The organism is Streptomyces sp. NPDC093252, assembly GCF_040683675.1.
Lineage (GTDB): Bacteria > Actinomycetota > Actinomycetes > Streptomycetales > Streptomycetaceae > Streptomyces.
Map to the genome: position 1 here is coordinate 284,827 of NZ_JBFBEM010000008.1, position 115,343 is coordinate 400,169.

At 72.7% G+C, this 115,343-nt stretch carries 96 protein-coding genes, 3 pseudogenes and 1 riboswitch (2 of these 100 only partly in view); of the genes and pseudogenes, 76 read left to right on the forward strand and 23 right to left on the reverse strand.

The features are described from left to right. The 13 genes and pseudogenes from AB0O01_RS19080 to AB0O01_RS19140 form a co-directional block, all read left to right on the forward strand. A pseudogene (locus AB0O01_RS19080) lies at positions 1–898 on the forward strand (glycosyltransferase family 4 protein) (its annotated part extends 224 nt beyond the left edge of the window); the annotation flags it as partial. A gap of 465 nt (positions 899–1,363) precedes the next feature. Further along, positions 1,364–1,909 carry a hypothetical protein gene (locus tag AB0O01_RS19085; protein ID WP_365314763.1) on the forward strand — a complete coding sequence of 182 codons (546 nt, stop codon included), beginning with the start codon at positions 1,364–1,366 and terminating at the stop codon, positions 1,907–1,909. Between the two features lie 928 nt (positions 1,910–2,837). Then, positions 2,838–3,764, forward strand: a complete 927-nt coding sequence (gene pdxS / locus AB0O01_RS19090) for a pyridoxal 5'-phosphate synthase lyase subunit PdxS (RefSeq protein ID WP_365314764.1) — start codon at positions 2,838–2,840, stop codon at positions 3,762–3,764. A 7-nt stretch (positions 3,765–3,771) separates the two neighbouring features. Then, the gene (gene pdxT, locus AB0O01_RS19095; RefSeq protein ID WP_365314765.1) at positions 3,772–4,434 is read left to right on the forward strand and encodes a pyridoxal 5'-phosphate synthase glutaminase subunit PdxT; all 663 of its coding nucleotides are present in this window, start codon (positions 3,772–3,774) and stop codon (positions 4,432–4,434) included. Positions 4,435–4,481: 47 nt separating this feature from the next. Further along, positions 4,482–5,234: a YebC/PmpR family DNA-binding transcriptional regulator gene (locus AB0O01_RS19100; protein WP_365314767.1), complete on the forward strand. Its 753-nt coding sequence runs from the start codon at positions 4,482–4,484 to the stop codon at positions 5,232–5,234. A 232-nt stretch (positions 5,235–5,466) separates the two neighbouring features. Continuing rightward, positions 5,467–6,027: a crossover junction endodeoxyribonuclease RuvC gene (gene ruvC / locus AB0O01_RS19105; RefSeq protein WP_365314769.1), complete on the forward strand. Its 561-nt coding sequence runs from the start codon at positions 5,467–5,469 to the stop codon at positions 6,025–6,027. After that, positions 6,024–6,629: a Holliday junction branch migration protein RuvA gene (gene ruvA, locus AB0O01_RS19110; protein WP_365314770.1), complete on the forward strand. Its 606-nt coding sequence runs from the start codon at positions 6,024–6,026 to the stop codon at positions 6,627–6,629. Before ruvC ends, ruvA begins: the two co-directional genes overlap by 4 nt. A gap of 251 nt (positions 6,630–6,880) precedes the next feature. Next, positions 6,881–7,975: a Holliday junction branch migration DNA helicase RuvB gene (ruvB, locus tag AB0O01_RS19115; RefSeq protein WP_365314772.1), complete on the forward strand. Its 1,095-nt coding sequence runs from the start codon at positions 6,881–6,883 to the stop codon at positions 7,973–7,975. Positions 7,976–8,138: 163 nt separating this feature from the next. Continuing rightward, positions 8,139–8,630: a preprotein translocase subunit YajC gene (yajC, locus tag AB0O01_RS19120; RefSeq protein ID WP_365314774.1), complete on the forward strand. Its 492-nt coding sequence runs from the start codon at positions 8,139–8,141 to the stop codon at positions 8,628–8,630. Between the two features lie 132 nt (positions 8,631–8,762). Next, positions 8,763–10,547, forward strand: a complete 1,785-nt coding sequence (gene secD, locus AB0O01_RS19125; RefSeq protein WP_365314776.1) for a protein translocase subunit SecD — start codon at positions 8,763–8,765, stop codon at positions 10,545–10,547. A gap of 1 nt (position 10,548) precedes the next feature. Next, entirely contained in the window at positions 10,549–11,667 is a 1,119-nt protein-coding gene (secF, locus tag AB0O01_RS19130; RefSeq protein ID WP_365314777.1) for a protein translocase subunit SecF, read from the forward strand. After that, entirely contained in the window at positions 11,664–12,203 is a 540-nt protein-coding gene (locus AB0O01_RS19135; RefSeq protein WP_365314779.1) for an adenine phosphoribosyltransferase, read from the forward strand. The genes secF and AB0O01_RS19135 overlap by 4 nt, the downstream gene beginning before the upstream one ends. 553 nt (positions 12,204–12,756) lie before the next feature. Next, complete coding sequence (locus AB0O01_RS19140; RefSeq protein ID WP_365314781.1) at positions 12,757–15,315, forward strand: RelA/SpoT family protein; 2,559 nt, start codon at positions 12,757–12,759, stop codon at positions 15,313–15,315. A gap of 127 nt (positions 15,316–15,442) precedes the next feature. Here the strand turns inward: AB0O01_RS19140 and AB0O01_RS19145 are convergent, their stop codons facing one another. After that, entirely contained in the window at positions 15,443–16,672 is a 1,230-nt protein-coding gene (locus AB0O01_RS19145; RefSeq protein ID WP_365314783.1) for a DUF349 domain-containing protein, read from the reverse strand. Positions 16,673–16,815: 143 nt separating this feature from the next. Beyond that, positions 16,816–17,649: a peptidylprolyl isomerase gene (locus AB0O01_RS19150; protein ID WP_365314784.1), complete on the reverse strand. Its 834-nt coding sequence runs from the start codon at positions 17,647–17,649 to the stop codon at positions 16,816–16,818. Positions 17,650–17,852: 203 nt separating this feature from the next. Between AB0O01_RS19150 and AB0O01_RS19155 the strand changes: the two genes are divergently transcribed. The 5 genes from AB0O01_RS19155 to rpsD all read left to right on the forward strand — a co-directional run bounded on the left by AB0O01_RS19155 (position 17,853) and on the right by rpsD (position 23,315). After that, positions 17,853–18,560, forward strand: coding sequence for an MBL fold metallo-hydrolase (locus AB0O01_RS19155; protein WP_365314786.1), 708 nt, complete (start codon positions 17,853–17,855; stop codon positions 18,558–18,560). Between the two features lie 13 nt (positions 18,561–18,573). Continuing rightward, positions 18,574–19,836 (forward strand): histidine--tRNA ligase, encoded by a 1,263-nt coding sequence (hisS, locus tag AB0O01_RS19160; protein WP_365314787.1) that lies wholly within the window; start codon positions 18,574–18,576, stop codon positions 19,834–19,836. Positions 19,837–20,279: 443 nt separating this feature from the next. Further along, entirely contained in the window at positions 20,280–20,945 is a 666-nt protein-coding gene (locus tag AB0O01_RS19165; RefSeq protein ID WP_365314788.1) for a vitamin K epoxide reductase family protein, read from the forward strand. Positions 20,946–21,042: 97 nt separating this feature from the next. Next, positions 21,043–22,398, forward strand: coding sequence for a replication-associated recombination protein A (locus AB0O01_RS19170; protein ID WP_365314790.1), 1,356 nt, complete (start codon positions 21,043–21,045; stop codon positions 22,396–22,398). A 302-nt stretch (positions 22,399–22,700) separates the two neighbouring features. Next, positions 22,701–23,315 carry a 30S ribosomal protein S4 gene (rpsD, locus tag AB0O01_RS19175; protein WP_365314792.1) on the forward strand — a complete coding sequence of 205 codons (615 nt, stop codon included), beginning with the start codon at positions 22,701–22,703 and terminating at the stop codon, positions 23,313–23,315. Positions 23,316–23,339: 24 nt separating this feature from the next. On the opposite strand, the gene AB0O01_RS19180 is transcribed toward rpsD, so the two are convergent. Next, positions 23,340–25,505 carry a regulator gene (locus AB0O01_RS19180; protein WP_365314794.1) on the reverse strand — a complete coding sequence of 722 codons (2,166 nt, stop codon included), beginning with the start codon at positions 25,503–25,505 and terminating at the stop codon, positions 23,340–23,342. A gap of 199 nt (positions 25,506–25,704) precedes the next feature. Between AB0O01_RS19180 and AB0O01_RS19185 the strand changes: the two genes are divergently transcribed. From AB0O01_RS19185 to nusB, 12 genes are all read left to right on the forward strand, one after another. Next, positions 25,705–26,142: a DUF948 domain-containing protein gene (locus tag AB0O01_RS19185; RefSeq protein WP_365314795.1), complete on the forward strand. Its 438-nt coding sequence runs from the start codon at positions 25,705–25,707 to the stop codon at positions 26,140–26,142. Between the two features lie 16 nt (positions 26,143–26,158). Beyond that, positions 26,159–26,524: a hypothetical protein gene (locus AB0O01_RS19190; protein WP_365314796.1), complete on the forward strand. Its 366-nt coding sequence runs from the start codon at positions 26,159–26,161 to the stop codon at positions 26,522–26,524. Then, positions 26,524–29,196 carry an alanine--tRNA ligase gene (gene alaS, locus AB0O01_RS19195; RefSeq protein WP_365314798.1) on the forward strand — a complete coding sequence of 891 codons (2,673 nt, stop codon included), beginning with the start codon at positions 26,524–26,526 and terminating at the stop codon, positions 29,194–29,196. The genes AB0O01_RS19190 and alaS overlap by 1 nt, the downstream gene beginning before the upstream one ends. Continuing rightward, a complete protein-coding gene (gene ruvX, locus AB0O01_RS19200) occupies positions 29,196–29,660 on the forward strand; it encodes a Holliday junction resolvase RuvX (RefSeq protein WP_365314799.1) in 465 nt (154 codons plus the stop codon). Before alaS ends, ruvX begins: the two co-directional genes overlap by 1 nt. Positions 29,661–29,782: 122 nt before the next feature. After that, entirely contained in the window at positions 29,783–31,552 is a 1,770-nt protein-coding gene (mltG, locus tag AB0O01_RS19205) for an endolytic transglycosylase MltG (RefSeq protein ID WP_365314801.1), read from the forward strand. Continuing rightward, on the forward strand, positions 31,552–32,469 hold the full coding sequence (locus AB0O01_RS19210) for a shikimate dehydrogenase (RefSeq protein WP_365314802.1): 918 nt from the start codon (positions 31,552–31,554) through the stop codon (positions 32,467–32,469). Before mltG ends, AB0O01_RS19210 begins: the two co-directional genes overlap by 1 nt. 184 nt (positions 32,470–32,653) lie before the next feature. Further along, entirely contained in the window at positions 32,654–33,838 is a 1,185-nt protein-coding gene (aroC, locus tag AB0O01_RS19215; RefSeq protein WP_365314803.1) for a chorismate synthase, read from the forward strand. Continuing rightward, positions 33,835–35,478 (forward strand): 3-dehydroquinate synthase, encoded by a 1,644-nt coding sequence (gene aroB, locus AB0O01_RS19220; protein WP_365314804.1) that lies wholly within the window; start codon positions 33,835–33,837, stop codon positions 35,476–35,478. The genes aroC and aroB overlap by 4 nt, the downstream gene beginning before the upstream one ends. A gap of 322 nt (positions 35,479–35,800) precedes the next feature. Further along, positions 35,801–36,754 (forward strand): AAA family ATPase, encoded by a 954-nt coding sequence (locus AB0O01_RS19225; RefSeq protein WP_365314805.1) that lies wholly within the window; start codon positions 35,801–35,803, stop codon positions 36,752–36,754. A gap of 140 nt (positions 36,755–36,894) precedes the next feature. Next, positions 36,895–38,001, forward strand: coding sequence for an aminopeptidase P family protein (locus AB0O01_RS19230; RefSeq protein ID WP_365314807.1), 1,107 nt, complete (start codon positions 36,895–36,897; stop codon positions 37,999–38,001). A 48-nt stretch (positions 38,002–38,049) separates the two neighbouring features. Beyond that, positions 38,050–38,616, forward strand: coding sequence for an elongation factor P (efp, locus tag AB0O01_RS19235; RefSeq protein ID WP_355733124.1), 567 nt, complete (start codon positions 38,050–38,052; stop codon positions 38,614–38,616). A gap of 2 nt (positions 38,617–38,618) precedes the next feature. Continuing rightward, positions 38,619–39,053: a transcription antitermination factor NusB gene (gene nusB, locus AB0O01_RS19240; RefSeq protein WP_365314809.1), complete on the forward strand. Its 435-nt coding sequence runs from the start codon at positions 38,619–38,621 to the stop codon at positions 39,051–39,053. 256 nt (positions 39,054–39,309) lie between these two features. On the opposite strand, the gene bldD is transcribed toward nusB, so the two are convergent. Further along, a complete protein-coding gene (gene bldD, locus AB0O01_RS19245; RefSeq protein ID WP_365314811.1) occupies positions 39,310–39,813 on the reverse strand; it encodes a transcriptional regulator BldD in 504 nt (167 codons plus the stop codon). A gap of 297 nt (positions 39,814–40,110) precedes the next feature. Between bldD and pyrR the strand changes: the two genes are divergently transcribed. From pyrR to AB0O01_RS19315, 14 genes are all read left to right on the forward strand, one after another. After that, the gene (gene pyrR / locus AB0O01_RS19250; protein ID WP_365314812.1) at positions 40,111–40,716 is read left to right on the forward strand and encodes a bifunctional pyr operon transcriptional regulator/uracil phosphoribosyltransferase PyrR; all 606 of its coding nucleotides are present in this window, start codon (positions 40,111–40,113) and stop codon (positions 40,714–40,716) included. A gap of 127 nt (positions 40,717–40,843) precedes the next feature. Continuing rightward, the gene (locus AB0O01_RS19255; RefSeq protein WP_365314814.1) at positions 40,844–41,842 is read left to right on the forward strand and encodes an aspartate carbamoyltransferase catalytic subunit; all 999 of its coding nucleotides are present in this window, start codon (positions 40,844–40,846) and stop codon (positions 41,840–41,842) included. A 5-nt stretch (positions 41,843–41,847) separates the two neighbouring features. Beyond that, entirely contained in the window at positions 41,848–43,134 is a 1,287-nt protein-coding gene (locus tag AB0O01_RS19260; RefSeq protein WP_365314816.1) for a dihydroorotase, read from the forward strand. A 5-nt stretch (positions 43,135–43,139) separates the two neighbouring features. Beyond that, the gene (locus AB0O01_RS19265; protein WP_365314946.1) at positions 43,140–43,721 is read left to right on the forward strand and encodes a hypothetical protein; all 582 of its coding nucleotides are present in this window, start codon (positions 43,140–43,142) and stop codon (positions 43,719–43,721) included. Then, on the forward strand, positions 43,718–44,872 hold the full coding sequence (gene carA / locus AB0O01_RS19270; protein ID WP_365314818.1) for a glutamine-hydrolyzing carbamoyl-phosphate synthase small subunit: 1,155 nt from the start codon (positions 43,718–43,720) through the stop codon (positions 44,870–44,872). The genes AB0O01_RS19265 and carA overlap by 4 nt, the downstream gene beginning before the upstream one ends. Continuing rightward, the gene (carB, locus tag AB0O01_RS19275; protein WP_365314819.1) at positions 44,865–48,173 is read left to right on the forward strand and encodes a carbamoyl-phosphate synthase large subunit; all 3,309 of its coding nucleotides are present in this window, start codon (positions 44,865–44,867) and stop codon (positions 48,171–48,173) included. Before carA ends, carB begins: the two co-directional genes overlap by 8 nt. A gap of 113 nt (positions 48,174–48,286) precedes the next feature. Further along, on the forward strand, positions 48,287–49,396 hold the full coding sequence (locus tag AB0O01_RS19280) for a quinone-dependent dihydroorotate dehydrogenase (RefSeq protein ID WP_365314821.1): 1,110 nt from the start codon (positions 48,287–48,289) through the stop codon (positions 49,394–49,396). Beyond that, a complete protein-coding gene (gene pyrF, locus AB0O01_RS19285; protein ID WP_365314822.1) occupies positions 49,393–50,238 on the forward strand; it encodes an orotidine-5'-phosphate decarboxylase in 846 nt (281 codons plus the stop codon). The genes AB0O01_RS19280 and pyrF overlap by 4 nt, the downstream gene beginning before the upstream one ends. A gap of 288 nt (positions 50,239–50,526) precedes the next feature. Continuing rightward, positions 50,527–50,850, forward strand: coding sequence for an integration host factor (locus tag AB0O01_RS19290; RefSeq protein WP_030420865.1), 324 nt, complete (start codon positions 50,527–50,529; stop codon positions 50,848–50,850). A 37-nt stretch (positions 50,851–50,887) separates the two neighbouring features. Next, the gene (gmk, locus tag AB0O01_RS19295; RefSeq protein ID WP_365314824.1) at positions 50,888–51,481 is read left to right on the forward strand and encodes a guanylate kinase; all 594 of its coding nucleotides are present in this window, start codon (positions 50,888–50,890) and stop codon (positions 51,479–51,481) included. Positions 51,482–51,612: 131 nt separating this feature from the next. Further along, positions 51,613–51,885 (forward strand): DNA-directed RNA polymerase subunit omega, encoded by a 273-nt coding sequence (gene rpoZ / locus AB0O01_RS19300; protein WP_018570191.1) that lies wholly within the window; start codon positions 51,613–51,615, stop codon positions 51,883–51,885. A gap of 109 nt (positions 51,886–51,994) precedes the next feature. After that, positions 51,995–53,197, forward strand: coding sequence for a bifunctional phosphopantothenoylcysteine decarboxylase/phosphopantothenate--cysteine ligase CoaBC (coaBC, locus tag AB0O01_RS19305; protein ID WP_365314825.1), 1,203 nt, complete (start codon positions 51,995–51,997; stop codon positions 53,195–53,197). Positions 53,198–53,438: 241 nt separating this feature from the next. After that, a complete protein-coding gene (metK, locus tag AB0O01_RS19310) occupies positions 53,439–54,647 on the forward strand; it encodes a methionine adenosyltransferase (protein ID WP_365314827.1) in 1,209 nt (402 codons plus the stop codon). Positions 54,648–55,028: 381 nt separating this feature from the next. After that, positions 55,029–57,212 (forward strand): primosomal protein N', encoded by a 2,184-nt coding sequence (locus tag AB0O01_RS19315; RefSeq protein ID WP_365314829.1) that lies wholly within the window; start codon positions 55,029–55,031, stop codon positions 57,210–57,212. A gap of 381 nt (positions 57,213–57,593) precedes the next feature. Here AB0O01_RS19315 and AB0O01_RS19320 read toward each other — a convergent pair whose 3' ends face one another. Continuing rightward, entirely contained in the window at positions 57,594–58,127 is a 534-nt protein-coding gene (locus tag AB0O01_RS19320) for a hypothetical protein (protein WP_365314830.1), read from the reverse strand. Between the two features lie 974 nt (positions 58,128–59,101). On the opposite strand from AB0O01_RS19320, the gene fmt reads away from it, so the two are divergent. From fmt to AB0O01_RS19365, 9 genes are all read left to right on the forward strand, one after another. Continuing rightward, complete coding sequence (fmt, locus tag AB0O01_RS19325; RefSeq protein WP_365314832.1) at positions 59,102–60,034, forward strand: methionyl-tRNA formyltransferase; 933 nt, start codon at positions 59,102–59,104, stop codon at positions 60,032–60,034. A gap of 83 nt (positions 60,035–60,117) precedes the next feature. Next, positions 60,118–61,545: a transcription antitermination factor NusB gene (locus AB0O01_RS19330; RefSeq protein WP_365314834.1), complete on the forward strand. Its 1,428-nt coding sequence runs from the start codon at positions 60,118–60,120 to the stop codon at positions 61,543–61,545. Between the two features lie 143 nt (positions 61,546–61,688). Next, entirely contained in the window at positions 61,689–62,387 is a 699-nt protein-coding gene (gene rpe, locus AB0O01_RS19335) for a ribulose-phosphate 3-epimerase (protein ID WP_365314835.1), read from the forward strand. Positions 62,388–62,680: 293 nt separating this feature from the next. Beyond that, positions 62,681–63,724 carry a sugar-binding domain-containing protein gene (locus tag AB0O01_RS19340; protein WP_365314836.1) on the forward strand — a complete coding sequence of 348 codons (1,044 nt, stop codon included), beginning with the start codon at positions 62,681–62,683 and terminating at the stop codon, positions 63,722–63,724. 126 nt (positions 63,725–63,850) lie between these two features. Next, on the forward strand, positions 63,851–63,979 hold the full coding sequence (locus AB0O01_RS19345; RefSeq protein WP_365314838.1) for a hypothetical protein: 129 nt from the start codon (positions 63,851–63,853) through the stop codon (positions 63,977–63,979). A 166-nt stretch (positions 63,980–64,145) separates the two neighbouring features. Continuing rightward, complete coding sequence (locus AB0O01_RS19350; RefSeq protein ID WP_365314839.1) at positions 64,146–65,588, forward strand: GuaB1 family IMP dehydrogenase-related protein; 1,443 nt, start codon at positions 64,146–64,148, stop codon at positions 65,586–65,588. 124 nt (positions 65,589–65,712) lie between these two features. Next, complete coding sequence (locus AB0O01_RS19355; protein ID WP_365314840.1) at positions 65,713–66,213, forward strand: GNAT family N-acetyltransferase; 501 nt, start codon at positions 65,713–65,715, stop codon at positions 66,211–66,213. Positions 66,214–66,271: 58 nt separating this feature from the next. After that, a complete protein-coding gene (locus AB0O01_RS19360; protein ID WP_365314841.1) occupies positions 66,272–66,730 on the forward strand; it encodes an Lrp/AsnC family transcriptional regulator in 459 nt (152 codons plus the stop codon). A gap of 442 nt (positions 66,731–67,172) precedes the next feature. Continuing rightward, positions 67,173–68,891 carry an NAD(P)/FAD-dependent oxidoreductase gene (locus AB0O01_RS19365; RefSeq protein ID WP_365314843.1) on the forward strand — a complete coding sequence of 573 codons (1,719 nt, stop codon included), beginning with the start codon at positions 67,173–67,175 and terminating at the stop codon, positions 68,889–68,891. Positions 68,892–68,904: 13 nt separating this feature from the next. Here AB0O01_RS19365 and AB0O01_RS19370 read toward each other — a convergent pair whose 3' ends face one another. Continuing rightward, a complete protein-coding gene (locus AB0O01_RS19370; RefSeq protein ID WP_365314948.1) occupies positions 68,905–69,561 on the reverse strand; it encodes a DUF5995 family protein in 657 nt (218 codons plus the stop codon). Positions 69,562–69,857: 296 nt separating this feature from the next. On the opposite strand from AB0O01_RS19370, the gene AB0O01_RS19375 reads away from it, so the two are divergent. Next, positions 69,858–71,015, forward strand: coding sequence for a glycoside hydrolase family 6 protein (locus tag AB0O01_RS19375; protein WP_365314950.1), 1,158 nt, complete (start codon positions 69,858–69,860; stop codon positions 71,013–71,015). Here the strand turns inward: AB0O01_RS19375 and AB0O01_RS19380 are convergent. From AB0O01_RS19380 to AB0O01_RS19390, 3 genes are all read right to left on the reverse strand, one after another. Next, positions 70,991–72,400 (reverse strand): solute carrier family 23 protein, encoded by a 1,410-nt coding sequence (locus tag AB0O01_RS19380; protein WP_365314846.1) that lies wholly within the window; start codon positions 72,398–72,400, stop codon positions 70,991–70,993. The two genes, AB0O01_RS19375 and AB0O01_RS19380, sit on opposite strands and share 25 nt — an antisense overlap. Positions 72,401–72,562: 162 nt before the next feature. Beyond that, on the reverse strand, positions 72,563–73,519 hold the full coding sequence (locus tag AB0O01_RS19385) for a LysR family transcriptional regulator (RefSeq protein ID WP_365314848.1): 957 nt from the start codon (positions 73,517–73,519) through the stop codon (positions 72,563–72,565). 168 nt (positions 73,520–73,687) lie between these two features. After that, positions 73,688–74,914 (reverse strand): MFS transporter, encoded by a 1,227-nt coding sequence (locus AB0O01_RS19390; protein WP_365314849.1) that lies wholly within the window; start codon positions 74,912–74,914, stop codon positions 73,688–73,690. Positions 74,915–75,104: 190 nt separating this feature from the next. Here AB0O01_RS19390 and AB0O01_RS19395 point away from each other — a divergent pair, with 190 nt between their 5' ends. After that, positions 75,105–76,292, forward strand: coding sequence for an ROK family transcriptional regulator (locus AB0O01_RS19395; protein ID WP_365314850.1), 1,188 nt, complete (start codon positions 75,105–75,107; stop codon positions 76,290–76,292). A 161-nt stretch (positions 76,293–76,453) separates the two neighbouring features. Here the strand turns inward: AB0O01_RS19395 and AB0O01_RS19400 are convergent, their stop codons facing one another. The 3 genes from AB0O01_RS19400 to AB0O01_RS19410 all read right to left on the reverse strand — a co-directional run bounded on the left by AB0O01_RS19400 (position 76,454) and on the right by AB0O01_RS19410 (position 81,037). Next, entirely contained in the window at positions 76,454–77,203 is a 750-nt protein-coding gene (locus AB0O01_RS19400; RefSeq protein ID WP_365314852.1) for an NAD(P)H-binding protein, read from the reverse strand. Positions 77,204–77,306: 103 nt separating this feature from the next. Beyond that, complete coding sequence (locus tag AB0O01_RS19405) at positions 77,307–78,191, reverse strand: RNA polymerase sigma-70 factor (protein ID WP_365314853.1); 885 nt, start codon at positions 78,189–78,191, stop codon at positions 77,307–77,309. 566 nt (positions 78,192–78,757) lie between these two features. Then, positions 78,758–81,037: a glycosyl hydrolase family 18 protein gene (locus AB0O01_RS19410; RefSeq protein WP_365314951.1), complete on the reverse strand. Its 2,280-nt coding sequence runs from the start codon at positions 81,035–81,037 to the stop codon at positions 78,758–78,760. Between the two features lie 458 nt (positions 81,038–81,495). Then, positions 81,496–81,626, forward strand: a riboswitch (FMN riboswitch). A gap of 151 nt (positions 81,627–81,777) precedes the next feature. Here AB0O01_RS19410 and AB0O01_RS19415 point away from each other — a divergent pair. The 9 genes from AB0O01_RS19415 to AB0O01_RS19455 all read left to right on the forward strand — a co-directional run bounded on the left by AB0O01_RS19415 (position 81,778) and on the right by AB0O01_RS19455 (position 89,204). Further along, complete coding sequence (locus AB0O01_RS19415; protein ID WP_365314855.1) at positions 81,778–82,461, forward strand: riboflavin synthase; 684 nt, start codon at positions 81,778–81,780, stop codon at positions 82,459–82,461. Then, on the forward strand, positions 82,458–83,105 hold the full coding sequence (locus AB0O01_RS19420) for a nicotinamide mononucleotide transporter family protein (protein ID WP_365314857.1): 648 nt from the start codon (positions 82,458–82,460) through the stop codon (positions 83,103–83,105). Before AB0O01_RS19415 ends, AB0O01_RS19420 begins: the two co-directional genes overlap by 4 nt. Beyond that, positions 83,102–84,397 carry a bifunctional 3,4-dihydroxy-2-butanone-4-phosphate synthase/GTP cyclohydrolase II gene (locus tag AB0O01_RS19425; protein WP_365314859.1) on the forward strand — a complete coding sequence of 432 codons (1,296 nt, stop codon included), beginning with the start codon at positions 83,102–83,104 and terminating at the stop codon, positions 84,395–84,397. Before AB0O01_RS19420 ends, AB0O01_RS19425 begins: the two co-directional genes overlap by 4 nt. Positions 84,398–84,442: 45 nt before the next feature. After that, on the forward strand, positions 84,443–84,949 hold the full coding sequence (gene ribH, locus AB0O01_RS19430; RefSeq protein ID WP_365314860.1) for a 6,7-dimethyl-8-ribityllumazine synthase: 507 nt from the start codon (positions 84,443–84,445) through the stop codon (positions 84,947–84,949). Between the two features lie 13 nt (positions 84,950–84,962). Further along, positions 84,963–85,235 carry a phosphoribosyl-ATP diphosphatase gene (locus tag AB0O01_RS19435; protein WP_355733200.1) on the forward strand — a complete coding sequence of 91 codons (273 nt, stop codon included), beginning with the start codon at positions 84,963–84,965 and terminating at the stop codon, positions 85,233–85,235. Between the two features lie 44 nt (positions 85,236–85,279). Continuing rightward, entirely contained in the window at positions 85,280–86,128 is an 849-nt protein-coding gene (gene hisG, locus AB0O01_RS19440; RefSeq protein WP_365314862.1) for an ATP phosphoribosyltransferase, read from the forward strand. Between the two features lie 30 nt (positions 86,129–86,158). Then, positions 86,159–86,617: a PH domain-containing protein gene (locus AB0O01_RS19445; RefSeq protein ID WP_365314864.1), complete on the forward strand. Its 459-nt coding sequence runs from the start codon at positions 86,159–86,161 to the stop codon at positions 86,615–86,617. A gap of 209 nt (positions 86,618–86,826) precedes the next feature. Next, positions 86,827–88,152 carry a hemolysin family protein gene (locus tag AB0O01_RS19450; protein ID WP_365314865.1) on the forward strand — a complete coding sequence of 442 codons (1,326 nt, stop codon included), beginning with the start codon at positions 86,827–86,829 and terminating at the stop codon, positions 88,150–88,152. Continuing rightward, positions 88,149–89,204 (forward strand): hemolysin family protein, encoded by a 1,056-nt coding sequence (locus tag AB0O01_RS19455; protein ID WP_365314866.1) that lies wholly within the window; start codon positions 88,149–88,151, stop codon positions 89,202–89,204. The genes AB0O01_RS19450 and AB0O01_RS19455 overlap by 4 nt, the downstream gene beginning before the upstream one ends. 9 nt (positions 89,205–89,213) lie before the next feature. Here the strand turns inward: AB0O01_RS19455 and AB0O01_RS19460 are convergent, their stop codons facing one another. Further along, positions 89,214–91,127, reverse strand: a complete 1,914-nt coding sequence (locus AB0O01_RS19460) for an AAA family ATPase (RefSeq protein ID WP_365314868.1) — start codon at positions 91,125–91,127, stop codon at positions 89,214–89,216. Between the two features lie 480 nt (positions 91,128–91,607). After that, positions 91,608–92,309, reverse strand: a complete 702-nt coding sequence (locus AB0O01_RS19465; protein WP_365314869.1) for a hypothetical protein — start codon at positions 92,307–92,309, stop codon at positions 91,608–91,610. A gap of 231 nt (positions 92,310–92,540) precedes the next feature. On the opposite strand from AB0O01_RS19465, the gene AB0O01_RS19470 reads away from it, so the two are divergent. The 3 genes and pseudogenes from AB0O01_RS19470 to AB0O01_RS19480 form a co-directional block, all read left to right on the forward strand. After that, positions 92,541–93,902 (forward strand): peptidase C39 family protein, encoded by a 1,362-nt coding sequence (locus tag AB0O01_RS19470; RefSeq protein WP_365314870.1) that lies wholly within the window; start codon positions 92,541–92,543, stop codon positions 93,900–93,902. A 177-nt stretch (positions 93,903–94,079) separates the two neighbouring features. Continuing rightward, positions 94,080–94,244 carry an SCO1431 family membrane protein gene (locus AB0O01_RS19475; RefSeq protein WP_365314871.1) on the forward strand — a complete coding sequence of 55 codons (165 nt, stop codon included), beginning with the start codon at positions 94,080–94,082 and terminating at the stop codon, positions 94,242–94,244. A gap of 70 nt (positions 94,245–94,314) precedes the next feature. Next, positions 94,315–95,004: pseudogene (locus AB0O01_RS19480) on the forward strand (TetR/AcrR family transcriptional regulator); the annotation flags it as partial. A gap of 225 nt (positions 95,005–95,229) precedes the next feature. Here the strand turns inward: AB0O01_RS19480 and AB0O01_RS19485 are convergent. Together AB0O01_RS19485 and AB0O01_RS19490 are read right to left on the reverse strand one after the other, a co-directional pair. Beyond that, positions 95,230–96,492, reverse strand: coding sequence for a glycosyl hydrolase family 18 protein (locus AB0O01_RS19485; protein ID WP_365314872.1), 1,263 nt, complete (start codon positions 96,490–96,492; stop codon positions 95,230–95,232). 880 nt (positions 96,493–97,372) lie between these two features. After that, complete coding sequence (locus AB0O01_RS19490) at positions 97,373–97,810, reverse strand: hypothetical protein (protein WP_365314874.1); 438 nt, start codon at positions 97,808–97,810, stop codon at positions 97,373–97,375. Between the two features lie 278 nt (positions 97,811–98,088). On the opposite strand from AB0O01_RS19490, the gene AB0O01_RS19495 reads away from it, so the two are divergent. The 4 genes and pseudogenes from AB0O01_RS19495 (at position 98,089) to fxsA (ending at position 102,823) form a co-directional block, all read left to right on the forward strand. After that, the gene (locus AB0O01_RS19495; protein WP_355733233.1) at positions 98,089–98,529 is read left to right on the forward strand and encodes an Lrp/AsnC family transcriptional regulator; all 441 of its coding nucleotides are present in this window, start codon (positions 98,089–98,091) and stop codon (positions 98,527–98,529) included. Between the two features lie 118 nt (positions 98,530–98,647). Next, positions 98,648–100,246, forward strand: a complete 1,599-nt coding sequence (locus AB0O01_RS19500) for an amidohydrolase (RefSeq protein ID WP_365314952.1) — start codon at positions 98,648–98,650, stop codon at positions 100,244–100,246. A gap of 702 nt (positions 100,247–100,948) precedes the next feature. After that, positions 100,949–101,728: pseudogene (locus AB0O01_RS19505) on the forward strand (polyprenol monophosphomannose synthase); the annotation flags it as partial. A gap of 534 nt (positions 101,729–102,262) precedes the next feature. Beyond that, positions 102,263–102,823, forward strand: a complete 561-nt coding sequence (gene fxsA / locus AB0O01_RS19510) for an FxsA family membrane protein (RefSeq protein ID WP_365314876.1) — start codon at positions 102,263–102,265, stop codon at positions 102,821–102,823. Between the two features lie 217 nt (positions 102,824–103,040). Here fxsA and AB0O01_RS19515 read toward each other — a convergent pair whose 3' ends face one another. The 4 genes from AB0O01_RS19515 to AB0O01_RS19530 form a co-directional block, all read right to left on the reverse strand. Beyond that, complete coding sequence (locus AB0O01_RS19515; RefSeq protein WP_010046329.1) at positions 103,041–103,415, reverse strand: RNA polymerase-binding protein RbpA; 375 nt, start codon at positions 103,413–103,415, stop codon at positions 103,041–103,043. A 280-nt stretch (positions 103,416–103,695) separates the two neighbouring features. Further along, complete coding sequence (locus AB0O01_RS19520; protein WP_365314953.1) at positions 103,696–104,970, reverse strand: MFS transporter; 1,275 nt, start codon at positions 104,968–104,970, stop codon at positions 103,696–103,698. 126 nt (positions 104,971–105,096) lie between these two features. Continuing rightward, on the reverse strand, positions 105,097–105,864 hold the full coding sequence (locus AB0O01_RS19525) for a glycerophosphodiester phosphodiesterase (RefSeq protein WP_365314877.1): 768 nt from the start codon (positions 105,862–105,864) through the stop codon (positions 105,097–105,099). Beyond that, positions 105,861–106,568 carry a hypothetical protein gene (locus AB0O01_RS19530; protein ID WP_365314879.1) on the reverse strand — a complete coding sequence of 236 codons (708 nt, stop codon included), beginning with the start codon at positions 106,566–106,568 and terminating at the stop codon, positions 105,861–105,863. The genes AB0O01_RS19525 and AB0O01_RS19530 overlap by 4 nt, the downstream gene beginning before the upstream one ends. A gap of 182 nt (positions 106,569–106,750) precedes the next feature. Between AB0O01_RS19530 and AB0O01_RS19535 the strand changes: the two genes are divergently transcribed. Further along, on the forward strand, positions 106,751–108,250 hold the full coding sequence (locus tag AB0O01_RS19535) for a PLP-dependent aminotransferase family protein (protein WP_365314881.1): 1,500 nt from the start codon (positions 106,751–106,753) through the stop codon (positions 108,248–108,250). A 129-nt stretch (positions 108,251–108,379) separates the two neighbouring features. Here the strand turns inward: AB0O01_RS19535 and AB0O01_RS19540 are convergent, their stop codons facing one another. After that, positions 108,380–110,005 (reverse strand): hypothetical protein, encoded by a 1,626-nt coding sequence (locus tag AB0O01_RS19540; protein ID WP_365314882.1) that lies wholly within the window; start codon positions 110,003–110,005, stop codon positions 108,380–108,382. A gap of 82 nt (positions 110,006–110,087) precedes the next feature. Next, positions 110,088–110,282 (reverse strand): hypothetical protein, encoded by a 195-nt coding sequence (locus tag AB0O01_RS19545; RefSeq protein WP_046262076.1) that lies wholly within the window; start codon positions 110,280–110,282, stop codon positions 110,088–110,090. Positions 110,283–110,663: 381 nt separating this feature from the next. Between AB0O01_RS19545 and AB0O01_RS19550 the strand changes: the two genes are divergently transcribed. The 3 genes from AB0O01_RS19550 to AB0O01_RS19560 all read left to right on the forward strand — a co-directional run bounded on the left by AB0O01_RS19550 (position 110,664) and on the right by AB0O01_RS19560 (position 114,232). Continuing rightward, a complete protein-coding gene (locus tag AB0O01_RS19550) occupies positions 110,664–111,056 on the forward strand; it encodes an ankyrin repeat domain-containing protein (protein WP_365314884.1) in 393 nt (130 codons plus the stop codon). Between the two features lie 324 nt (positions 111,057–111,380). Further along, positions 111,381–112,796, forward strand: a complete 1,416-nt coding sequence (locus AB0O01_RS19555) for a HEAT repeat domain-containing protein (protein ID WP_365314885.1) — start codon at positions 111,381–111,383, stop codon at positions 112,794–112,796. Positions 112,797–113,104: 308 nt separating this feature from the next. Then, the gene (locus AB0O01_RS19560; protein WP_365314888.1) at positions 113,105–114,232 is read left to right on the forward strand and encodes a glycosyltransferase family 1 protein; all 1,128 of its coding nucleotides are present in this window, start codon (positions 113,105–113,107) and stop codon (positions 114,230–114,232) included. Here AB0O01_RS19560 and AB0O01_RS19565 read toward each other — a convergent pair. After that, positions 114,187–114,531 carry a hypothetical protein gene (locus tag AB0O01_RS19565; protein WP_365314963.1) on the reverse strand — a complete coding sequence of 115 codons (345 nt, stop codon included), beginning with the start codon at positions 114,529–114,531 and terminating at the stop codon, positions 114,187–114,189. The genes AB0O01_RS19560 and AB0O01_RS19565 overlap by 46 nt on opposite strands. Before the next feature lie 135 nt (positions 114,532–114,666). Between AB0O01_RS19565 and AB0O01_RS19570 the strand changes: the two genes are divergently transcribed. Beyond that, a protein-coding gene (locus AB0O01_RS19570) for a glycosyltransferase (RefSeq protein WP_365314954.1) crosses the window boundary here: on the forward strand, positions 114,667–115,343 show its 5' portion. 478 nt of this gene lie beyond the right edge of the window; only the first 677 of its 1,155 coding nucleotides appear in the window; the start codon lies at positions 114,667–114,669; the stop codon falls past the right edge of the window.

Below are 115,343 nucleotides of genomic sequence, written 5' to 3' on the forward strand. Positions count from 1 at the left end.
CGCGGCCCGGGTCCGCCGCTGGCTGCACGACGGCTCCTTCGACGTGGTGCACATCCACGAGCCGACCTCGCCCTCGCTGGGCCTGCTCACCTGCTGGGCCGCGCAGGGCCCCATCGTCGCCACGTTCCACACCTCCAACCCGCGCTCGCGTGCGATGATCGCCGCGTACGCCATCCTCCAGGCGGCCCTGGAGAAGATCAGCGCCCGGATCGCGGTCAGCGAGTACGCCCGCCGCACCCTGGTCGAGCACCTCGGCGGCGACGCGGTCGTCATCCCCAACGGGGTGGACGTCGACTTCTTCGCCCGCGCGGAGCCCCGCGCCGAGTGGCAGGGCGACACCATCGGCTTTGTCGGCCGCATCGACGAGCCCCGCAAGGGCCTGCCGGTCCTCATGCGGGCCCTGCCCCGCATCCTCGCCGAGCGCCCCCGGACCCGGCTCCTGGTGGCCGGCCGCGGCGACGAGGAGCACGCGGTGTCCGAGCTGCCCCCGGAGCTGCGCTCACGCGTCGAGTTCCTCGGCATGATCAGCGACGAGGACAAGGCCCGCTTCCTGCGCAGCGTCGACCTGTACGTGGCGCCCAACACCGGCGGCGAGAGCTTCGGCATCATCCTGGTCGAGGCGATGTCCGCGGGCGCCCCCGTCCTCGCCTCCGACCTCGACGCCTTCGCCCAGGTCCTGGACCGGGGCGCCGCGGGCGAGCTCTTCGCCAACGAGGACGCCGACGCCCTCGCCAAGTCCGCCGTACGCCTCCTCGGCGACCCCCAGCGCAGAACGGAGCTGCGGGAGCGGGGCAGCGCCCATGTCCGGCGCTTCGACTGGTCGACGGTGGGCGCGGACATCCTCTCCGTCTACGAGACGGTCACGGCGGGCGCGGCGGCGGTCGCGGCCGACGAACGCGCCCACGAGTCCCGGCGCAGAACGGGCGGGCACGGGGGCGGGGCCGGGCGTGGCGGTGACGGCGGCCAGGGCAGGCAGGGTGGCGGCTCCGGCGGGGACAGGGAGGGTGGCGGGCTGCGGGCACGGCTGGGGTTGGCGCGGGAGTAGGGGTGGGTTGTCGGCCGGGGTCTCGGCCGGGGTCAGGGTCAGCGGCGGTGTGTGGTGTTGGTCCTGGTCGTGCGGGACCGGTGTCCGGTGTCCGACCGGCGTCGGTGGTCCGGGGCCGGCGTCCTGTGCGGGGTCGGCGTCGATGGTCCGGGGCTGGCGTCCAGTGCGGGGTCGGTGTCGGTCGTCCGGGGCCGGCGCCCAGCGCGGGGCGGGCTTCCGGTGTCGGCCGTCCGGGAGCGGCACCCGATCCCCGACCGGCGCCGGAAGTACCTGCATGCCGACTCCACGGCTCCCTCCAACCCCCTAAGGTGACCGTCCGTGACCGCAACCCTGATCTGGATCCTCGTCGCCCTCGTGGCGATCGGCCTCTATCTGAGCTGGACCGCCGGCCGACTGGACCGGCTGCACGCCCGGATCGACGCCACCCGCGCCGCCCTGGACGCCCAGCTCCTGCGCCGCGCCTCGGTGGCCCAGGAACTGGCCACCTCCGGGGTGATGGACCCGGCCGCGTCCATCGTGCTCTACGAGGCCGCGCACGCCGCCCGGCAGGCCGAGGAGGAGCAGCGCGAGGTCGCCGAGAGCGAGCTGAGCCAGGCTCTGCGTGCCGTCTTCGCCGACCCCCACCAGGTGGAGGGCGTCCGCGAGGCCCCCGGGGGAGAGGCGGCGGCCCATGAACTGACGGAGGCGGTGCGGCGGGTGCCGATGGCGCGGCGCTTCCACAACGACGCGGTCGGCGCCGCCCGGCGGCTGCGTGAGCACCGCAAGGTCCGCTGGTTCCGTCTCGCGGGGCACGCGCCCTTCCCGATGGCCTTCGAGATGGACGACGAGCCACCGGCGGCACTGGTGGAGCGGGCGGCGGCCTGAGGGGGTCCCTCCGGGGGTTTGGGGGTGGGGTGCCTGGGGTGCCTCGGGTGGCTGCCGAGAGGTGGGGAGCTGCTGTCAGGGGCGGGGTCCTGTCGCGGGGGTGGGGGAGCTGCTTTGGGTGCGGGAGGAGCTGCGCGGGCGTGGGGGAGCTGCTGTCAGGGGGGCGGGGTCCTGCCGCGGAGTGGGGGAAGCTGCCTTGCGGGCGGGAGGAACTGCGCCGGGGTGGGGGAGCTGCCGCCAGGTCGGGCCCTGTCTCGGGGTGGCAGGGAACTGCTTGAGGGGCGGGACGCCGGTGCCGGGCCGGTGTAGCTGCCGTTGGGGGGCGGGCCCCGTCGCGGAGCGTGAGTGATTGCCTGTGCGCCGTGGGGGGTGAGGGAGGGCCGTCCTGAAGGGCGGGACGCCTGTCCCTGGCCCGGGGGAGCTGCGCTGAGGTGGCCCTGTCACGGATGAGCGGGTGGAGCCTCCCCGTGCGGGCAAGGGCGCCGCCTTGACGGGCTGTGGCCCGCCTCCCGGGTGGCGGGGCACCGCCCCAGAGGTGGCTCCCTGTCCCGGACGCCGGGAGGCCCGCGCTCGGGGGAGGTCCGTTCGTGGGGGAGGTCCGCGCGTGGGGAGGCCCCGAGAGGCGGGGCGCCCGTCCCGGGTTGGGGGAGGCCCCCGAGCGGCGGGGCGCCCGTCCCCAGGCAGGGGAGTCGCGCCAGTGGCGGTACTACCTGCCCCCGGCTGGGAACCTCGCCAGAAGCGGGACGCTCACCCACCGAGGTGAGTTGACCTCTCCCCACCAAAACGATCCACCCCCTCCCCATTGGCCCTTGCAGTGGCCTGGTCCGTTCACGTTTCCTCAATGCAGCGGCCCCCCTGTTCACCGGAGCCGCACCCACCCTCCCCGCCCAGTTCACCCAGTTCACCCCGTTCCCCAGTGAGGTCACCCGTGTCCACCACGCTTCCCGACTCCGACTCCCGCTCCGCCCAGACCCCCGAGACCGGTACCGCGCGCGTGAAGCGCGGGATGGCCGAGCAGCTCAAGGGCGGTGTGATCATGGACGTCGTCACGCCGGAGCAGGCGAAGATCGCCGAGGACGCGGGCGCCGTCGCCGTCATGGCCCTGGAGCGCGTTCCGGCCGACATTCGCAAGGACGGCGGCGTGGCCCGGATGTCCGACCCGGACATGATCGAGGGCATCATCGAGGCCGTGTCGATCCCGGTGATGGCCAAGTCCCGGATCGGCCACTTCGTCGAGGCCCAGGTCCTCCAGTCGCTCGGCGTGGACTACATCGACGAGTCCGAGGTCCTCACCCCGGCCGACGAGGTCAACCACTCCGACAAGTGGGCCTTCACCACCCCCTTCGTCTGTGGCGCCACCAACCTCGGAGAGGCCCTGCGCCGGATCGCCGAGGGCGCCGCCATGATCCGTTCCAAGGGCGAGGCCGGCACCGGCAATGTAGTCGAGGCGGTCCGCCACCTGCGCCAGATCAAGAACGAGATCGCCCGTCTGCGCGGCTACGACAACAACGAGCTGTACGCCGCCGCCAAGGAGCTGCGCGCCCCCTATGAGCTGGTCAAGGAGGTCGCGGCCCTGGGGAAGCTCCCCGTGGTGCTGTTCTCCGCCGGAGGCGTCGCCACCCCCGCCGACGCGGCCCTGATGCGCCAGCTCGGCGCTGAGGGTGTCTTCGTCGGCTCCGGCATCTTCAAGTCCGGCGACCCCGCCAAGCGCGCCGCCGCCATCGTGAAGGCGACCACCTTCTACGACGACCCGAAGATCATCGCCGACGCGTCCCGCAACCTCGGCGAGGCCATGGTCGGCATCAACTGCGACACCCTCCCCGAGGCCGAGCGCTACGCCAACCGCGGCTGGTAAGCCACCGATGAGCAGCCCCCTCGAACCCGCCACCGCCGCCATACCTCCCGCCCCCGCCACCCTCGTAGTGGGCGTCCTGGCCCTCCAGGGCGACGTACGGGAGCATCTGACCGCCCTGGCCGCCGCAGGTGCCCAGGCGCTGCCGGTGCGGCGCCCGGAGGAGCTGGCCGGGGTGGACGGTCTGGTCGTGCCCGGCGGCGAGTCCACCACCATCTCCAAGCTGGCCGTCCTGTTCGGCCTGATGGAGCCCCTCCGCGCGCGCGTGCGCGCGGGGATGCCGGTCTACGGCACCTGCGCGGGCATGATCATGCTCGCCGACAAGATCCTCGACCCGCGCTCGGGCCAGGAGACCGTCGGCGGCATCGACATGATCGTCCGGCGCAACGCCTTCGGCCGGCAGAACGAGTCCTTCGAGGCCGCCGTCCCGGTCGAGGGCGTGGCCGGGCCCCCGGTGGAGGGCGTCTTCATCCGCGCCCCGTGGGTCGAGTCGGTCGGCGCGGACGTCGAGGTGCTCGCCGAGTACGACGGCCATGTCGTCGCCGTCCGCCAGGGCAACGCGCTGGCCACGTCGTTCCATCCGGAGCTGACCGGCGATCACCGTCTGCACGCGCTCTTTGTCGACATGGTGGTCGCCGCGGCGGGCGAGGAGCGGGCAGTGGAGTCCTTGTAGGATCTCAGGCGTCCTACAGAGATTGGTTACGCGAAGGAGACAGGCAGATGTCCGGCCACTCTAAATGGGCCACGACGAAGCACAAGAAGGCCGTGATCGATGCCAAGCGCGGCAAGCTCTTCGCGAAGCTGATCAAGAACATCGAGGTCGCGGCGCGGATGGGCGGCGTCGACGTCGAAGGCAACCCGACGCTGTACGACGCCGTGCAGAAGGCCAAGAAGCAGTCGGTCCCGAACAAGAACATCGACTCGGCGATCAAGCGCGGCGGCGGACTCGAAGCCGGCGGCGCCGACTACGAGACGATCATGTACGAGGGCTACGGCCCCAACGGCGTCGCCGTGCTCATCGAGTGCCTCACCGACAACCGCAACCGCGCCGCCTCCGAGGTCCGGGTCGCCATGACCCGCAACGGCGGCTCCATGGCCGACCCCGGCTCGGTGTCGTACCTCTTCCACCGCAAGGGCGTCATCATCGTCCCCAAGGGCGAGCTGACCGAGGACGACGTGCTGGGCGCGGTCCTGGACGCCGGTGCCGAGGAGGTGAACGACCTCGGTGAGTCCTTCGAGGTGATCAGCGAGGCCACCGACCTGGTCGCGGCCCGCACCGCCCTCCAGGAGGCCGGGATCGACTACGACTCGGCCGAGGCCAACTTCGTCCCGACCATGCAGGTCGAACTGGACGAGGACGGCGCCAAGAAGATCTTCAAGCTGATCGACGCGCTGGAGGACAGCGACGACGTGCAGAACGTCTTCGCCAACTTCGACGTCAGCGACGAGGTGATGGAGAAGGTCGACGCGTAGCGCGTCACGCGCGGCGGACCGGATCCGGCGCACCGGCTCAACGGGCCGACGGGGCAACCCCGTCGGCCCGTCGCCGTGCCGGGCGGGCTTTGCCGGGAGTCGCTCGGGGGCGTTGTCAGTGCCAGCCGATAGCCTGCACAAATGGTCGAACGACCAGGACGACCAGGACGGTCGGATGGCTGGACGGTCGGATGGCAGGACGACGGGACGAGACGGGACGGGAGGGGGGCCGGTGCGGGTACTCGGGGTGGACCCCGGTCTGACGCGCTGCGGGGTCGGGGTCGTGGAGGGCGTCGCGGGCCGCCCGCTGACCATGCTCGGCGTCGGCGTCGTCCGCACCCCGGCGGACGCGGACCTCGGCCACCGGCTGGTCGCCGTCGAGCAGGGCATCGAGGAGTGGCTGGACCGCCACCGCCCCGAGTTCGTCGCCGTGGAGCGCGTCTTCAGCCAGCACAACGTCCGTACGGTGATGGGCACCGCCCAGGCCAGCGCCGTCGCCATGCTGTGCGCCGCCCGCCGGGGCATCCCGGTCGCGCTGCACACCCCCAGCGAGGTCAAGGCCGCCGTCACCGGCTCCGGACGCGCCGACAAGGCCCAGGTCGGCGCCATGGTCACCCGGCTGCTCCGGCTCGACGCCCCGCCCAGGCCCGCCGACGCCGCCGACGCCCTGGCCCTCGCCATCTGCCACATCTGGCGCGCGCCCGCGCAGAACCGGCTCCAGCAGGCCGTCGCCCAGCACACCGCGCGCGCCCCGCGCGCCCCCCACCCCGCCCCGAAAGGCCGAACGGCATGATCGCCTTCGTCAGCGGCACGGTCGCCGCCCTCGCTCCGGACGCCGCCGTGGTCGAGGTCGGCGGTGTCGGCATGGCCGTCCAGTGCACGCCGAACACCCTGTCCACGCTCCGCCTCGGCCGCCCCGCCAAGCTGCACACCTCCCTGGTGGTCCGCGAGGACTCGCTGACCCTGTACGGCTTCGTGGACGACGACGAGCGCCAGGTCTTCGCCCTGCTCCAGACGGCGAGCGGGGTCGGCCCCCGGCTGGCCCAGGCGATGCTCGCCGTGCACACCCCGGACGCCCTGCGCCGGGCGGTGGCCACGGCCGACGAGAAGGCCCTCACCGCGGTGCCCGGCATCGGCAAGAAGGGCGCGCAGAAGCTGCTGCTGGAGCTGAAGGACCGGCTCGGCGAGCCGATCGGCGCCCCCGTGGTCGGCGCCCCGGTCAGCACCGGCTGGCGCGACCAGCTCCACGCCGCCCTGATCGGCCTCGGCTACGCCACCCGCGAGGCCGACGAGGCGGTCAGCGCCGTGACACCCCAGGCGGAGGCGACCAGGGGCACACCCCAGGTCGGGCACCTGCTGAAGGCGGCCCTCCAGACCCTGAACAGAACCCGCTGAGCGGGCGGCGCCGGGTGGAGGCGGCCGGAGGACCGGGGGCCCGGGACACCGGAGCGGTGACGGCCGGCACCGGGAGGGCGCCGCAGCAGCCCGGTGACGGGGCCGGGCGCCGCCACGCCACCGGGACAGCGGCAGAAACCGCAGCTCCCGGACGACGACCCGGCCCGGCCGCTCCCGTCGGCAGCCCCCCGTGAGCGGCTCCCCGTAAACCACCCCTCACCCCCCGTCCACCACCCCCAAGGAGACCCGCAGTGAACTGGGACGACCCGACCGACCGCCCCGCCGCCGAGCCCCCCGCCGGTGCCGACGCGGAGCGGCTGGTGGGCTCCGTCGCCGACCGCGAGGACCAGGCCGTGGAAGCCGCGCTGCGCCCCAGGGACCTGGACGAGTTCATCGGTCAGGAGAAGGTCCGCGAGCAGCTCGACCTCGTGCTGCGCGCCGCCCGCGCGCGGGGCGCCACCGCCGACCACGTCCTGCTCTCCGGCGCCCCCGGCCTCGGCAAGACCACCCTCTCCATGATCATCGCGGCCGAGATGGGCGCCCCCATCCGCATCACCTCCGGCCCCGCCATCCAGCACGCCGGGGACCTCGCCGCGATCCTCTCCTCCCTCCAGGAGGGCGAGGTGCTGTTCCTGGACGAGATCCACCGCATGTCCCGCCCCGCCGAGGAGATGCTCTACATGGCGATGGAGGACTTCCGGGTCGACGTCATCGTCGGCAAGGGCCCCGGCGCCACCGCCATCCCCCTGGAGCTGCCGCCCTTCACCCTGGTCGGCGCCACCACCCGGGCCGGACTCCTGCCGCCCCCGCTGCGCGACCGCTTCGGCTTCACCGCGCACATGGAGTTCTACGAGCCCGCCGAGCTGGAGCGGGTCGTCCACCGCTCCGCCCACCTCCTGGACGTCGGCATCGACACCGAGGGCGCCGCCGAGATCGCCGGCCGCTCCCGGGGCACGCCCCGTATCGCCAACCGGCTGCTGCGCCGGGTCAGGGACTACGCGCAGGTCAAGGCCGACGGAGCGATCACCAGAGAGATCGCCGCCGCCGCCCTCAAGGTCTACGAGGTGGACGCGCGCGGCCTCGACCGGCTGGACCGGGCCGTCCTGGAGGCCCTGCTCAAGCTGTTCGCGGGCGGCCCGGTCGGTCTGTCGACACTGGCCGTGGCCGTGGGGGAGGAGCGGGAGACCGTCGAGGAGGTCGCCGAACCCTTCCTGGTCCGCGAGGGGCTGCTCGCCCGTACGCCCCGTGGCCGGGTCGCCACGGTGGCCGCATGGGCGCACCTCGGTCTCACCCCGCCCCGCACCGGGCCTGCGGGAAACGGACAACAGGACCTGTTCGGGACGTGACGGCGCGGTTCTGGCCCGCACAGGAACCCCGGTGCCATGCTGAGCGTTGTTCCCTGCGCGCGGACTCGCTTAGACTCCGCCGATGCCGCCCTTGTCGGCGGCTGACAATCCCCCAACCATCAGGCCGCTTCCCACCGCGGTCGTGTGAAGGAAGTTCCGACCCGTGAGTCTCGTGACCCTCCTCCCGTTCATCGTGCTCATCGGGGCCATGTTCCTGATGACCCGGTCGGCGAAGAAGAAGCAGCAGCAAGCCGTCGACATGCGGAACCAGATGCAGCCGGGATCCGGCGTCCGCACCATCGGGGGCATGTACGCGACGGTGAAGGAAGTCAACGAGGACACGGTCCTCCTCGACGCCGGTCCGGGCGTCGACCTGCTCTTCGCCAAGAACTCCATCGGTGCCGTGCTGTCGGACGACGAGTACAACCGCATCGTCCACGGCATCGAGCACGACCTGAAGTCCGACGCCGACCTCGTCCCGGACGACGCCTCCGCGCTGACCGACAGCGACAAGCCCGCCGACGCCTCCTCCGACGACAAGCCGGTCGACCTCGGCAAGCGGGACGCCGACGACGAGCCGTCCGACGCCGCTCCCGCCGGGGCGAAGACGGAGGACGAGCCGAAGAAGACCGACGGCGACTCCGACGCGAAGTAGTCGTGCCCCGGGGCGTGCGGGCCAGGCCCTCGCGCCCCGGAGTGCGCCCAGCTCGCAGGGGATCCCGACACCATGTCATGGCCGTCCGCCCGCCGACCCGGAGCGCGGCGGCCCGAGAGGGAGTACGAGAAGGTGGCAGCACCTAAAAAGGGCCGGAACGCGAGCGCCCAGAGCAAGCCGGGGCGCTCGCTGGTCCTGATCCTGATCGCCATCGTGGCGCTCACGGGAGGCATGTTCGCCTCCGGACACACCACTCCGCGTCTCGGCATCGACCTCGCCGGCGGCACCAGCATCACGCTCACGGCGGTCAACGAACCCGGCCAGCCCAACGCGATCAACCAGACGAACATGGACACCGCGGTCGCCATCATGGAGAACCGGGTCAACGGCCTGGGTGTCTCCGAGGCCGAGGTCCAGACGCAGGGCGCCAGCAACATCATCGTCAACATCCCCAAGGGCACCGACTCCGAGCAGGCCCGGGAGCAGGTCGGTACCACGGCCAAGCTGTACTTCCGCCCGGTCCTCCAGCGCGAGGCGGCGGCCGACCCGGCGGCGAGCCCGAGCCCCAGCGCCAGTGACGGCTCCTCCGCCTCGCCGTCACCGAGCGCGTCCGCCTCCGCCTCCGGCGGTGACGAGTCGGCGAGCCCCTCCGCCAGCCCCTCGTCCTCGGCCACCTCGCAGGGCCGCGCCGTCCCCGAGGGCCTCAGGGCCACCACCGAGGCGCCGTCCCCCAGCGGCTCGCCCAGCAGCTCGGCCAGTGACGCCGCGAGCCCCTCGCCCTCCGCGAGCGACGGCGCCACCTCCGAGGCCGACGCCGCGCTCCAGGCCCAGTACGCCGCGCTGAACTGCGCCGACGCCGACCAGCGGGCCGAGGCAGGCAAGGGCGCCAAGCCCGAGGACTCCACGGTCACCTGCGGCCAGGACGCGGGCGTGTGGAGCAAGTTCCTGCTCGGCCCGGTCGCCGTCGACGGCACCGAGATCGACAGCGCCGAGGCGATCTTCGACACCCAGAGCGCGGCCGGCTGGAAGGTGGTGATGGACTTCAACTCCGCAGGAGCCGACAAGTTCGCCGACATCACCGGCCAGCTCTCCACCCAGACCTCGCCGATGAACGAGTTCGCGATCGTCCTGGACGACGAGGTCGTCTCCCACCCGTACGTCAGCACGGCGATCACCGGCGGCAACGCCGAGATCTCCGGCAGCTTCACCCAGGAGCAGGCCGAAAGCCTGTCCAACATGCTCTCCTACGGTGCGCTCCCGCTCTCCTTCAAGGAGTCCAGCGTCACCACCGTGACCGCCGCGCTCGGCAGCGAGCAGTTGGAGGCCGGTCTGATCGCCGGTGCCATCGGCCTCGGCCTGGTCGTGCTCTACCTGGTCGCCTACTACCGCGGCCTGTCGCTGATCGCGCTCGCCTCGCTGCTGATCTCCGCCGCCCTGACCTACGTGATCATGTCGCTGCTCGGCCCGGCCATCGGCTTCGCGCTGAACCTGCCCGCGGTCTGCGGCGCCATCGTCGCCATCGGCATCACGGCGGACTCGTTCATCGTGTACTTCGAGCGGGTCAGGGACGAGATCCGGGAGGGCCGCTCCCTGCGTCCCGCCGTGGAGCGGGCCTGGCCGCGCGCCCGGCGCACCATCCTGGTCTCCGACTTCGTGTCGTTCCTGGCCGCCGCGGTGCTGTTCGCCGTCACCGTCGGCAAGGTCCAGGGCTTCGCGTTCACGCTCGGTCTGACCACGCTGCTCGATGTCGTGGTGGTGTTCCTCTTCACCAAGCCGCTGCTCACCCTGCTGGCCAGGACGAAGTTCTTCGGCAAGGGCCACAAGTGGTCCGGCCTCGATCCCAAGCGCCTCGGTGTGCAGCCCCCGCTGCGCCGCACCCGCCGCCCCGTCGCCCCCGTCGAACCGAAGGAGGCGTGAGATGTCGAAGCTCGGCACCCTCGGCGCCCGGCTCCACCGCGGCGAGGTCGGTTACGACTTCGTCAAGAACCGCAAGCTCTGGTACGGCATCTCGATCCTGATCACCATCACGGCGATCGTCGGCCTCGCGGTGCGCGGTCTGAACATGGGCATCGAGTTCCAGGGCGGCGCGGTCTTCACCACCCCGAAGACCACCGCCACCGTCGCCCAGGCCGAGAGCTACGCGGAGACGGCGGCCGGTCACCAGGCGGTCGTGCAGGAACTCGGCTCCGGCGGACTGCGCATCCAGATCTCCGGCGTGGACACCGCCAAGTCCGACCAGGTCAAGCAGGACCTCGCCCAGAACCTGAGGGTCGACCCGGACGCGATCAACGCCGATCTGGTCGGTCCGAGCTGGGGCGAGCAGATCGCCAACAAGGCATGGCAGGGACTGGGGATCTTCCTGGTCCTGGTGGTGATCTATCTGGCCATCGCCTTCGAGTGGAGAATGGCCGCCGCCGCGTTCATCGCGCTGATCCACGACATCACCATCACCGTCGGCATCTACGCCCTGGTCGGCTTCGAGGTCACCCCGGGCACGGTGATCGGTCTGCTGACCATCCTCGGCTATTCGCTGTACGACACGGTGGTGGTCTTCGACTCCCTCAAGGAACAGACCAAGGACATCACCAAACAGAGCAGATTCACCTACAGCGACATCGCCAACCTCTCGATCAACAGCACCCTGGTCCGCTCGATCAACACCACGGTGGTCGCGCTGCTGCCGGTGGCGGGCCTGCTGTTCATCGGTGGCGGTGTGCTCGGCGCGGGCACGCTCAACGACATCTCGCTGTCGCTGTTCGTCGGCCTCGCGGCCGGTGCGTACTCCTCGATCTTCATCGCCACCCCGCTGGTCGCGGACCTCAAGGAGCGCGAGCCGCAGATGAAGGCCCTGCGCAAGCGGGTGCTGGCCAAGCGCGCCCAGACCGCCGAGGAAGGCGCCCGACCCGCACCCCCGGCCGCCGCCGAGGAGACGTACGACGACGATCTGCCCGAGGACGCGGCCCCGGCCGTCGTGGGGCCGCGCAACCAGCCGGCGCGCAACCGCGGCCGTGGCCGTCCCTCGGGGAAGCGCCGATGACGGACATCAGGGAGCTGCTGCTCTCCCGGATCCGGGACGTGACGGACTATCCCGAGCCCGGGGTGACGTTCAAGGACATCACCCCGCTGCTCGCGGACCCGGCCGCCTTCGGGGCCCTCACCGACGCCCTCGCCGATATGGCGGTGCGCCGGGGCGCCACCAAGGTGGTGGGGCTGGAGGCGCGCGGGTTCATCCTGGGCGCCCCGGTCGCCGTCCGCGCGGGCGTCGGCTTCATCCCGGTCCGCAAGGCGGGCAAGCTCCCCGGAGCCACCCTGCGCCAGACCTACGACCTGGAGTACGGCTCGGCGGAGATCGAAGTGCACGCCGAGGACCTCAGCGCGGGTGACCGGGTCCTGGTGGTGGACGACGTCCTGGCCACCGGGGGTACGGCGGAGGCGTCGCTGAAGCTGATCCGCCGTGCGGGCGCCGAGGTCGTGGGCGTGGCGATCCTCATGGAGCTGTCCTTCCTCGACGGCCGCTCCCGGCTGGAGCCCGCCCTGGAGGGCGCCCCACTGGAGGCCCTGCTGACCGTCTGACCGTCGTCCCACCGGCGGAGCGTTCTCTCGGGCGCCCCGGGCCTCGGCCCAGGGCGTCCGAACCGTTTCTCCGGGGACCTGAGCCGTACCGCCCGCCCGAACCGCTTCTCCGGGCACCCGAGCCGTTCTTCCGCCCGCCCGAGCCGTTGCTGCTCGCGCCCCGAGCTGTCTCCCCGCGGATCCGCACCCTTCCGCCGCGCGCCCGAGCCGTCTCCCCGCGGATCCCCACCCTTCCGCCGCGCCGAGGGCTACCGTGGCCGCCGCCCCTCCGCAGATCCGCCCCCCTCCACCGCGCCCCCGAACCGCTTCTCCGCCCACCGAAAACCGCTTCCGCCCCCCCACCCGAACCCGGTTCCCCCGCGCCCCCGAAACCCACTTCTCCCCCACCCACCCCGTTTCCCGACCCCCCCTCGGGGAATCAAACCTCCCGTCACCGGCGTTTTCGCGCCAAAGGTCCGCAGATCGTCCTGAAGGCGATGTCCCAGCCCGGGATCGCTACCATGGGGTCTCCGGAGCCTGACCGGGGGACCCGGATCGCGCACGAGGAGCCCTCTTGCCAGACGAGGCCCAGCACCTGACCGCCGCCAAGCCCGAGCCCGCCTCGGAGCCCGCGGCGCAGCCCGCGCCGGACGCGAAGAAGCAGCACGCCGAGCCACGCGGGACGGTCGAGCACGCCCAGTCGGCCCCCGCCGACCGGCCCGCCGCCGAGGCCGCGCGCCCCAAGCCCGCCCCGCCCGAGCGCGCCCCCGCGATCCGCCCCACCCCGCCGCCCCCGGTGCCGACCGCCCCCCAGCAGCCCGCCGCCCGCTCCGGCTCCTCCAACCGCGTCCGCGCCCGGCTCGCCCGCCTCGGCGTCCAGCGCTCCAACCCGTACAACCCGGTCCTGGAGCCGCTGCTGCGGATAGTGCGCAGCAACGATCCGAAGATCGAGACCGCCACGCTCCGCCAGATCGAGAAGGCGTACCAGGTCGCCGAGCGCTGGCACCGCGGCCAGAAGCGCAAGAGCGGCGACCCCTACATCACCCACCCCCTCGCCGTCACCACCATCCTCGCCGAGCTGGGCATGGACCCGGCCACCCTGATGGCCGGGCTGCTGCACGACACCGTCGAGGACACCGAGTACGGCCTCGACCAGCTCCGCCGCGACTTCGGCGACCAGGTCGCCCTGCTCGTCGACGGCGTCACCAAACTGGACAAGGTCAAGTTCGGCGAGGCGGCCCAGGCCGAGACCGTGCGCAAGATGGTCGTCGCCATGGCCAAGGACCCCCGCGTCCTGGTCATCAAGCTCGCCGACCGCCTCCACAACATGCGCACCATGCGCTACCTCAAGCGCGAGAAGCAGGAGAAGAAGGCGCGCGAGACCCTGGAGATCTACGCGCCGCTCGCCCACCGCCTCGGCATGAACACCATCAAGTGGGAACTGGAGGACCTCGCCTTCGCGATCCTCTACCCCAAGATGTACGACGAGATCGTCCGGCTGGTCGCCGAGCGGGCCCCGAAGCGCGACGAATACCTGGCCATAGTGACCGACGAGGTCCAGCAGGACCTGCGCTCGGCCCGCATCAAGGCCACCGTCACCGGCCGCCCCAAGCACTACTACAGCGTCTACCAGAAGATGATCGTCCGCGGCCGGGACTTCGCGGAGATCTACGACCTGGTCGGCATCCGTGTCCTGGTGGACACCGTCCGTGACTGCTACGCGGCCCTGGGCACCGTCCACGCGCGCTGGAACCCGGTTCCGGGGCGCTTCAAGGACTACATCGCGATGCCCAAGTTCAACATGTACCAGTCGCTGCACACCACGGTCATCGGCCCCAACGGCAAGCCCGTCGAACTCCAGATCCGCACCTTCGACATGCACCGCCGCGCCGAGTACGGCATCGCCGCGCACTGGAAGTACAAGCAGGAGGCCGTCGCCGGGGCCTCCAAGGTGCGCACCGACGTGCCCAAGGCGGGCAAGGGCAAGGACGACCACCTCAACGACATGGCGTGGCTGCGCCAGCTCCTCGACTGGCAGAAGGAGACCGAGGACCCCGGCGAGTTCCTGGAGTCCCTGCGCTTCGACCTCTCCCGCAACGAGGTCTTCGTCTTCACCCCGAAGGGCGACGTCATAGCGCTGCCCGCGGGCGCCACCCCGGTCGACTTCGCGTACGCCGTCCACACCGAGGTCGGCCACCGCACCATAGGAGCCCGGGTCAACGGCAGACTCGTCCCGCTGGAGTCCACCCTCGACAACGGCGATCTGGTCGAGGTCTTCACCTCCAAGGCGTCCGGCGCGGGCCCCTCCCGCGACTGGCTGGGCTTCGTCAAATCACCCCGCGCCCGCAACAAGATCCGCGCCTGGTTCTCCAAGGAGCGCCGCGACGAGGCCATCGAGCAGGGCAAGGACGCCATCGTCCGCGCCATGCGCAAGCAGAACCTGCCGATCCAGCGCATCCTGACCGGCGACTCCCTGGTCACCCTCGCGCACGAGATGCGCTACCCGGACATCTCCGCCCTGTACGCGGCGATCGGCGAGGGCCATATCTCCGCGCAGAACGTCGTCCAGAAGCTGGTCCAGGCGTTCGGCGGCGAGGAGGCGGCCACCGAGGAGATCGACGAGTCCGTACCGCCCGCCCGGGGCCGTGGCCGCAAGCGCCGCTCCAGCGCGGATCCCGGTGTGGTGGTCAAGGGCGTCGACGACGTATGGGTCAAGCTGGCCCGCTGCTGCACCCCCGTACCCGGCGACCCGATCATCGGGTTCGTGACCCGCGGCAGCGGCGTATCGGTTCACCGCAGCGACTGCGTCAATGTGGAGTCGCTGTCCCGGGAGCCCGAGCGGATCCTGGAGGTCGAGTGGGCGCCCACCCAGTCCTCGGTCTTCCTGGTCGCCATCCAGGTCGAGGCCCTGGACCGCTCCCGGCTCCTCTCGGACGTCACCCGCGTCCTGTCCGACCAGCACGTCAACATTCTCTCGGCGGCCGTCCAGACCTCCCGCGACCGCGTCGCCACCTCCCGCTTCACCTTCGAGATGGGCGACCCCAAACACCTGGGCCACGTCCTGAAGGCGGTCAGGGGCGTGGAGGGCGTGTACGACGTCTACCGGGTGACCTCGGCGCGCAGCCGCTCGTAAACGCGGGCGACGGCTCCAGCGAGCCAGCCCCGGCGGGCCACCCCGGCGAACGAAAAGGGGCTCCCCGGGGAGCCCCTTTCCCATGGTCCGCCCGGCGTGCCGGGCTGAACGGCGACGATCAGCCGGTTCAGCCGCCGAACTCCTGGAGACCCTTCAGCGCCTGGTCCAGCAGGGCCTGCCGGCCCTCCAGCTCCTTCTGGAGCTTGTCGGCCCTGGCGTTGTTGCCCTGGGCGCGCGCCTGCTCGATCTGCTTGCCGAGCTTGTCGACGGCCGCCTGGAGCTGACCGGTCAGCCCCTCGGCCCGCGCGCGGGCCTCCGGGTTGGTCCGGCGCCACTCGGCCTCCTCGGCCTCCTGGATCGCCCGCTCCACCGCCTGCATCCGGCCCTCGACCTTCGGCCGGGCGTCCCGCGGGACGTGCCCGATGGCCTCCCACCGCTCGTTGACCGAGCGGAACGCGGCCCGCGCGGTCCGCAGATCGGTGACCGGGAGGATCTTCTCGGCCTCCCCGGCCAGCTCCTCCTTGAGCTTGAGGTTCTCCGTCTGCTCCGCGTCCCGCTCGGCGAAGACCGAGCTGCGGGCGGCGAAGAAGACGTCCTGGGCGCCGCGGAAGCGGTTCCACAGATCGTCCTCGTGCTCGCGCTGGGCGCGGCCCGCGGCCTTCCACTCCGCCATCAGCTCGCGGTAGCGGGCGGCCGTGGGACCCCAGTCCGTGGAGGCGGACAGCGCCTCGGCCTCGGCGACCAGCCGCTCCTTGGTCTTGCGGGCGTCCTCGCGCTGCGCGTCGAGCTGCGCGAAGTGCGCCTTGCGCCGCTTGGAGAACGCGGAGCGGGCGTGCGAGAAGCGGTGCCACAGCTCGTCGTCCGACTTGCGGTCGAGCCGGGGCAGGCCCTTCCAGGTGTCCACCAGCGCCCGCAGCCGCTCCCCGGCGGCCCGCCACTGGTCCGACTGCGCCAGCTCCTCCGCCTCGGTGACCAGGGCCTCCTTGGCGTCACGGGCCTCGTCGGCCTGCCGGGCGCGCTGCGCCTTGCGCTCCTCGCGACGGGCCTCCACCTGCTCCACGAGCTTGTCCAGCCGGGCCCGCAGCGCGTCCAGATCGCCCACCGCGTGGTGCGCATCCACCTGCTCGCGCAGATGGTCGACGGCGGTCTGGGCGTCCTTGGCGGACAGGTCGGTGGTCTTCACTCGCTTTTCGAGGAGGCCGATCTCGACCACCAGGCCCTCGTACTTGCGCTCGAAGTAGGCCAGCGCCTCATCGGGGGAGCCGGCCTGCCAGGAGCCGACGACCTGCTCGCCGTCGGCCGTACGCACGTACACGGTCCCCGTCTCGTCGACGCGGCCCCACGGGTCGCTGCTCACAGCGCCTCCTCCACATGATGCCCCGGGGACTTCGGCGCCCCCGGGCATCGTCCACAGTTTCGTCACGGCCAACATAGGCGACCGGCGGGTTGCCTGTCCGCATCCAGCGCCACCGAAATTTCGCAGGCGGGCCGCCCTGATCGTCAGGACTTGGCGACCGTCGCCTTGTCGATCACGACCGTCGCGTTGGGCGTCCCGTCACCCATGCCGGTGCTCTCCCCGGCGTCGGTGATCTTCTTCAGAACGGCCATGCCGGACTCGGAGACCGTACCGAAGGGCGTGTAGTCCGGGGGCAGCGGACTCTCCTGGTAGACCAGGAAGAACTGGCTGCCGCCGCTGTCCCGGCCCTCGTCGGTCTGCGCGTTGTACTGGTTGGCCATCGCCACCGTGCCCGCCGGGTACACATCGCCCTTCAGCGCCGTGTCCTTGAGGTTCTCGTCCGGGATGGTGTAGCCCGGCCCGCCGGTGCCGTCGCCCTTGGGGTCACCGCACTGGAGGACGTAGATCCCGCTGCTGGTCAGCCGGTGGCAGCTCGTGTGGTCGAAGTAGCCCTCGCCCGCGAGGAACTCGAACGAGTTCACCGTGCGCGGCGCCGCCGACGCCTTCAGCTCGATGTCTATGTCCCCGCAGGTCGTGGCCAGCGTCATGGTGTACTTCGCCGACTCGTCGATGGACATCTCGGGCTCTTTGTCCCAGGTCTTCGTGGCGACCTCCCCGGCCGCCGGCTTCTCGCACGGGTCCGGGGCGGCGCTCGGCGTCCCGCTCGGCGTCGACTCCGACGCGGCGTTCGCGCTGTCGTCGCCGTCGAACGCGTCCGTCGTGTAGAGCGCGAGACCGGCGACCAGCACGACGCCGATCACCGACGCGATCACCGCGTTGCGCGTGCGCGACCTGCGGCGGGCGTCGGTACGCCGCTGCTGCTGCCGCAAGAACTTCTCCCGGGCGAGCTGACGCCGCCGCTGCTCCTGGCTGACCACCGGGTTTACTCCTCATGCGTCTCGTACGTCGGCCGCGGTGCGGGCGCGTCTGGTGAGCCGACCGCCTGCGTGTGCCCCGTACCGTATATGGGTTACCTGAGGATCCGGCAGCGCCGGTAGGCTCTGACGACGGGTGTGGCCGGTCACCGGCCGTGCGGGGCAGTGGAAACCGCCGCCCGAACCGATACAAACGAAGGACGATCGTGCTCATTGCCGGGTTCCCCGCCGGGGCCTGGGGGACGAACTGTTATCTCGTCGCCCCCGCCGCCGGTGAGGAGTGCGTGATCATCGATCCGGGCCACCAGGCCGCCCCCGGGGTCGAGGAGGCGCTGCGCACACACCGCCTCAAGCCCGTCGCCGTCGTCCTCACCCACGGCCACATCGACCATGTGGCGTCGGTCGTCCCGGTCTGCGGGGCGCACGACGTGCCCGCCTGGATCCACCCCGAGGACCGCTACATGATGAGCGACCCCGAGAAGGCCCTCGGCCGCTCCATCGGGATGCCGCTGATGGGCGAACTGACCGTGGGCGAGCCGGACGACGTCCGGGAGCTGACCGACGGCACCGCGCTGGACCTCGCGGGACTGGAGTTCTCCGTCGCGCACGCGCCGGGCCATACCAAGGGGTCGGTGACCTTCCGGATGCCCGAGGCGGCCGACATCCCGTCGGTGTTCTTCTCCGGGGATCTGCTCTTCGCCGGCTCCATCGGACGCACCGACCTGCCCGGCGGTGACATGGCCGAGATGCTCGACTCGCTGGCCCGCGTGTGCCTGCCGCTCGACGACTCGACCGTGGTGCTCTCCGGGCACGGCGCCCAGACGACCATCGGCCAGGAGCGCGCCACCAACCCCTATCTGCGGCAGGTGGCCGCCGGCCTCGGGAGCACCGACGCTCCCCGACGAGGAATGTGACGAGAGACCTTCCGTGAGCACCTTCCAGGCCCCCAAGGGCACCTACGACCTGATCCCGCCCCGCTCGGCGGCCTACCTCGCCGTCCGCGAGGCCATCGCCGCCCCGCTGCGCGACGCGGGCTACGGCTACATCGAGACCCCCGGCTTCGAGAACGTCGAACTGTTCGCGCGCGGCGTCGGCGAGTCCACCGACATCGTCACCAAGGAGATGTACGCCTTCGAGACCAAGGGCGGCGACCGGCTCGCCCTGCGCCCCGAGGGCACCGCCTCGGTGCTGCGCGCCGCGCTGGAGGCCAATCTGCACCGCGCGGGCAACCTCCCCGTCAAGCTCTGGTACTCGGGCTCCTACTACCGCTACGAGCAGCCCCAGGCGGGCCGTTACCGGCACTTCTCGCAGGTCGGCGCCGAGGCGATCGGTGCCGAGGACCCGGCGCTGGACGCCGAGCTGATCATCCTCGCCGACCAGGCGTACCGCTCCCTGGGGCTCAGGAACTTCCGCATCCTGCTCAACAGCCTCGGCGACCAGGAGTGCCGCCCCGTCTACCGGGCCGCCCTCCAGGACTTCCTGCGCGGCCTCGACCTGGACGAGGACACCCTGCGCCGGGCGGAGATCAACCCGCTGCGCGTCCTGGACGACAAGCGCGCCGAGGTGCAGAAGCAGCTCACCGGCGCCCCGCTGCTGCGCGACTACCTCTGCGACGCCTGCAAGGCGTACCACGAGGAGGTCCGGGAGCTGATCACCGCGGCGGGCGTCGCCTTCGAGGACGACCCGCGGCTGGTGCGCGGCCTGGACTACTACACCCGCACCACCTTCGAGTTCGTCCACGACGGGCTCGGCGCCCAGTCCGCGGTCGGCGGCGGCGGACGCTACGACGGCCTCTCGGAGATGATCGGCGGCCCCGCCCTGCCCTCCGTCGGCTGGGCCCTCGGCGTCGACCGCACGGTCCTCGCCCTGGACGCGGAGGGCGTCTCCCTCGACCTCCCCGCCCCGACCAGCGTCTACGCGGTGCCCCTCGGCGAGGAGGCCCGCCGGGTGCTGTTCGCCAAGGTCACCGAGTTGCGCAAGGTGGGCATCGCCGCCGACTTCTCCTTCGGCGGCCGGGGCCTGAAGGGCGCCATGAAGAACGCCAACCGCAGCGGCGCCCGCTACACCCTCGTGGCCGGCGAGCGCGACCTCGCCGAGGGCATCGTCCAGCTCAAGGACATGGAGTCCGGCGAGCAGACGGCAATCGGCGTCGGCGAGATCGTCGCGGAACTGGAGTCCCGCCTCGGCTGACACCCCGCCCCCGCGGGCGCCCGGTTCCCCTCATCGGCACCGGGCACCCGCGGGCGTGGGCCCCGTATCACCGGGGAGCGCCGACGTCCGGGAATCGGGCGCCCGCGCGTGGGCCCCGCTGGACCGGCCCCGGACTCTGGACCGGGCACCCGCGCGCGGGCCCCGCATCACCGGGGAGCGCCGGGCAATCAGGCACCCCCGGTCAGCGGGAGCGGCCGGCGTCCCCGGGGCTCACGGGCACCCCCGTCCCCGCGAGCCGCAGGGGAACGAACCCCCGTCACCCTCGGCGCAAGGGCCGTACGGCCCGAAAACCTGTCCGGAACCCGCCTCCCACCTGGGGCCGACGGCCCTTCTTACCCCGGCACAACGGTCCGGACGCGGAGGGGTGCGGCACAATGGCCGTGCCCGAAGCAGGACCCTCCCCCAGTGACGGAATCGGCGTGATGAGCAAGACGACAGTCAGGGACGTCTCCACCGACCCCGGGCCCGAGCCGACGGCCCCCACCCGGGCCGGGGCGGGCGCGGTCGGCGGCAGCCGGGCCTTCGCGCTCATGCTGATGATCACGGGCGCCGCCGGGCTGCTGGCCGCGTGGGTCATCACGCTCGACAAGTTCAAGCTCCTCGAAGCCAAGGTCGCGGGCGAGACCTATGTCCCCGGGTGCAGCGTCAACCCGGTCGTCTCCTGCGGCTCCATCATGGAGAGCGACCAGGCGTCCGTCTTCGGCTTCCCCAACCCGATGCTCGGCCTCGTCGCCTACGGCATCGTGATCTGCGTCGGCGTCACCCTGCTGACCCGGGCCACCTTCCCGCGCTGGTACTGGCTCACCTTCAACGCGGGCACCCTCTTCGGCGTCGTCTTCTGCACCTGGCTCCAGTTCCAGTCGCTGTACCGGATCAACGCCCTGTGCCTGTGGTGCTCCCTGGCCTGGGCCGCGACGATCATCATGTTCTGGTACGTCACCTCCGCCAACGTCCGCAACGGCTTCCTCCCGGCCCCGGCGCCCGTCAAGCGCTTCCTCGCCGAGTTCACCTGGGTCCTGCCGGCCACCCACATCGGCGTCATCGTCATGCTGATCCTCACCCGCTGGGGCGCCGACCTCTGGGCGTGAGCCCAGGGGGGCCGGTGAGCCCGGTCCCCGGCCCGGTCGGGAGCCCCGTCCCGGGGGACGCCCCCGCATTGTCAGTGCCGTGACTTAGGGTTTCAGCGTGGAACCCGACCTGTTCACCGCCGCCGCCGAGGAACGCCAGGAGAAGGACCCGGCCGCCAGCCCCCTGGCCGTCCGGATGCGCCCGCGCACGCTCGACGAGGTGGTGGGCCAGCAGCATCTGCTCAAGCCCGGATCGCCGCTGCGGCGGCTGGTGGGGGAGGGCGCCGGGGGCCCGGCCGGGCCGTCCTCGGTGATCCTCTGGGGCCCGCCCGGCACCGGCAAGACCACCCTGGCGTATGTCGTCTCCAAGGCCACCAACAAGCGGTTCGTGGAGCTGTCCGCGATCACCGCCGGGGTCAAGGAGGTCCGCGCGGTCATCGACGGAGCCCGCCGCGCCACCGGCGGCTTCGGCAGGGAGACGGTCCTCTTCCTGGACGAGATCCACCGCTTCAGCAAGGCCCAGCAGGACTCGCTGCTGCCCGCCGTGGAGAACCGCTGGGTCACCCTGATCGCCGCCACCACCGAGAACCCCTACTTCTCGGTGATCTCCCCGCTGCTCTCCCGCTCCCTCCTGCTCACCCTCGAACCCCTCACCGACGACGACCTGCGCGGACTGCTGCGCCGGGCGCTCGCCGACGAGCGCGGCCTGAAGTCGGCCGTGTCCCTCCCCGAGGACAGCGAGGCGCATCTGCTGCGGATCGCCGGCGGTGACGCCCGCCGGGCGCTGACCGCGCTGGAGGCCGCCGCCGGGGCCGCCCTCGACAAGGGCGAGCCGGAGATCGCCCTCACCACCCTGGAGGAGACCGTCGACCGCGCGGCGGTGAAGTACGACCGCGACGGCGACCAGCACTACGACGTGGCCAGTGCCCTGATCAAGTCCATCCGGGGCTCGGACGTCGACGCCGCGCTGCACTATCTGGCCCGGATGATCGAGGCGGGCGAGGACCCCCGCTTCATCGCCCGGCGCCTGATGATCTCGGCCAGCGAGGACATCGGGCTCGCCGACCCGGGCGCCCTGCCGCTGGCCGTGGCCGCCGCCCAGGCCGTCGCCATGATCGGTTTCCCCGAGGCCGCCCTCACCCTCAGCCACACCACCATCGCCCTCGCCCTGGCACCCAAGTCCAACGCCGCGACCACCGCCATCGGCGCCGCCCTGGAGGACGTCCGCAAGGGCCTGGCCGGTCCCGTCCCCCCGCATCTGCGCGACGGGCACTACAAGGGCGCCGCCAAGCTGGGCCACGCCCAGGGCTACCGCTACCCGCACGACCTGCCCGAGGGCATCGCCGAGCAGCAGTACGCGCCGGACGCCCTCAAGGACTGCGAGTACTACACCCCCACCCGGCACGGCGCCGAGGCCCGCTACGCCGACGCGGTGGAGTGGACCAGGAAGCACCTCGGTCGCAAGCCCTCCTGAGCGGCCTGTAGAATCGCCCGAGTGCTGCGTCCCGCACTGTCAGAGCGGGACATCCAGCCGGAACCCCCAGCGGGTTCCAGGAGCGTCGCGCACCGTCGATCGGTGTCGCGGGCAGCCCACCACCCCTCGCTGTGCCTCTCGGTACGGCGTGACCGGTCGGTGGGCCACTCGCGTGCTGCACGTATGTGCCCAGACCAGGGGAGCGGCTGCCCACCGGCCCGGCAACGGACCGAAGGGTTTCCCCGGCTGCGGATGCGACCTCCCGCCCACCCTGACAAGCCGAATCAAGGAAACGAGAAACAGTGGCGAACCAGTCCCGCCCCAAGGTCAAGAAGTCGCGTGCCCTCGGCATCGCGCTGACCCCCAAGGCCGTCAAGTACTTCGAGGCCCGCCCCTACCCCCCGGGTGAGCACGGCCGCGGCCGGAAGCAGAACTCGGACTACAAGGTCCGTCTGCTGGAGAAGCAGCGTCTGCGCGCGCAGTACGACATCTCCGAGCGCCAGCTCGTCCGCGCCTACGACCGCGCCTCCAAGGTCCAGGGCAAGACCGGTGAGGCCCTGATCGTGGAGCTGGAGAAGCGCCTCGACGCGCTGGTCCTGCGCTCGGGCATCGCCCGCACGATCTACCAGGCCCGCCAGATGGTCGTCCACGGCCACATCCAGGTCAACGGCAAGAAGGTCGACAAGCCCTCCTTCGTCGTGCGCCCGGACGACGTGGTGCAGGTCCGCGACCGCAGCAAGGACAAGACGCTGTTCCAGATCTCCCGCGAGGGCGGCTTCGCCCCCGACGGCGAGACCCCGCGCTACCTCCAGGTGAACCTCAAGGCCCTGGCGTTCCGCCTGGACCGCGAGCCGAACCGCAAGGAGATCCCGGTGATCTGCGACGAGCAGCTCGTCGTCGAGTACTACGCCCGCTGACCCGGACGTAGCACCACCCGCGCGTCAGCCCGCCGTCTCCCCGCCCTTCCGGGTGGGCGAGGCGGCGGGCTTGTGCGTGCCCGGCTCCGCCCGCCCCGCGTGCCGCAGGGTCCCGCGCGGCGCACCCGGCAGCTCCGGCGAGCGCGCCGGGCACCGCTCCAGCGCGCGGGCCACCGCCGTCTCCCGGTCCAGCCGCTCCCCGAGCCGTACGCACTCCGCGTACCGCTCGTCGCCGAGGCGGGCCCGGGACAGCGCCTCGCACCGCTCGTGCGGCCGGTTGTAGTGGGCCGAACCGAACAGCGGCAGCCCCACCGCCGGCCACATCCCGGCCGCCGCCCCCTGGAGCACCGCCGCCTCCCCCGGATCCCCCTCGGCCGCCGTGACCAGCGCCAGCAGCTCCACCGCCAGCACCGTGCCCAGCAGATCGTGGAAGGCGTGCGCGGTGGTGAGGGCGTCGGCCAGCAGGGTGCGCGCCCCCGTGAGATCGCCCTCGCCCCAGGCTGCGTACCCGAGGACGTACAGCGCGTAGGCCCGGGTCCAGCGCTCCCCGTGGTCCTCGCAGACCCGGCGCACGTCCTCGCACAGCCGGACCGCCTCGGCGAGATCGCCCTGGAAGGCACGGGTCATCGCCAGCTCGACCTGGCCCATCAGCACATTGCTGTTCAGCTCGCCGATCTCCTGATAGCGCTCCAGGGCGCCCCGCAGCAGCGTTTCCGCACGGGGCATGTCGTCGCAGACCAGCGCCAGACAGCCCGAGCGGTGCTCGGCGTACGCCGTCGCCGTCGCGCTGGCCAGCCGCCCGGCCTCCTCCCGGCACTCCTGGAGCGCCGCCAGCGCGGGCACCCGGTCGCCCTGGAGGATCGCCACATGCCCCAGCACCCACAGCGCCTTCAGCCGCGCCTGCTCGTGCCCCGCGTCCTCCACCGGCAGCTCCAGACTCCGCTCCAGCCAGCGCCGCCCCTCCGCCAGCCGCCCGCAGCCCACCCAGGAGAACCACAGCGACCCGGACAGATACAGCGCCAGATGCGCGTCGTCCGGCTCGGCGAGGCAGTGCTCCAGCGCCCAGCGCAGATTCGGCAGCTCCGCGTCCACCCGCGCCGCCACCTCGGCCTGACGGGGCGAGAACCAGTCCAGCTCGCACCAGGTCGCCAGGCCCAGGTACCAGTCGCGGTGGCGGCGCCGCAGCCGGGGCGCGTCACCCGCCGCCTCCAGCCACCCGGCCCCGTACTCCCGGATCGTGTCGAGCATCCGGTAGCGGGTCCCCGCGGGGGTCTCCTCCCGGCTCACCACGGACTGCGCCAGCAGAGGGGACAGGGTGTCCAGGACGTCGTCGGCGTGCAGCCCGTCGCCGCTGCACACGTACTCGACCGCCTCCAGGTCGAACGTTCCCGCGAACACCGACAGCCGTGACCACAGCAGCCGCTCGCCGGGCGCGCACAGCTCATGGCTCCAGCCGATCGCCGTGCGCAGGGTCCGGTGCCGGGGGAGCGCGTCCCGTCCGTCCCCGGTCAGCAGCCGGAACCGGTCGTCGAGCCGCTCCAGCAGCCGCTCCGGCGTCAGCGTCCCCAGCCGCCCCGCCGCCAGCTCGACCGCCAGCGGGATCCCCTCCAGCCGCCGGCACAGCTCCCGCAGCGCCGGGTCGTCGTCCGGCACCGCGCCCGCCAGCGCCGCCCGCACCCGCAGCAGCGCCACCGCCTCGTTCTCGGTGAGCGGCGCCAGCGGGACGCGCCGCTCGCCCGCGACCCCCAGCGGCCGGCGGCCCACCCCCAGCACCCGCAGCCCCGGCAGCTTCCGCAGCAGCGCGCCCACCAGGGCCGCGCACGCGTCCACCAGATGCTCGAACCCGTCCAGCACCAGCAGGAGTTCACGGCCCGCCAGCCCGGTGAGCAGGGTCTCGCGCGGCGGCCGGGTGGTGTGATCGGTCAGCCCCAGCGCCTCCACCACCGCGTACACCACGAACTCCGGGTCGCGCACGGCGGCCAGCTCCACCCGCCACACCCCGTCCCGGGGCGCCGCGAGCCCCGCCGCGCGCGCCGCCAGCCGGGACTTGCCGACCCCGCCCGGACCGGTCACCGTGACCAGCCGCGCCTCCGCGAGCGCCCGCGCCAGCCCGGTCAGTTCGGCCGAGCGGCCCACGAACGCGTCGAGTTCCAGGGGGAGATTGCCGGGCCCGCGGACCCCGCTGTTCATTCGGTCACCGGTGGGCTGATCTGGTCGCATAAGACACGGAGCGTACTGAAACGTAATCACTGCGTACAATCGCTTCCCTTGATCACACGCGTTCCGCTGCGCGCCGGGCCGTAATCGGGTACGGAGCCGCACCCCCGGCGCGATAGGCTCGGTGCACGACTTTCTCGATGTTCAGGGCGTTTCAGGGAGCGGGTGCGCAGTGTCCGGTGGAGAGGTGGCCGGGATCCTGGTGGCCGTGTTCTGGGCGATCCTGGTCTCCTTCCTCGCGGTGGCACTGGCGAGGCTGGCCCAGACGCTCAGGGCGACCACCAAGCTCGTCGCGGACGTGACCGACCAGGCCGTCCCGCTGCTCGCCGACGCCTCCGCGGCGGTGCGCTCCGCGCAGACGCAGATCCAGCGGGTCGACGCCATCGCCTCGGACGTCCAGGAGGTCACGTCGAACGCGTCGGCGCTCTCCTCCACCGTCGCCTCCACCTTCGGCGGCCCGCTGGTGAAGGTGGCCGCCTTCGGCTACGGCGTACGCCGTGCGCTCGGTGGCCGCCGGGCCGACGCGCCCGCCGAGCCGCCCGCCCAGGCCCCCCGGCGAGCCGTGATCGTGGGGCGCACGCTCCCCGGCGCGCGCCGCAAGCGGAAGTAAGGACTGAGACCGAGCGATGTTCCGCCGTACGTTCTGGTTCACCACCGGCGTCGCCGCCGGGGTCTGGGCCACCACCAAGGTCAATCGCAAGCTGCGGAGCCTGACCCCGGAGAGCCTCGCCGCCACCGCCGCCAACAAGGCGCTGGAGACCGGGCAGCGGGTGCGGGACCGGGCCGTCGGCTTCGCGCTGGACGTCCGCGACAACATGGCCCAGCGGGAGGCCGAACTGACCGACGCGCTGGGCATCGACGCGGACCCCGCGCTCCCCGCCCCGCGCCGGTACACCGCCATCGAGAACACCCCGTACCCCCACAAGGACACCCCGAAGTACATCGAAGCCCCGATGCACTCGTACCACCGGAATCGGAATGAGGACCACTGATGGAGTCGGCTGAGATCCGTCGTCGCTGGCTGAGCTTCTTCGAGGAGCGCGGTCACACCGTCGTCCCTTCGGCGTCGCTCATTGCGGACGACCCGACTCTGCTCCTCGTCCCGGCCGGCATGGTGCCGTTCAAGCCCTACTTCCTGGGTGAGGTCAAGGCCCCCCACGCCCGTGCCACCAGTGTCCAGAAGTGCGTCCGCACCCCGGACATCGAAGAGGTCGGCAAGACCACCCGGCACGGCACGTTCTTCCAGATGTGCGGCAACTTCTCCTTCGGCGACTACTTCAAGGAAGGCGCCATCACCTACGCCTGGGAGCTGCTCACCAGCCCCCAGGACAAGGGCGGTTACGGCCTCGACCCCGAGCGCCTGTGGATCACCGTCTATCTGGAGGACGACGAGGCCGAGCGCATCTGGCGCGATGTCGTCGGGGTGCCCGCCGAGCGCATCCAGCGCCTGGGCAAGAAGGACAACTACTGGTCCATGGGCGTCCCCGGCCCCTGCGGCCCGTGCTCCGAGATCAACTACGACCGCGGCCCCGAGTTCGGCGCCGAGGGCGGCCCCGCCGTCAACGACGAGCGGTACGTGGAGATCTGGAACCTGGTCTTCATGCAGTACGAGCGCGGCGAGGGCACCTCCAAGGAGGACTTCGAGATCCTCGGCGAGCTGCCCAGCAAGAACATCGACACCGGCCTCGGTCTCGAACGCCTCGCCATGATTCTGCAAGGCGTGCAGAACATGTACGAGATCGACACCTCCATGGCCGTCATCGAGAAGGCCACCGAGCTGACCGGTGTCGCCTACGGCGCCGCCCACGACTCGGACGTCTCCCTGCGCGTGGTCACCGACCACATGCGCACCTCCGTGATGCTCATCGGCGACGGAGTCACCCCCGGCAACGAGGGGCGCGGCTACGTCCTGCGCCGGATCATGCGCCGGGCCATCCGCAACATGCGCCTGCTCGGCGCCACCGGCCCGGTCGTCAAGGACCTCATCGACACGGTCATCGCCATGATGGGGCAGCAGTACCCGGAGCTGGTCACCGACCGCGAGCGGATCGAGAAGGTCGCCGTCGCCGAGGAGAACGCCTTCCTCAAGACCCTCAAGGCCGGCACCAACATCCTGGACAGCGCCGTCACCGAGACCAAGTCCGCCGGGGGCACCGTCCTCGCCGGTGACAAGGCGTTCCTGCTCCACGACACCTGGGGCTTCCCGATCGACCTCACCCTGGAGATGGCCGCCGAGCAGGGCCTCGCCGTGGACGAGGACGGCTTCCGCAGGCTGATGAAGGAGCAGCGCGAGCGCGCCAAGGCCGACGCCCGCGCCAAGAAGACCGGCCACGCCGACCTCGGCGCCTACCGGGAGATCGCCGACGCCGCCGGGGCCACCGAGTTCATCGGCTACACCGACACCACCGGCGAGTCCACGGTCGTCGGCATCCTGGTCGACGGGGTCTCCTCGCCCGCCGCCACCGAGGGCGACGAGGTGGAGATCGTCCTCGACCGCACCCCGTTCTACGCCGAGGGCGGCGGCCAGATCGGCGACACCGGCCGGATCCGGGTCGACACCGGTGCCGTGGTCGAGATCCGCGACTGCCAGAAGCCGGTCCCGGGGGTGTACGTCCACAAGGGCGTCGTCCAGGTGGGCGAGGTCACCGTCGGCGCCAGGGCCGAGGCCGTCATCGACGTCCGCCGCCGGACCGCCATCGCCCGCGCCCACTCCGCCACCCACCTCACCCACCAGGCCCTGCGGGACGCCCTGGGCCCGACCGCCGCCCAGGCCGGTTCCGAGAACCAGCCCGGCCGCTTCCGCTTCGACTTCGGTTCGCCCGCCGCCGTCCCCACGGCCGTGATGACCGACGTCGAGCAGAAGATCAACGAGGTGCTCTCCCGCGACCTCGACGTACATGCCGAGGTCATGGGCATCGAGGAGGCGAAGAAGCAGGGCGCCATCGCCGAGTTCGGCGAGAAGTACGGCGACCGGGTGCGGGTCGTCACCATCGGCGACTTCTCCAAGGAGCTGTGCGGCGGCACCCATGTCCACAACACCGCCCAGCTCGGCCTGGTCAAGCTGCTCGGCGAGTCCTCCATCGGCTCCGGCGTCCGCCGCATCGAGGCCCTGGTCGGCGTGGACGCCTACCACTTCCTCGCCCGCGAGCACACGGTCGTCAACCAGCTCACCGAACTCCTCAAGGGCCGTCCCGAGGAACTGCCCGAGAAGGTCTCCGGGATGCTCGGCCGGCTGAAGGACGCCGAGAAGGAGATCGAGAAGTTCCGCGCCGAGAAGGTGCTCCAGGCCGCCGCCGGACTCGCCGGGTCCGCCCGGGACGTCCACGGTGTGGCGGTGGTCACCGGCCAGGTGCCGGACGGCACCGGCGCCGACGATCTGCGCAAGCTGGTCCTCGACGTCCGCGGCCGGATCCAGGGCGGCCGGCCCGTCGTGGTCGCCCTGTTCACCACGGCCAACGGCAGGCCGCTCACCGTCATCGCCACCAACGAGGCCGCCCGCGAGCGCGGTCTCAAGGCCGGTGACCTGGTCCGTACGGCCGCCAAGACACTCGGCGGCGGGGGCGGCGGCAAGCCGGACGTCGCCCAGGGCGGCGGCCAGGACCCGGCCGCCATCGGCGAGGCCGCCGACGCCGTGGAGCGGCTGATCGCGGAGACCGCGAAGTAATGCGCCGGGGACGCAGGCTCGCCGTGGATGTGGGGGACGCCCGGATCGGGGTCGCCTCGTGCGACCCCGACGGGATCCTCGCCACCCCGGTCGAGACCGTGCCCGGCCGGGATGTCCAGGCGGCGCACCACAGACTGAGGGAACTGGTCGGGGAGTACGAGCCGATCGAGGTGGTGGTCGGACTCCCGCGTTCCCTCAAGGGGGGCGAGGGCCCGGCCGCCGTCAAGGTCCGCGGCTTCGCGGCGGAGCTGGCCCGGGGCATCGCCCCGGTGCCGGTCCGGCTGGTCGACGAGCGGATGACCACGGTCACGGCGGGCCAGGGACTGCGCGCCTCGGGGGTGAAGGCGAAGAAGGGACGCTCGGTGATCGACCAGGCCGCCGCTGTGATCATCCTCCAGCAGGCCCTCGAATCCGAACGGGTGTCAGGTAAAGCACCCGGCGAGGGCGTCGAAGTGGTCATCTGATCGCGATACGGTAACGTTCCGCGCGGGCGGCGGCATTCGAACAGCCTCCGCACAACAAGAGGCGGAACGGGAACCGGGGCCTTGGGGCCCGCGCCCCACTTCCTCGCGGCTCTAGGGGATCGATGACTGAGTATGGCCGGGGCCCAGGCTCCGAACCGTGGCATCCCGAGGACCCGTTGTACGGGGACGGCGGATGGTCAGGGCAGCAGCAGGCCCATGTGGCCCAGCAGCCTGCCCACGGCGGCCAGCAGCAGTACCCGCAGCAGCCGCAGCAGGGGTACGGCGGCGACTGGGCGTCCGGCCAGTACGGCTACGACCCGCAGCAGCAGCCCCATCAGCAGCCCCAGCAGCCCCAGCAGCCTCAGCAGCAGACGACGTACCAGGACCAGTACGGCCAGCAGCCGTACGGAGGCCAGCCGCCGTACGACGGCGGTCAGCCGTACGAGGGGGGTCAGCCGCACGACGGAGGGCAGCCGCACGACGGCGGCTGGGCCGGGGGCGGTCAGCAGCAGATGCCCTACCCGGGCACCGCCGACCCCGTGGACCCCTACGGCCAGCAGGCCGCCACCGGATACACCGGCGGTGAGCAGGCCGACTTCTACAACACGCCGGACGCCTATCCGCCGCCCGAGCCGCCCTCCCGGCGCCGCGCCGAGCCGGAGCCGCGCACCGACTGGGACCCGGAGCCGGACCAGGAGGAGAACGCGTTCTTCGCCGACGACCCGGACGACGCCGACGACGACGCCCCCCGCGATCCCCGGGACCGGGGCGGGCGCGGGGAGCGGCGCGGCGGCCGGGGCGGCAAACCGAAGAAGAGCCGCAACGGCTGCGCCTGCCTGGTGGTGGCGCTGGTCTTCGGCGGTGGTCTCGCGGGCGTGGGCTACTTCGGCTACCAGTTCTACCAGGACCGTTTCGGCGCGGCCCCGGACTTCGCGGGCGCCGGGAACGGCGAGCAGATCACCGTCACCATCCCGCCGGGCGCCGGCGGCTATGTGATCGGGCAGGAGCTGAAGAAGGCCGGCGTGGTCAAGAGCGTCGACGCCTTCGTGGCCGCCCAGCAGAGCAACCCCGAAGGCAAGGCCATCCAGGACGGGGTCTACACCCTCCAGAAGGAGATGTCCGCCGACAGCGCCCTGAAGCTGATGCTCAGCCCCGAGAGCCGCAGCAACCTGATCATCGCCGAGGGCAAGCGCAACGCCGAGATCTACACCCTGATCGACAAGCGCCTCGAAGTCGACGAGGGCACCACCGCCGAGGTCGCCAAGAGCGACTGGAAGGAACTGGGTCTGCCCGACTGGGCCGCCGGCCAGCGGAACCTCAAGGACCCGCTGGAGGGCTTCCTCTACCCGTCCAGCTATCCGGTCGCCAAGGGCCAGAAACCCGAGGACGTCCTCAAACAGATGGTGGCTCGTGCCACCGACACCTACGAGGAACTCGGTCTGGCGAAGCAGGCCGAGAGCGTCGGTCTGGAGAACGCCTGGGAACTGGTCACCGTCGCCAGCCTGGTCCAGGCGGAGGGCAAGACCCATGACGACTTCCGCAAGATGGCCGAGGTCATCTACAACCGCCTCCAGCCCGACAACACCGAGACGAACCAGGAACTCCAGTTCGACTCGACCTTCAACTACCTCAAGGGCCAGAGCGAGATCGACATCTCCTCGTCGGAGATCAACAGCAACCCCGACCCGTACAACACGTACACCAACCGGGGGCTGCCGCCCGGACCCATCGGCAACCCGGGCGAGGACGCGATCAAGGCGGCCCTGAACCCGACCGAGGACGGCTGGATGTACTTCGTCGCCACCGACGGCATGAGCAAGACGGAGTTCGCCCGGACCATCGCCGAGCACGAGGAACTCGTCGAGAAGTTCAACGCGTCGCGGGGCAACTGATGGGGGACGCCGTGCCGGACCGGCCCGAGAGGTCCGGGGGGGCTGAGCGGTCCGAGGGGTCCGGGGGCTTCGAGGGGTCCGGGGAGGGTGCCCCGGGCCGCCGCCGGGCCGCCGTGCTGGGCTCCCCGATCGCCCACTCCCTCTCCCCGGTGCTCCACCGCGCCGCGTACAGCGCGCTCGGCCTCGACGGCTGGACGTACGGCCGCTTCGAGGTGGACGAGGCCGCGCTGCCCGGCTTCCTCGACGGGCTCGGTCCCGAGTGGGCCGGGCTGTCGCTGACCATGCCGCTGAAGCGGGCGGTCATCCCGCTGCTCGACTCGATCAGCGAGACCGCCGCCTCGGTCGACGCGGTCAACACCGTCGTCCGCACCCCCGACGGCCGCACAACCGGCGACAACACCGACATACCCGGCATGCTCGCCGCCCTGCGCGAACACGGCATCGACACCACCGACTCCGCCGCGATCCTCGGCGCCGGAGCCACCGCCTCCTCCGCTCTCGCCGCCCTCTCCCGGATCTGCACCGGCGAGATCACCGCCTACGTCCGCAGCGCCGCCCGCGCAGCCGAGATGCGGGAGTGGGCCGAGCGCCTCGGCGTCGACCTCCGCACCGAGGACTGGGACCGGGCCGCCGACGCCCTGCACGCCCCCCTCGTCGTCGCCACCACCCCGGCCGGCGCCACCGACGCCCTCGCCGCCGCCGTCCCCGAACGCCCCGCCGCCCTCTTCGACGTCCTCTACGACCCCTGGCCCACCACCCTCGCCGCCCGCTGGTCGGCGTACGGCGGCGCGGTCGTCAGCGGGCTCGACCTGCTGGTGCACCAGGCGGTCCTCCAGGTCGAGCGGATGACGGGCCGCGCCCCTGCCCCGCTGGCGGCGATGCGCCGGGCGGGCGAACGGGCACTGGCCGACCGCTAGCCCCTCCCCACGCCGCGGTTCTGACGTACTCACGTCCGCCTGATGGACCTACGGCCGGTTTCGCCAGGGGGACGTGGGAGGATCGGGGTGGCGGTCCCGGGCCGCGCACCGGGTCGCCGTCGCCGTGCGCGAGGACGCGCATACGCAGGGCAGCAGTACCAGGCGCGAACACTGAGGAGCACCGTTGAGCAGGTTGCGCTGGCTGACCGCGGGGGAGTCCCACGGTCCCGCACTCGTCGCGACGCTGGAGGGTCTGCCCGCCGGTGTGCCGATCACCACCGAGATGGTGGCGGACCACCTGGCACGACGCCGGCTCGGCTATGGACGCGGCGCCCGGATGAAGTTCGAGCGCGACGAGGTCACCTTCCTCGGCGGCGTCCGGCACGGGCTGACCCTGGGCTCCCCGGTCGCCGTCATGGTCGGCAACACCGAATGGCCGAAGTGGGAACAGGTCATGGCGGCCGACCCGATCGACCCCGAGATCCTCGCCGGACTCGCCCGCAACGCCCCGCTGACCCGCCCCCGCCCCGGCCACGCCGACCTCGCCGGGATGCAGAAGTACGGCTTCGACGAGGCCCGGCCGATCCTGGAGCGGGCCTCCGCGCGCGAGACCGCCGCCCGGGTGGCGCTGGGCGCGGTCGCCCGGTCGTACCTCAAGGAGACGACCGGCATCGAGATCGTCTCCCATGTCGTGGAACTGGCCGCGGCGAAGGCCCCGCACGGCGTGTACCCGACCCCGGCCGATGTCGAGCGGCTGGACGCCGACCCGGTGCGCTGTCTGGACGCCGACGCGTCGAAGGCGATGGTCGCCGAGATCGACCAGGCCCACAAGGACGGCGACACCCTCGGCGGCGTCGTCGAGATCCTCGCCTACGGCGTCCCCGTGGGCCTCGGCTCGCACGTCCACTGGGACCGCCGGCTGGACGCCCGGCTGGCCGCCGCCCTGATGGGCATCCAGGCCATCAAGGGCGTCGAGCTGGGCGACGGCTTCGACCTCGCCCGCGTCCCCGGCTCCCAGGCGCACGACGAGATCGTCGGCACCCCCGAGGGCGTCCGCCGCGTCTCCGGCCGCTCCGGCGGCACCGAGGGCGGACTGTCCACCGGGGAACTGCTGCGGGTGCGCGCCGCCATGAAGCCGATCGCGACCGTGCCGCGCGCCCTGCGCACCGTCGACGTCACCACCGGCGAGCCCGCCCAGGCCCACCACCAGCGCTCCGACGTCTCCGCCGTCCCCGCGGCCGGGATCGTCGCCGAGGCCATGGTCGCGCTGGTCCTCGCCGACGCGGTCGCCGAGAAGTTCGGCGGCGACAGCGTCCCCGAGACCCGTCGCAACGTCACCTCCTACCTCGACTCGCTGGCCATCCGGTGAGCGCCCCGCTGGTCGTGCTGGTCGGCCCGATGGGGGTCGGCAAGTCCACCGTCGGCGAACTGCTGGCCGAGCGCCTCGGCGTGGCCCTGCGCGACACGGACGCGGACATCGTGGCCGCCGAGGGCCGGACCATCACCGACATCTTCGTGGAGGACGGCGAGGCCGCCTTCCGCGTCCTGGAGAAGGCGGCGGTCCGCCGGGCCCTCACCGAGCACCCGGGCGTCCTCGCCCTCGGCGGCGGCGCCATCCTGGACCCCGACACCCGCCACGCCCTGGCCGGACTCCCCGTCGTCTACCTCTCCATGGACGTCGAGGAGGCCGCCCGCCGCACCGGCCTCAACACCGCCCGCCCGCTCCTCACCATCAACCCGCGCAAGCAGTGGCGGGAACTGATGGAGGCCCGACGCCCTCTGTACGAGGGGGTCGCCCGCTCCGTGGTGGCCACCGACGGCCGTACGCCCGAGGACGTCACCCAGGACGTGCTGGACGTACTGGAGCTGAAGACCGCGAACCCCGGGGACGCCCCGGACGCCCGGCAGGAGGACGTCGTGACAGCGTCGGTGACCAGGATCCAGGTCGGCGGTACGGCGGGCAGCGACCCGTACGAGGTCCTGGTGGGCCGCCAACTGCTCGGGGAACTGGGCGGGCTGATCGGCGAGCGGGTCAAGCGGGTCGCCGTCCTGCACCCCGAGGCGCTCGCCGAGACCGGGGACGCGCTCCGCGCCGACCTCGCCGACCAGGGCTACGAGGCCGTCGCCATCCAGGTGCCGAACGCCGAGGAGGCCAAGACCGCCGAGGTCGCCGCCTACTGCTGGAAGGCGCTCGGCCAGTCCGGCTTCACCCGCTCCGATGTGATCGTGGGCGTGGGCGGCGGGGCCACCACCGACCTCGCCGGGTTCGTCGCCGCGACCTGGCTGCGCGGGGTGCGCTGGATCGCCGTCCCGACCACCGTGCTCGGCATGGTGGACGCGGCGGTCGGCGGCAAGACCGGGATCAACACCGCCGAGGGCAAGAACCTGGTGGGCTCCTTCCACCCGCCCGCCGGGGTCCTCTGCGACCTGGCCGCCCTCGACTCCCTGCCCGTCAACGACTACGTCTCCGGGCTCGCCGAGATCATCAAGGCCGGTTTCATCGCCGACCCGGTGATCCTCCAGTTGATCGAGGCCGACCCGGAGGGCGCCCGCAGCCCGGCCGGACCGCACACCGCCGAGCTGATCGAACGGTCCATCAAGGTCAAGGCCGAGGTGGTCTCCTCGGACCTCAAGGAATCCGGCCTCCGCGAGATCCTCAACTACGGCCACACCCTCGCGCACGCCATCGAGAAGAACGAGCGCTACCAGTGGCGGCACGGTGCCGCGGTCGCCGTCGGCATGCACTTCGCCGCCGAACTCGGCCGGGTCGCCGGACGCCTGGACGACGCCACGGCCGACCGCCACCGCACCATCCTGGAGGCCGTCGGACTGCCCCTGCACTACCGCTACGACCAGTGGCCCAAGCTGCTGGAGACGATGAAGGTCGACAAGAAGTCCCGGGGCGACCTGCTCCGCTTCATCGTCCTCGACGGCCTCGCCAAGCCGACGGTCCTGGAGGGCCCCGACCCGGCCGTACTGCTCGCCGCGTACGGCGAGGTGGGGGAGTAGGTCTCCCCAGCAGGTCTCCCGAGCAGGTCCCCGGAGTCGCTCCCGTCCGTTCCGCCCCGCGGGCACCGACACGGGCACAGGCACCCGGTACCGTCCCCGGCCGTTCACCAACGGACGCCCGGGGACGGTACCGTTCGGTGGCGGCGGGGTCCGCTCCGCGCCGCTCGGGCGGTGACGGGGTCCGCTCCGCGCCGCCTCGGTGGTGCCGGGGTCCGTGCCCGGCCGTCGGCACCCATCGCCCTGCCGCGTGCGGGCCCGGGAGCGACGCACACACACCGCCCCAGGCGTACGCGCCGAGAACGACGAGACGGAGTGGCACCGGATGCAGCACGCAGTGGGGTCACCGCTGCCGCCCCACCAGTCGGGGCAGGGCCCGCTGTCGCAGGCGGGAAGCGGGGCGGTTCCGCCGGCGCCCTCCGGGCCGGGGTGGGGGCCTTCGGGAGATACGGGTTCGAGGGCTGTGCCCCAGGTGAGTACCGGCTCCGCCTCGGTCCCCCCGCCCCACCACCACCCCGGCGCCGCGCCCGTCCCGCCCCCTCCCCCCGCGCCCGGATTCACTGGACCGCCCCCCGGCGCGATGCCCCCCGCCCCGCATCGCCCGGCCCCTCAGCAGATGCCACCGGCGCCGGAGCATACCGGGCATGTCGCCCTCCCGCCCGGCGGCCCGGTCGCCGTGCCGGGGCCGCTGCCCGCCATGGCCGCCGCCCCCGACCCCACCGCGACCACGCTCGCCGTCCTGCTGATCGGCCCCGCGGGTGCCGGAAAGACCAGCGTCGCCAAGTACTGGGCGGACCACCGCCGGGTCCCCACCGCCCACATCAGCCTGGACGACGTCCGTGAATGGGTCCGCTCCGGCTTCGCGGACCCCCAGTCCGGCTGGAACGACCACTCCGAGGCCCAGTACCGGCTGGCCCGCCGCACCTGCGGTTTCGCCGCGCGCAACTTCCTGGCCAACGGGATCTCCTGCATCCTCGACGACGCCGTCTTCCCCGACCGCCCGGTCGTCGGCCTGGGCGGCTGGAAACGGCATGTCGGCCCCGGCCTGCTACCGGTCGTCCTGCTCCCGGGACTGGAGATCGTCCTGGAGCGCAACGCCGAGCGCTCGGGCAACCGCCGCCTCAGCGACGAGGAGGTGGCGAGGATCCACGGCCGGATGGCCGGCTGGTACGGCTCGGGCCTCCCGATCATCGACAACTCCACCCTGGACGTCCCCGGGACCGCCCACGTCCTGAACGAGGTCCTGGCGAGATCCATAGCGAGCCCCCCGAACTGGTAACAAGCCGAGCACCCGCCCCGTCAAGGGGCGCGGGGAACTGCGCGCCCAGCCCCCACTCACCCGCACCCACCCCCCACGCCTATGGCCCCCATCGGCGCACCCAACCGGCACAAACCCGACACCCCCCCTACGCTCGACACATGTCAGAGGTGTACGCGACCCGCCGAGCCCGGCTGAGGGACCGCACCAACGCCGGAGGCAACGCCACCGCGCTGGTCACCCGCCCCGCCAACGTCCGCTACCTCGCCGGAGCCGCCCCGCAGGGCTGCGCGCTGCTGCTGGGCGAGCGCGAGGACCTGCTGGTCTGCGTGGGCCCGCCCGACGAGCAGTCCGACGAGGGCCGCCCCGACGAGGCCCTCCGGCAGCATCTCCTGGACGGCCCCGGAGGGGACCCCGCGGTCGCCGCCGCCGGTCTCGCCGCCGCCGGGGGCGCGGACTCCCTCGCCGTCGAGGAGCACCACCTCACCGTCGCCCGGCACCGCGCGATCGGCTCGGTCGCCCCCGGCGTCCGCCTCACCGACATCGGCGGGGCGGTGGAGCAGCTCAGGGTGGTCAAGGACGAGGAGGAGATCTCCTGTCTGCGGATCGGCGCCGAGATCGCCGACCAGGCCCTCGGCGAACTCCTGGAGTCGATCCTCGTCGGCCGCACCGAACGGCATCTCGCCCTGGAGCTGGAACGCAGGCTCGTCGACCACGGCGCCGACGGCCCGGCCTTCGCCACCTCCGTCGCCACCGGCCCGCACGCCGGGCGGCGCGGCCACCGCCCCACCGACCGCCGGGTCGAGGAGGGCGACTTCCTCTCGGTCTGCCTGGGCGCCGCCTACCGCGGCTACCGGTGCGAGATCGGCCGCACCTTCGTCATCGGCACCTCGCCCGCCGACTGGCAGATCGAGCTGTACGACCTGGTCTTCGCAGCCCAGCGCGCCGGACGGGAGGCGCTGACCCCGGGCGCCGCCTACCGGGACGTGGACCGCGCGGCCCGCCATGTGCTGGACTCGGCGGGGTACGGCACGGGCCTGCCCGCCCTCACCGGACACGGGGTCGGACTCGAAATCGACGAGGACCCGCAGATCGGCCCGGCGGCCATGGGTAAACTGGACGCTTGCGTGCCGGTCACCGTCGAACCCGGGGTCCACCTTCCGGGCCGGGGCGGCGTCCGGATCGATGACACGCTCGTCGTCCGCCCCGAGGCGGACGGCGGACCCGAGCTACTCACCATCACGACCAAGGAGCTGCTCGCGTTGTAGGCGCGTGCCCCGGGGTCGTCCACGTCAGTCCAGGAGATTGAAGCAACCGTGGCTTCCACGAACGACCTCAAGAACGGATTGGTGCTCAAGCTCGACGGCGGCCAGTTGTGGTCCGTAGTCGAGTTCCAGCACGTCAAGCCCGGCAAGGGCCCCGCTTTCGTGCGCACCAAGCTCAAGAACGTGCTGTCCGGCAAGGTGGTCGACAAGACCTTCAACGCCGGCGTCAAGGTCGAGACGGCCACTGTCGACAAGCGCGACATGCAGTTCTCCTACATGGACGGCGACTACTTCGTCTTCATGGACATGCAGACCTACGACCAGCTCCACATCGACCGGAAGACCGTCGGCGACGCCGCGAACTTCCTGATCGAGGGCTTCGAGGCCACGGTCGCGCAGCACGACGGCAGTGTGCTCTTCGTGGAGCTGCCCGCCGCCGTCGAGCTGAACATCGCCGAGACCGAGCCGGGCGTCCAGGGCGACCGCTCCACCGGCGGCACCAAGCCCGCCAAGCTGGAGACGGGCTACGAGATCCAGGTCCCGCTGTTCATCACCACCGGCGAGAAGATCAAGGTCGACACCCGCTCCGGCGACTACCTCGGCCGGGTGAACAGCTAACCGTGGCCGCCCGCAACACGGCCCGCAAGCGCGCCTTCCAGATCCTCTTCGAGGGGGACCAGCGCGGTGCCGATGTCCTGACGGTCCTCGCGGACTGGATCCGGCACTCCCGGACCGACCCGCGCCAGCCGCCCGTCAGCGAGTACACCATGGAGCTGGTCGAGGGCTACGCGGAGCACGCCCCGCGGATCGACGAGCTGATCGCCCAGTACGCCGTGGGCTGGACGCTGGACCGGATGCCGGTCGTGGACCGCAACATCCTGCGCCTGGGCGCGTACGAGCTGATCTGGGTCGACGCCACACCGGACGCGGTGGTGCTGGACGAGATGGTGCAGTTGGCGAAGGAGTTCTCCACGGACGACTCGCCGGCCTTCGTGAACGGGCTGCTCGGCCGTCTCAAGGAGCTGAAGCCCTCACTCCGCCGCGAAGGCGCGTAGCCGCCCGACCGCCCGCCCGGCAGCCTGGCCCGGTGGCCCGGTCGTCCGCAGTGGCGGTGTGCGGGCCGCGTGCGGCCCGTCACGCGGTTCCCGCCGCTCCCCGCGGCCAGGGTGCACGCCGACCGCAGAAGGGCCCCCAGCGTGACGCTGGGGGCCCTTCTCATGCCCTTCCGCTGCCCGTGTACGGGCGGCTCCCGCCCGGAAACATGGCGGCGGCACGTTTCTGCTGGGGCAGGAGGGGTGACCTGCGGAGCGGTCAGCTCTCCTCGACGTGGGAGACCGCGCGGCGCGCGTCCGCGTCCAGCACACCCCAGTTGATGAGCTGCTCGGTGAGGACCGAGGGGGACTGGTCGTAGATCACGGCGAGTGTGCGCAGGTCGTCCTGGCGGATCGAGAGCACCTTGCCGTTGTAGTCACCGCGCTGGGACTGGATCGTCGCCGCGTAGCGCTGGAGGGGGCCCGCCTTCTCGGCGGGGACCGTGGCCAGCCGCTCCAGGTCGAGAACGAGCTTGGGCGGGGGCTCGGCGGCGCCGCCCGGGGTGGTGCCCGGCAGCAGCTCCTGGACCGGAACGCCGTAGAAATCCGCCAGCTCGGCGAGGCGCTGCACGGTCACCGCGCGGTCGCCCCGCTCGTACGAACCGACCACCACGGCCTTCCAGCGGCCCTGGGACTTCTCCTCGACTCCGTGGAGGGAAAGGCCCTGCTGGGTGCGGATGGCCCGGAGCTTGGCCCCGAGCTGTTTGGCGTATTCGCTGGACATATAGCTCCCCGGCAATGGACGACGCGGTCGGCTCGGGTGCCGGGCCGCGCGGCTGGTGACTCACTGTGAGGTTACGCAGCGTTACTCTGCTGCGTCAAGCCGAATGGGCCGCACCGACTCTTCCGTGGTAGTGGCCGCCGATTGGGCCAAGCGGGTGATCCCGGGTCCGTCGGGAGGGTGATCCGGGGTGACTCCGGGGGGTTCCGGAGCGTTCTGGATGGCCTGCTACGGTGGACGGCGCAACCCCGACGTCCTTTAAGGTCCGTCCCGTGAGGCGGAGAAGGAGGTCCGTTTCGTATGGACAAGCACAGCCAGTACGACCGGCACCACCCCGACGCCTCCGCGTCCGGGCCCCGGCCCGTTCTCGAAGGGCCCGACATCGCGCGGGTCCTGACCCGTATCGCCCACGAGATCGTCGAACGCGCCAAGGGCGCCGACGACGTGGTGCTCCTCGGCATCCCGACCCGCGGTGTCCATCTCGCCCGCAGGCTCGCCGCCAAGCTCGAAGAGATCACCGAGCGCAAGGTCCCCGTCGGCTCGCTGGACATCACCATGTACCGCGACGACCTGCGGATGCACCCCCCGCGCGCGTTGGCCCGCACCGAGATCCCCGGTGACGGCATCGACGGACGGCTCGTCGTCCTGGTCGACGACGTGCTGTTCTCCGGCCGCACCATCCGCGCCGCCCTCGACGCCCTGAACGACATCGGGCGCCCGCGCGCGGTGCAGCTCGCGGTGCTGGTCGACCGGGGCCACCGGGAACTGCCCATCCGCGCCGACTACGTCGGCAAGAACCTCCCCACGTCGCTGCGGGAGACGGTCAAGGTCCAGCTCGCCGAGGAGGACGGTCGCGACACCGTGCTGCTCGGCGTCAAGCAGGACGCCCCGGACGACCAGCGGTAGCGGACGGCACGGCGTACGGCACCCCCGGCACCCCGACGGGCCGCCGTACGTCCGCTGCGGCGCGCCCCCGCCTCGCTTCGCCCGCCCGAAATCTCCTGATACTGAACTGCCTTACGGAGCCTGAAAGATGCAGCGTCATCTCATCTCGGCAGCCGATCTGACCCGCGACGACGCCGTGCTGATCCTCGACACCGCCGAGGAGATGGCCCGGGTCGCGGACCGGCCGATCAAGAAGCTGCCGACCCTGCGCGGCCGGACCGTCGTCAATCTCTTCTTCGAGGACTCGACCCGTACCCGGATCTCCTTCGAGGCCGCCGAGAAGCGGCTGTCGGCGGATGTCATCAACTTCACCGCCAAGGGGTCGAGCGTCTCCAAGGGCGAGTCTCTCAAGGACACCGCCCAGACCCTGGAGGCGATGGGCGTCGACGCCGTCGTCATCCGGCACGGCGCCTCGGGCGCCCCGTACCGGCTCGCCAACTCCGGCTGGATCGACGCGGCCGTGATCAACGCCGGGGACGGCACCCATCAGCACCCCACCCAGGCCCTCCTGGACGCCTTCACGATGCGGCGCCGCCTCGTCGGCCGGGACGCCGGGATCGGCCAGGACCTCGCCGGGCGGCGCATCACGATCGTCGGCGACATCCTGCACAGCCGGGTCGCCCGCTCCAACGTCGACCTCCTGCACACCCTCGGCGCGCACGTCACCCTGGTCGCCCCGCCCACCCTGGTGCCGGTCGGCGTCGGAAGCTGGCCCTGCGAGGTGGTGTACGACCTGGACGCGGCGCTGCCCAAGTCCGACGCGGTGATGATGCTCCGGGTGCAGCGCGAGCGGATGAACGCCGCGTTCTTCCCGACCGAGCGCGAGTACTCGCGCCGCTACGGCCTCGACGGCGACCGGATGGCACGGATGCCCGAGCACGCGATCGTGATGCACCCCGGGCCCATGGTCCGCGGGATGGAGATCACCGCCGAGGTCGCCGACTCGCCGCGCTGCACCGCCATCGAGCAGGTCGCCAACGGGGTGTCCATCCGGATGGCCGTGCTCTATCTGCTGCTCGGCGGCAACGAGCCCGCCGTCACCCCCGCGCGTACCGCCGGGTCCGCCACCGCCGCTGAGGAGAAGTGAGAGACATGAGCAAGACCCTGATCCGTGGTGCGAAGGTGCTCGGCGGCGAGCCCCGGGACGTGCTGATCGACGGCGGGACCATCGCGGCCGTCGGCGCCGGACTGACGGCCGACGGCGCCGAGGTGGTGGAGGCGGCCGGCAGCGTGCTGCTGCCGGGCCTGGTCGATCTGCACACCCATCTGCGCGAGCCGGGCCGCGAGGACTCCGAGACCGTCCTCACCGGCACCCGCGCGGCGGCCTCCGGCGGCTTCACCGCCGTCTTCGCCATGGCCAACACCTTCCCCGTCGCCGACACCGCCGGAGTGGTCGAGCAGGTCTACCGGCTCGGCCGGGAGCACGGCTACTGCGACGTCCAGCCGATCGGCGCGGTCACCGTCGGCCTGGAGGGCCGGAAGCTCGCCGAACTGGGCGCCATGCACGAGTCGGCCGCCGGGGTCACCGTCTTCTCCGACGACGGCAAGTGCGTGGACGACGCGGTGATCATGCGCCGCGCCCTGGAGTACGTGAAGGCGTTCGGCGGGGTCGTCGCCCAGCACGCGCAGGAGCCGCGGCTCACCGAGGGCGCCCAGATGAACGAGGGGATCGTCTCGGCGGAGCTGGGGCTCGGGGGCTGGCCCGCGGTGGCCGAGGAGTCGATCATCGCCCGCGATGTCCTGCTCGCCGAGCACGTCGGCTCCCGCGTCCACATCTGCCACCTGTCCACCGCCGGGTCGGTGGAGATCGTCCGCTGGGCCAAGTCCCGCGGCATCGACGTGACCGCCGAGGTCACCCCGCACCATCTGCTGCTCACCGACGAACTGGTCCGCACCTACAACCCGGTCTACAAGGTCAACCCGCCGCTGCGCACCGAGCGGGACGTGCACGCCCTGCGCGCCGCCCTCGCCGACGGCACCATCGACATCGTCGCCACCGACCACGCCCCGCACCCGCACGAGGACAAGGACTGCGAGTGGGCCGCCGCCGCCATGGGGATGGTGGGCCTGGAGACCGCGTTGTCAGTGGTGCAGGAGACCATGGTGGACACGGGTCTGCTGGACTGGGCCGGCGTCGCCGACCGGATGTCCGCCGGGCCCGCCCGGATCGGACAGGCCACCGGCCACGGCCGGCCCGTCTCGGCTGGTGAGCCCGCCAACCTCACCCTCGTCGACACGGCATACCGTGGCCGGGTGGACCCCGCGGGCTTCGCCTCGCGCAGCCGCAACACCCCCTACCAGGGGCGTGAGCTGCCGGGCCGTGTCACGCACACCTGGCTCCGGGGCAAGGCGACGCTCGTCGACGGGAAGCTCACGTGACAACTCTGCACACACTGGCCACCGCCCCGTACACCCCGTACCCCCTGGCCGCCGCCCGGCAGTCCGCCGAGGTGACCGACTGGGCCGCCCGGGTGGGCTGGATCGTGGGCCTCGCCCTGTTCGTCGCGCTGGTGTACTGGCTGATGCGCGAGGGCTGGAAGTGGCGCGGCACCCTCCAGGGCGACCTGCCCGAGCTGCCCACCGCGCCGGACGACCCCGGCCCTGCGATCCTGACGCTGACCGGCCGCTACCACGGTTCCACCACCGCCGGCCACTGGCTCGACCGGATCGTCGCCCGGGGCCTGGGCTCCCGCAGCCGCGCCGAGCTGACCCTCACCGACACCGGACTGGACGTCGTACGCCCCGGCGCGGACGACTTCTTCGTGCCCCTCGGACAGCTCCGCGAGGCCCGGCTCGACAAGGGCATCGCGGGCAAGGTGCTCACCGAGGGCGGCCTGCTGATCGTCACCTGGGAGCACGGCGAGCGGCTGATCGACTCCGGGTTCCGCTCGGACCGGGCGGCCGAGCACGGCGAGTGGGTCACGACCCTGAACGCAATGATCAAGAAGACGGAAGGCGCACGATGACAACCTCCACCAGGGGAGCCGCCAGGGTTCCCGCCGTACTCGTCCTGGAGGACGGCCGGATCTTCCGCGGCCGTGCCTACGGGGCCGTGGGGGTGACCTTCGGCGAGGCCGTCTTCTCCACCGGCATGACCGGCTACCAGGAGACCCTGACCGACCCGTCCTACCACCGCCAGGTCGTCGTCATGACCGCCCCGCACGTCGGCAACACCGGGGTCAACGACGAGGACCCCGAGTCCCGCCGGATCTGGGTCTCCGGGTACGTGGTCCGCGACCCCGCGCGCGTGCCGTCGAACTGGCGCTCCCGCCGCTCCCTGGACGAGGAGCTGACCGCGCAGGGCGTCGTCGGGATCTCCGGCGTCGACACCCGCGCCCTGACCCGCCATCTGCGCGAGCGCGGCGCCATGCGCGTCGGGATCTTCTCCGGCCACGCCCTGCCCGACGAGGGCACCATGCTCGCCGAGGTCCGCCAGGCCCCCGAGATGACCGGCGCCGACCTCGCCGCCGAGGTCGCCACCACCGAGCCGTACATCGTCCCGGCGATCGGCGCGAAGAAGTTCACCGTCGCCGCGATCGACCTCGGCATCAAGGGCATGACCCCGCACCGGATGGCCGAGCGCGGCATCGAGGTGCACGTCCTGCCCGCCACGGCGACCGCGGAGGATGTGTACGCGGTCCGCCCCGACGGCGTGTTCTTCTCCAACGGCCCCGGCGACCCCGCCACCGCCGACCACGCCGTCTCCGTGATGCGGGCCGTCCTGGAGCGCGGTACGCCGCTGTTCGGCATCTGCTTCGGCAATCAGATCCTGGGCCGCGCCCTCGGCTTCGGCACCTACAAGCTGAAGTACGGCCACCGCGGCATCAACCAGCCGGTGCAGGACCGGACCACCGGCAAGGTCGAGGTCACCGCCCACAACCACGGCTTCGCCGTGGACGCCCCCCTGGACCGGATCTCCGAGACGCCCTTCGGCCGCGCCGAGGTCTCCCACGTCTGCCTCAACGACGACGTGGTGGAGGGCCTGCGCCTGCTCGACCGCCCGGCCTTCAGCGTCCAGTACCACCCCGAGGCGGCGGCCGGCCCGCACGACGCCGCCTATCTGTTCGACCGCTTCACGTCTTTGATGAGCACAGCTCTGGAGGGCCAGCGTGCCTAAGCGCACCGATATCCAGTCCGTCCTGGTCATCGGCTCCGGCCCGATCGTCATCGGCCAGGCCGCCGAGTTCGACTACTCCGGCACCCAGGCGTGCCGCGTCCTGAAGTCCGAGGGCCTCAGGGTCGTCCTGGTCAACTCCAACCCGGCGACGATCATGACCGACCCGGAGATCGCCGACGCCACCTATGTCGAGCCGATCACCCCCGAGTTCGTCGAGAAGATCATCGCCAAGGAGCGCCCCGACGCCCTGCTGCCCACCCTGGGCGGCCAGACGGCCCTGAACACCGCCATCTCCCTGCACGAGAACGGCGTCCTCGCCAAGTACGGCGTGGAGCTGATCGGCGCCAATGTCGAGGCGATCCACAAGGGCGAGGACCGCGACCAGTTCAAGCTGGTCGTGGAGGCCGTCCGCGCCAAGATCGGGCACGGCGAGTCCGCCCGCTCGGTGATCTGCCACACCATGGACGACGTCCTCGCGGGCGTGGACACCCTCGGCGGCTACCCGGTCGTCGTCCGCCCGTCCTTCACCATGGGCGGCGCCGGCTCCGGCTTCGCCCACGACGAGGACGAACTGCGCCGGATCGCCGGCCAGGGCCTCACCCTCTCGCCGACCACCGAGGTGCTCCTGGAGGAGTCCATCCTCGGCTGGAAGGAGTACGAGCTGGAGCTGATGCGCGACAAGCACGACAACGTGGTGGTCGTCTGCTCCATCGAGAACTTCGACCCCATGGGCGTGCACACCGGCGACTCCATCACCGTCGCCCCCGCGATGACCCTCACCGACCGCGAGTACCAGATCCTGCGGGACATCGGCATCGCCGTGATCCGCGAGGTCGGCGTGGACACCGGCGGCTGCAACATCCAGTTCGCGGTGGACCCCGAGGACGGCCGGGTCATCGTCATCGAGATGAACCCCCGCGTGTCGCGGTCCTCGGCGCTCGCCTCCAAGGCCACCGGCTTCCCCATCGCCAAGATCGCCGCGAAGCTCGCCGTCGGCTACACCCTGGACGAGATCCCCAACGACATCACCCGGGAGACCCCCGCCTCCTTCGAGCCCACGCTCGACTATGTCGTCGTCAAGGCCCCCCGCTTCGCCTTCGAGAAGTTCCCCAGCGCCGATTCCACGCTGACCACCACCATGAAGTCGGTGGGCGAGGCCATGGCCATCGGCCGCAACTTCACCGAGGCGTTCCAGAAGGCGCTGCGCTCGCTGGAGAAGAAGGGCAGCCAGTTCGCCTTCACCGGCCCCACCGGCGACAAGGCGGCCCTGCTGGCGGAGTCCGTCAAGCCCACCGACGGCCGGATCAACACCGTCATGGCGGCCATCCGCGCGGGCGCCACGCCCGAGGAGGTCTTCGAGGCCACCCGGATCGACCCCTGGTTCGTGGACCAGCTCTTCCTGATCAAGGAGATCGCCGACGAGCTGGCCGACGCCCCCGAGCTGACCGCCGACCTGCTCGCCGAGGCCAAGCGGCACGGCTTCTCCGACCAGCAGATCGGCGAGATCCGCGGCCTGCGCGAGGACGTCGTCCGCGAGGTGCGGCACGCGCTCGGCATCCGCCCGGTCTACAAGACGGTCGACACCTGCGCCGCCGAGTTCGCCGCCCGCACCCCGTACTTCTACTCCTCCTACGACGAGGAGACCGAGGTCGCGGCCCGCGAGAAGCCCGCCGTGATCATCCTGGGCTCCGGCCCCAACCGCATCGGCCAGGGCATCGAGTTCGACTACTCCTGCGTCCACGCCTCCTTCGCGCTCAGCGACGCCGGGTACGAGACGGTGATGGTCAACTGCAACCCGGAGACCGTCTCCACCGACTACGACACCTCCGACCGGCTCTACTTCGAGCCGCTCACCCTGGAGGACGTCCTGGAGATCGTCCACGCGGAGGCCCAGGCCGGGCCGATCGCGGGCGTCATCGTCCAGCTCGGCGGCCAGACCCCTCTGGGCCTGTCCCAGGCCCTCAAGGACAACGGCGTGCCCATCGTCGGCACCTCCCCGGAGGCCATCCACGCCGCCGAGGACCGGGGCGCCTTCGGGCAGGTCCTCGCCGAGGCCGGACTCCCCGCGCCCAAGCACGGCACGGCCACCACCTTCGCCGCCGCCAAGGCCATCGCCGACGAGATCGGCTACCCGGTCCTGGTCCGCCCCTCCTACGTGCTGGGCGGGCGCGGCATGGAGATCGTCTACGACGAGACCCGGCTGGAGTCCTACATCGCCGAGTCCACCGAGATCAGCCCCTCCCGGCCGGTCCTCGTGGACCGCTTCCTGGACGACGCCATCGAGATCGACGTCGACGCCCTCTACGACGGCGAGGAGCTGTACCTCGGCGGGGTCATGGAGCACATCGAGGAGGCCGGCATCCACTCCGGCGACTCCGCGTGCGCCCTGCCCCCGATCACCCTGGGCGGCTTCGACATCAAGCGGCTGCGCGCCTCCACGGAGGCCATCGCGCGCGGGGTGGGCGTCCGGGGCCTGATCAACATCCAGTTCGCCCTGGCCGGGGACATCCTCTACGTCCTGGAGGCCAACCCGCGCGCGTCCCGCACGGTCCCCTTCACCTCCAAGGCGACCGCGGTCCCGCTGGCCAAGGCCGCCGCCCGGATCTCGCTGGGCGCCACCGTCGCCGAACTGCGCGCCGAGGGCCTCCTCCCGGCCACCGGGGACGGCGGCGAACTGCCGCTGGACGCGCCGATCTCCGTCAAGGAGGCCGTGATGCCCTGGTCCCGCTTCCGGGACATCCACGGCCGGGGCGTCGACACGGTCCTCGGCCCGGAGATGCGCTCCACCGGCGAGGTCATGGGCATCGACTCCGTCTTCGGCACCGCCTACGCCAAGTCCCAGGCGGGCGCCTACGGCCCGCTGCCCACCAAGGGCCGTGCCTTCATCTCGGTCGCCAACCGAGACAAGCGCTCGATGATCTTCCCGGCCCGCGAGCTGGTCGCCCACGGCTTCGAGCTGCTGGCCACCTCCGGCACCGCCGAGGTCCTCAAGCGCAACGGCATCCACGCCACCGTCGTCCGCAAGCAGTCCGAGGGCCCCGGCCCGGACGGCGAGCGGACCATCGTCCAGCTCATCCACGACGGCGAGGTCGACCTCATCGTCAACACCCCGTACGGCACCGGGGGGCGCCTGGACGGCTACGAGATCCGCACCGCGGCCGTCGCCCGCTCCGTGCCCTGCCTGACCACCGTGCAGGCCCTCGCCGCCGCCGTCCAGGGCATCGACGCGCTCCACGCGGGCGGGGTCGGGGTCCGCTCCCTCCAGGAACACGCCGAGCATCTGACCGCGGCCCGCGACTAGCGAGTCCGAGGGGGACACCGGAAACGGTGTCCCCCTCTTGCTGAGGCCCCGTTCCTGAGGCCCCGTTCTCCCGCTCCCGGCCCCCCTCCGGCCCGAAGGACACCGACACCACCATGTACGCGACCCTCTTCCACCTCCTCTTCCGCCGGATGGACCCCGAGCGGGCCCACCACCTGGCCTTCCGCTGGATCCGGATCACCGCCCGCGTCCCCGTGCTGCGCACCTTCGTCGCGGCGGCCCTGGCACCCCGGTACCGGGAACTGCGCACCGAGGCGCTCGGCCTGCGGATGCACGGCCCCTTCGGGCTCGCCGCCGGGTTCGACAAGAACGCCATGGCGATCGACGGCATGGCCATGCTCGGCTTCGACCATGTCGAGATCGGCACGGTCACCGGCGAACCCCAGCCCGGCAACCCCCGCAAGCGGCTCTTCCGGCTGGTCGCCGACCGGGCCCTGATCAACCGCATGGGCTTCAACAACGACGGCTCCCTCGCCGTCGCCACCCGCCTGGCCTCCCGCAGGCCGGTCTTCCGCACGGTCGTCGGGGTGAACATCGGCAAGACCAAGGCGGTCCCCGAGGCCGAGGCGGCGGCCGACTACGTGACGTCGGCCGAGCGGCTCGCCCCCTACGCCGACTACCTGGTCGTCAACGTCTCCTCGCCCAACACGCCCGGACTGCGCAGCCTCCAGGCCACCGAGGCCCTGCGCCCCCTGCTCACCGCCGTGCGCGAGGCCGCCGACCGGACCGTCACCGACCGCCGCGTCCCCCTGCTGGTCAAGATCGCCCCCGACCTCGCCGACGAGGACGTGGACGCGGTCGCCGACCTGGCCGTGGAACTCGGCCTGGACGGCATCATCGCCACCAACACCACCATCGCCCGCGAGGGCCTCGGACTCACCTCGCCGCCCGCCCTCACCGCCGAGACCGGCGGCCTGTCCGGTGCCCCGCTCAAGGCCCGCTCCCTGGAGGTGCTGCGCCGCCTCTACGCGCGCGTGGGCGACCGCATCACCCTGATCGGCGTCGGCGGCATCGAGAACGCCGAGGACGCCTGGCAGCGCATCCTGGTCGGCGCCACCCTCGTCCAGGGCTACAGCGCCTTCGTCTACGAGGGCCCCCTCTACACCCGCGCGATCCACAAGGGCCTCGCCGCCCGGCTGCGGACCAGCCCGTACGCCACCCTCGCCGACGCGGTCGGCGCCGATGTCAGGAGCACCACCGCATGAGCAACGAGCCCTTCGGCGCGCGGCTGCGCCGCGCCATGGACGAGCGCGGCCCGCTGTGCGTCGGCATCGACCCGCACGCCTCGCTGCTCGCCGACTGGGGGCTGAACGACGACGTGGCCGGGCTGGAGCGGTTCAGCCGCACGGTCGTGGAGGCCACCGCCGACCGGGTCGCCGTGCTCAAGCCGCAGAGCGCGTTCTTCGAGCGGTTCGGCTCGCGCGGGGTCGCCGTCCTGGAGCGGACGGTGGCCGACGCGCGCGCGGCGGGCGCCCTGGTGCTGATGGACGCCAAGCGCGGCGACATCGGCTCCACCATGGCCGCCTACGCGCAGACCTTCCTGCACCGGGACTCCCCGCTGTTCTCGGACGCGCTGACCGTCTCGCCGTTCCTCGGCTACGGCTCACTGGCCCCGGCGGTGGCGCTCGCCCGCGAGAGCGGCTCGGGGCTGTTCGTGCTGGCGCTGACCTCCAACCCGGAGGGCGGCGAGGTGCAGCGCGCCGTGCGCGCGGACGGCCGGGACGTGGCCGCGACGATGCTGGCCCACCTCGCCGCCGAGAACGCGGGCGCGGAGCCGCTCGGCTCGTTCGGCGCGGTGGTCGGCGCGACCCTGGGCGACCTGTCCTCGTACGACCTCGCCATCGGCGGGCCGCTGCTCGCTCCCGGGATCGGGGCGCAGGGGGCGAGCGCGGCCGATCTGCCGCGGGTGTTCGGCGCGGCGGTGCGCGCGGTGGTGCCCAACGTCAGCCGCGGGGTGCTGCGGCACGGGCCGGACACGGGGGCCCTGCGGACGGCGGCGGAGCGGTTCGCGGAGGAGATCCGGGCGGCGCTGTCCGGCCCCGGATAAACGTCCGATGACTTCCCCGGAGGCATTTGAGGCTGGATACATTCTCAAATCCGGGGCGATAAGTCTGAAATATCCCGTCCTGACGGAGGCTGACCAGGACTTTTCCGCTGTTCTCGCTGACTCCGGCGGACTTGACCGCTAGTCTCCGACCAGTGGGGGCACCTCCCACGCCCTCCAGGCAGTGGGGGAGATCGGGCAGCGTGTTGCTCGTGGCTCCCCAGGTGTGGGGCGACTAGGTTCCCTTCACCGGTCCGTATCCGACAGTTCGACATCCGAGGTGACGTAGGCGTGGCTCTTCCGCCCCTTACCCCCGAACAGCGCGCAGCCGCGCTCGAAAAGGCCGCCGCGGCTCGCCGGGAGCGGGCCGAGGTCAAGAATCGACTCAAGCACTCCGGTGCCTCCTTGCACGAGGTCATCAAGCAGGGCCAGGAGAACGACGTCATCGGCAAGATGAAGGTCTCCGCTCTCCTGGAGTCGCTCCCCGGCGTGGGCAAGGTCCGCGCCAAGCAGATCATGGAGCGCCTCGGCATCTCCGAGAGCCGGCGGGTCCGCGGCCTCGGTTCCAACCAGATCGCCTCGCTGGAGCGTGAGTTCGGCAGCACCGGCGGCTGAGTCCGGATCACTCCGGGTTTGCTGGAATAATCGCTGCATGGCTGCAACATTCCGGGGGACGACCCCCGAGCCCCCGGACGTACGTCCGCGGCTGACCGTGCTCTCCGGCCCCTCCGGGGTCGGCAAGAGCACGGTCGTCGCTCATCTGCGCAAGGAACACCCCGAGGTCTGGCTCTCCGTGTCGGCGACGACCCGCAGACCCCGCCCAGGGGAGGAGCACGGGGTCCACTACTTCTTCGTCACCGACGAGGAGATGGACAAGCTGATCGCCAACGGCGAACTGCTGGAGTGGGCCGAGTTCGCCGGGAACCGCTACGGCACCCCGCGCACGGCCGTGCACGAGAAGCTGGAGGCGGGCGAGCCCGTTCTGCTGGAGATCGACCTCCAGGGCGCCCGGCAGGTCCGCTCCTCCATGCCCGAGGCCCAACTGGTGTTCCTGGCCCCGCCGAGCTGGGAGGAGCTGGTGCGCCGGCTCACCGGGCGGGGCACCGAGCCGCCCGAGGTGATCGAGCGTCGGCTGGACGCCGCGAAGATCGAACTGGCGGCCGAGCCGGAGTTCGACACCACCCTGGTCAACACCTCCGTCGAGGATGTGGCGCGCGAGCTGCTAGCCTTGATGGATGTTGTGTGATCACGACGGTTCGATCACATCAGCCTGATCACCCGGCCCGTCCGATCACCCGGTCGGATCGGATCCGATCGGTCTGGTTTCACATCAGCCTGATCGCACCCTTCAGTTTCCCATCCATCGGAAGGTAGAGCGTGTCCTCTTCCATCTCCGCGCCCGAGGGCATCATCAACCCGCCGATCGACGAGCTGCTTGAGGCCACCGACTCCAAGTACAGCCTCGTGATCTACGCGGCCAAGCGTGCCCGCCAGATCAACGCGTACTACTCGCAGCTCGGCGAAGGTCTTCTTGAGTACGTCGGTCCCCTCGTGGACACCCACGTCCACGAGAAGCCCCTGTCGATCGCGCTGCGCGAGATCAACGCGGGACTGCTGACGTCCGAGGCCATCGACGGCCCCGCGCAGTAGTATTTTCTGCTTGCGGCAGACTTTTCCACAGGCCCGGCGATCCGTCGCCGGGCCTGTGGTGTGTCATAGGACGTGTACGTGATCGCGAGCCAGGGGAGTGGCAGTGACGGTGGACAGGCCGAAGGTCGTGCTGGGGGTCAGCGGTGGCATCGCCGCCTACAAGGCGTGCGAGCTGCTGCGCCGACTGACCGAGTCCGGACATGACGTCCGAGTGGTGCCCACCGAATCGGCGCTGCACTTCGTGGGCGCCGCCACCTGGTCGGCCCTCTCCGGCCACCCCGTCTCCACCGAGGTCTGGGCCGACGTGCACGAGGTGCCGCATGTCCGGATCGGCCAGGGCGCCGACCTCGTCGTGGTCGCCCCCGCCACCGCCGACCTGCTCGCCAGGGCCGCCCACGGCCTCGCCGACGACCTGCTCACCAACACCCTGCTCACCGCCCGCTGCCCGGTCGTCTTCGCACCCGCGATGCACACCGAGATGTGGGAGCACCCGGCCACGCAGGAGAATGTCGCCACCCTGCGCCGCCGGGGCGCCGTCGTCATCGAGCCCGCCGTCGGCCGGCTCACCGGCGTCGACACCGGCAAGGGCCGCCTGCCCGACCCCGCCGAGATCTTCGAGGTCTGCCGCCGGGTCCTCGCCCGGGGCGTGCGCGAGCCCGATCTCGCCGGGCGCCATCTGGTGATCAGCGCCGGAGGCACCCGGGAGCCGCTCGACCCGGTCCGCTTCCTCGGCAACCGCTCCTCCGGCAAGCAGGGCTACGCCCTCGCCCGCACCGCCGCCGCCCGGGGCGCCCGGGTCACCCTGATCTCCGCCAACGCGGCCCTGCCCGACCCGGCCGGGGTGGACCTGGTCCGGGTCGGCACCGCCGTACAGCTCCGCGAGGCCGTGCTCAAGGCCGCCGCCGACGCCGACGCGGTCGTCATGGCCGCCGCCGTCGCCGACTTCCGCCCCGCCGTCTACGCCGCCGGGAAGATCAAGAAGCGCGACGACCACGAACCCGACCCGATCACGCTGGTGCGGAATCCGGACATCCTCGCCGAGGTGTCCGCCGATCGGGCCAGGCCCGGACAGGTGATCGTGGGCTTCGCCGCCGAGACCGACGACGTGCTCGCCAACGGCCGCGCCAAGCTCGCCCGTAAGGGCTGCGATCTGCTGGTCGTGAACGAGGTGGGGGAGCGCAGGACCTTCGGCTCCGAGGAGAACGAGGCCGTTGTCCTGGGCGCCGACGGCACCGAGACCCCCGTCCCGTATGGCCCGAAAGAGGCGCTGGCCGAAACGGTGTGGGACCTGGTGGCGGCGAGACTCTCCTGACCTGGTGCAGCCCGTCTCGTGCCGCACTCGACCCCGGCACATTGGGGCGTGGCGACCCTGGCCAATGGAGCCCGGCATTGGGCAGAATGCCCGTGCCGCAGGTCACAGCCCTCCCGAGAGGCGAGACAACTGGGCCGGATGCGGAGCGCGACCGATAAACTGTTCTCGGACGAGGCCGGGCGCAGCCCCCGACCCGTCCGCCCATGATCAGCCAGCAGCCGCTGCAACCACAGGGAGCGTTGTGTCCCGTCGCCTGTTCACCTCGGAGTCCGTGACCGAGGGTCACCCCGACAAGATCGCTGACCAGATCAGCGACACCATTCTCGACGCCCTGCTCCGCGAGGACCCCACGTCCCGCGTCGCCGTCGAGACGCTGATCACGACCGGTCTGGTGCATGTGGCCGGTGAGGTCACCACCAAGGCGTACGCGCCGATCCCGCAGCTCGTGCGGGAGAAGATCCTGGAGATCGGCTACGACTCCTCCAAGAAGGGCTTCGACGGCGCCTCCTGCGGCGTCTCCGTGTCCATCGGCGCCCAGTCGCCGGACATCGCGCAGGGCGTCGACACGGCGTACGAGTCCCGGGTCGAGGGCGACGAGGACGAGCTGGACCGGCAGGGCGCGGGCGACCAGGGCCTGATGTTCGGCTATGCCTCCGACGAGACGCCGACGCTGATGCCGCTGCCGATCTTCCTCGCGCACCGGCTGTCCCACCGGCTCTCCGAGGTCCGCAAGAACGGCACGATCCCCTACCTGCGCCCGGACGGCAAGACGCAGGTCACCATCGAGTACGACGGCGACAAGGCGGTCCGCCTGGACACCGTCGTCGTCTCCTCCCAGCACGCCTCCGACATCGACCTGGAGTCGCTGCTCGCCCCCGACATCCGCGAGTTCGTGGTGGAGCCGGAGCTGAAGGCGCTCCTGGACGAGGGCATCAAGCTGGAGACCGAGGGCTACCGGCTGCTGGTCAACCCGACCGGCCGCTTCGAGATCGGCGGCCCGATGGGCGACGCCGGGCTCACCGGCCGGAAGATCATCATCGACACCTACGGTGGTATGGCCCGCCACGGTGGCGGTGCCTTCTCCGGCAAGGACCCGTCCAAGGTCGACCGCTCCGCCGCGTACGCCATGCGCTGGGTCGCGAAGAACGTGGTGGCCGCGGGGCTCGCCTCGCGCTGCGAGGTCCAGGTCGCCTACGCGATCGGCAAGGCCGAGCCGGTGGGTCTGTTCGTGGAGACCTTCGGCACGCACAAGGTCGAGCCGGAGAAGATCGAGAAGGCCATCGACGAGGTGTTCGACCTCCGTCCGGCCGCGATCATCCGCGATCTGGACCTGCTGCGCCCGATCTACGCCCAGACCGCGGCGTACGGCCACTTCGGCCGTGAGCTGCCGGAGTTCACCTGGGAGCGGACGGACCGGGTGGAGGCTCTGCGGACGGCTGCGGGGCTGTAGGCGGGGTTTTTCTCCATCGCGTATCTGCCGGGCCCGGCTCCCTTTGGTTTGGGGGGTCGGGCTTTGGTGTGTTTGGGGGTGGGGGGTGAGGGGGTGAGGTGGGGGCGGGATTCCGGGCGGAGGGGGGCGTGGTGCTGGGCGTGGGGCGTGGGGTGTGGTGTGCGGTGGTGCCTTGTACCGCCGCGGTGGACGTGGTGAATGCTTCGGCCGGGGAGCCGGGGAGCCGGGGAGCCGGGGAGCCGGGGAGTCGGGGAGTCGGGGAGTGGGGGAGTGGGGATGGCGGGTGTGGGGGCTTTGGGCGGGGAGGGGTGGCGGGGGGCTTCGGGGGCGGGGGTGATCGTTTCGGTGGGGGTGTCAGTGGGGTTTGGTAAGAATGCAAGGGTGAGCAGCGAGGACGGGGCCGTGGAGGGTGGCGGGGCGGGGGTGCCGCCGCCGGAACAGCTCGCGCTGATCCGGGAGAGCGTGCGGCAGGCGAAGGCGCCCCGGGCCAAGCCGCGGACCTGGCGGGGGGCCGCGCTGGCGGAGGAACTGCCGGTGGCGCGGGTGCTGGTGGACAAGGGGGTGCTGCACCTGGACCGGTACTTCGACTACGCGGTACCCAAGGAGCTGGACGCCGACGCGCAGCCGGGCGTACGGGTGCGGGTGCGGTTCGGGGCCGGGCGGCACCGGGTGCGGGACGGGCGGCGTGAGGGCGGGGGCCTGATCGGCGGGTATCTGGTGGAGCGGCTCGCCGAGAGCGACTACTCCGGGCCGCTGGCCGCGCTCGCCCAGGTCGTCTCACCCGAACGGGTGCTCGACGCGGAACTCCTCGGGCTGGCCCGGTCCGTCGCCGACCGTTACGCCGGGAGCCTCGCCGATGTGCTGCAACTGGCCGTTCCGCCGCGCAACGCCCGCGCCGAGGGGCGCCCGTCCCCCGAGCCGCTGCCGCCGCCCCCGGTGCCCGACGCGGGGGCGTGGGCGCGGTACGAGAACGGGGCCGCCCTGATTGAAGCGCTGGCCACCCAGGGTGCGCCCCGGGCGGTGTGGAACGCCCTGCCGGGACCCGGGTGGAGCGAGGAACTGGCCCGCGCGGTCGCCGCCACGCTTGCCTCGGGGCGCGGCGCGCTGGTCGTCGTACCCGATGGGCGGGCCGTCGCCCGGGTCGATGCCGCGCTGACCGCGCTGCTCGGGGAGGGGCGGCACGCGGTGCTCACCGCGGAGGCGGGGCCGGAGAAGCGGTACCGGCAGTGGCTGGCCGTGCGGCGGGGGTCGGTGCGGGCAGTGGTGGGGACCCGGGCCGCGATGTTCGCGCCGGTACGGGACCTCGGGCTCGTCGCGATCTGGGACGACGGGGACGACAGCCACAGCGAGCTGCACGCCCCGCAGCCGCACGCGCGGGAGGTGCTGCTGCTGCGGGCCGCGCAGGACAGGTGCGCGTTCCTGCTCGGGAGCTGGAGCTGCACGGTGGAGGCGGCGCAACTGGTGGAGAGCGGCTGGGCGCGGCCGGTCGTGGCGTCCAGGGAGCGGGTGCGGGGGGCCGCGCCGCGGGTGCGGACCGTGGGGGACGGGGATCTCGCGCGGGACGAGGCGGCGCGGGCCGCGCGACTGCCCACGCTCGCCTGGCAGGCGGTCCGGGACGGGCTGCGGCAGGGGCCGGTACTGGTGCAGGTCCCCCGGCGGGGGTACGTCCCGAGGATGGCGTGCGCGCAGTGCCGGGCGCCCGCGCGCTGCCGGCACTGCTCCGGGCCGCTGGAGGGGCGGTCGGAAGGGGCGCTGGAGTGCGGCTGGTGCGGGCGGGGGGAGAGCGCCTGGCACTGCCCGGAGTGCGGGTCGTTCCGGCTGCGGGCCCAGGTCGTCGGGGCGCGCCGCACCGCCGAAGAACTGGGGCGCGCCTTCCCCTCCGTGCCGGTGCGCACCTCCGGGCGGGAGCATGTGCTGGATACGGTGCCGGGGGCGCCCGCGCTGGTGGTGAGCACCCCGGGGGCCGAGCCGGTCGCCGAGGGCGGCTATGCCGCCGCGCTGCTGCTCGACGGGTGGGCGATGCTCGGGCGGCCCGATCTGCGTGCCGGGGAGGACGCCCTGCGGCGCTGGATCGCCGCCGCCGCCCTGGTCCGCGACCAGCCCTCCGGCGGCACGGTCGTGATCGTCGCCGAGCCGACGCTGCGGCCCGTGCAGGCGCTGGTGCGCTGGGATCCGGTCGGCCACGCGGTACGGGAACTCGCCGAGCGGGCCGAGCTGGGGTTCCCGCCGGTCTCCCGGATGGCGTCGGTGGCGGGGCCGCCGGAGGCGGTCGCCGGGTTCCTGGGGGCGGTCGGGCTGCCGCCGGGCGCGGAGGTGCTGGGGCCCGTGCCGCTGCCGGTCACCCCGCAGGGGCGGCCCCGGCGGACGGGGGCGCCGCCGCCGGGCGAGTCCTGGGACCGGGCACTGGTCCGGGTCCCACCGGGCCGCGGCGCGGCCCTCGCCGCCGCGCTGAAGGCGGCCCAGGCGGCACGGATGGCTCGCGCGGGGGGTGGGCGTGGGGGCGGGGGTGGCAGTGCTGAGGGGAGTCCGGTGCGGGTGCGGATTGATCCGCCGGATATCGGGTGACGGTGGGGTGTTCTTTGGGGGGTCGGGTCGGTGGGGATCCGGTGCGAGGTGCTCTTTGGTCGGTGGGGTCGGTGGGGTCGGTGGGGTCGGTGGGGTCGGTGGGATCTGGTGAGGGCTGCTCTTTGGCCGGTGGGGCTGGGGTATCCGGTGAAGGTTGCCCTTCGGCTGGTCGGGCTGGTCGGCGTCCGGTGAGGGGTGCTCCTCGGGTGCTCGAGTCGGGGGCGTTCGGGAGCGCTGCCCTTTGGCCGATGGGGTTGTGGGCATCCGGTGGTGGCTGGCCTTCGGGTGGTTGGGCCGGGGCAAGGGAACGCCCTCCCGGGGCGGGCCGGGAGGGCGGGGAGCAGAGGGTGGGGGTGGTGGGGGTGAGGTGATGGGGAGCGGTCAGCCGTTGCGGGGGCCCGGGAAGGCCGTGGGGCGCGGGTCGTCCCGCAGGACGGGGCTGCCCGCCGTCGGCTGGGTGGGCATCGCGCGGGCCGCGGGCACGGTCGGCAGGGTGCCCGGGACGTTGACCGCGCGGGTACCCGACGGGTCCGTCGCGCGCTCGGCCTCGGCGGCGGCCTGCGTGGTGGCCCGGCGGGAGCCGTAGCGGCGGTGCACGGCCTGCTTGGTGACCCCGAGTGCGGAGCCCACCGCGTCCCAGGAGAAGCCGAGCGAACGGTCGAAGTCGACCGCGGCGGTGACCAGCGTCTCGACACTGTCCCGCAGCTCCTGGGCGAGCCGGACGGTCGGGGCGGGGGCCCGTCCGTAGACGACGAAGCCCGTGGAGGGTCCGGAGCGGCGCGGGCGGTAGACGTTGCCCAACTGGGCGGTGAGCGTGCGCAACGCGTCCACCTGCCGGCGGACCCGCTCGATGTCCCGCACCAGCAAGTGCAGGCTGGCCCGAGCCTGGGCGTCGTGGGTTGCGTGGTCGGCCATGAACAAGCCTCTCGAACCGGCGTTGAGGAGATAAGGATCGGGCCACTACAGCGGCCCGTTGGTCAACTCTTTCTTGACCAACGCGTCTTCGCGCCGCGGGTCACGCTCCAGGGGCGTAAGGGCATATGCGTACGCCCCCGATGGCGCCGCGTGCGCGGGCGGCGCCCCTGCGGTGCGCCGGGGAGGGGGTCCCTCCGGGGGAGGTCCCGCCGGGGGAGGGGGAGAAGGGCGCCCGCCCCGTCGCCCCGGCGGTTCCCTGTCCTCTGCGCGCCCCGCCATCGCCCGTCCGGTGCCGCGCCCTACCGTGCCGGGCCGTCCCGGTGGCTCCCCCGCAGTCGCCGCGCCCCCGCCGCCTAGGCGTCCGCACTTGCGTCTCCGCGTCCCTCTACCCCGGCCCCCTTCTCTCGCAGGCTTCGCGCCCGCCCGCCGCCTTCGTCTCGGCCCCTGCGGTCCCGGCCGCCTCCCCGTAGTCCCCCGAGCCCTGCGGCTCCGGCGTCCGTTTGTCTGCTCCGGCCCCTCCGCCGTCCCGGCCGACTCCCGTCAACCCTCCGAGCCCTGTGGCTCCGGCGTCGGCTCCTCTGCTTCCGGCCCCTGCCGCCCTGGCCAACTCCCCTCACCCCTCCCCACCCGGCCGCCACGACACCCCCCTCCGTCTCCGGCCCCGCCGCTCGGCCAGTTCCCCTAACCCCCCTCCGTGCCCCGCCATCCCGGCGTCCACCGCTATGTCTCAGTGCCTGCCGCCCCGTAACCCTCCGAACCCGCCGCCCCTCCCGGCGCCCCGGCCGCCTCCCCGCAATCCCCGCCTCCCCCCCGCCGCACCACCCAGCCCCCTCCGTAACCCCCTCTCCAGCCCCGGCCCCAACCCCCGCCCCTCCCTCCCCCCACCCCCAACCCCCCATAGACTGGTGCGCTGCCCGCCCGCAGATGGGCGTGCGGTCGTGTTTCGTTCTCGCCCGAGAGGCTCGATCCCACCCATGAAGCTCGTCTTCGCCGGTACCCCCGAAGTCGCCGTCCCCGCCCTGGACGCCCTGCTCGCCTCCGGGCGGCACGAGGTCGCCGCCGTCGTCACGCGTCCCGACGCGCCCGCCGGGCGGGGCCGCCGACTAATCGCCTCTCCGGTGGCCGAGCGGGCGGACGAGGCCGGGATCGAGGTGCTGAAGCCGGCCAAGCCGCGCGACGCCGACTTCCTGGAGCGGCTGCGGGCCATCGCCCCCGACTGCTGCCCCGTCGTCGCCTACGGCGCCCTCCTGCCGCGCGTCGCGCTCGACGTGCCCGCCCGTGGCTGGGTCAATCTGCACTTCTCCCTGCTGCCCGCCTGGCGCGGCGCCGCCCCGGTGCAGCACGCCGTCATGGCGGGCGACGAGATCACCGGCGCCTCCACCTTCCTGATCGAGGAGGGGCTCGACTCCGGGCCGGTGTACGGCACGGTCACCGAGGCCGTCCGCCCCACCGACACCAGCGGCGACCTGCTCACCCGGCTCGCCCTCGCCGGGGCCGGGCTGCTGGCCGCGACCATGGACGGCATCGAGGACGGCACCCTGACCGCCGTACCGCAGCCCGCCGACGGGGTCTCGCTCGCGCCGAAGATCACCGTCGAGGACGCCCACATCGACTGGGCGGCGCCCGCGCTGCGCGTGGACCGGGTGGTGCGGGGCTGCACGCCCGCGCCCGGCGCCTGGACCGTGTTCCGGGGCGAGCGGCTGAAGCTGATCCAGGTCGCGCCCGCGCCCGGGACCGAGGATCTCGCGCCGGGGCGGCTCGCGGTCGGGAAGAATCATGTCCATGTCGGGACCGGGTCGCACGCCGTCGAGCTGCTGTGGGTGCAGGCCCAGGGCAAGAAGCCGATGCGGGCGGCGGACTGGGCCCGCGGGGTGCGTGACGCCGACGGTCATCTGCTGGGCGCGTAGACGCGCGGGCGCGACGTACGCTGAGTGGACACCGTATGCACCGATCAGGAACTGATCGACGGACCTCCCCGGAGCACCTTTTCGTGAGCGACACCGCACGTCGGCCCGGTCGGCCGGGCACCACCGGCAAGCCCTACCGGCGTCCCAAGAAGGACCCCGTCCGCATCCTCGCCTTCGACGCGCTGCGCGCGGTGGACGAGCGGGACGCGTACGCCAATCTCGTCCTGCCGCCCCTGCTGCGCAAGGCGCGCGAGAAGGACGGCTTCGACGGGCGGGACGCGGCGCTGGCGACGGAGCTGGTGTACGGCACGCTGCGGCGCCAGGGGACCTACGACGCGATCATCGCCGCCTGCATCGACCGGCCGCTGCGCGAGGTGGACCCGCCGGTGCTGGATGTGCTCAGCCTCGGCGCGCACCAGCTCCTGGGCACCCGGATCCCCCCGCACGCCGCGGTGTCCGCGACCGTGGAGCTGGCCCGGGTGGTGCTCGGCGACGGCCGGGCCAAGTTCGTGAACGCGGTGCTCCGCAAGATCACCCAGCACGATCTGGACGGCTGGGTGGAGCAGGTCGCGCCGCCCTACGACGACGATCCCGAGGACCATCTCGCCGTCGTCCACTCCCACCCGCGCTGGGTGGTCTCGGCGCTGTGGGACTCGCTCGGCGGGGGCCGCGCCGGGATCGAGGAACTGCTCGCCGCCGACAACGAGCGGCCGGAGGTGACGCTGGTCGCCCGTCCCGGGCGGGCCACGGCCGAGGAGCTGCTGCGCGAGGAGGCGGCCGTACCGGGGCGCTGGTCGCCGTACGCCGTGCGGCTGGCCGAGGGCGGGGAGCCGGGCGCGGTGGACGCCGTGCGCGAGGGGCGGGCCGGGGTGCAGGACGAGGGCAGCCAGTTGGTGGCGCTCGCGCTCGCCAACGCGCCGCTGGACGGCCCCGACCGGACCTGGCTGGACGGCTGCGCCGGACCCGGCGGCAAGGCCGCGCTGCTCGCCGCGGTCGCCGCGGAGCGGGGCGCGACGCTGCTGGCCGCCGAACGGCAGCCGCACCGGGCGGGGCTGGTCGCCCGCGCGCTGCACGGAAACCCCGGCCCCTACCAGGTGATCACCGCCGACGGCACCCGTCCGCCGTGGCGGCCCGGCAGCTTCGACCGGGTCCTGATGGACGTCCCCTGCACCGGGCTCGGTGCCCTGCGCCGTCGCCCCGAGGCCCGCTGGCGCCGCCGCCCCGAGGACCTCGACGGCTTCGCCCCCCTTCAGCGGGGGCTGCTGCGGACCGCCCTGGAATCCGTGCGGGTCGGCGGGGTCGTCGGCTACGCCACCTGCTCCCCGCACCTCGCGGAGACCCGGGCGGTGGTGTCGGACCTCCTCAAGCAGTTCCCGAACGCCGATCTGATCGACGCCCGCCCCCTCCTCCCCGGCGTCCCCGACCTCGGCGAGGGCCCCGACCTCCAGCTCTGGCCCCACCTCCACGGCACCGACGCCATGTACCTGGCCCTCCTACGCCGCACAGCCTGACGCCGTACAGCCTGACGCCGTGAAGGGGCGACGCCGTGAAGGGGCGCGGGGAACCGCGCGCCCGGCCACGCCCCACCCGCACCCGACCACCCAAACCGCACCACCCCCCACCCCCCGGTCCCCCTCATGGCACGCTAGGGCCCATGCCCGTTCAGATCAGCCCCAGCATCCTGTCCGCCGACTTCGCCCGGCTCGCCGACGAGGCCAGGGCCGTCGACGGCGCCGACTGGCTCCATGTCGACGTCATGGACAACCACTTCGTGCCCAACCTGACCCTCGGCGTCCCGGTCGTGGAATCGCTCGCCAGGGCCACGGACACCCCGCTGGACCTGCATCTGATGATCGAGGACCCGGACCGCTGGGCCCCCGGGTACGTGGAGGCCGGGGCCTCCTCCGTCACCTTCCATGTCGAGGCCGCCGCCGCCCCCGTGCGGCTGGCCCGCGAGATCCGGGCCAAGGGCGCCCGCGCCGCCATGGCGCTCAAGCCCGCCACGCCCATCGAGCCGTACGAGGACCTGCTGCCCGAGCTGGACATGCTGCTGGTCATGACGGTCGAGCCCGGCTTCGGCGGGCAGGCGTTCCTCGACATCATGCTGCCGAAGATCCGCCGTACCCGTGAGCTGATCGCCAGACATGGACTTGAACTCTGGCTCCAGGTCGACGGAGGTGTCTCGGCGGACACGATCGAGCGATGCGCCGACGCGGGCGCGGATGTCTTCGTCGCCGGTTCGGCGGTCTACGGGGCCTCCGACCCGGCGGAGGCCGTCCGTGCGCTGCGCGCCCAGGCCGAGTCGGCCACCGCCAAGGCATCCTGGGCATGCACGCATCAGCACGGGGCGTAGCGGAATCACGCGGAATCACGCGGAATCACGCCGAACCAAATGGAATCAAGCGGAATCAAGCGGAATACCGCTCACCGCCTTCCGCCACGCCGCGCCCGGGGCCGGTGGACCACCGGCACCGGCAGCGCCGTCCACCTGGGCGGCAGTGGGTGGACCACCCCTGTGCCTCCGGCGCCCGGACCCGGCCCGGCCCTGCCCCGGCGGGCAGACACCCGGCCAAGGGAACGTGAACGCCTCCCATCAGGGCTGATCAACACCGCCGAATCTGCGAGGATGAACGGTGAATCCAGAATGTGAACAGCAGTGAGGAGATCGCCGTGTCGGGTATGTCGGCGGGCCGGTCAGCCACGCGGATGGGACCCGCTGAGCTGGTCCAGGCGGCGGCCATGGCCCGCCGCTTCTACCTAGAGGGCAAATCGAAGATCCAGATCGCGGAGGAGTTCGGCGTCAGCCGCTTCAAGGTGGCCCGGGTCCTGGAGACCGCCCTGGAACGGGATCTCGTGCGGATCGAGATCCGGGTCCCCGCCGAGCTGGACGCCGAGCGCTCCGACGCGCTGCGCGCCCGCTACGGGCTGCGGCACGCCGTCGTCGTCGAGTCCCCGGCCGAGGCCGAGGAGACCCCCGACCCGGAGAACCTCGGCGAGGTGGCCGCGGACCTGCTCGGCGAACTGGTCAACGAGGGCGATGTGCTGGGCCTGGCCTGGGGCCGGTCCACGATCCACATGGCCGCCGCCCTCGACAAGCTCCCGCCGTGCACGGTGGTCCAGCTCACCGGTGTGTACGACGCCGGGACCTCGGAGCGGGGCTCGGTGGAGGCGGTGCGCCGGGCCGCCCAGGTGTCCGGGGGCGACGCCCACCCGATCTACGCGCCGATGCTGCTGCCGGACGCGGCGACCGCGGAGGCGCTGCGCCACCAGACCGGGATCGCCCGCGCGTTCGAGTACTTCGACAAGGTCACCGTGGCCTGTGTGTCGATCGGCTCCTGGGAGCCGGGCATCTCCACCGTGCACGACATGCTCAGCGACGAGGAGCGCTCGCACTACGCCTCGCTCGGCGTCGCCGCCGAGATGGCCGCGCACCTCTTCGACTCCGAGGGCCGCCGGGTCGGGCGGGACCTGGGGGAGCGGTGCATCACCGTCAAGGCGGACCAGCTCCGCCGGGTGCCGGAGGTGGTCGCCATCGCCGGCGGCCAGCGCAAGGCGGCGGCGATCGACGCCGTCCTCCGTTCGGGCCTGGTCACCAGCCTGGTCACGGACACCTCCGCGGCGGACTATCTGATGACGGCGGGCGGCCCGCCGCCCTCCGCGCTGAACCGCGCGGACCCTGACGGACCCTGACGGACGACCTGGACGGACCCCGCCGAGGGTCGTACGGGGACGGGATGGGGGGCGGGACGGACAGTGGCCGCGTGGGACGCGTGCCACGGTCCGTCCCGTTCCCCATCTCCGTGCCCCTCCGGGGCGGTGAGCGGCACTCCGGCGGTGATCACTGCGGCGCGCGGGGAGGCCGCCCGGGAGGTGTTCGGGGACGCCCTGCGCGCCACCACCGGGCTGACCGTGGCCCTCGTCCTCGTCCTCCGCGAAGACTCGTGAAGCCGCGGCAGCGCCCTCTTGGAGGAACCTCCTAAACCCACTCTGACCAGCATGGATGAAACGACCGGGGCGGGTGTTCCGGGCGGCATGGGACAATGAAGTACGTGCTCTTCCCCCTGGCGGTCCTGTCCGGGGGCCGCCGCCGAACTCCTGGGATGTGCAGCACGTGCGTTTCCTCAATGACACCCGTCCCTCGTACGACCTGACGTACGACGACGTCTTCATGGTGCCGAGCCGGTCCGCCGTGGGCTCGCGGCAGGCCGTGGACCTCAGCTCCCCGGACGGCACGGGGACCACGATCCCGCTGGTCGTCGCCAATATGACCGCCATCGCCGGGCGGCGGATGGCCGAGACGATGGCGCGGCGGGGCGGCCTCGTGGTGCTGCCGCAGGACATCCCGATCGACGTGGTCGCCGAGGTCGTCGGCTGGGTCAAGGGGCGGCATCTGGTGCTGGACACCCCGATCGTGCTCGCCCCGCACCAGACCGTCGCCGACGCCCTCGCCCTGCTGCCCAAGCGGGCGCACAACGCGGGGGTGGTGGTGGACGCGGAGCAGCGGCCCCTCGGTGTCGTCACCGACCGGGATCTGACCGGGGTGGATCGTTTCACCCAGCTCGAAGTCGTCATGTCCAAGGACCTGCTGCTGCTCGACGCGGACATCGACCCGCGCGAGGCGTTCAACCGGCTCGACGGCGCCAACCGCCGCTACGCCCCCGCCGTGGACGCCGAGGGCCGCCTCGCCGGCATCCTCACCCGGACCGGCGCCCTGCGCGCCACGCTCTACACCCCGGCCGTGGACGCGAACGGGCGCCTGCGGATCGCCGCCGCCGTCGGGATCAACGGCGATGTGGCGGGCAAGGCCCGGCAACTGCTGGACGCGGGCGTGGACACCCTGGTCATCGACACCGCGCACGGCCACCAGGAGTCGATGATCGGCGCGATCAAGCTGGTCCGCGATCTGGACCCGCGGGTGCCGCTCGTCGCCGGGAACATCGTGTCGGCGGAGGGCGTCAAGGATCTGATCGACGCCGGGGCCGACATCATCAAGGTCGGCGTCGGGCCCGGCGCGATGTGCACCACGCGGATGATGACCGGGGTCGGCCGGCCGCAGTTCTCCGCCGTCCTGGAGTGCGCCGCCGAGGCCCGCAGGTACGGCAAGCACGTCTGGGCCGACGGCGGGGTGCGCCACCCGCGCGATGTCGCCATGGCGCTGGCCGCGGGCGCGTCCAATGTGATGGTCGGCTCCTGGTTCGCCGGGACGTACGAGTCGCCGGGCGACCTCCAGCAGGACTCGGGCGGGCGGTTCTACAAGGAGTCCTTCGGTATGGCCTCCGCGCGGGCGGTCGCCAACCGGACCTCGGAGGAGTCGGCGTACGACCGGGCCCGCAAGGCGCTGTTCGAGGAGGGCATCTCCACCTCCCGGATGTTCCTGGACCCGGCCCGGCCCGGCGTCGAGGACCTGATCGACTCGATCATCGCGGGCGTCCGCTCCTCCTGCACCTACGCCGGTGCGGGTTCTCTGGAGGAGTTCGCGGAGAAGGCGATCGTCGGCATCCAGAGCGCGGCCGGCTACGCGGAGGGCAAGCCGCTGCACGCGAGCTGGAGCTGAGCCGAGGGCCCCGGCCCGGCGGGCCGATCCGGCGGGCGTGGGAACGGGCGCCGGAGACGGGCGCCGGAACGGGCGCCGGAAATAAGGGGGCGCCCGCCGACCGGGGCGGTCTAGCGTGCCTCGTATGAACCGTGCCCGCGTCGACATCGCCGTCTGCCGCGCCGCCGACCTCCCCGCGCTCGACCGGTGTCTCGGCACGCCCGGTGCCGCCTCCTTCCACGCCCCCCGCTTCGCCCGGCAGGAGGCGGGGGAGAGCACCTACCTCGTCGCCCGGCTCGACGGCGACCCCGCCGGGCACGCCGAGATCCGCTGGCGGGGCTGCGCCGCGCCCGAGGTGCCCGTCGGCTGCCCGGAGATCAACGGCCTGGGCGTGCGGGACGGGCTGCGCTCGCGCGGCATCGGCACCGCGCTGATCCACCGCGCCGAGGACCTGGTCCGGGAGCGGGGCCTGACCGTCGTCGGACTCGGGGTCGGCGACGGCAATCCGCGCGCGGCGGCGTTGTACGCGCGCCTCGGGTACCGGCCGCTCATCGCCTACGTGGACCGCTACGCGTACCGGCAACGGGACGGGACGACGGTCGAGTGCGCCGACCCCTGTCTCTTTCTCACCAAGGACCTGACCTGACCTGATCTGAGCAGGATCGGAACCGGGGCCCGGGTCGCGGCCGTGTTCTACTTCCTCCGTGCTCAACGATCTCGACGAACGCATTCTGCACGCCCTGGCCGAGGACGCCCGCCGCTCCTTCGCGGACATCGGCCATCTGGTCGGACTGTCCGCGCCCGCCGTCAAACGGCGGGTGGACCGGCTGCGGGCGACCGGGGCCATCACCGGCTTCACCGTGCGCGTCGATCCCTCGGCGCTGGGCTGGGCGACCGAGGGGTTCGTGGAGATCTACTGCCGCAGCAACACCTCGCCGGAGACCATCCAGCGGGGGCTGGAGCGGTACCAGGAGGTGGTGGCCGCCTCGACCGTCACCGGTGACGCCGATGCCGTCGCCCAGGTGTTCGCCTCGGACATGCGGCACTTCGAGCGGGTGCTGGAACGGATCGCGGGGGAGCCGTTCGTGGAGCGGACCAAGTCGGTGCTGGTGCTGTCGCCGCTGCTGCGCCGCTTCTCGGCGGGGGCGCCGACGCCGGGCTGAGTCCCTGCCGCTGTCCGGGCCAGCCCGTTGTTCCCGGTGCAGCCCCTCGGGGCCGTCGTCACCCGCTGGGCACGATCGGGCGGACGGCCACCCGGCGCACCCAAGGGGCGCGGGGAACTGCGCGACCAGCCCCCACGCCCCGCACCCGACCACCCCCGAACCCACCCCCCGAACCCACCCCCCGAACCCACCCCACGACCCGCACCCGACCACCCCCGCCCCCCACGTCCACCCCCGAACCCACCCCCACGCAACAAATCACCGCCCCGCCCCCACCCCACGCAACATTCCCATCCCGCACGCGCAACGCCCACTCCTTGCCCACCCCCACCCACCCCTTTACGGTTTTACGTGGCCCCCACACCCACCCACGCCCCCCGGCGCAGCCGAGCTGCACCCACCCATGCCCGGCGGCAGCCACCCCGCGAGGAGTCCGTACCCGATGACGTCCACCGTCCCCAACGCCGTCGAGCACGCCGACGCCCCCGAACAGCGCCCGATCACCATGTTCGGCCCGGACTTCCCCTACGCCTACGACGACTTCCTCGCGCACCCGGCCGGGCTCGGCCAGATCCCGGCGACCGAGCACGGCGCCGAGGTCGCCGTCATCGGCGGCGGGCTGTCCGGGATCATCACCGCTTATGAGCTGATGAAGATGGGTCTCAAGCCGGTCGTGTACGAGGCCGACCGGATCGGCGGGCGGCTGCGGACCGTCGGTTTCGAGGGCACCGGTACCGAGGGGCTCAGCGCCGAGATGGGCGCGATGCGCTTCCCGCCCTCCTCCACCGCCCTCCAGCACTACATCGACCTGGTCGGCCTGACCACCCGCCCCTTCCCCAACCCGCTCGCCGAGGCCACCCCGTCGACCGTCGTCGACCTCAAGGGCGAGTCCCACTACGCCCGGACCGCCGCCGACCTCCCGCAGGTCTACCGCGATGTCGCCGACGCCTGGAACCGCTGCCTGGAGGAGGGCGCCGACTTCTCCGACATGAACCGCGCCCTGCGCGAGCGGGACGTCCCGCGCATCCGGGAGATCTGGTCCGGGCTGGTCGAGCGCCTCGACAACGAGACCTTCTACGGCTTCCTCTGCGCCTCCGACGCCTTCCGCTCCTTCCGGCACCGCGAGATCTTCGGCCAGGTCGGCTTCGGCACCGGCGGCTGGGACACCGACTTCCCCAACTCCATCCTGGAGATCCTCCGGGTCGTCTACACCGAGGCCGACGACCACCACCGGGGCATCGTCGGCGGCTCCCAGCAGTTGCCGCTGCGACTGTGGGAGCGGGCGCCGCAGAAGATCGTCCACTGGGCCCTCGGCACCTCCCTGGCCACCCTCCACGAGGGCGGCGAGCCCCGCCCCGCCGTCACCCGGCTGCACCGCACCGCCGGGAACCGGATCACGGTGACGGACGCCGACGGCGACATCCGGACCTACCGGGCGGCGGTCTTCACCGCGCAGTCCTGGATGCTGCTCTCGAAGATCGACTGCGGCGACGACCTCTTCCCGATCGACCACTGGACCGCCGTCGAGCGCACCCACTACATGGAGTCCAGCAAGCTGTTCGTGCCGGTCGACCGGCCGTTCTGGCTGGACAAGGCCGTCGACGACGAGGGCAACCCGACGGGCCGGGACGTCATGTCGATGACGCTGACCGACCGGATGACCCGGGGCACCTATCTCCTGGACGACGGCCCGGACAAACCGGCCGTGATCTGTCTGTCGTACACCTGGTGCGACGACAGTCTGAAGTGGCTGCCGCTGTCCGCGCACGAGCGGATGGAGGTCATGCTGAAGTCGCTCGGGGAGATCTACCCCAAGGTCGACATCCGGCGGCACATCATCGGCAACCCGGTCACCGTGTCCTGGGAGAACGAGCCCTACTTCATGGGCGCGTTCAAGGCCAACCTGCCCGGCCACTACCGCTACCAGCGGCGGCTGTTCACCCACTTCATGCAGGACCGGCTGCCCGCCGACCGGCGTGGGCTGTTCCTCGCGGGTGACGACATCTCCTGGACGGCGGGCTGGGCCGAGGGCGCGGTGCAGACCGCGCTGAACGCGGTCTGGGGCGTGATGCACCACTTCGGCGGCGCCACCGACTCCACCAACCCCGGCCCCGGCGACCGCTACGACGAGATCGCGCCGGTCGAACTGCCCGAGGACTGAGGGGACCGGGGGGTCAGCGGGGGAGCGGCGTCAGCATCATCCGGCCGGCGAAACCCACCGCCGCGTCCAGCCGGTCGGTGAACTCGCCGGCCACGTCCGGCACCCGGCGCAGCGCCCACAGCGCGCGGGCCGCCGACCAGGTGGCGTCCCGGGCCCGCTCCAGGCTCCAGGCGCTCAGCAGATGGGTCAGCGGGTCGGCGAGCAGCAGCAGATCCGGTCCCGGCATCAGCTCCTCACGGATCCGCTCCTCCAGCGTGGTGAGGAGATCGCCCACCCGGTCGAACTCGTCCTCCAGATCGCCCGGAGCGCAGTCGAGCGTACGGCAGGCGTCCACGACGGCCAGCGCCAGATCGTGCCCGAGATGCGCGTTGATCCCGGCCAGCGCGAACTGTAATGGGCGTACCCCGGGATGGCGGCGGAGCTGGAACAGCGGACGCCAGCAGGCGGGCGGACGGCGGCCCCGGTCGGCCGCGTCGACCGCCGCGAGGTACCGCTCGGCGAACCGGACGTCCAGGGTGGCCGCCGCCCCTGGGCCGGGGCCCCGGCCGGTGCCGATCCGCTGGTCCACCGCCTCGGTGACGGCGAGATAGACCCGGTTGAAGACGGCCACCCCGTCGCCCGGGGGCAGGGTCTCGTCCAGGAGCCGCATCCGCGCGACGACCGTGTCCATGTCCACGCCGAGAGCGGCGGAGACGTCCACGGCGAGGTCGACGGGGGAGCCCGGGGGCGGGGTGAGGTGTTCCGGCTGCGCCATGGGGGCAGGGTCCCAGTCCTGGGCGGGCCCGGGTGCCGGCCGGCGGGCCGCTTCCCCAGAACGGGGGACGCGGCCGTCGCGGGAGAGTGAGCCGCGACCGAGCCGGTGCCGACGGGCGGGGGGCGAGGGGGGACCGTACGGTGGCAGGCTCACGTGCGCGGCGGCTGGCCGCCCGCCGGGCGGCGCGCAGACGCGCGGCCGGACGGAGCGCGATGGTGGCGGCGGCGTCCGTGGTGGTGACCGTGGGCGCGGTGGCCGGGCTGCTGGCCGCCGGGGAGGCCCCGCCGCGCCCCGAGAAGGCCGCACCGGCCGAGGTCACCGCCACCCCACGCGTCGCCCTGCCGTCCGGGCCTTCCCGTCCTTCGCCCTCGCCGTCGCGCTCCCCGGCGCCGCCCTCCCCCTCGCCCACCCCCGTGACGAGCGCGCCGACGGCGACCCCCTCGCCGTCGCCGCCCGCGCCGAGCCGCCCGGCCGCCACCGGGAAGCAGACCGCCCCGGCCGCGCCCCGGCTCTACCGCCACCCCGGCTCCCAGGTGCTGGACTGGGTGCGGGACAACCCGGACGACGCCCGCACCCCCCTGATCGAGTCCGCCATCGCGGCCCGCCCGGCGGCGGTCTGGTTCGCCGACCCCGAGCCCGGCACGATCACCGCCCGGGTCCGCGAGGTCACCTCCGGCGCCGCCGCCCAGGGCCGGGTCCCGGTGCTGGTGCCGTACACCGTCCCGGACCGCGACTGCGGCGGGCACTCGCAGGGCGGGGCGGCGGACCTCGACGCCTACGACGCCTGGATCGACGCCTTCGCCGCCGGGCTGGGCCCGGCCGAGGTGGTGGTGATCCTGGAACCGGACTCGGTGGCGCTGTCCGACTGCCTCTCCGAGACCGACCGCGCCGACCGGTTCGCCTCACTGGCCCGCGCGGGCCGGGTCCTCAAGGCCGCGGGTGCGCGGACGCGGGTGTACTACGACGCCGGGCACTCCGGCTGGCACGACCCCGCCGTCCAGGCCGCCCTGCTGCGGCGGGCGGGCGCCGCGTCCGCCGCGTCCTCCGACGGGATCTTCAGCAACGTCGCCAACTTCCACCGCACGGCCGACGAGATCGCCCACGCCCGCGGGGTCCTGGACGCCCTCGGCGGCCCGGCCGGGCTCGGCGCGGTCATCGACACCAGCCGCAACGGCAACGGGGCCCCGCCCGACGGCCAGTGGTGCGACCCGCCGGGGCGCGAACTGGGCACCGCGCCGACCCTCCGCACCGGCCAGGCCCGCGTCGACGCCTACCTGTGGATCAAGCTCCCCGGCGAGTCGGACGGTTGCAAGGGCGCGCCGGGCACCTTCACCCCGGCCTACGCCTACGACCTGGCGCGCGGCGCCTGACCCTCGTCCCCGCCCGGGGTGTCGTAGGAACTGGTGCCCTCGTCCAGAAGGGGTTCCTGGGTCTTGAGGTGGGCCGGGGCGAAGGCGCGCAGGGCGTGGTAGCCGGTGATGACGACGAGGGTGCCGAGCGCGATACCGCTGAGGGAGAAGGTGTCGCTGATCTTCAGGGAGACATTGCCGACGCCGATGATGATGCCGGCGGCGGCCGGGACCAGGTTCAGCGGATTGCGCAGATCGACCTTGGCGTTGATCCAGATCTGCGCGCCGAGCAGCCCGATCATGCCGTAGAGGATGACGGTGATACCGCCGAGGACACCGCCCGGGATCGCGGCGACCACCGCGCCGAACTTGGGGCACAGCCCGAACAGCAGCGCGAAGAGGGCGGCGGCCCAGTAGGCGGCCGTGGAGTAGACGCGGGTCGCGGCCATCACGCCGATGTTCTCGGAGTAGGTGGTGTTGGGCGGGCCGCCCAGCGCGGTGGACAGCATCGAGCCGACGCCGTCGGCGGAGATCGCCGTGCCGAGCTTGCCGTCGAGGTTGTCGCCGGTCATCTCGCCGACCGCCTTCACATGGCCCGCGTTCTCCGCGACCAGCGCGATCACCACCGGCAGGGCGACCAGGATCGCCGACCACTCGAAGGACGGTCCGTGGAAGGAGGGCAGCCCGATCCAGTCGGCCCGGCCCACGGCGGAGAAGTCCAGCCGCCAGTGGTCGGTGACCGTGCCGCTGCCGTCCGCGGAGTGGATCCGCCCGAAGACCCGGTCGAACAGCCAGGAGACCGCGTACCCGAAGACCAGGCCCAGGAAGATCGCGATCCGCGACCAGAAGCCGCGCAGGCACACCACCGCGAGCCCGGTGAACAGCATCACCAGCAGAGCCGTCCACTGGTCCTGCGGCCAGTAGGTGGACGCGGTGACCGGGGCCAGGTTGAAGCCGATCAGCATCACCACCGCGCCGGTCACGATCGGCGGCATCGCGGCATGGATGATCCGCGCCCCGAACCGCTGCACCGCCAGCCCCACCAGGAACAGCGCCGCACCCACCACGAAGACCGCGCCGGTCACGGTGGCGCTGCTGCCGCCCTGCGCCCGGATCACGGCGGCGACCCCGACGAAGGAGAGCGAGCAGCCGAGGTAGCTCGGCACCTTTCCGCGCGTGGCCAGCAGGAAGACGATGGTGGCGACGCCCGACATCATGATGGCGAGGTTGGGGTCCAGACCCATGAGCACGGGCGCCACGAACGACGCCCCGAACATGGCGACGACGTGCTGGGCGCCGAGCCCGGCGGTGCGCGGCCACGACAGCCGCTCGTCGGGGCGGACCACCGCACCGGGCGCCGGGGTGCGTCCGTCGCCGTGCAGTTTCCAGCGGACGCCGAGATCCATGGGGGTTGTCGCTTTCGTCGTGCGTGTGGGTGGTCAGGATCATTGTCGGGGGTGGAGGGGGGTGGTTTCGGCCAGGATGGCTCGAGTGCGCCGGGTCGTCGGGGGTGGCCGATGGGTGCCGGGTGGAATGGGAGGGCCGGTCACTGAGGGCCGGGGTGCCGGTCAGCCCTCCGCCGCCTCCGCGTCCCGCGCCCACCCCGGCCGCCACGTCCCCGCCTCCTCCCGCGCCCGGTGCGGCTGGATCCCGGCGAGGTAGGCCCGCAGCGGGGCCAGGGCCGGGTGGGGGTTGCCGGTGTGCCAGAGGAGGAAGTGCGGATAGACCGGCATCGGGTCGCGGACCGGGATCAGCCGCATGTCGTAGCCGGACGGCCAGACCAGCGGGGTGCGTTCGCCGAGGAAGGTGGCGAGGGTGGGGGAGGCCGCGATGGTGTCGATGAGCGCCTCGACCCCGAAATTGGGGCCGATGGTGTCGATGGTCAGGCCGAAGTCGTCCGCCAGTGCCTCGTAGTAGGCGGCCCATTCGGTGCCGGGCGCGTTGCCCGGCATCCAGATGCGGTGCCCGGCGAGCCGGGCCGGGGTCACCGCGTCCGCGCCCGCGAAGGCGTGCCCGGGGCCGGTGAACAGCCGCAGCGGCTCGTCCAGCACCGGCACGGCCGCGATGCCGTCGGGCAGCCGCTGCCCCGGCATGGTCACCGCCCGGAAGGTCGCGTCGAGGGTGCCGTCCCGCAGCGCGGCCACCGCCACCTCGGCGCTGGGCAGGGTCACCACGTCCAGGGCGATCTCCGGGTGCGCCCGATGGAAGTCGCGCAGTGCCCCGGCCAGCGACAGCCGCCGCCCGATCACATCGACGCGCAGCGCCCGGCTCCCGGGCCGGACGGCCGCCGCCGCCCGCTCCTCGGCGGTGAGCAGCGCGCGGGCGTGCGGCAGGAACGCCTGCCCGTCCACGGTGAGTTCGGCGCCCCGCGCGGTCCGGGTCAGCAGCCGCACCCCGAGGTCCCGCTCCAGCGCGGCGATCCGCTTGGACACGGCCTGCTGGGTGAGCGCCAGATCCACGGCGGCCTTCTGGAACTGGCCGGTCCCGGCCACGGCGACAAAGGTGCGTACGGCGTTGAGGTCCACCCCCACAGCCTAGGAACCCGGCGCGCGTCTCCTGCCTGACGGTGCCCGGGAGCCGCGCCCCCCCCGCCCGACGGTACCCAGGAGCCCCCCCCGCCCGACGGCGCCTGGGAACCGCACCCCCCCCGGACGACGGCACCCGCGAGCCGCCTCCCCCGCCGCCCGCGGGCCCTACGCCTGCCGCTCGCTCACCGCCGGGCTCGCCCCCGCCGCCCCCGCCTTCGGCCGCCCCCGGTCGCCGGAGCGCAGCACCCGCGCGAACACGGCCAGCCCGCTCGCCAGCACCGTCACCAGCGCGAACGACACCACCAGACTGGTCAGTTGGGCCAGCCCGCCGATCGCGCTGGGCGCGACCAGGCCCGAGGTGTACGTGATGGTCGCGACGCCCGCGATGGCCTGGCTCGGGTTGGGTCCGCTGCGCGCGGCGGCGGCGAAGCACAGCGGGACGACCACCGCGATGCCCAGCCCCATCAGGGCGAAGCCGCCCATGGCGACCGCCGGATGGCCGCCGAACACGATCAGCAGCCCGCCGAACACGGCCAGGAACCCGCCGGAGCGGACCGTGCGGACGGCGCCGTAGCGGTCGACCACCCGGTCCCCGGCGATCCGGGCGATGGCCATGGTGAGGGTGAAGCCGGTGGTGCAGGCCGCCGCGAGCCCGGCCGAGGTGCCGAGACGGTCCTCCAGATAGACCGCCGACCAGTCCAGGCTGGCGCCCTCCGCGAACACCGCGCAGAACCCGACCGCGCCGATCAGCACCGCCGACTTCGGCGGCAGCGCGAACCGCGGCGGCGGCTCCTCGTCCTCGGCGGGCTGGAGATCCAGCACCCAGGTGCAGGCGATCAGCCCGAGCACGGTCAGCACCCCGGCCGCTATCAGATGGTGCAGCCGGGCGTCCGTGCCCAGATGCGCGGCCAGCGTGCCGCCCACCGAGCCCAGCAGCGCGCCCGCGCTCCACATGCCGTGCAGCCCGGACATGATCGAGCGGCCCAGCCGGTTCTCGACCTCGACGCCGAGCGCGTTCATCGCCACGTCCGCCATGCCCGAGGTGCCGCCGAACACGAACAGGGCCAGGCACAGCGTGGCCAGGTTCGGTGCCATCGAGGGCAGGATCAGTGCCAGCGTCCACAGCGCCAGCAGCCCGCGCAGCGCGGTCCTCGCCCCGAACCGGTGACTGATCCGGCCCGCCAGCGGCATCATCAGCGACGCGCCCAGCGCCGGGAAGGCCAGCGCCAGACCCAGTTGACCGGCGCTCACCCCGGCGTGGTCCTGGATCCACGGCACCCGGGTGGCGAACGAGCCGGTCACCGACCCGTGCACCAGGAAGACGGCGGCCACCGCGAAGCGGGCTTGCCGCACCGCCCGTGGACCATGGATCCGTTCGGTCGTCCCACTCATCTGTCGACCCCTCCCCGTTGTTCTCCGTGCGGAGCGTTCTCCCTGCGGAGCGTTCTCCTGTGGACGCGCGGGCCCCCGCCTTGGCGGTGCCCTGCGCCCGGCGTAAACTATCAGGGTCCCTGCCTGATAGATAGTGTGAATTCCGGAGGCCGTGATCGGCGCGGCCCCGCCCGTCTGGGAGGATCCCGGCATGCCCGCATCCCCGAGCACCGCCCGGGTCATCAACGACCGGCTCGCCCTGCGTCTGCTCCAGGACGAGGGCCCGCTGACGGCAGGTCAGCTCAAAACGCTGACCGGACTGTCCCGCCCCACCGTCGCCGACCTGGTGGAACGGCTCACCGCCGCCGGACTGATCGAGGTGGTCGGCGAGGCCGGCGAGCAGCGCCGCGGCCCCAACGCCCGGCTCTACGGCATCGTCGCGGGCCTCGCCCAGCTCGCCGCGCTCGATGTGCGCACCGAGGGCATCTCCGTGATCGTCTCCGACCTGCTGGGCGCGGTACTGGCCGAGTCGGCGCTGCCGATAGGCGGTGAATTGGGCACCGGACCGGCCCTGGAGCAGGCGGTGGCCCTGGTGGAGCGGACCGCCGAGGAGGCCGGCGCCGACCGGCTGCACACCATCGGCATCGGCGCCCCCGGCCTCATCGACCCGGCCACCGGCGAACTCCGCGACTCCAAGGGCCTGCCCGAATGGCACCGCAGGCTGGCCGCCGCCCTCCAGGAACGGATGCCCGGGGCCCGCGTCACCCTCGACAACGAGACGAACCTCGCCGCGGTCGCCGAACAGCGCGAGGGCGCCGCCCTCGACCGCGACACCTTCGTCCTGCTCTGGCTGGGCCACGGCGCCGGCGCCGCCGTCGTCCTGGACGGCATCCTGCGCCGCGGTGCCTCCGGAGGCACCGGCGAGATCGGCTTCCTCCCGGTCCCCGGCACCTCCGGCCTGCCCTCGGCGACGGACTGCGAGGGCGGCTTCCACTCCCTGGCGGGCTCGACGGCGATCGAACGCCTGGCCGCCGGACACGCCCTCCCGGCACCGGACCCGCTCCCCGGCGAGCCCGCGGCGGCGTCCCTGGTCCGGCTGGCGGCGGGCCGGTCGGCCACCCACGCCCCCTCCGCCGCCTTCCTCGACACCCTCGCCGACCGCGTCACCATCGGCGCGGCCTCCGTGGTGGCGATCCTGGACCCCGGCTGTGTGGTGCTGGGCGGTGAGATCGGCGCGGCGGGCGGCCCCGACCTCGCCGCCCGCGTGGAGACCCGGCTGCGCCGGATGTCCCCCCTCCCGACGGAGGTCCGCCCCACGACGCTGGGCGGCACGGCGGTCCTCAGAGGGGCGCTCCTGACAGCGAGGGACCGGGCACAGGAGGAGGTGTTCGCCCCGTAGAACCGGGCGAGCCGCTTGGTGAGCGGCCTGTTGAGCCGCCTGGTGAGCGGCTTGACGGGCGGCCGGATGGACAGCCTGGTGAGCGGCCCACTGCCCGGCCCACTGCCCGGCTCAGTGCCTGGCCCACTGTCCGGCTCGGTGCCCGGCCCGCGGCCCGCCCCTCACCCCCCGAACCGCTCCGCCACGTACTCCTCGAACGTCCCCTTCCCCACCACCGCCCCCTCCCGCGTCAGATGCTCCCCGGCCCGCAGCGCCCGGTACGCCCGCCCGAAGAGCGGCACCCGTACGACCCGCCGACGCTTCCCGGTCGCCGCCGCCGCGTAGGCGAGCGCCAGGGACTCCAGCGACCGGACCTCGGGCCCGCCCAGATCCGGCACCCGCCCGGCGGGCGCGCCCAGCGCCAGTTCCACCAGCCGGTCCGCGACCTCCCCGACCGCCACCGGCTGGTCGTCCACCCCCGCGGGCACCGGCAGTACCGGCGACTTGGCCAGCACCGCGCAGAGCTGCGCCACCAGATCGTGGAACTGCGTGGCCCGCAGCACCGTCCAGCCCAGCCCCGACCCCGCCACCAGCCCCTCCACGGCCAGCTTGGACCGGTAGTAGCCGATCGGCAGCGCGTCCACCCCCACGATGGAGATGTAGACCAGATGCCCGACCCCGGCCCCCCGCGCGGCGGCGATCAGCCGCTCCGCCGCCTTCTCGTCGCCCCCGCGCGGCGAACTCGCGCAGTGCACGACCGTGTCCGCCCCGGCGACGGCCGCGTCCAACCCGGCACCGCCCTTGCGCAGATCGACGGCGTACGGCTGCGCGTGCCGACTGAGGACCCGTACCTCGTGCCCGGCCGCCCGCAAGCGCTCGGTGACGAGCCGGCCGAGGGTTCCGGTACCGCCGGTCACCAGGATCGTGCTCATGCTGTTCAGCCCCTTCGAGGCAGCGCGCGTCCCCGGCCGGGACGCCCTGTGCCCACTGGGACCGGACAGCCGCCCGGAATGTGACAGCCGGGCCGCGCCCCGTTCAGACCCCGCCGAGCTGCCGCCGTACGAAGTCCAGCTTGTCCGGGTTGACCACGGCCCGCACATCGGTGATCCGGCCGTCGTGGACGTCGAACGCGGCGACCGCCGTGATCCGGTCCCCGGCCCAGGCGACGAGGCCGGGGCCGCCGTTGATCTCGGCGACCGTGTAGCGCAGACCGGCCAGGAGTTTCCGGCCGCCGCCGAGCAGGAAGCGGACCACCTTGAGCCGGCCCTCGATGGGCCGGGGTGCCGCGACGGCCTTCCCGCCGCCGTCCCCGTACCAGGTGACGTCCTCGGCGAGCACCTTCTCCAGCCCCGCGAGATCGCCGTCCCGGGCGGCGGTGAGGAAGGAGGCGACGAGTTCCGCCTGCCGCTCCGGCTCGGCCGGGAACCGGGACTCCTCGGCCGCCAGATGCGCGGTGGCCCGGCGGTAGAGCTGACGGCAGTTCGCCTCCGTCAGATCGAGCACCCCGGCGATCTCCCGGTGCCCGTACCCGAACGCCTCGCGCAGGACGTACACCGCCCGCTCGGTCGGCGTGAGCCGCTCCAGCAGCACCAGCACGGCCAGCGAGACGGCGTCGCGCTGCTCGGCGGACTCCAGCGGGCCGAGGGCGCCGCCGGAGGTGACGACCGGCTCCGGCAGCCAGGTGCCGACATAGCGCTCCCGGCGGACCCGGGCGGAGGTGAGCCGGGTGAGGCAGAGATTGGTGACGACCTTGGCGAGCCAGGCCGCCGGATGCTCGATCGGCTCCCGGTCGGCGCCGCTGAACCGCAGATACGCGTCCTGGACGATGTCCTCCGCCTCGTCGGCGGAGCCGAGCATCCGGTAGGCCAGCCCGAACATCCGGGGCCGGTGGGTCTCGAAGATCTCGACGCTGCTCGCCATGAACCAACCATGACAGCACGGCCCCCGGCCGGGAGAGGCCGGGGGCCGTACGGGGAACCGGGAGGGGGCTTGGGGGAACCCGGCGGCGGGCAAGGGCCGTCGTCACCGCCGCCGGGTCCGTTTCTGGGGGTGGCTCCGCCGGTTGGGGCGGGCGGGTCCGGGGTGCTTCCCGGTCCTGCCGGTTGGGGCGGCGGGGCTGGGGTTGCTCCCGGTCCTGCCGGTCGTGCCGGAGGCCGTCCCGGCCGCCCCGCCCCCGGTCGAGCGGGCGGGACGGGGGAGCCCTACCCACCACCGCTCCCCGGCGAGGGTCGGCCCCGCCTGTTCACGGTGAGCCCCGGAGGGGGCTGGCCGCGCCCGGTCGGGACGAACCCCGGAGGGGGCGGGCCGGTCCGGACGAACCCCGCAGGGGGCGGGCCGGTCCGGACGAACCCCGGAGAGGGCGGGTCCGTCCGGACGAACCCCGGAGAGGCTGCCCCGTCAGGGCGAACCCCTACGGGCCAGGCCGGCCCCCCGATCCCGGGTCGGCCCCCGGATCCCCGATCCCGGTGCGCCCCCGGAGGGGAGGTTCAGCAGACCCCCTGGTCCTGCCACACCCCCCACTCACCCGTCGTCCCCGGCTCCTCGCCCTTCGTCCACCACTTGGCCTTCCAGCTCTTGCCCTTGTGGGAGACGACCGTGCCGGTGCCGTACTCGGCCGTCGCGCTCCACGCCGCCGGGACGCACGGGCCCGTCGGGGTGGGGCTCGGGGTGCCGCCCGTGCCGCCGCCCGGCTCGACCACCGTCGTGCCGCGGGCCAGATCACCGGCCAGGGCGTAGGTCTTGCCGCCGAAGGTCACCGTCCAGTTGGAGGGCGTGGAGACCGGCATGTAGTAGACGAAGTCCAGCTCCACCGAGGCGCCGGGCGCCAGCGTCTGCCAGGCCGGGAGCTTCAGCGAGACCCGGTGGAAGTCGCCCTTCAGCCCGCCCACGTTGTTCGCCGCGGTGTGGTCGGAGCGCACGATCGTGGTGCCCCAGCCGGACTGGTCCTTGGCGTTGCCCGGCGCGGAGGTGGCGTAGTCGAACTGGAACTCCGTACCGCCCGGCAGGGTCGCCGTCGTGTTGTTGGTGATCTTCAGCTTGGGGCTGATCGGGTAGTTGGTGTCACCCAGCGGGAACTGCCCGAAGTCCACGTCCACCTTCACGGCCTCCGTCGGCAGCGCGGTGGTGGACTTCTTGGCGCCGTACGGGGTGGCCGCCTTGTACTTGTCGTACATCAGCGTGATCAGCGAGTCGCCCGGCTCGTACTGGCCCTTCGCGGCGTTCCAGTCGTAGTCGCCGGCCAGCTCCCAGATCATGGTGCCGCCGAGGCCCTTGTCGATCACGTAGTCGGTCTTGGTGGTGATGGACTGCTCGTCCTCGGTGGAGATGAAGACCTTCTTCTCGGCGTTCCACAGCCACGGCGAGACCAGCGTCGGGTCGTACTTGCGGACGTAGGTGCCGGTCAGCTTGGTGTCCGCGGGCAGCCCGAACTTGGTGAGGTAGTCGGGGACGATCCCCTTCTCCAGGTTCTTGGCGTGCCACATCGGGTTGAACCCGGCCGGGGACTCCTGGCCGTTGGTGTCCTTGTCGTGCCAGACGTTGTCGATCCCGACCGCGCCGTCACCGCACTTGGTCAGCCCCGAACCCGCCGGGCAGCTCGTCGCGGACGCCTTGCCCCACAGTCCGTCCGTGCCGCCCTGGACGTTCTTCCAGCCCCGGGTGTACGTCGGCACACCGATGTTGATCCGCCCGGCCGGCATCGAACCGCGGAAGTAGTGGTACGCCCAGTCGGTGTTGAGGTACCCGATCCCGCCGTACTGGGACGTGGTGTAGATGCCGGACCCGGCCAGCTCGGTGTCCTTGCCGTCGTCGTAGAGCGCGGCGTTGGGCCCGACGTGCTCGTTCCAGGTCCCGTGCAGGTCGTAGGACATGATGTTGACGTAGTCCAGGTACTTCTGGACCTGGAAGGTCTCCATGCCGCGCAGCAGATAGCCGGAGGAGGGCGCGGCCACGGTGAGCAGATAGTGCTTGCCGTCGGCGGCCGAGGCGCGGTCCAGCTTCTCGCGCAGGGTCTTCATCAGCGCCGCGTAGCTCTTGTTGAGCCCCGCCCGGCGGGCGTTGGCCACCGCCCAGTCGGCAGGGTTGCCCGCGTCCTTCATGGAGGTCGGGTACTCGTAGTCGATGTCGAGCCCGTTGAAGCCGTAGGTCCGCAGGAACTCGACCGCGGAGTCGGCGAAGGTGTCGATACCGGCCTGGTTGACCGAGCCGTCGGCGTTGGTGGTCGTCTTGTAGAACCCGGCGCTGTCGGCCCAGCCGCCCACCGAGATCAGGGTCTTGACGTCCGGGTGCTGCTTCTTGAACTTGGTCAGCAGATTGAAGTGGCCCTTGTAGGGCAGGGCCGGGTCCATCTCCGCGCCGGGGACACCCGGGAAGGTCATCCCGGTGTTGGGGTTGTCCGCGCCGGCCGCGCCGATGCTGATCTTGTTCGCGGAGTCGATGCCCGCGAAGGCGTAGTTGATGTGGGTGATCTTGTCCCACGGGATGTCGCTGGCGAGGTACGCGGGCCTGCCGTCCTGGCCGGTGCGCCAGTTGGCGAAGTAGCCGATGATCCGGCGCTGGTGGTCCGCGCCCAGCTTCTCGCGGCCCTCGCTGTCGTAGACCGAGCAGTAGGGGACCTCGACGCCGGGGGTGCGGTACAGCCCGTCGGGGCGACATGACTCCTGGTCGGCGGCGTGCGAGACGGTCGCCGGGAGTCCGGCGAGCAGCAGTCCCGCGACCGCTCCGGCGGCGGCGAGCAGGGCGGGTCTCGCGCGGCCGGGGGACGGGATGCGTGAGGGGGAAGGCACAGTCGGTTCCTCTCCACGGAAGTTGCGAGGACAGTAAAGAGGACTAGACCAGTGCGTCAATAGGTATGGACCAATTGCAACGGGGGGTGCCCGGAGGGGAGTTGGGCCGGTCAGGCGGGTACCGGCCGGGCGGCGGCCCCGGCGAAGGCTGGGTGAAGGCCGGGCGAAGGCTGGGAGAAGCCTGTGCGGGCCGGGGTCCCGGCCGGATCCGGGCCGGATCCGGGCCGGATCCGGGCCGTGGACGAAGGGTCCCGCGCCCGCCGCCCGCCCGCCGCCCCTTCGGGCATCCTTCAGTCACCCTTGAGCCGCTCTTGAGCCTCCCTTCAGGTAACCCTCCGCAACCCCCCGCCACCCCGCGTGAGAATCCCTGTGAGTCAGCCCACAAACGCCCGCCCGTATGGATGTCCCGGCGGCGTGGCACACTGGCTGGGTAACAACAGCAGCGCACTCCGGGGTCGGTGAAAGTCCGAACCGGCGGTTACAGTCCGCGACCCGGTCGCCTCCAGCGACCGGTTGACCAGGTGAAATTCCTGGACCGACGGTTAAAGTCCGGATGGGAGGCAGTGCGCGGCGGGCGAGTTTTTCCGGTACGCCGCCGTAGTGGTCCGTCCGTGGTTCCCACGGGCCGTCCCCGGCGTCGCCGCCGGTGTTCTCGCGCGCAGAGTCTGTCGTCCTCGACAGCCCCCGGAGTCCGTGCCCGAAGAGGCAGGAGGACCCGGGAAGTGTTCACCGGAATCGTCGAAGAGCTGGGCGAGATCACCGCCGTCGAGAACCTCGACGACGCCTGCCGCTTCCGGCTCCGCGGCCCCGTCGTCACCGAGGGCGCCCGGCACGGGGACTCCATCGCCGTCAACGGCGTCTGCCTCACCGTCGTGGACCACGAGGGCGACGAATTCACCGCCGATGTCATGGCCGAGACCCTCAAGCGCTCCAGCCTCGGTGCCCTGACCGTCGGCTCCCGCGTCAACCTGGAACGCCCGACCGCCGTGGGCGCCCGCCTCGGCGGCCACATCGTCCAGGGCCATGTCGACGGCACCGGCACGGTCCTCGCCCGCACCCCCTCCGAGCACTGGGAGATCGTGCGGATCTCCCTGCCCGCCGGGCTCGCCCGGTACGTGGTCGAGAAGGGCTCCATCACCGTCGACGGCATCAGCCTCACCGTCGTCGACGCGGGCGCCGACCACTTCACCGTCAGCCTGATCCCCACCACCCTCGCCCTGACCACCCTCGGCGTGAAACAGCCCGGCGACCCCGTCAACCTGGAGGTCGACATCATCGCCAAGTACGTCGAGCGGCTGCTCACCACCGGCGGCGGCACCCCGGCGACACCGGCACCGGAACATGCACCGACACAGGCACCGGCATCGACACAAGCACCGGCACCGGAACCGGGAGAACCCCGGTGAACTCCCTCAACTCCGAGGCGTTCGTCCTCTTCGGCCAGCACATCATCTGGTCGGACATGATCGGCAACCTCCTCGGTCTCGCCGCCCTCGCCCTCGGCTGGCGCCGCTCCCTGTGGACCTGGCCGGTGCAGTTCCTGTCCGGGCTGATCCTCTTCGGCGCCTTCTACGGCCATCTCACCGGCAGCGCGGGCAAACAGGCCGTCGTCATGGCCGTCGCCCTCTACGGCTGGTGGCAGTGGCGGCGCCGCAGCGCAGGCGGCCCCGCCGGGGACGGCCGGATCACCGTCCGTTTCGCCACCCGGCGCGAACGCGCCGCCCTGCTCGCCGCCGCGGCCGTCGGCACGGTCGGCGTGGCCCTGCTCTTCTCCGCCCACCCCTCCCTCTCCTGGGACCCCTGGCCCGACGCCTACATCTTCGTCGGCACGGTCGTCGCGATGTACGCCCAGGCCCGCGGCATGGTCGAGTTCTGGTTCGCCTGGCTGCTGGTCGACCTGGTCGGCGTCCCCCTCAACTTCGCCAACGGCTACGCCTTCTCCGGCTTCGTCTACGTCATCTACGGCGCACTCGTCCTGTGGGGCATGCGCGACTGGTGGCTGCGCACCCGCAAGGATGCGCGGCCCCTGATGGAAGGAGCGCACGCATGACCATGGCACCCGTCCTCCACCCGGCCGACGGCTTCGGGCACTTCGGCCTCGACCCCGTCGAGCGGGCCGTCGCCGATATCGCCGCGGGCCGCCCGGTCGTGGTCGTCGACGACGAGGACCGCGAGAACGAGGGCGATCTGGTGATCGCCGCCGAGAAGGCCACCCCCGAGATCGTCGCCTTCATGATGAGCGAGTGCCGCGGCATGATCTGCGCCCCCATGGAGGGCGAGGAACTCGACCGGCTGGACCTGCCGCAGATGGTCCGGGACAACACCGAGTCGATGCGGACCGCGTTCACCGTCACCGTCGACGCCTCGCCCGCGCACGGCGTGACCACCGGCATCTCCGCCGCCGACCGCGCCACGACCCTGCGCCTCCTCGCGAGCGGCACCGCCGCACCCGGCGACCTGGTCCGGCCCGGCCACATCTTCCCGCTGCGCGCCCGCCCCGGCGGCGTCCTGGTCCGCCCCGGCCACACCGAGGCCGCCGTCGACCTCGCCCGGCTCGCCGGACTGCGCCCGGCCGGCGCCATCGTGGAGATCGCCGGTGAGGACGGCCGGATGCTCCGGCTGCCCGAGCTGATCCCCTTCGCCCGCAAGCACGGCCTGACGATCATCTCCATCGAGGATCTGATCGCCCACCGCCGGGCCGCCGAGCCCGCCGTCCGCCGCGAGGCCGAGACCCGGCTGCCCACCGCCCACGGCACCTTCACCGCCTACGGCTACCGCTCGCTCACCGACGGCGTCGAGCATGTGGCGCTGGTCCACGGCGACCTCGGCGACGGCGAGGACGTCCTCGTCCGGATGCACAGCGAATGCCTCACCGGCGATGTCTTCCATTCCCTGCGCTGCGACTGCGGCCCCCAGCTCCGCACCGCGATGGAGCGCATCCAGACCGAGGGCCGGGGCGTGGTCGTCTACCTCCGGGGCCACGAGGGCCGCGGCATCGGCCTGCTCTCCAAACTCCGCGCCTACGAACTCCAGGAGCACGGCCGCGACACCCTGGACGCCAATCTGGAGCTGGGCCTGCCCGCCGACGCCCGGGACTACGCGGCCGGCGCCCGCATCCTCGCCGACCTCGGCGTGCACAGCCTGCGCCTGATGACCAACAACCCCGACAAGACCGACGCCCTCGTCCGGCACGGCCTGGCCGTCACCGGCCGGGAGCCGATGCCCGTCGGCGCGGGCGAGTTCAATCTGACCTATCTGCGCACCAAACGGGACCGGATGGGCCACGACCTGCCCTGGCTGGACACCCCCGCCGACCCGGCGGCCACCTGCGGCAACCAGTAGCGACCGACACCCGACCCCCCCGACGTACCGAGGAGAGAAACGAACGTGAGCGGCAAGGGCGCACCCGAACTGTCCGTGAGCGATGCCGGCGACCTGAGGGTCGGCGTGATCGCCGCGCAGTGGCACGAGAAAGTGATGGACGGACTGGTCGACGGCGCCCTGCGCGCCCTGCGCGACCTGGGCATCGCCGAGCCCACCGTGCTCCGCGTCCCCGGGAGCTGGGAACTCCCGGTGGCCGCCAAGGTCCTCGCCGACCGCGGCTACGACGCCGTCGTCGCCCTCGGCGTCGTCATCCGCGGCGGCACCCCGCACTTCGAGTACGTCTGCCAGGGCGTCACCGCCGGTCTCACCCGGGTCGGCACGGACACCGGGGTCCCCGTCGGCTTCGGCGTCCTCACCTGCGACACCGAGGAGCAGGCCCTCGACCGCGCCGGGCTGCCCGGCTCCGGCGAGGACAAGGGCCACGAGGCGGTGACCGCCGCCGTCGCCACCGCGGTCGCCCTGCGCTCACTATCCGAACCATGGCGAGAGGCGCCCCGGCACACCGCGTAAAGTGGGCGCCACCATGTCCAAGAAGACGTTCGAGGAGCTGTTCACCGAGCTCCAGCACAAGGCCGCCCACGGCGACCCCGCCAGCTCCCGCACCGCCGAACTCGTCGGCAAGGGCGTCCATGCCATCGGCAAGAAGGTCGTCGAGGAGGCCGCCGAGGTCTGGATGGCCGCCGAGTACGAGAGCAAGGACGCGGCGGCCGAGGAGATCTCCCAGCTCCTCTACCACGTCCAGGTGATGATGGTCGCCCGCGGCATCTCCCTGGACGACGTCTACGCCCACCTGTAAGCCCTGCGGAACCCCCTCCCTCCCACGCAAAGGAAGCCGACCTCATGCTGCGCATCGCCGTCCCCAACAAGGGTTCCCTTTCCGGCCCTGCGGCGGACATGCTGCATGAGGCCGGCTACCGCCAGCGCCGCGAGTCCAAGGAACTGCGGATCGTCGACCCGGTCAACGAGGTCGAGTTCTTCTACCTCCGCCCCCGCGACATCGCGATCTACGTCTCCTCCGGCCGCCTCGACATCGGCATCACCGGCCGCGATCTGCTGGTCGACTCCGGCGCCGGTGCCGAGGAGATCCTCCCGCTGGGCTTCGCCCGCTCCACCTTCCGCTACGCCACCAAGCCCGGCACCGCCGAGACCCTCGCCGACCTCGGCGGCAGGACCGTCGCCACCTCCTACGAGGGCATCGTCGCCAAGCACCTCGCCGACAGCGGCATCGACGCCTCCGTCGTCCACCTCGACGGCGCCGTCGAGACCGCCATCGAACTCGGCGTCGCCGAGGTCATCGCCGATGTCGTGGAGACCGGCACCTCACTGCGCAACGCCGGTCTGGAGGTGTTCGGCGAGCCCATCATGCAGTCCGAGGCGATCGTCGTCCGCCGCACCGGCGCCGATGTCGAGGAACCCAAGGTCCAGCAGTTCCTGCGCCGCCTCCAGGGCGTCCTGGTCGCCCGGACGTACGTGATGATGGACTACGACATCCGCGCCGAGCACCTCGAGGAGGCCGTGGCGATCACGCCCGGTCTGGAGGGCCCGACCATCTCCCCGCTGCACAACGAGGGCTGGGTCGCCGTCCGCGCGATGGTCCCGTCCAAGGACGCCCAGCGGCTGATGGACGACCTCTACGACATCGGCGCCCGCGCCATCCTCACCACCGCCATCCACGCCTGCCGCCTCTAGGGCGCACAGGGCCCGAGAGGTACCGAACCGATGCCGGACGAACCGACCGCGCTCCCCGTCACCTTCCGTCCCACCCGCACCCGGGCCGTGCTGCTCACCGCCGCCGCCGCGATCTTCACGGTGGTGACGGTGATGGCGCTGCTGCTGGACCGGCTCTCCACCGCCGAGCGGATCAGCTTCGTGTTCACCGCGGCCCTGCTCTCCGCCGTGGTGCTGGTCCTCGCCCGGCCCCGGGTGGTCGCGGACGACGCCGGGGTCACGGTCGTCAACTTCGCCAGCGCCCGCCGACTGGAATGGGCCGAAATCATCCGGGTCAATCTGCGGGTCGGCGACCCCTGGGTCTTTCTCGATCTCAGCGACGGCACCAGCCTCGCCGTGATCGGGATCCAGCCCGGTATCGCGAAGGAGCAGGCCATCGCCGATGCCCGCGCCCTGCGCGCCCTGGTCGAGGCCCGCTCCGGACAGCCGGCCGGCGGACAGCACGGCTGACCCGCCGCGTCCACCCTCCCGCGGGCGCCGCTGTCGTGATTAGTCTGGTCCCGGAGGCGTTTCGCTGCGCCCCCGCCCCCGTGGTCGCCCCCCGGCGCGCGGGGGTTCCAGCTACCCGAGGAGTGACTCCCTCCGGCGATGGACGGACCGTCCTGTAGTACCTGCGCCGCCCCCGGTCGACAACGCGTCGAGGTCGAGGCGGCGGCATCATGACCCTCCCCCTGCTCTTACTGGCGGCGGCTTTCCTGCTGATTCTCGCCAATGGATTCTTCGTGGCCGCCGAGTTCGGCCTGGTCACCGTGGAGCGCCCCGACGCCGAACAGGCCGCCGCCGACGGCGACCGCCGGGCCGCCACGGTCGTCGCCTCCCTCAAGGAACTCTCGTTCCAGCTCTCCGGCACCCAGCTCGGCATCACCCTCACCTCCCTGGTCGTCGGCATGCTCGCCGAACCCGCCCTGGCCCAGCTCCTGGACGGCCCGCTGCTCGCCACCGGGCTGCCCGGGGGCGCGGTCTCCGGGGTCGCCGTGGTCGTCGGGATGCTGCTGGCCTCCGCCGTGCAGATGGTGGTCGGCGAACTCGTGCCGAAGAACTGGGCGGTGTCCCGGCCGCTGGAGGTCGCCCGGTTCGTGGCCGGTCCCCAGCATCTCTTCGCCCGGGTGTTCCGCCCGCTGATCGCCGCCCTCAACGCGGTCGCCAACCAACTGGTCCGCACCCTCGGCTTCGAGCCCGCCGAGGAACTGGCCTCCGCCCGCACCCCCGGCGAACTCGTCTCCCTGGCCCGCCACTCCGCCCGCGCGGGCGCCCTGGAACAGGACACCGCGGACCTCTTCGTCCGCACCCTGTCCCTCGGCGGGCTGACCGCGCAGCACATCATGACGCCCCGGCTGAAGGTCGCCGCGCTCCAGGAGACGGCGACCGCCGAGGACGTCGTCAACCTGGTGCGGGCCACCGGGCTCTCCCGGTTCCCGGTCTACCGGGAGCGGATCGACGAGATCGTCGGCATGGCCCATCTCAAGGACGCCCTCGCGGTCCCGGTCCAGGGCCGGCTGCGCACCCCGGTCGAGCGGATCGCCCGCCCCGCGCTGCTGGTCCCGGAGACCCTGCCGGTGCAGCCGCTGCTGGCCAGGCTGCGCAGCGAGCAGCCCATCGCGGTCGTCGTCGACGAGTACGGCGGCACCGCCGGGGTGGTCACCCTGGAGGACATCGTCGAGGAACTCGTCGGCGAGGTCCGCGACGAGCACGACGGGCAGGACACGCCCGAGCTGTGCCCGGCCCCGCCCGAGGACGGCCGCCCCGCCTGGGACGCCGACGGAAGCTGCCGGGTCGACACCCTGCGCCGCATCGGCCTGGACGCCCCGGACGGACCGTACGAGACGGTCGCCGGGCTGGTCGCCGATCTGCTGGGCCGGATCCCGGCCGTCGGCGACCGGGCCGAGCTGCCCGGCTGGCGGCTCGCGGTGCGCCGGGTCGGGCACTACCGCGCCGAACGGGTCCGCCTGGTCCGCGCCGCCCCGGTGCCGGAGGCGGCCCGATGAGCGTGCTGCACCTGCTCTTCGCCGCGCTGCTGGTGCTGGCCAACGGGTTCTTCGTCGGCGCCGAGTTCGCCCTGGTCTCCGTCCGCCGCAGCCAGATCGAACCCCTCGGCACGGCCCGCGCCCGCCAGGTGCTGTACGGGCTGGAGCATCTGCCGAGGATGATGGCGGCGGCCCAGTTCGGCATCACCGTCTGCTCACTGACCCTGGGCGCGGTCGCGGAGCCGACGGTGGCCCACCTGCTGGAGCCGGTCTTCGCCTGGATCCGTCTGCCGGACGCCATGATCCACCCCCTGGGCTATGTCATCGCCCTCGCGGTGGTGGTCTTCTTCCATCTGGTGATCGGCGAGATGGTCCCGAAGAACCTGGCGATGGCCGCGCCGGAGAAGGCCGCGCTGTGGCTGAGCCCGGGGCTGGTCGCCTTCGCCCGGCTGTGCGGCCCGGTCACCAGCGCGCTCGGCGCCTGCGCCCGGGCCGTGCTGCGGCTCTTCCGGGTCGAGCCGAAGGACGAGGTCGAGGCCGTCTTCACCAGCGAGCAGCTCAACCGGCTGGTCGAGGACTCCGGCCAGGCCGGACTGCTCGGCCCCGAGGAGCAGGAGCGCCTGGAGGACGCCCTGGAGCTGGGTTCCCGCCCGGTGACGGATGTCCTGCTCGCCCGCGAGGGCCTGGTCACCGTCGATCCGTCGGTCACCCCGGCCCACCTGGTCGCCCTCACCGCGCGCACCGGCTACTCCCGGTTCCCGGTGGCGGCGGGGTCCGGCCCCTTCATGGGGTACCTCCATGTCAAGGACGTCCTGGATCTGGAGGACGCCTCCCGGGCGGTGCCGCAGCAGCTCTGGCGCCCCATGACGACCCTGCGCCCGGACCTCCCGCTGGACGACGCCCTCACCGTGATGCGCCGGGAGGCCACCCATCTCGCCCAGGTCGCGGACGCCTCCGGCCGGGTCCTGGGCCTGGTCGCCCTGGAGGACGTCCTGGAACTCCTGGTGGGGGAGGTGACGGACCCGGCCCACCCACCGGCGGCACGCCTGCCGGAACAGGTCCTGGCGACGTAGGGCGTGTCGTCAGATCGCCGACGGGTCCTGCGGCCCCCGCCCGGACAGCACCTCCCCGTACGCCTGCATCAGATCCGGCAGTCTCAGGGTCGCCAGGTCGTCGCGGGAGAGGGTGCCCGGGTAGCCGGAGAGCCGCAGGTCCCGGTAGGCGCAGCTCTTCTCGTACAGGGTGCGCAGGAACCGGCCGTTGCCGAGTTCGTCGATCCAGCCCTGGTCGACGACATGACCGGCGATGGAGCGCAGTTCGTCCAGGGCCTCCTCGTCCCAGACGTCGCCGTTCTCCGCGGCGAGCACCTCGCCGATGGAGGTGAGTTCCTGGGGGCGGTAGGAGGGGAAGTCGACGCGCGTCGTGAAGCGGGAGGAGAGCCCGGGGTTGGCGGCGAGCAGCCGGTCCATGCCCTCCGGGTATCCGGCGAGGATCACCACCAGATGGTCCCGGTTGTCCTCGGCCCGCTTCAGCAGCACCTGGAGCGCCTCGTCCCCGTACGCGTCCCCCTTGCCGTAGCCGGAGTTGGAGAGCGCGTACGCCTCGTCGACGAAGAGGACCCCGCCGAGCGCGGAGTCGATGAGTTCATTGGCCTTGACGGCGGTCTGGCCCAGATACTCGCCGACCAGATCGGCGCGCTGGGCCTCCACCAGATGGTCGCCGCCGAGCAGCCCGAGGGCGTAGAAGACCCGGCCGAGGATCCGGGCCACCGTGGTCTTGCCGGTGCCGGAGGGGCCGGAGAAGACGAAGTGACGTTTGGGCGGCTGCACCGGCAGCCCCTGCCCGGCCCGCAGCCGGGCCATGTTCAACTGTGCGGAGAGCGCCTTGACCTGGCGTTTCACCGGTTCCAGACCGACCATGCGCTCCAGTTCGGCGAGCGCCTCCTCAAGTAACGCGGCATCGGTCGGCCCGGCGGGCAGGGTGGGCTCGGGGGTGGTGGTCTTGGCCCTGACCACCGGGTCCGGCACCGGTGGCAGCGGTCCGGCCGGGGGCGGTCCGCCAGGGATACCGGGGATGCCGGGGATACCGGGGCCGGCGGGGCCCGGTTCGGTCAGCTTCAGATTGCGGTCCTCGGTGCCGAACAGCGGATCGAGCCCGTCCGGTCCGTCGAATCCGTCGGGTCCGACGCCGGTGAGGGTGAGCGCGGCGAGGCCGTCGGCGTCGTCGTAGCCGTCGCCCTCCGAGATGGCGGCGAGCCGGGCCGAGGTGTCCATGAAGGCGGGGTCGACCCGGTGCACCGCCCGGTAGAGGGGGAGCGCGGCGGCGCTGCGGCCGGTGCCCTCGTGCGCCCGCGCCAGCCAGTAGCGCAGTTCCTTGCGCTGCGGCTGTTCGCTGCGGCAGCGCATCAGCGCCCCCGACAGCATCGGCTCGGCCTGCCCGTACATCTCCAGCCGGACCCGGGCCATGCCGCCGAAGAGCCCGGCCTCGATACCGAGCAGCGGATCACCGAGCAGCGGGTCGGTGTGCCGGACCAACTGCTCCCAGTCCTTGACCAGATAGGAGCGGCAGGCGTGCAGAAAGCGGACCTGGGGGTCGGTGTCGACCGGCGGGAGACCGGCCAGCGCCCGGTCCAGCTCCGGCACATGCCGTCCGTCCAGCCAGTGCGAGGCGTGCGCGAGCAGCAGATCGCGCGGGCTCTCCAGCACCGGCTGCACCCACCAGCCCAGCCAGTACCAGGAGTTGAGCGTCCGGCGATGGCGGGCGCGCTGCTCGCCGAAGCGGTCGCGGTGGCGGTGCATCCGCAGCAGCGCGGTCGTGGTGTCGACCCTGAGCGCGTGCAGTCCCAGCCAGCCGTCGGCCATGCCCGGGTCGATCCTGACCGCGGTCCGGAACTCGTCCTCGGCCTGCGGATAGGCCCCCATGGTGTAGGCGTCCACACCTCTGAGCCAGGCCAGATCGGCGGGGGCCTCGGGGCCGCCCTGCGTGCCGAAGTCCATCAACGTCCCCCCACGAACCGTGCCCCCGTCGGTGTCCCGCCGGGCCGTCCCCCGGTGGCCGCCGGTCTCGCCAACCACGGGGCGGCGGACCGGAGTTGCCAGGTGCGCGAAGCGGTCGTCCACCAGGTCGCACCGAGGGCATGGTACCCGCGGCGGCTGGGCCCGCCGTAGGGTGCCGCACCTGCTGTTTGACGAGGTGGGAGCAGACAGGGCGCACACCGCACGGTGACCCTGGGTGACCGTGGGGCCGCGCTGGGCATGCGGAGAGGAGGTGGAGGAAACGGTTGAAAAGGGAAAGGCGGGAGCCCGAAAGGGGGAGAGGGCAGAACGAAGCCCCCGATCACGGGGGAACAACCGGGGGCTTCGCGTCCTGCGGCGGCCTCGACGGGCCGCACATTCAGAACGTAAGTCCTGTACGGGCCTTGGGTCAAGCCGAGTTGAAGCACCGCATCAAGTTCGAATGCAAGGGCCTTCACAAGTTCAGCACATTGGCGCGGGTCCCTCACCCTCGGTGACCGTCTGGTCCGGACCTGCGGTCATCAGCGGCCCCGGCAGCACCGCGTACCCCTCGTGAGTCCGGCGTATCAGCATCTGTGCGCGGGGGCGTGAAGGGTCCCCGGCGAAGTGCCGGTCCTCGGCGGCGACCCACCCGGCCCAGAACTCCCGCTGCTCCGCCCCGTCCCGCTCCCGCCCCCGCGCCCAGGCCGTCTCGCGCGGCACGTCCATCCACAGCAGCCCCGCCAGATACGGGCGCAGCGCGCGCCGCCCCGCGCCGACGCCCTCGATCAGCACCACCGGGGCGGCGGGCAGGGTCCGGGGGGTGCCGAAGGCGCGGGTCTGCCAGTCGTAGGGGGAGTAGCGGGCGCTCTCGCCACGGGCGAGTGGGGCGATCACCTGTTCGAGGAGTCGGTCGGTCCAGTCGAAGAGCGCGGTGTGGGTGGCGATGTCGTCGAGGTGGAGGACCGGGACGGCGGCGCTCCCGCCGGGCAGCGCCTCGGCCAGGTGGGCGGTGAACGTCGTCTTCCCCGAGCCCGCGTGCCCGTCGACCGCGATCAGCCGCACCGGCCCGCAGGACGGCGGCAGCGCGGCGAGCCGCCCGGCGAGGGCGGCCAGCGGGGCAGCCGGTGGGGGAGCCGGTGGGGAGGTCCGCGTGCGCGGGGCGGGGTCGCTGCGGTGGGGCATCTCCCCATCATCGCTGGTACGGGTGGGGGAGCGGGCGCGGGGCGGCCCCGGTCCGGTCAGGGGAGAGCGGGGCGCGGGGCGGCCCCGGTCGGCATCAGTGGACCAGACCCATATTGGTGCCCGCCGCACGGTCCGGGATGCTGGCCGGACCCCGTTCCCGGCGGTCATAGTGGCCCCACGCGGTCGGCCCGGCCGCGCGCCCGTCCATGGACTCCGGGGGGTCACTCACCCATGCGCAGCGCCGAACAGCCGTCCCGCAGAATCGTTCTGGCCGCGACCGTGGCCGCCGCCGTCGCCGGGGGCACGGCCTCCGCCTCCGCCGGGCCCCGCCGGGGGGCCGGAGATTCCGGCCGCGCCCCGGCCCGCCCGGTGGACAACCGGGCCTGGACCTCGTACGACGACTGGCGGTCCGGGGTCGCGCGGGGGACGCGGGCGGTGCCCGGGAGCCGTCCCGGGCTGGTGATCGGGTCGGCGGCCGGGACCGCCGAGTACCGCGACCCGCACACCGGGACCACCGCCGACTGGGAGTACGCCACCTGGACCTCGCCCGTGCACCGGCTCACCGTGCCGGCCACCGAGGCCATCGCCTCCTGGAACGCCCGCACCCCCGCCGGGACCTGGCTCCAGATCGAACTGACCGGCACCTACTCCGACGGCACGGCCACGCCCTGGTACGTCCTCGGCCGCTGGGCGTCGGGCGACGGCGATCTGCGGCGCACCTCGGTGGACGACCAGGGCGACGGCCGCAGCAGCGTCTGGACCGACACCTTCGCCATCGACGACCCGGCGTCCGGGCTGCGGCTGGTCGCGTACCAACTGGGGCTGACCCTGTACCGCAGGCCCGGCACCCGGCTCACCCCGACCGTCTGGCGGGCCGGGGCGATGGGCTCCGACATCCCCGACCGCTTCACCGTCCCCGCGTCGGCGCCCGCCCTCGCCGCCGAACTGGCCGTCCCGCGCTACTCCCAGGAGATCCACAAGGGCCGCTACCCGGAGTACGACAACGGCGGCGAGGCGTGGTGCAGCCCCACCTCCTCGCAGATGATCATCGAGTACTGGGGCGGGCGGCTCACCGAGGAGCAGCTCTCCTGGGTCGACCCGTCCTACCCCGACCCCCAGATCTGCCACGCGGCCCGGCACACCTACGACCACCAGTACGCGGGCTGCGGGAACTGGCCCTTCAACGCCGCCTACGCGGGCACCTTCGACGGCCTCCAGGGCGTGGTGACCCGGCTGACCTCGCTCACCGAGGTGGAGACGCTGGTGGAAGCGGGCATTCCCGTCATCACGTCCCAGTCGTTCCTGGAGTCCGAGCTGACCGGCGCCGGATACGGCACCGCGGGGCATCTGATGACGGTGATCGGCTTCACCGCCGACGGCGATGTCATCGCCAACGACCCCGCCTCGCCCAGCAACGACGCCGTCCGCAGGGTCTACCGGCGCCGCGAGTGGGAGACCATCTGGCTGCGCACCAAGCGCTACAACGCCTCCGGCAAGATCGCCTCCGGTACCGGCGGGATCTGCTACCTCTACTTCCCGGCCCGTCCGAACGCCCGCAGGCGCAAGGCCCTCGCCGCGGTCGGCGTGCGCTGACCCCTCCCGCCGCCCCTTCCCGCCGCCCCCACCCGTTGCCCCTCCCGTGGGGCCCGCTCCGGTACGGCTGTGACCAAGCTCTCGGCCGCGAAAGCCGCCGATGGTGGCAAGGTGGACGGATCGGCACACCGCCGACCCGGGGGATTCCACCGTACGCACGACCGGAGCGAGATCCCTATGACCGCGCACTCCACCGCACCCGGCACTCCCGCCGCCGCCCCACGATCCCGGGCCCGCACCGGCGGCCCCCGCACGGACGGCCCCAGGATCGCCGAGCAGGTGGCCGGCTGGACCCTGGTCGTGGTGATCGCGATGCTGATCACCCAGCTCGGCCTGGTCTGAAGGGCCCGTTCCGCCACGCCGATCTCCGGGGCGGGGCCGACCTGGCATACTGCTCAGCTCTGCCGCCCGGATGAGACCAGGGTCGAATGTGAGTACCAGTCAACGGCGTGACACCGCCCCCCGTCCCGGGCCCCGCGGCACCGAACGCTCCCTGGCCCGCCGCGCCGAACTCATCGCCATCGGCCGGGGACTCTTCGCCGACACGTCCTACGACGCCCTGTCGATGGACGACATCGCCCGCCAGGCCCGGGTCGCCAAGGGCCTCATCTACTACTACTTCCGCTCCAAGCGCGGCTACTACCTGGCCATCGTGGAGGACGCGGTCTCCGAACTGGTCACCTCCGCCGCCGGAGGTCTGGACCTCGCCCCGGCGGACCGGGTCCACCGCACCATCGACGGCTATCTCCGCTACGCCGAGCACCACCAGGCTGCCTACCGGACCATCGTCAGCGGGGGCGTCGGCTTCGACACCGAGGTGCAGGCCATCCGGGACGGGGTGCGCGAGGCGATCGTCGACACCATCGCCGAGGGCGCCTACGGCAGCCGGGAGATCACACCGGTCGCCCGGGTCGCGCTGCTGAGCTGGATCTGCGGGGTGGAGGGCGCCGCCCTCGACTGGATCGCCCGCCCGGTCCCGGGCCACGACATCCTGGACCGCGACACCCTGGGCCGACTGCTGGTCAAGACCCTCGGCGCGACCCTGCGCGCGGTGGAGGAGATGGACCCCGCCCTGCGCGCACCGGGCCCGGCCCGCCGGGATGGGGTGGCGGCGTCGCGGGAGGGGGTTCCGGTGCCTCGGGAAGGGGTTCCGGCGTCCCGGGAGGGGGTTCCGGCGCCTCGGGAAGGAGTACCGGTGCCCCGGGAGGAGGTTCCGGCGTCGCGGGAGGGCGTATCGGCGCCCCGGGAGGGGTGATCCGTCCCGGGGACGGAAACGCCTCGGGGCGGGAATCCGCCGATTCCCGCCCCAAGTCCTGTGCGGTACCCGCTACTTGATGGACTTGATCAGCTCACCGTTCGCGGTGTCGCCGCTCAGCTCCCAGAAGAAGGTGCCGCCCAGGTCCTGACGGTCCTTGTACTTCATCTTGGTGCCGATGGTCCCCGGGGTGTCGTAACTCCACCAGTTGTCACCGCACTTGGCGTAGGCGGTGCCGCCCACGGTGCCGGTCGCCGGGCAGGTGTTCTTGAGGACCTTGTAGTCCTCGAACCCGGCCTCGTAGGTGCCGGCCGCCGGTCCGGTCGCCGTGCCACCGGGCTCCGCCTGGGTGACCCCGGTCCAGCCGCGGCCGTAGAAGCCGATGCCGAGCAGCAGCTTGGACGACGGGATGCCGAGGCTCTTCAGCTTGGCGATGGTCGCCGCGGAGTTGAAGTCGGCGTTCGGGATGCCCGGGTAGGCGGTCAGCGGCGAGTGCGGCGCGGTCGGACCGGCCGCGGCCCAGGCGCCGAAGAAGTCGTACGTCATCGGCAGGTACCAGTCGACGTACCGGGCCGCGCCCGCGTAGTTCGCGGCGTCGATCTTGCCGCCCGCGCTGGCGTCGGCGGTGATGGCGGCGGTGACCAGGTTGCGCTTGCCGAACTCGGCGCGCACCGCCTTCATCAGCGCCGGGAAGGACTCGCGGCCACTGGTGTCACAGGTGGCGCCGCAGGCGTTCGGGTACTCCCAGTCGATGTCGATACCGTCGAAGACGTTCTTCCACTGCGAGTTCTCGACCAGGTCGTAGCAGGACTCGGCGAACGCGGCCGGGTCCTGCGCCGCCTCACCGAAGCCACCGGACCAGGACCAGCCGCCGAACGAGTACAGCACCTTGATGTGCGGGTACTTCTTCTTCAGTTCGAGGATCTGGTTGAAGGTGCCCTTCAGGGGCTGGTCCGCGGTGTCCGCGACGCCGTCCACCGACTCGGCGGCGGTGTAGGCCCGTTCGGTCGCCGCGTAGCTGTCACCGATCGCGCACTTGCCGTCGACCACATTGCCGAAGGCGTAGTTGATGTGGGTGAGCTTCTTCGCCGAGCCCGAGGTGTCGATGTTCTTGACCAGATAGTTGCGGCCGTACGTGCCCCACTCGGTGTAGTAGCCGATCACCTTGTCGGAGCTGCGGTGGGACGCCGACTGCGCTGCCGCGTTGGCGACCGCGGCCTCGGGCTTCGCCGAGGCACTGGTCGCACCGGCCAGCAGCCCGGCGCCGAGGACGGTCGTACACACCGTTGCCACGAGCGCCCGGAATCTGGCGCGGGGTCGGTGGAGAGAACGCATCAAGAATCTCCTGGGGGAGGGAAAGAGCGCGGGGCCTATTGGCATGAACGCGTAGATGCGGCGATGAACGGCACCTTAGGAGGACTAGACCAGTCGGGTCAATGGTTCGGACCAATTCCGGCCATGAGGGGGGTGGCCGGGGGGAGTTGGGAAGATGAGGGGAGGTGTCGGAGGTGCGGGCGGCGGCGGCGTCGGAGGGCGGGTCAGCGGGTGCCGCCCCATGGGTCCCGATCGGCGCTGAACTCGCCGGGCCGCACCACCTGCGCCACGAGCCGGACCCACTCCGGGTCGGGGTGCCCCGGGAGGGTGCGCCCGCGATGCGCCCAGGTGTGCAGCAGGGCGTGGTAGAGGGGTGCGTCGGGCGCGGGGTGGGGCTGGGGGTGGGACTGAGGATGTGGCTGTGGGGGGTGCTGGGGGTGTGGCTGGGAGGGGTGCTCCGGGTGGCGTGTGCTGCTCTGCCGAATCGATTCTTCGGACGACTGTGCCGCCGTTGTCGTCTGCTCCGCGGGTACCGGTCCCACCGGCACCGGTACGAAGGTCTGCTGTCGCCGCCCGGTCGTCGTCGCGTGTCTGGGGGTCATACCAGGGCAACGCACCCGGCCGGGGGCAGGTCACCGATGGCCCGATCCGAGCGTCAGTTCGTCAACACGCCCCCCGGTGGTCCACTCCGGCGGTCCCGCGCGCCATGGATGTCCCCGGGCGTCCCCGGGCGTCCAGGAGTTTCCCCGGGTGTACCTGGCTGTACCTGGCTGGGTGTCCCCGGATGTCCCTGGAGGTACGCACGCCGAAGCCGCACCACGGCGGTCTGCGGTGTCGTGGCGCGGGGCGTCCATCGGAACGGAAGGGAATGCGCGGGGCGGCCGACCGGCCGGCGGAGCCGTCAGGCGGCGTGGCGGCGCATCTCGGGGACGCGCATCGGGCGCGAGCCCGGACCGCCCACGTGGGAGAAGGGCTGGGTCCGCCAGTCGAGGCCCTGGGGCAGCGTCAGCAGCAGCGCGGTGCCCTGCTCCTGCGGCTCGACGGAGGCGTCGGCGGACCGGGCGTCGGTGGCCCGGCGGCCGGTGCCGGCGCAGACCGTGAGGCCGAACGGGTTCCACGGCGAGACGCACAGCGCGTGCTCCGGCAGGAACTCCTCGTCCGCCAGCAGCGCGATGGGCTGAGCGCAGTCCGGGCAGATCACCCGGTACATCTCGAAGGTGTCGTACGCGTCGAGTTCATCGGCGTCGAGGGCGTCGGTATCGACGCCCTCCGGCGCGAGTTCCAGGACCGGCTGGGGTCGCTTGGGTGCGGTGCGACCAGGGCGCTTAAGACTCTGCATTGGGTTCTCCCCCTCGGGCTGGGCCGTGACGGCGCTGCGGCCTCGACCACAGCAAGCACTTCCCGTCCGCTCTTCGGGGTAATCACGAGAGGATCACGAAGCGTGCTCAGGGCTTGTGGTGTTCGTCACATGCCGTCCGCGGGTGCCCGCCACCGTGAAAACGACGGCCCGATGACCCCCGAGTCCCTCCCGGGCCGCCGCCGCGTACATCACGAACGGGGTATGACCTGTGCCTCTGAGCTATCCGTGGAGATCAACGGCACTGTAGGTTCTCGCCCATGGAGGAGCTGGACCGTCATATCGTGCAGTTGCTCGTCAAGGACGGGCGGATGAGCTACACAGACCTCGGCAAGGCCACGGGCCTGTCCACATCGGCCGTGCACCAGCGTGTGCGCCGGCTCGAACAGCGCGGCGTCATCCGCGGATACGCCGCCGTGGTCGACCCGGAGGCCGTCGGACTGCCCATGACGGCGTTCATCTCGGTCAAACCCTTCGACCCCAGCGCCCCCGACGACATCGCCGACCGGCTCGCCGGGGTCCCCGAGATCGAGGCGTGCCACAGCGTCGCGGGCGACGAGAACTACATCCTGAAGGTCCGGGTGGCCACCCCGCACGAGCTGGAGGAACTGCTGGCCCGGCTGCGCTCCCTGGCCGGGGTCTCCACCCGGACGACGGTGGTCCTGTCGACCCCCTACGAGGCCCGGCCCCCGAAGATCTGACACCCGGGCACCCCCCGGCCGTCGGCGCCCGGAGCGCCCCGGGTCCGGACGGGCGGCGCCGCCGAAACCGCACCGCCCCCGGCCCCCAGCGGCGGCGCCGGTCCGGTGGCACGAGAAACTGTCGGCCATGAGCGCACGTACCGTCCTACTCCGCCGCGGCGAGGTCCACAGCCCCGCCGATCCCTTCGCCACCGCGATGGTCGTCGAGCGCGGCGCCATCGCCTGGGTCGGCTCCGAGGGCGCCGCCGACGCCTTCGCGGACGGGGCGGACGAGGTGATCGACCTCGACGGCGCCCTGGTCACCCCGGCGTTCACCGACGCCCACGTCCACACCACGGCCACCGGTCTCGCCCTCACCGGCCTCGATCTGAGCACCGCCCCCACCCGGGACGCGGCCCTGACCCTGGTCCGGGAGTTCGCCGCCGCCCGCCCCGGCGACCGGGTGCTCCTCGGGCACGGCTGGGACGCCGCCCGCTGGCCGGACGGGCGCCCGCCGACCCGGGCCGAACTGGACGCCGCGACCGGGGGGCGTCCGCTGTACCTCAGCCGGATCGACGTCCACTCGGCGGTCGTCACCACCGCCCTGCTCGACCTGGTCGCCGGGGACGTACCGCGCGGGGACGCCCCGCTGACCGCCGACGCCCACCACACCGTCCGCGCCGCCGCGCTGGCCGCCGTGACCCCCGCCCAGCGCACCGAGGCGCAGCGGGCCGCGCTGGCGCACGCCGTGTCCCGGGGCGTCGGGTCGCTGCACGAGTGCGCCGGGCCCGACATCTCCTCCGAGGACGACTTCACCGGACTGCTGCGCCTCGCCGCCGAGGAGCCCGGCCCGCGCGTCACCGGCTACTGGGCCGAGCGCGACATCGCCAAGGCCCGCGCGCTGGGCGCGCTCGGCGCCGCCGGGGACCTGTTCGTGGACGGCGCCCTCGGCTCGCACACCGCCTGTCTGCACGCCCCCTACGCCGACGCCCCGCACACCGGCGTCTCCTACCTGGACGCCGGGGAGGTGGCCGCGCATGTCGCCGAGTGCACCGAGGCCGGACTCCAGGCGGGCTTCCACGCCATCGGCGACGCCGCCGTCGACACCGTCGTCGAGGGGATCCGCGCCGCCGCCGCCAAGGTCGGCCTCGCGCGCGTGCGGGCCGCCCGGCACCGCGTGGAGCACGCCGAACTCCTCACCCCCGCCTCCGTCGCCGCCTTCGCCGAACTGGGCCTGACCGCCTCCGTGCAGCCCGCCTTCGACGCCCTGTGGGGCGGCGCGGACGGGATGTACGCGCGCCGGCTCGGCGCGGAGCGGGCCGCCGCCCTCAACCCCTTCGCGGCCCTGCTGCGGGCCGGGGTCCCGCTCGCGCTCGGCTCCGACAGCCCGGTCACCCCCATCGACCCCTGGGGCACGGTCCGCGCCGCCGCGTTCCACCGCACACCGGAGCATCGCATCTCGGTGCGCGCCGCCTTCACCGCGCACACCCGGGGTGGCTGGCGGGCCATCGGACGCGACGACGCCGGGACCCTGGTGCCGGGCGCGCCCGCCGACTACGCGGTCTGGCACACCGGCGAGCTGATCGTCCAGGCCCCGGACGACCGGGTCGCCCGCTGGTCCACCGACCCGCGCTCCGGCACCCCGGGCCTGCCCGATCTCACCCCGGGCACCGAACCGCCGGTCTGTCTGCGCACGGTGGTCGGCGGGCGGACGGTGTACGTACGGCCGGGCGAGTGATCTCCGGGGGCGCCCCCGCAGCGCCCCCGGCCCCCCGCCCCGTCGCGCGACCTGCGTGTCCTGCGCGTCCCGCGCCCCACCGGCCGGATCGGCGCGGACCCGCGGGACGTGCGAGGTGTTGACATCCGGCGCCCCGGGGCCGGTAGGTTCGGCCGGGTCCACCACCGGACGCCCGACCGGCGAACCTCCGCGCGCTCGTCGCCGCGCCACTGGGTCAGGGACGGTGCACCGGCCGGGGTACCGACCACGGGAGCCAGGCTCAGTGCGGCGCCGCGGCGAGGGAACGTTCCGGCCGGTCGGCAGGTGTGACCCGGATGGGGCCCGGGTGCTCAGTAGACAACGGCTTCGGTCGATCCGCAGCCAGCGGGTCCCAGGTCGGCCCGAAGGGCGCCGGGCCCCCATCCGCAGCGCACGCGGCGCGCACCTCCGCGCGCCCTGCGCGCCGCACGCCTCCGCGGCTTACGTGCCGCCTTCGTCCCATGCCCGTGCGCGCCGCATACGTCCACGGGCCCGCGCGGCGCCTCCCTTCACGCCCCGCGCCGCGCACCCGTTCGCGGCCCCTGCGGCACGCGCCGAAATCCCCGCCACGCACTCTTGTCCGGGTCTTGTGCATTCGCGCCGGGCATACGAACGTGCTGTCACGTCATCGCAGGCCGTGGCCACTATGGTGGACGTCTGCGTACGGGACTCGAAGGGGCAGCAGTGAACGACGGTGACGGGGTGCCGGTCACACCGGCCAGGAGCGGGCGTTTCGGTCCGCTCGGCACGGCCCTGGTGATCATCCCGACCTTCAACGAGGCGGAGAACGTCAAGGCCATCGTCCGCCGGGTGCGCGAGGCGGTCCCCGGGGCGCATGTCCTGGTGGCCGACGACAACAGCCCCGACGGCACGGGCAAGCTCGCCGATGAACTCGCCGCCGACGACGACCGGGTCCACGTACTGCACCGCAAGGGCAAGGAAGGGCTCGGCGCCGCCTATCTCGCCGGGTTCCGCTGGGGCCTGGAGCGCGACTTCGGCGTCCTGATCGAGATGGACGCCGACGGCTCCCACCAGCCCGAGGAACTGCCCCGGCTGCTCACCGCCCTCAAGGGCGCCGATCTGGTGCTCGGCTCGCGCTGGGTGCCCGGCGGGCGGGTGGTGAACTGGCCGCGCACCCGTGAGCTGATCTCCCGGGGCGGCAGCCTCTACTCCCGGGTCCTGCTGGACGTCCCGATCCGCGATGTCACCGGCGGCTACCGCGCCTTCCGCCGCGAGACCCTGGAGGGCCTGGGCCTGGCGGACGTGGCCTCGCAGGGCTACTGCTTCCAGGTCGACCTGGCCCGCCGGGCCGTCCGGGCCGGCTATCACGTGGTCGAGGTCCCCATCACCTTCGTGGAACGCGAACTGGGCGATTCCAAGATGAGCCGGGACATTCTCGTCGAGGCCCTGTGGAGGGTCACGACGTGGGGCGTCGGCGAGCGCGCCGGAAAGATCATCGGCCGCCAGGGGGGACCGGAGCGGGCGGGCGGGGATACCCGCGGGGAGGGCTCGGGTGAGGGCGTCCGCCGGGACCCTGGGGGTCGGGAGCCCGAGGGCCGGGAGCCTGGAGGCCGGGACGACCACGAGGACCCGGCAGGTGGGGGCGTTCGCCAGGCGCCCGGGGACGAGGACGGCCGCCGGGACCGTTCCGGTGAGGACGACCACGAGGGCCCCCGGGACCCCCGGGACCGGGGCGACCGCCAGGTTCCCCAGGACGAGGACTCCCACCAGAGCCCCCGGGCGAACGACGATCACCCGAGCCCCCAGGAGCAGGACCACCGCGCGAGCCCTCAAGGGCGGGACGACCGCGGGGTCCCCCAGGAGCAGGACGACCGTCAGGGCCCCCAGGGGCCGGACGAGCACCAAGCCCCCCAGGGCCTCGACAGCCCCGCCCAGACCCCGCCCGAGCGCCCCGTGCCGCCCGTCGCGTAAGGGTGCACAGGCTTCGTTGACGTCGGGCTTATCCCGCACTGAGCCGTGCCCAGGCACACTGGAACCATGACGACTGGCGCACCGAATCCTTCGACCACCGCCCGGCCGCGGCGTTCGCGGCTGCGCACCTTCGTGCCGCTCGGCATCGCCGCCTGGGTGGTGCTGGAGATCTGGCTGCTGACCGTGGTCGCGAGCAGCGCGGGCGGGTTCACGGTCTTCCTGATCCTGCTGTCCGGGATCGTCGCGGGCGCGGTGGTCATCCGGCTGGCCGGCCGGCGCGCCTTCCAGGCGCTCAACGAGGCGATGCAGCGGGGCACGGCACCTACCGGCGGCGGGGGCAACGGGCTGCTGATGCTCGGCGGGCTGCTGCTGATGATCCCCGGTCTGATCTCGGACGCGGCCGGGCTGCTGCTGCTGATCCCGGCGGTCCAGAAGGCCGTCAGCCGGTTCGCCGAGCGGAGCTTCGAGAAGCGGCTGCGCGCGGCCGGTCCCGGCAGTCTCGGCGACGCCTTCCAGCAGGCCCGCATGCACCGCCCCGACGGCAAGGTCGTGCAGGGTGAGGTCATCCGGGACGATCCCGCGGACACCCCGGGGGACCCGCGCCCGCACCCGCCGCTCAACCGCTGAGCCGGGGGAGGGCGAGCGGGGGGAAGGTGGGGCCGGTGTGCGGCCCCCCATCCCGGCCGCCGCAGGCCAGCGCTACCCGCCCGCGCAACTGGACCGCGCTACCGCTCCCCGTTCCCGGGCGGACGCCCACGACCGCGGGCGCCGTACGTCAGATCCGTACGGCGCCCGCGGTCGTATGTGTCACTCGGTGATGGTGATGCCGTCGTCCGGCCTCCCGCTAGGCGGACTTCCTGCTGTCCCGGGGGTGAATCGCGATGTTCATCGCCCCCGAGCGCAGAACGGCCAGGCGCTCCTCGAGGACCTCTTCGAGTTCCTCGCGCGTCCGCCGCTCCATCAACATGTCCCAGTGTGTACGCGCGGGCTTGGCCTTCTTCTCCTCCGGGCCGTCGCCGTCCACCAGGAGTGCCTGCGCACCGCAGACCTTGCACTCCCACTCCGGCGGGATCTCCGCCTCGACCGAGAAGGGCATCTCGAATCGATGCCCCTTCTCGCATGCGTACTCCACGGCCTGGCGCGGGGCCAGGTCGATACCGCGGTCCGTCTCGTAGCTGGTCACCACGAGGCGCGTGCCGCGAAGAGCTCGCTCACTCATGAATCGTGCCTCCCGGGCTTGTCGCCCACAGGACAGGGTGTCGCTGTCGTCGTCATCCGGTCAACGTCCGGTCGGCGGTAAAGATTCCCGTTCCGAGTCCCGTTCCGGGTTCCTGCGTCGCCGTCGTAGCCGCAGCCTTGCTGACCAATGTCGTACCCACCGGCGCCCGGTTTGTCACATGTGCTAGGACATGTCACCCAGCGTTCGAACATCTTTGACGCGCAGTAACGGTACGCCTGGCAGGCCAAACGCGTACACTACAGCCCTTTTGCCAAGAGTGCTAAATCCGTTCGGGGACCGGATTGCCCGCCGCGGCGATGGCCCGCCGCACCGGGACCCGGGCCAGCAGCACGAATCCCAGGGCGAAGAACACCACCAGCGAGATGATCGCGTCCCGGTAGCTGCCGGTGAGCTGGTAGGTCAGACCGAACAGCAGGGGCCCCAGCCAGCTCATTCCCCGGTCGCTCAGCTCGTACGCCGAGAAGTACTCCGCTTCCTTGCCCGGGGGCACCAGATGCGAGAACAGCGACCGGGACAGGGCCTGGCTGCCGCCCAGGACCAGGCCGATCGCTGCGGCCAGCACGAAGAACCACACCGGCTGCCCCGCCGGGAGGAAGTAGCCCGCCGCCAGGGTGACGGTCCAGGCGATCAGCGAGCCGAGGATCGTGCGCTTGGCCCCGTAGCGGTCGGCGAGCCGGCCGAGCGCCAGCGCGCCCGCCACCGCCAGCACCTGGACCAGCAGTACCGCCACGATCAGCGTCGACTGTTCGAGCCCCAGTTCCTCCGAGCCGTAGATCGACGCCTGGGTGATCACCGTCTGGATGCCGTCGTTGTAGACGAGATAGGCGAGGAGGAAGGCCAGGGTGAGGGGATGGCGGCGCATGTGGCGGATCGTCGCCGCGAGCTGCCTCAGCCCGCTGCTCGCGGGTGCCTCCCCGCCCGGGAGCCGCCGGTCGCGCAGCCGCCGCAGCGGCACCACCGCGAACGCGCCCCACCACAGCCCCGCCGAGGCGAGACAGATCCGTACCGCCTCCGACTCGGAGAGGCCGAAGCCGTCATGGCCGAGGTACAGCACCAGATTGGCCACCAGGACCAGGGCGCCGGAGGCGTAGCCGAGGGCCCAGCCCCGGGAGGAGACGGCGTCGCGCTCCTCGGGGCGGGCGATCTGCGGGAGGTAGGAGTTGTAGAGCATCATCGCAACCGACTGCGCGGCGTTGGCGGTGATCAGCAGCAGCCCGCCCAGGAGGTAGCGGTCGCCGTCGAGGAAGAACATGGCGGCGGTGGCGCCCGCGCCGACATAGGCGGCGATCCCCAGCAGCCGCTTCTTGCGGCCCGTCCGGTCGGCGAGCGAACCCACCAGCGGCATCAGCAGCACCGCCACGATCACCGACAGGGACACCGAGTAGGCGAAGAACGAGCCCGCCCGCACCGGGATGCCCAGCGGATGGACGAATCCGTCCGCGTCCGCCGCCTCCTCCGCGACCGAGGTCAGATAGGGCCCCAGGAACACGGTGAGCACACTGGTCGAGTAGACCGAGCAGGCCCAGTCGTACATGTACCAGCCGCGCTGTTCGCGGCGGCGCCCGGCCTCGTCGGCCGGCTGGTCCCGCACGGCGTCGATCCCCACCCGTGCCCTGCCTTCCCCGTGCTCCCCGGTGACCGCCCCGCGCCGGCCGGGCCCTCAGGCCCAGACGCCCCGGTCCTCCAGGACCGTGCGCAGGGTGTCGATGTGATCGGTCATGATGCCATCGACGCCCAGGTCCAGGAGCCGGTGCATGGCGGCCGGTTCGTTGACCGTCCAGACATGGACCTGGAGCCCGCGCGCGTGGGCGGTCCGTACGAAGCGCCGGTCCACCACCGGGATGCCCGACCGGGCCTCGGGGACCTGCGCGGCGACCGCCGAGGAGCGCACCGGGGCGGGCAGGCCCCAGGACCGCAGCCGCAGCCCGAGGACGCCCCGGGTGCCGTACGAGGTGGCCAGCCGGGGGCCCGCGAGGCGCTGGGCGCGGATCACCCGCGCCTCGGAGAAGGAGCCGACGCAGATCCGGTCCCAGGCGGCCGTCCGCTCCACCAGGTCCAGCAGCGGGCGCAGGGCGGGCCCGGACTTGACGTCGACGTTCCAGCGGACGCCCGGGAAGGTCTCCAGCAGTTCCTCGAACAGCGGCACCGGTTCCCGGCCGCCCACCCGCGCGTGGCGTATGTCGTCCCAGGGGAGGTCGGCGATGCGGCCCGCGCCGTCGGTGACCCGGTCGAGGGTGTCGTCGTGGAAGGCGACGAGTCTGCCGTCGCGGGTGAGATGGACATCGGTCTCGAGGTACAGGTAACCCGCCTCCACCGCGCGCCGGAACTGCGCCGCGGTGTTCTCCAGCCCGTCCGCCGCCCCGCCCCGGTGGGCGAACGGGATCGGACCGGGATGGTCGAGGTAGGGATGGCGGGTCGTGGTGGTCACGACCGCAGTATGGCCCGCCCGGGTGACCCCTCGGCAACGACCGTGCTGCCCGACGGTGCCCCCGGGACGGCGAACATCCGCAGGAAGAGCTGCGCCAGCGGCCCGATCGACACCGCGTAGAGCAGGGTGCCGATGCCTATGGTGCCGCCCAGCGCGAAGCCGGTCACGACCACGGCGACCTCCACCGCCGTCCGCATCAGGCGGATCGAGCGCCCGGTGCGCCGGTGCAGCCCCGTCATCAGCCCGTCGCGCGGTCCCGGCCCGAACCGGGCGGCGATGTAGAGGCCGGTGGCGGCCCCGTTGAGCACGATCCCGGCCGCCATCAGCGGCACCCGCACGGCGAGCCCGTGCGCGGCGGGCAGCAGGGCGAGGGCGGCGTCCATGGCCAGGCCGACGACCAGGACGTTGGAGACCGTGCCGAGCCCCGGGCGCTGCCGCAGCGGGATCCAGAGCAGCAGGACCAGCGCCCCGACGGCGATCGAGACGACCCCGATGGAGCCGCCGGTCAGCTCCGCGAGGCCCTGGTGCAGCACGTTCCAGGGTTCGAGCCCGAGGCCCGCCTCGACCAGCAGCGCGGAACTGGCGCCGTAGAGGACCAGACCGGCGTAGAGCTGGACCAGGCGCCTGGGGAGGCGGCGGGGGAGGCGGTGCGAGGAGGACGGTCCGGACGGCGGCTCGGGCGGGGTCGGGGACGTCGGGGACATCGGGGATGTCGGAGATGTCGGGGACGGCCGTCCGGACGGCGGTATGGACAACGGGGCTCCTGAGGGGGTGGCGGAGGCGGAGGTGGACAAGGGGGGTGATGGATGTGGACTGCCGCATGACACTCTGTGGCGTGACCGGAAGGGTCATCCATGGCCAATTCGAGGAAGGTGGACTGGTCATCATGCCGCAGTGGACCTCAGCGGTGGGGCCGGTGCAATTGGCCCGGCTGCTCCAGTCGCAGCAGGACCGCCCCGTGGGCCCCGGCAGCCGCCGCCCGCCCGCCTATCGCGCGCTCGCCGACGGCATCCGGCTGCTGGTGCTGGAGGGCCGCGTCCCGGTCGCCGCCCGGCTGCCCGCCGAACGCGAACTGGCCCTCGCCCTCTCCGTGAGCCGTACGACGGTGGCGGCGGCCTATGAGGCGCTGCGCGCGGAGGGCTTCCTGGAGTCCCGCCGGGGTGCCGGGAGCTGGACGGCGGTCCCCGCGGGCAACCCGCTGCCGGCCCGCGGCCTGGAACCCCTCCCGCCGGAGGCCCTGGGCTCCATGATCGACCTGGGGTGCGCGGCACTGCCCGCCCCGGAACCCTGGCTGACCCGCGCCGTCCAGGGTGCACTGGAGGACCTCCCGCCCTACGCCCACACCCATGGTGACTACCCGGCCGGGCTGCCCGCGCTGCGCGCGATGATCGCCGAGCGGTACAGCGCCCGGGGCATCCCGACCATGCCCGAGCAGATCATGGTGACGACCGGCGCCATGGGTGCCATCGACGCCATCTGCCATCTCTTCGCCGGGCGCGGGGAGCGGATCGCGGTCGAGTCGCCGTCGTACGCCAACATCCTCCAGCTCATGCGGGAGGCGGGGGCGCGCCTGGTGCCGGTGGCGATGGCCGAGGGGCTCACCGGGTGGGACCTGGACCGCTGGCGGCAGGTGCTGCGGGAGGCGGCGCCCCGGCTGGCGTACGTCGTCGCGGACTTCCACAATCCGACGGGCGCCCTGGCGGACGACGACCAGCGGCGGCAACTGGTGGAGGCGGCGCGGTCGGCCGGGACGGTGCTGGTGGCCGACGAGACGATGAGCGAGCTGTGGCTCGACGAGGACGTCGTGATGCCGCGTCCGGTGTGCGGCTTCGACCCGGCGGGCTCGACCGTGATCACGGTGGGCTCGGCGAGCAAGGCGTTCTGGGCGGGGATGCGGATCGGGTGGGTGCGCGCCGCGCCGGACATCGTCCGCAGCCTGGTCGCCGCGCGGGCCTACGCGGACCTGGGGACGCCGGTGGTGGAGCAGCTCGCGGTGAACTGGCTGTTCAGCACCGGGGGCTGGGAGCGGGCCGTCGAGGTGCGGCGGGAGCAGGCCCGGGAGAACCGGGACGCGCTGGTGGCGGCGGTACGGCGGGAGCTGCCCGACTGGCACTTCGAGGTGCCCGGGGGCGGCCTGACCCTCTGGGTCCGCGCGGGCGGCCTGTCCGGGTCGCGGATCGCGGAGGTGGGCGAACGGGTGGGCGTCCGGGTCCCGTCCGGCCCCCGCTTCGGTGTGGACGGCGCGTTCGAGGGGTATGTGCGGCTGCCGTTCACGGTGGCCGGCGCGGTGGCGGACGAGGCGGCGACCCGCCTGGCGGCGGCGGCCCGGTTGGTGGAGAACGGGGGAGGGGGGACGGGGGAGGCACCGCGGACGTTTGTCGCGTGAGAGGGCACTTATTGCCGAGTATTGCCGAGTGTTACCGAGGGGAGTGCGAGGGCATTCAAGGGGCGCGGGGAACTGCGCGACAAGCCCCCACTCACCCGCACCCGGCGAACAACCCCGGAACCCCCGCCCCTACGTGGCCTTCTCCAACGCCCCCAACTCAACCCCCGGCTCCACAGCCCCCACAGCCCCCGCCGGCAGCAACGCCTCCACGGCGACCCGCCCCGCGTCGGACGTGGCCGCGTCGAAGGGATCCGGCGTGGCGGGGACCTGCACCCGCAGCACCGGCCCCGTACCCAGCCGCGCGTACCCCCGCCCCGGCGGCACCTCGGACACCGGTGTCGTGTGCGGCGGAGCCCCGAGCACCGCCTCCAGGATCCGCGGCGGCACGGGACCGAGCACCACACGCGCGCGTGTGTACTGCCGTACCGCGTCGCCGAGGGCGTCCACACTGTCGAGGTGCTCGGCGACGACCACGGTGACGTTCGCCGCCCGGCCGTGCCGCAGGGGCACCTGGAGCGGGGCGAGCAGATCCCGGCCGCCGTCGGAGCCGTCGCCGTGGGACGAGTCGGATGAGTGGGATGAGTGGGGCGAGTAGGACGAGTGGGACGACACCGCGGCGAGGTGGCCGAGGGTGGAGGGGCGGTCCAGGAGGATCCACAGGGGGCGCCGGGTGTCGTCCGGCGGCGGGTGCCCCTCCTGCCGGGCCCGGTTGACGGCGATCAGCCGCCGTTCCGTCTCCTGCGCCGCCCATTCCAGCCCGGCCAGCGCCCCGTCGGGCGCGCACTCGACGGCGAGGACTCCGTCGCGCCCCCGCAGACACGCGTACTCGCCGGTCGAGCCGCCCTCGACGATGACCACGTCGCCGTGCCGGAGCGCCTGGAGGGCGATCGAGCGCAGCAGGGTGGAGGTGCCGCTGCCGGGCTGGCCGACGGCCAGCAGATGCGGCTCCGTCGAGCGGATGCCCGTACGCCAGACGACGGGCGGGACGTCGCGCCGCTCCTCCCCGTGGGTGAGGGGGAGCGTGCGCCGGACCTCGGCGGGGTCGGTGAAACCGAGGACCGTCTCGCCCGGTGCGGTGACGAACCGCTGGGCGGTGATGTCGGTGGGCAGCGGGGCGAGGACGGTGACCGTGATCCGGTTGCCCTCCTCGTCCCACCCGAAGTGATACTCACGGTCCCGGCCCGACTTGGCCGTGAGGAGATGCTCGACGCGGGCCCGGTCGGCGGGTTCGCCGTCCGTGAAGTAGGCCGGGTAGTGGATCACCAGGCGGGTGATCCGGCCCGTCGCGTCGAACTCGTGGTCGGTGAGCGCCTTCTCCCAGTCGCCGCCGTGGGTGTACACCGGCGCCGGGTCCTCGGCGGCCGAGAAGTACGGGACCAGGGCCTCGTAGAGGGACTGGAGGCGCTGGAGCTGGTCGGGGCCGGGGCCCTGGGGCGCCGGTTCGTTCCGTTCCCGTCCCTGCCAGGCCGCCGCCGCCATCAGGGTGATGACGGCGAGCAGCGGGCCGTAGGGGACGAGCGCGACCGCCAGGACGACCGAGGCCACCATGAAGAGCAGTGGTCCGCGCCGGTCCTTGGGGGTGTCGGCCCATCTGCGCCGTCCGGCTGCCGCCAGCCGGCGCATTCCGCGGGTGAGGGTGATCAGCGGATGGAGGACGTCGGTGGCGCTGTCGGCGGCCGTCCGGGCCAGCTCCCGGCCGCGGGCGAGCTGTGCGCTGCCGTTGCTGAGAATCGTGGGGAGGGGGCGCCGCGCCACTGCTGTCTCCTGAAGGTGCGAACGGAAGTAGGGAGGTGGGGGAGGTGGGGGGAGTCGGGGACGGTGGGAGCGGTGGGGGCGGTCAGAACTTGATGCCGCCCAGGAGGCTCGCGAGGCTCTCGCCGCCCGCCTTGATGCTGGGGGCGATGGCCGTGCTGGCCAGATAGAAGCCGAACAGGGCGGCCACCAGCGCGTGGGACGCCTTCAGCCCGTCCTTGCGGAAGAAGATGAAGACGACGATGCCGAGCAGGACGACGCCTGAGATGGAGAAGATCATGAGGTCTCCTGGTGTGGAGGGGACAGTCACCATGAGTACTTCCAGGCTCACAGGATGTATCCATACGACAAAAGGTGCAAGTGAGTGAAATTCCTCCGTTTTCACTCGGCTGGCGGGAGCCCGTCGGCCCCACTGAGCTGCGCGTTCGTCCCCGCCGGGGCATGAATGATCACTGCCGCCGCCCCGGGCGGTCACGCACCCGCACAGCCAGTACGCTGGCGATTCACCCGTACGGCGGCACCGCTCGCCGCCGTACGCTTGGTCCGGGGTGCCCCGGCCGCCCACCCAGCGGCCACCGGGGGCACCCCGTACGCACCACCAGTACGCACCACCAGTCGTCCCCAGCAGTCCCCACGCTCGCAGTGAGAGGCGGTCCCGCCGATGAGTGAAGCCCCCGACCCCGAGGTCGTGGAGCTGGCCACCAAGATCTTCGATCTGGCCCGGCAGGGCGGGACCGACGCGCTGGTGGCCTATGTGGACGCCGGTGTTCCGGTGAACCTCACCAATGACCGCGGCGACTCCCTGGTGATGCTCGCCGCCTATCACGGCCACGCCGGCACGGTCCGCGCCCTGCTCGCCCGCGGCGGCGAGGCCGACCGGGTGAACGACCGGGGGCAGACCCCCCTCGCCGGGGCCGTCTTCAAGGGCGAGCAGGAGGTGATCCGCGTCCTGCTGGACGCCGGAGCCGACCCTTCCGCCGGTACTCCGTCAGCCGTCGACACGGCCCGGATGTTCGGCCGCGCCGAGCTGCTGGAACTGTTCGGCGCACCCTGATCCCACCCCCCTGACCAGGCAGAACAGGCTTCCTGGTCGGGCAGTCACGAGAAAACGGGGGAGGCGGTACCTGGCCGCCGGAAATATCGGTCGCGGCAGCGCAAAGCGCCGGGTCATCATGACGTCGTGATTCACGGACGCGATGGCTGGGCAGGTGTTGCCGCACCGCGCGGGCCGTGATGCGGTCCGCACGGGCCACCAACGAGAGGCAGAGGAAGATGGCTTACAGCAAGCAGGAAACGGCGGGCGCCCCGACGTGTTGTCACGCGGCCAGGTAGAGCACGATCCCCGGTTGCGTCGACGCTTGATGTGAGGCTGTTTCCCATGTTCGATCCGGTCATAGCGCCCAGTGGAACGCTGCTCGGCCTGCTCCAGCGGGGCCGCGGCGACGGAACACTGCACGCGCTCACCGCCCCGCGCCCCGAGGCGCTCGCGGCACTGAACGACTGCGTGCTCCACGACCCCCGCCACGACTGGCAGGTGGAGAACCGCTCCCTCTACTACGCCCGCCTCTATCTCGACCTGGGCGGCGACCTCGACTCGATCGAGGCCCATCTCTTCGACCCCGAGGACGTCCTCGACCCCGAGGAGTGCCGCACCGGGCTCGCCCTCGCCGTCCTCGGCCACCTCGCCTCCTACGGCCGCCGGGACGCGCTGCTGCTGCTGCGCCGCTACGCGGCCACCGGCGCCAACTGGGCCTGGGCCCTGGACGAACTCGCCCTGCGCGACGACGACACCGGGCTGCGCGCCCTCGCCGAACCCGTCCTCGCCCGCTTCCCGGCCGACCCCGAGGGCGACGCCGCGCTCGCCGCCGTCGTCCGCGACGCCTTCGAACCCCGGCCCTGGCGGCTGTGGGCCGAGGACACCCGCGAGGCCGTCGCCACCCGGGTGCGGGCCGCCGGGGAGACCGGCTGCTTCGACCGCTGGCAACGCCAGATGCGGCCCTCCGGACCCCGCCCCGGCTGGAGCGTCGCCGCCGTCCTCGAATGGGCCCAGCAGGGCGTGGAGCGGGGCGCGGCGCTCCATGTGCCGGCCGCCCGCTGCCTGACCGCCGTCGCCGGACCCGAGGACCGGCCCGAGATCCTCGCCGCCGCGCGGGACGGCGACGAGGGCGCCCGCTGCACCGCCCTGCGCTACCTCGCCGACAGCAACGACCCCGACGCCCTCGCCCTCATCGAGGGCGCGGTCGCCACCGGCCCGGCGCCGGTCGTGGAGGCCGCCGTCGACGCGTTCGAACGGATGCGCAGCGTCGCCGCCGTCGACCGCGCCCGGGGCTGGGCCCGGCGGCCCGATCCGCTCGGCGCCGCCGCCGGACGGATGCTCGCCTGCCGGGGCGGCACCCGGGACCGCGACCTGGTGCTCGGCGCCCTGCGCGAGGCCGTGCGCGGCGAGGGCCCCGACGCCCCCACCCTCTGGACCCTGGTGGACGGCACCGGACGGCTGGGAATCGTCTGCGCGGCGCCGGTTCTGCGCCATATCTACCGGGAGACCGCCTCGTCCCATCTACGGGGCCGCGCCGCCCGCGCCCTCGCCGCCACCGACCCCTCCTTCGCCGCCGGGTTCGCCGTCGAGTGCCTCTGGGACTGCGAGGAGACCACCCGCGAGGTCGCCGCCCGGCACGCCGAGACCGGGGACAACCGCGTCGTGGAGCGGCTGCGCCGACTCGCCGCCGATCCCGCCGAGGAGGACGAGGTCCAGACCGCGGTACGCAGCCGGATCGGACCGGAGGGGGCCGTATGAGTCGTATGAGTCGTGTGAGCCGTATGGGTGGTGTGGGTGGTGTGAGCTGTGTGGGTCGTATGGCCGGCCCCGACCCCACCCGGCGCACATCCCCCGCGCACCTCGCCCCATGAGCGGCTTACGTACGGTTCCGCGCCGACTCGCGCCCGCCGGATGAGGGACCGGATGAACGAGGGGTGACCCGCGGGCCAGGCGCGCATGACCCCCGCCTGGCCCGCTCGGGTGCGCAGCGCAACGCTCATGGGACGTTCCTCGTCCGGAAAGATCCCCGTTGACGCGGCCACGTCCAGCACGGCGACAACACCCGTATGCGTGTCGTCATCGTGACCGAATCCTTTCCCCCCGATGTGAACGGCGTGGCCCATTGCGCGCTCCAGACCGCCCGACACCTCGTCGACCGCGGTCACGCCCCCCTCGTCGTCGCACCGGCCACCGCCGCCGGAGCGGAACCCGACGACCGGGCGCCGTGCCCCATCGTCCGCATCCCCTCCCTGCCGCTCCCGGGCTACCCCCAGGTCCGTGTCGCCCTCCCCAGCCGACGCGTCACCGCCGCGATCACCGCGCACCGCGCGGACATCGTCCATCTGGCCAGCCCCTTCGTCCTCGGGGCGCGCGGCATGTCCGCCGCCGCCCGGCTCGGCCTGCCCGCCGTCGCCGTCTACCAGACCGACCTGGCCGGCTACGCCCGTACCTATGTGCACGCCGGTGAGGGCGCCGCCTGGCGCCGCATCCGCTCCGTGCACACCGCCGCCGACCGCACCCTGGCGCCGTCCAGCGCTGCCCGGCACGACCTGGAGTCGCACGGCGTGCCCCGTGTCCGTCTCTGGGCCCGCGGCGTCGACACCGCCCGCTTCCGCCCCGCCCTGCGCGACGAGGCGCTGCGCCGCGAACTCGCCCCGAACGGCGAGCTGATCGTCGGCTACGTCGGCCGGCTCGCCCCCGAGAAGCGGGTCGAGCTGCTCTCCGGGGTGTGTGCCCTGCCGGGCGTGCGGGTGGTGGTCGTGGGGGACGGGCCCAGCCTTCCGCAGCTCGGGCAGGCCCTGCCGGGCGCGGTCTTCCTGGGCCGCCGTACCGGCGACGATCTCGCCCGGATCTTCGCCTCGTTCGACGTCTTCGCCCACACCGGCCCCTTCGAGACCTTCTGCCAGACCGTGCAGGAGGCGATGGCCAGCGGCGTCCCCGTGGTCGCGCCCGCCGTCGGCGGACCGCTCGACCTGGTCGACCACGGCCGCACCGGGTTCCTGGTGCCGCCGTGCGACGCGGACGCCGTCCGGGACGCGGTCCGGGCACTCGCCGCGGACCCCGCCCTGCGGACCGCCTTCGGCACGAGCGCGCGGGCCACGGTGGAGGGCCGCACCTGGTCGGCCATCGGCGACCAGCTCATCGCCCACTACGAGGAAGTCCTCGCGTCGCGGAGGGCGGTGTTGGCGGCGTGAGGGGGGTGGGTCGGGTAGAAGGGGTCGGGGTCTCTGCGGGTGGTGGGCGTGGCGGCGGTGGTGGGTGTGGTGGGTGTGGTGGGAATGGGGGCTCCGGTGGCGCTGGTGAGCCCGGTAGGCCCGGTGGCTTCGGTAGGGCCGGTGGCTTCGGTGGCTTCGGTGAGAGGGGTGATCGGGTCACCGGGTCCGGTGGTGGGCCCGGCGCCTTTGGAGAGGGGCATCGCCGAATCGGTGGGGTCGGGGATGCTGGGGGTTCTGGCGGGCAGCCCGGTGGGACGCTCGGTGGTGCCGGTGGACATGGGGGATCCGACCGTCCCGGTGGGTCCGGTGGGTCCGGCTGGTCTGGCGGGTCCGGTCGGTCCGGTCGGTCCGACGGTGGTGATGGTCCCGGAGGCCCTGGAGGGCTAGGAGACCCCGGGAGCCCCGGACGGGCCCTGCGGATCGTTCGGCTCGCGAACTTCGTCGCCCCCGCGTCCGGCGGACTGCGGACCGCGTTGCGGGAACTGGGGCGGGGTTTCAGGGCCGCCGGTCATGAGCCGGTGCTGATCGTGCCCGGGGAGCGGCACACCGACCGGGAGACCGAGCAGGGGCGCGTGATCACCCTGCCCGGCCCGGTCCTGCCCGGCACCGGCGGGTACCGCGTGCTCGTCGACCGGCGCCGGGTCGCCCGGCTCCTGGAGGGCCTCGCCCCGGACCGGCTGGAGGTGTCCGACCGCACGACCCTGCGCTGGACCGGTACCTGGGCCCGGCGCGCGCGGGTGCCCGCCGTGATGGTCTCCCACGAGACCGCCGACGGAGTCCTGCGCACCTGGGGCCTGCCCGAGGACCTGTCCCGGCGCGCCGCCGACGCCCTCAACGCCCGGACCGCCCACGCCTACGCGCGGGTGGTGTGCACCACCGAGTTCGCCGAGCGCGAGTTCATCCGCATCGGCGCCCGGAACGTCGTACGCGCCCCCTTGGGGGTCGATCTGATGGAGCGGCACCCCGTGCTGCGGGCGCCCGCGCTGCGCGACCGCTACGCGCGCGAGGACGAGGTCCTGCTCGCGCTGTGCTCCCGGCTGTCGGTCGAGAAGCGCCCCGGTACGGCGCTGGACGCGCTGGAGGCGCTGCG

Excerpts from the sequence above, each read along its gene's own strand:
- pdxT (WP_365314765.1), top strand. The coding sequence starts at position 3,772 with ATGAGCAGCCCCCTCGAACCCGCCACCGCCGCCATACCTCCCGCCCCC.
- AB0O01_RS19100 (WP_365314767.1), top strand. The coding sequence starts at position 4,482 with ATGTCCGGCCACTCTAAATGGGCCACGACGAAGCACAAGAAGGCCGTG.
- ruvA (WP_365314770.1), top strand. The coding sequence starts at position 6,024 with ATGATCGCCTTCGTCAGCGGCACGGTCGCCGCCCTCGCTCCGGACGCC.
- secF (WP_365314777.1), top strand. The coding sequence starts at position 10,549 with ATGTCGAAGCTCGGCACCCTCGGCGCCCGGCTCCACCGCGGCGAGGTC.
- AB0O01_RS19135 (WP_365314779.1), top strand. The coding sequence starts at position 11,664 with ATGACGGACATCAGGGAGCTGCTGCTCTCCCGGATCCGGGACGTGACG.
- AB0O01_RS19165 (WP_365314788.1), top strand. The coding sequence starts at position 20,280 with ATGAGCAAGACGACAGTCAGGGACGTCTCCACCGACCCCGGGCCCGAG.
- AB0O01_RS19180 (WP_365314794.1), bottom strand. The coding sequence starts at position 25,505 with ATGAACAGCGGGGTCCGCGGGCCCGGCAATCTCCCCCTGGAACTCGAC.
- AB0O01_RS19190 (WP_365314796.1), top strand. The coding sequence starts at position 26,159 with ATGTTCCGCCGTACGTTCTGGTTCACCACCGGCGTCGCCGCCGGGGTC.
- alaS (WP_365314798.1), top strand. The coding sequence starts at position 26,524 with ATGGAGTCGGCTGAGATCCGTCGTCGCTGGCTGAGCTTCTTCGAGGAG.
- ruvX (WP_365314799.1), top strand. The coding sequence starts at position 29,196 with ATGCGCCGGGGACGCAGGCTCGCCGTGGATGTGGGGGACGCCCGGATC.
- mltG (WP_365314801.1), top strand. The coding sequence starts at position 29,783 with ATGACTGAGTATGGCCGGGGCCCAGGCTCCGAACCGTGGCATCCCGAG.
- AB0O01_RS19210 (WP_365314802.1), top strand. The coding sequence starts at position 31,552 with ATGGGGGACGCCGTGCCGGACCGGCCCGAGAGGTCCGGGGGGGCTGAG.
- AB0O01_RS19225 (WP_365314805.1), top strand. The coding sequence starts at position 35,801 with ATGCAGCACGCAGTGGGGTCACCGCTGCCGCCCCACCAGTCGGGGCAG.
- AB0O01_RS19230 (WP_365314807.1), top strand. The coding sequence starts at position 36,895 with ATGTCAGAGGTGTACGCGACCCGCCGAGCCCGGCTGAGGGACCGCACC.
- bldD (WP_365314811.1), bottom strand. The coding sequence starts at position 39,813 with ATGTCCAGCGAATACGCCAAACAGCTCGGGGCCAAGCTCCGGGCCATC.
- pyrR (WP_365314812.1), top strand. The coding sequence starts at position 40,111 with ATGGACAAGCACAGCCAGTACGACCGGCACCACCCCGACGCCTCCGCG.
- AB0O01_RS19255 (WP_365314814.1), top strand. The coding sequence starts at position 40,844 with ATGCAGCGTCATCTCATCTCGGCAGCCGATCTGACCCGCGACGACGCC.
- AB0O01_RS19260 (WP_365314816.1), top strand. The coding sequence starts at position 41,848 with ATGAGCAAGACCCTGATCCGTGGTGCGAAGGTGCTCGGCGGCGAGCCC.
- carA (WP_365314818.1), top strand. The coding sequence starts at position 43,718 with ATGACAACCTCCACCAGGGGAGCCGCCAGGGTTCCCGCCGTACTCGTC.
- AB0O01_RS19280 (WP_365314821.1), top strand. The coding sequence starts at position 48,287 with ATGTACGCGACCCTCTTCCACCTCCTCTTCCGCCGGATGGACCCCGAG.
- pyrF (WP_365314822.1), top strand. The coding sequence starts at position 49,393 with ATGAGCAACGAGCCCTTCGGCGCGCGGCTGCGCCGCGCCATGGACGAG.
- gmk (WP_365314824.1), top strand. The coding sequence starts at position 50,888 with ATGGCTGCAACATTCCGGGGGACGACCCCCGAGCCCCCGGACGTACGT.
- AB0O01_RS19320 (WP_365314830.1), bottom strand. The coding sequence starts at position 58,127 with ATGGCCGACCACGCAACCCACGACGCCCAGGCTCGGGCCAGCCTGCAC.
- fmt (WP_365314832.1), top strand. The coding sequence starts at position 59,102 with ATGAAGCTCGTCTTCGCCGGTACCCCCGAAGTCGCCGTCCCCGCCCTG.
- rpe (WP_365314835.1), top strand. The coding sequence starts at position 61,689 with ATGCCCGTTCAGATCAGCCCCAGCATCCTGTCCGCCGACTTCGCCCGG.
- AB0O01_RS19355 (WP_365314840.1), top strand. The coding sequence starts at position 65,713 with ATGAACCGTGCCCGCGTCGACATCGCCGTCTGCCGCGCCGCCGACCTC.
- AB0O01_RS19365 (WP_365314843.1), top strand. The coding sequence starts at position 67,173 with ATGACGTCCACCGTCCCCAACGCCGTCGAGCACGCCGACGCCCCCGAA.
- AB0O01_RS19370 (WP_365314948.1), bottom strand. The coding sequence starts at position 69,561 with ATGGACACGGTCGTCGCGCGGATGCGGCTCCTGGACGAGACCCTGCCC.
- AB0O01_RS19375 (WP_365314950.1), top strand. The coding sequence starts at position 69,858 with ATGGTGGCGGCGGCGTCCGTGGTGGTGACCGTGGGCGCGGTGGCCGGG.
- AB0O01_RS19380 (WP_365314846.1), bottom strand. The coding sequence starts at position 72,400 with ATGGATCTCGGCGTCCGCTGGAAACTGCACGGCGACGGACGCACCCCG.
- AB0O01_RS19390 (WP_365314849.1), bottom strand. The coding sequence starts at position 74,914 with ATGAGTGGGACGACCGAACGGATCCATGGTCCACGGGCGGTGCGGCAA.
- AB0O01_RS19395 (WP_365314850.1), top strand. The coding sequence starts at position 75,105 with ATGCCCGCATCCCCGAGCACCGCCCGGGTCATCAACGACCGGCTCGCC.
- AB0O01_RS19400 (WP_365314852.1), bottom strand. The coding sequence starts at position 77,203 with ATGAGCACGATCCTGGTGACCGGCGGTACCGGAACCCTCGGCCGGCTC.
- AB0O01_RS19405 (WP_365314853.1), bottom strand. The coding sequence starts at position 78,191 with ATGGCGAGCAGCGTCGAGATCTTCGAGACCCACCGGCCCCGGATGTTC.
- AB0O01_RS19425 (WP_365314859.1), top strand. The coding sequence starts at position 83,102 with ATGACCATGGCACCCGTCCTCCACCCGGCCGACGGCTTCGGGCACTTC.
- AB0O01_RS19435 (WP_355733200.1), top strand. The coding sequence starts at position 84,963 with ATGTCCAAGAAGACGTTCGAGGAGCTGTTCACCGAGCTCCAGCACAAG.
- hisG (WP_365314862.1), top strand. The coding sequence starts at position 85,280 with ATGCTGCGCATCGCCGTCCCCAACAAGGGTTCCCTTTCCGGCCCTGCG.
- AB0O01_RS19445 (WP_365314864.1), top strand. The coding sequence starts at position 86,159 with ATGCCGGACGAACCGACCGCGCTCCCCGTCACCTTCCGTCCCACCCGC.
- AB0O01_RS19450 (WP_365314865.1), top strand. The coding sequence starts at position 86,827 with ATGACCCTCCCCCTGCTCTTACTGGCGGCGGCTTTCCTGCTGATTCTC.
- AB0O01_RS19455 (WP_365314866.1), top strand. The coding sequence starts at position 88,149 with ATGAGCGTGCTGCACCTGCTCTTCGCCGCGCTGCTGGTGCTGGCCAAC.
- AB0O01_RS19460 (WP_365314868.1), bottom strand. The coding sequence starts at position 91,127 with ATGGACTTCGGCACGCAGGGCGGCCCCGAGGCCCCCGCCGATCTGGCC.
- AB0O01_RS19465 (WP_365314869.1), bottom strand. The coding sequence starts at position 92,309 with ATGCCCCACCGCAGCGACCCCGCCCCGCGCACGCGGACCTCCCCACCG.
- AB0O01_RS19470 (WP_365314870.1), top strand. The coding sequence starts at position 92,541 with ATGCGCAGCGCCGAACAGCCGTCCCGCAGAATCGTTCTGGCCGCGACC.
- AB0O01_RS19475 (WP_365314871.1), top strand. The coding sequence starts at position 94,080 with ATGACCGCGCACTCCACCGCACCCGGCACTCCCGCCGCCGCCCCACGA.
- AB0O01_RS19485 (WP_365314872.1), bottom strand. The coding sequence starts at position 96,492 with ATGCGTTCTCTCCACCGACCCCGCGCCAGATTCCGGGCGCTCGTGGCA.
- AB0O01_RS19490 (WP_365314874.1), bottom strand. The coding sequence starts at position 97,810 with ATGCAGAGTCTTAAGCGCCCTGGTCGCACCGCACCCAAGCGACCCCAG.
- AB0O01_RS19495 (WP_355733233.1), top strand. The coding sequence starts at position 98,089 with ATGGAGGAGCTGGACCGTCATATCGTGCAGTTGCTCGTCAAGGACGGG.
- fxsA (WP_365314876.1), top strand. The coding sequence starts at position 102,263 with ATGACGACTGGCGCACCGAATCCTTCGACCACCGCCCGGCCGCGGCGT.
- AB0O01_RS19515 (WP_010046329.1), bottom strand. The coding sequence starts at position 103,415 with ATGAGTGAGCGAGCTCTTCGCGGCACGCGCCTCGTGGTGACCAGCTAC.
- AB0O01_RS19520 (WP_365314953.1), bottom strand. The coding sequence starts at position 104,970 with ATGTACGACTGGGCCTGCTCGGTCTACTCGACCAGTGTGCTCACCGTG.
- AB0O01_RS19530 (WP_365314879.1), bottom strand. The coding sequence starts at position 106,568 with ATGTCCCCGACGTCCCCGACCCCGCCCGAGCCGCCGTCCGGACCGTCC.
- AB0O01_RS19535 (WP_365314881.1), top strand. The coding sequence starts at position 106,751 with ATGCCGCAGTGGACCTCAGCGGTGGGGCCGGTGCAATTGGCCCGGCTG.
- AB0O01_RS19545 (WP_046262076.1), bottom strand. The coding sequence starts at position 110,282 with ATGATCTTCTCCATCTCAGGCGTCGTCCTGCTCGGCATCGTCGTCTTC.
- AB0O01_RS19550 (WP_365314884.1), top strand. The coding sequence starts at position 110,664 with ATGAGTGAAGCCCCCGACCCCGAGGTCGTGGAGCTGGCCACCAAGATC.
- AB0O01_RS19555 (WP_365314885.1), top strand. The coding sequence starts at position 111,381 with ATGTTCGATCCGGTCATAGCGCCCAGTGGAACGCTGCTCGGCCTGCTC.
- AB0O01_RS19560 (WP_365314888.1), top strand. The coding sequence starts at position 113,105 with ATGCGTGTCGTCATCGTGACCGAATCCTTTCCCCCCGATGTGAACGGC.
- AB0O01_RS19565 (WP_365314963.1), bottom strand. The coding sequence starts at position 114,531 with ATGTCCACCGGCACCACCGAGCGTCCCACCGGGCTGCCCGCCAGAACC.